Genomic DNA, 112345 nt, shown 5'->3' with positions numbered 1-112345 from the left:
TCCGTCGAAGGCGTAGTCATCACCAGCCCGGTCGAGGCGGGCGACGAGCTGTCGGACATGCACGACGCTGCCATTGAACTGAGCAACACCTATGGCCGGCGCGTGTTTGTGATGGCAGCCACTGCCGGTATCGAACCTACGCAGACCTGGGCGGCTTATCTGGCCGAACAGCGCGCGATCACTCTGGATCTGTTGGCACCGCGTGTGCTCGTCGTGCCCCAGCTGCATGGCAATGACCTGGGCGTGTTGGCCGGTCGCCTGGCCAATGCGGCTGTGAGCATCGCAGACAGCCCAATGCGCGTGGCCACCGGTCCTTTGCTCGGACTGGGCCCCATCCCGAAAGACAAAGACGCGATTCCCCTGCAGTCGGCAACACGTGCCGCGCTCGATGCAGCCCGCTTCTCGGTCAGCCAGACCTATCCGGATTACCCGGGCGTGTTCTGGGGCGACGGCAACATGCTCGATGCGCCGGCCAGTGACTTCCAGGTGATCGAGTACCTGCGCGTGATCGACAAGGCCGCTCGCCAGATCCGCCCGTTACTGATCAGCCGCGTGGCCGATCGCCGCTTGAACAACAGCGCAAACAGCATGGCCGTGGCCATCAACGCGCTTATGGCACCCCTGCGTGCCATGGCCAAGTCGACGACCTTTGGCGGCGCGGTATTCCCGGGCGAGATCGAGCAGCCGAAGGATGGCGACATTGTCCTGACCTGGACGAGCAAAACCGCCGTGGTCGCCTACATCAAGTGCCGCCCCCTCAACTGCCCGAAAGACCTGACCGCGAACATCGCGCTGGACCTTTCGACCGACGTCACGGAGTAACCCCATGTCAGCAAAGATTGGCGGCAAGAACTTCGACGTGAACCTGGGTGATCTCAAGGTTCACGTCGAAAGCTGCACCCTGGACATCACCGACAACACCGCCGTGGCGCAAACCAAGGGCGTGCCTGACGGGCACGTTGATGGCGACGTGGCGGCCGCCGGCGAGATTGAGCTGGACACCACCAACTTCAACCTGTTGATCGAGGCTGCAAAGACCGCCGGCAGCTTCCGCGCGCTGGAGCCATTCGACATCGTGTTCTTCGCCAAGGCAGGCGAGGAGGAACTGCGCATTGAGGCCTTCGCCTGCAAGTTGCGTCTGTCCAGCCTGCTCAGCATCGATCCCAAGGGCGCGGAGAAGAACAAGCACAAGATCCCGTTCGACGTCACCAGCCCTGACTTCGTGAAAATCAACGGTGTGCCGTATCTGGACGCCACTGAAATCGAAGGCCTGAGCTGATGGTCGACTGGTTCGATCGTGCCCAGGTGCTGGAGCAGCGGCAACGCGACCAGGCCATTGCGGCCCAGCTCGCCCGCTCGCGGCCTTCCGGGCCGAGCCGGACCCACTGCATGGACTGCGATAGCGAGATCCCGGAACAGCGCCAGGCGCTGGGCGGGATCCTGCGTTGCGTGCCGTGTCAGTCCATTCATGAGCAAGGAAATCGCTGATGTCGACGACTCTGCAGCTCCCGCCTGAGCCAGGCAACGATCTCACTCGCCTGGGCAGGATCGAGAGCGATGTGATTTTGATCCAGTACCGCTTAGGCACGATGGAAAACCGACAGGAGTCGGTGCCTACCCGCGTTACAAAGCTTGAACAGCAGTTTGAAAATTTGGCAGGGCAATTGACGGCCTTAAATGCCGGCCAGGCGAAATTGACCGTTGCTGTGACCGATATCGGCGCGAAGGTAGCCAAGTTGCTGACCATCCTCACGATCGTCGGTGCTGGCCTGCAGATGGCTGTCCCAGCACTGATGCGAGTGTGGTTCCCATGAGCCTGCGCGGCAGGATTGCCGCCGGCGCGATCGTGTTGGCCAGTGGGACGCTGACTGCGTTCCTGGGCACGTGGGAGGGCAACGGTCAGAACGTTGTTTATGCCGACAAGCTGGCTCGCGGCCTGCCAACGGTGTGCAAGGGCATTACCCCTCATACCAGCCCATATGCCGTGGTCGTGGGTGACTTTTGGTCAGACGCACGCTGCGCCGAGGTGGAGCAGCTGGTGATCAAGAAAGGTCAGTTGGCCCTGGCCGAATGCCTGACCAACCAGCGCGTCGGACAGAACACCTTCGATGCGCTTTCCAGTCACTCCCACAACTTCGGCGTGGCGGCGACCTGCTCCAGCCGTGCAGTTGGGCTGATCAACGCCGGGCGTATCGCCGATGGTTGCAATGCACTCGCTTGGGCGCCCGACGGCACTCCGGTGTGGGCGTTTATCACCGACGCCAAGGGGCGAAAAATCCTTATCCCAGGGCTGCACAACCGGCGCCTGGCAGAAGCCGAGCTGTGTGTGAAATGACGATCTCACCGCTGCGTCTCGCCTTGTTCGTACTGCTGGCCAGTCTGGCGGCCTACGTCCTTTTTGATTACGTGGCCGATCAGCGTGACACCGCGCGCCGGGATCTGGGCGACGTGGCCGCTGAGCGCGATGGCTTGCTGCAGGCCGCAGCTATCTCCGGCGAGATGCTGGCAGAACGTGACGCTATCGACCTGAAACACACCCAGGAACTGAAAGATGAACGCGATCAAAACGATCTTTTGCGGCGCGATGTTGACGCTGGCCGTAAGCGGCTGCTCATCCGTGCCACCTGCGCCGTCCCCGCTGGACATACCGATACCAGCGCCGCCGGCGTGGCTGATGCAGGCACCGCCGAACTCGCAGCAGACGCTCGACCGGATTATTTCACCCTCCGAGATCAGCTCGCCCTCAGCAAGCAAATGATCCTCGGCCTGCAGGACTACATACGCCAGGTGGTTCAACGATCGCCGGCATCCGCTCCAACCCCTAAAACACTGGAAAAGACCCAATGAGCGAAGTAAACCGCGACATCACCCTGGAAGTCGGCACCCAGGAATTCACTTTCCGCATGACCCCTGCGGACGTGACCAAGTACTTCAATTCGACCACCCAGAACAACAAGGTCGCGCCGGCCAACAACCTGCTGGTCAACACCGTCCTGCAGGACCAACGCGCGGATCTCAAACCGTTCCTGGCCAACCCGGTGACCACCATGGAACTCGCGGGCGCACTGCTCGAGGAGTACTCGCCGAACGTTGACATCATCGTAAAAAAGTCCTCGGACACGCTGACAGCCTGAACGAAAACGCCCTGGGCCAACTGGTAGCCCTGACCTATCGGTGGTTGCCCGGTCTGGATCTGTCGATCGAGAACATGGGCACCGCCAAGTGGTTGGAGGACGAGTACTGGCGGCGTAACGAGATCGCGGTTGCCAACGGCATCGCTCACGCATTCAACGGATAGGACTTTATGGCTGACCGCTCCGCACGCCTGGCTTTCATTCTCAGCCTGACCGACAAGGTCAGCGCCCCTTTGGGCAAGGTGAAAACCAGCTTTACCGACCTGGCCACCCAGGGACAGCAGAACATCGTAAAGATGGGCGCGGGCCTGGCTGGCATGGTGGGTTCGGGCGTGGCCATCACCGAGTCCCTGGAACCGGCGCTTGAGATGAATCGTGCGCTGGGCCAGGTGCGATCGCTGGGCGTGGCAGAAGACGCGCTGGATGCGCTCAACAGCAAGGCCCTTGAGTTTTCCGTGAACTACGCGGCGAACGCCGACCAGTTCGTTGAGTCCGCCTACAGCATTTCGGGTGCGATCCGAGGGCTGACCGGTGACCAGCTGGCGATGTTCACCAACACCAGCAACCTGTTGGCCAAGGCGACCAGGTCCGACGCGGAGACCATGAGTGATTACGTCGGCACCATGTACAACCTGTTCAAAACCTCGGCCGACTCGATGGGCAAAACCCAATGGGTCGAGCGACTTGGCGGCCAGACTGCTTTGGCGGCCCAGCTGTTCCGTACCAACGGTTCCCAGCTCAAAGATGCCTTCAAGGAAGTAGGCCAGGTCGCGACCACTGCCGGGATCGATATCGCGGAACAGTTCGCGGTGCTGGGCACGCTCAGCAGCACCATGGAAGGCGGCGATGCTGGCGGACTGTACAAGTCGTTTTTCGAGAACATCGGCGCAGCGTCCGACAAGCTCAAGATCAAATTCACCCAGCAGAACGGCCAGTTGCTGCCTATGGCAGACATTCTGACGAAGCTGGAAGGCAAGTTCGGGGATCTCACCAGCGCCGCCGCCGGCGCCAAGTTAACTGAAGCGTTTGGCAACGAAGGTGCGCGGGTGATCAACGCGCTGGCCAAGGACACCGATCGCTTCAAAAACGGCCTGGAGCAGCTGGGCAAGGTGCGGGGCCTGGAAAGCGCCGAGAAGATGGCCAAGGCCATGGTCGACCCCTGGCAACAGTTTGGCGCCGCTGTCCAGGCGCTGCGCATTGCTTTCGGACAGGCTCTTATTCCGATGCTTACCCCGCTGATGGACAAGCTGGTGGGCATTGCGTCGACCCTGACCCGCTGGAGCCAGCTGTTTCCAAATATCACCCGGCTGCTGGGCCTTGTTGTCCTGGTGATTCTCAGCCTGACATTCGCCATGGCGGCGCTGACGTTCACCGTCGGCATGAGCAAGATGGTTTGGTTGTCCCTGGTGACAATCTGGAAGGTGCTGACCTGGACGGGTTTTCGCAGCATCGCCATGTTCCTGTACCACACCGTCATGATCGCCGGCTTCGTGATCGGGATGGTCGCGATGTACACCTGGATGGGCTTGGTTCGTGGAGCCATGTTGCTGTGGCAGGGCGCGATCTGGCTGGTCAACGCCGCTATGTTGGCCAACCCGGTGTTGCTGATCATTGCCGGCATTCTGGCCCTGACCGCCCTGGTCGTTGCCGCCGTTATCTATTGGGACCAATGGACCGCTGCGCTGATGAATACAGCAGCATTTCAGTGGATCTCCCAACAGCTGCAGAGCCTGTCGGACTGGTTTGGCTCGATGGGCGGATGGGGTGACATGGCCAGGGCGGCCTGGGACGGCATCGTTGCCATCTTCAGGAGCGCGATCAGTGGCCTGATCGAGATGTTGAACAAGATCCCGGGCGTCGAGATTGATGCCACGTTTGGCCAAATGCCCAAGATGCCAGGCGTTGCGGTCGATCCTGCTGTGGCGGGTATGCCTAAGCCGATCCGGGGAATTGAGCCCGGTACCGGCCCGAGGCTGATGCCTCCGGTTACCGAGCAGTCCGGAATCTCGGCGCAGCTGGCTGATCAGGCCGAACAGACCCGTCAACGCATGGGAACGGGTACCGCCAGCATTTCCCCCATCCGCCCAACCGCAGTGCCCCAGGGCGGGCTGATGCGCAGCATCCAGAACACTACCAACCAGAGCAACGACAAGGGCATACGCGTGGACAAGGTGGAGATCCACACCGCCAAACCGATGAGCCCGCTCGAGCTGGAATCAATGGTGAGCATGGCGGTGGGCGGATGAGCATCTATATCGATCTGCTGATCACCAACAACGACCTGACCCTGGACGCCTCGAACCAGCCGCTGCCGATCTACGACCGTGCCTGCATCGCCCAAGACATCGCGCACATGATCCGTGATAGCGGCCTGCTGGTGACGCTAGTTGCCGAACGAAACCGCTTCCGTCAGGCCGACTGCATCCAGCAACTGGAGCTGCTCGTTGAGACCGACGTGCGTCTGGTTCCCGGCACCACCCGTTTCATCAAGCAAGGACTGGGGCAGTACCTGGTGACGGCCAAGACCGTTGAATTTGGATCTATCGAGGTAGTCCTGTGAGTGATGTTGATTTTAAACAGGCGCTGAGCGATGCCGGCGTTCCTACAACCGAAGCCAAACTGCGCGCTGCGTGGGAGGCTGAGGTGGTCGCTCAGGGCAGCAAACTGAGCAACACCAGTTCCTGGTCACCTTTCTGGCGCGTAGTGACCGCGTTGGTCACCAAGCCGGTGATGTGGCTGATCGACTTTATCGCCCTGACGGTGCTCCCGAATTTCTTCGTCAAGACGGCTGTGGATGCCTGGCTCGACATGCTGGCCTGGCAAGTCAACGTCACCCGTAAACCCGCGACCAAGGCAGAAGGCTTACTGCTGTTCACGCGCAGCGCCGTCGCCGGCGTCATGGCGGTACCGGCCGGTACCCGTATTCAGTCGATCGCCATCAACGGCAATGTTTACGTCCTGGTGACGACGGTGGCCACCAGCTTTGAGGATGGCAAATCCCAGGTATTGGTCCCCGCCACGGCGACAGAAGCGGGCAGCGGATTCAATCTTGCACCAGGCTATTTTTCGATTCTTCCCGAGCCTGTGCCCGGGGTGATTCAGGTCGTCAATGCCGATGGCTGGTTGAGCGTGCCCGGGGCGGATGTGGAAAGTAATGACGACCTGCGCCTGCGCACTCGCAACCAGTTTTCAGCGGTCAACCAGTGGCATACCGATGCCGTGTACCGCGCCATGATCGCCGCCTTCCCGGGCGTCCAGGCGGACGGCGTTTATTTTGAGCACGGCGCCCCGCGCGGACCTGGTACGGCCAACGCCTTTGTCTTGTTCGAAGCGGATTCGCCCGCCGACACGTACCTGGCGCAAATCAACTCGTATATCCGCGACGAGGGTAACCACGGCCACGGCGATGACCTGGTGGTGATGCAGATGCCCGAAACTCAGCACCAGGTGCAGCTGACCGTATGGCCCAAGGCGTCGGTCGGGTCCGAGCGGTGGCCAGCGCTCAAATCTGATATCCAGCTGTACATTCGCGCGGCTTTCCGCGAGAGCACAGCCACCGACTACCAGCCGACCCTGACCTACCCGCAATCCCGGTTTTCATTCAGCCGCCTGGCGGAAGAACTTCACCTGCAGTTCCCTGGTATCGACTCGCTGAAGTTCACCACTGACGACATCATTTCCGAACTAAACATCCCTCGGCTGGCTGGCCTCGAGGTGACCCTTGCTTAAGTTAAGTCTGCCTTTCTGGCTGGACGGCACCGAGCTGACCAAGCTCAAGGCGGCTGCACAGTCGTATTGGGAGAAGGCCGAAGGCTGGCTGCGCTGGCCGCTGCTGCAGCTGGATGCGGAAACCTGCCACATCACCGTGCTCGACCTGCTGGCCTGGCAGCGCGATATCCAGCGCTTTCACGGCGAGTCAGAGCAGCTTTATCGCCTTCGAGTGAAGTACGCCTTTATCAACGCGGTCGACGCGGGCAGCACCGCGGGCATGGTGCGCATCTTTCAGCGCTTGGGCGTTGGCTACGTTGAGCTTGAAGAACGGGTCGACGGGATGGATTGGGACATCATCCTGTTGCACCTCTCCGACAGCCAACTGGCCGAAAACCCCGTGCTGCTGCGCGTGCTGATGCAGCAATACGGCCGCACGTGCCGCCGCTACGACTTCGTGACCATCACCCCGGTAACTCTGAGCATCCGCATTGCGGACTTCAACGACGACCAGCAAACCCTGATCGCGAGCCTGGACGAAGCCACCAGCAACATGGTCGTGATCAATGACCAGGTGCTTATGACCATTTTGAACGACCCCTTTAGGAGCACCCATGGGAGCTAGCATTACCCTTGCCGGCGAGAGCCTCATTGCCCAGAAGCAAGCTGCTCAGCAGGTCCTGGACGTTGCCCGGTTTGTCTTGGCCTACGTGCCTGGGCTGAATCCGAACGCTGCGGTCGACCGTGCCGGCCTCAAGCCCCCAGCTGCCCAGATCGTCTATACGGCTGACGTGAACCGCAAAGGCTATGTCAGCCCTCGGCAAGTGATCTACAGCCTGATGGTTGGCTCCGATATCGGTGACTGGGATTTCAACTGGATCGGCCTGGAAACTGCCGAGAACGTGCTGCTGGCCGTTGCCTATGTGCCGATCCAGCAGAAGCGCCGCAACATTCCGCCGCTGCAGATCGGGAACAACATCACCCGCAACTTCCTGGTGGAGTTCAGTGGGGCCCAGGCACTGACCGGTCTGGTGGTCGACGCAAGCACCTGGCAGCACGACTTCACCGTTCGCCTGACCGGCATCGATGAGCGCGAGCGCGTGAGCAATCGGGACGTCTACGGGCGTGCCTGTTTCTTCAAAGACAGCCTGCAGCTGGAGCGCAACGCCCTGGGCCTCTACCAGCTCAAAGCCGGGATGGCCTACATCGAAGGCATCCGTGTGGCTCTGGACGAATCGGCCCTGGTGCAACTCCCGGTGGTGCCGGCCACCGCTTGGCTCGACGTCTATCTGGCTCACGTGGGAAGCGACGTCGTCGCCGGCTGGACAGTGGTATTCGGGACCACAAAAACCGACTACCTGGACGAGAACGGGCACCAGCATTACGTCGAGCCGCTGGCCCGAGTGATCGCCACCGGCGTCATCACCGACCTGCGCGCCAGTCAGCCCATCACCGCTGCGCTGGTTGAGTACTTCGCCGCCAGGGATGGCGATTATGCGGGGCTGCGCGCCCGTTCCACGACCAAGGGCGACGTGGGCCTTGATCAGCTTCCCAACGCCAAGAGCGACGACCCCGCGACGAACAGCAGCAACATTCTGGCGACGACCAAGGCACTGGCCAGCCTCCTGAGCAGTATCAACGCCATCGCGAGCACCATGACCGGCATGATTGCGATGTTCCCGATCGCTGCACCGCCCACCGGTTGGCTAAAGGCGAACGGGGCGGCCGTGTCGCGCAGTACCTACGCGGCGCTATTCGACCGCATTGGCGTCTCCTACGGGATCGGTGACGGGGCCACTACATTCAACCTGCCAGAGGTTCGAGGTGAATTTCTGCGCTCACTGGATGACGGTCGCGGCATTGATGCTGGCCGAGTCCTGGGCAGCTTTCAGGACAGCCAGAACCGTCAGCACGTCCACACAGCCACTACTGGTTCGGCAGGCGCGCACAAACACACACTTAACGTGCCGCGCGACCTGGTGCCTCAGGCTTCCGACAGTCTGGATGCTGTTTTGGGGGACGAGATCGAGCAGGGGCTACAGGTGCTGGAGACGGACACTGCGCCAGATCACACCCACACCGTGACAGTGCAATCGTCCGGTGGAACCGAAGCCCGGTCGCGCAACATCGCGTTCCTTGCCTGTATCAAGTACTGAGGCCCGGCATGGAAACCTTCTATCAGCGCGCCGAGTGTGACCAATGACCTGGGCCCCCGTGAAAATGGTCTGGCCCGAGCAGGCCACCCAATGGCTGGGCGATCTGGCTAACGCCCAAGGGCTGGCCGGTCTGGAGCTGACCACCACGGGCGAACGGGTGGCCGCGCTGGCTTCGCTTGCCACCACGTCTCCCGGGCCAGTCGGCGCCGCTGCCATGCAAGCGGTCGCAGCCGGCCGCGCAGCACTGGCCGGTGCCTTGGGCGAGCCGCCGCTGTGTCTGGTGGTGACACCGTTTCAAAGCGGTGTAGGGCAGGGCGTCGGTTATCAGCGCTACCTGTCAGCTCCTAACCTGCTGCAGCACATGGCGACCAAGCTTGAGGACAGCAGCGACGACAAGCGACCGGGAGATTCGCAATATGCCCTGGTGCTGATGTTCCTGGGCACCCGTTACGACCAGCTTGCAAGCACCCTGGAAACCTTCAATACCTTGTTGCCAATGAAGGATCTGCAGCGGGCCGAGCGGCGCGCCCAGCAGCTTTTCGATCTGGACGCGGACAAGTGGGAGCTGCCGACCGCCGGTATGTTGCCGCTGTGGGACAAATTACCGCTGGACCGCTGCACCATCACCAAGGTGGCGGGCCAAGCCATGTCCGGCCAATTGGCTGCACTGGAGAGCTACGCCGACAGCACGCCACTGGGCGACCTGACGGCGCTGGCCAGCCGGAAGGCCGAACAGACGCAATCGCTGACTCAGTCGCTGACCGACCTCAAGGCCCAACTGGCCGACAGCTCTGAAAGCAGCACCATCAAGGCTCGGCTGATCGGACCGGGCAATGCCGCCGAATTGAGTCGGCAGCTGCTCGAGGGCGATTCACCTGGTCATGAATGGCCATTGTGTGCAGGTGTGATGCTGGTCGCGTCCCTGCCCGGGCTGGGCTTTGTTCGGGAGTTGATCGGTCTATGACACTTCTGCTCGATGGCCAACAAGTACGCGGGAAAGGCATCAAGGTCACGGCGAACCTGCGGATCGAATCGGATGATCTGTCCGGACAGACGAGCAGCACCGAGAAAGCGCACATGGGGTTCAAACCCAAGACGCTGACAGTGGCCCTGATGATTCCTTACGTCGACGAGTCGCAGCTGCGCTCATTGATGAGCCTGGCCGAAGCGACCGAAGCCGGCGGCCAGCTCAAAACCTATCGGGTCGTCAGTGACACTGCAGCGGCGTTTGGTATTCGTCAGGTGACTTTTGCCGAGGGCGTGAGCGCCCGTGAAGACGACACTCTGAGCGCATGGCGGATCCAGTTCACCCTGAGCGAAAAGCTTTCCAATCCTGAGCGGGTAGAAAGTCGTAGAGCAGCAAAATCCGTCAACCAGCAAGGCGGCACTGGTGAGTCAGTTGGCGGTACCGGTACCGGCGCCGGCAGCGGCGGCACGGGTAGCGAATTGACTGGCTTCGAAGCGGTATTGAAGCGCGTCGACGATTACCTGGGGAGCGGATCATGAGCATGAAGCTCAACAAAGTGCTGACCATTGGCGGGACGGTCTATCCCCTGGTGAAAGACGATGTGCGGCTTGAGATCCGCAACCCGGGGCGCGCGCTGCTAACGATCCAGTCATCAGTCGTTGTGTCCGGTCTGGTCACGCTCGACATCGGCTACAACGACAGCACGTTGCAGCGTCACTTCATTGGCTACGTCGAACGCTGCACACCGTCGAACGCCCTCGAGCAGGTCGTTTTCGCGCGCGAGCTGGCCTCAATCCTGGCAGCGCCGCTGCCCATGAACTTGAGACATGTGGATCTGCGTACCGTACTGGGCGAGATCAGCCAGAAAACCGGGCTCAGGTTTCTAGTACCAGACCAGGCCTACGCCAAAGTAAAAGCACCGTTCTTCTACAGCCTGGCCGCTGGGTTCCAGGCCATGGACAGCTTGGCGAAGGTGTTCAGCATTCCGGACTTCATCTGGCAACAACAGGGCGATGGCCAGGTGTTCGTAGGCAGTTGGACGGACAGCTTTTTTGGAGCGCGCGCCGCACTGCAGCTGCCCACCGAACTATTCGACGATTACCAGGGCAATCAGAGCGCTGTAGTGGCAGCTCTGCCCGGGCTGCGCCCTGGTGCAACCATCAACAACGGTGAACGGATCACGAAAGTGAGTCTGGCCGGCAACCAAATGGCGATCCAATGGAAGAAGTAATTCGTCGCAGTGTGGAGCGCCAGTTCCCGGAACTGACCGGGGGCTATCACCTGCCGCGCTTTGGCCGCGTCGTCGGTATCGCCGATGCGCCGGCAGGTGCAGGCCTATGCGACGACTTTCGTCCGCGCTTTGCGGTTGATGTCGAGGTTCTGGGCCCCAACGGCGAGCCGGACACCGACCTGCCGATTCTGGCAGGCGTGCCGCTGCCCATGCCCATGGGCGGGGATGAGATGGGGTTTTTCGCGTTCCCGGCCGAAGGCACCACCGTCGTGGTCAGTTTCGCCTACGGCATACCCAGCAAACCCTTCATCCAAACGATCCTGCCGCACGGCCTGAGCCTGCCCAAGGTGCCCAAAGGTGACCAGGTGTGGCAGCACAGCGAAGCCGCACAGCAGCGGGTGGACGCCGATGGCAACTGGCTGCGCCAGACCGACGGGGCCATTAAGGATGATTCGATTGATCGCGAGATCCGCAGCCTAAACAACGCAGAGAAGCACCAAACCAGCAGCGTCGAGATCGACAACCACTCCACGGAAACAGTGGGTGGGATCAAGAAGATCGAGGCGCTGGGCGCACTCAAGTTGTTGTCGGCCGGATCCAGCAGCCTCGCCGCCATCGATGACCTACATCTGGCCACCGGCCGCGACAAGAACGTGGCCGTAGGCCGAGATTCCAACAGCGCGGTCGGGGGAGATCTGCTCGAGCGCGTCAAAGGCGCTCGTCGCAGCATCGCCAGCCAAACATGGCTTGGTTCCGATGGCGTGAACGTGCTGCAGGTGCTGTGCGATCTGATTGACCTGGTCATCCAGACCAACACCGACCTGACGGGCCATACGCACGGCCCAAGCCCGGTGCCAACCAATGCGGCCAGTTTCGCCGCACACGCCGGTACCGGCGCACTACTTTTCGGGCAACTAAAGCCCATCACGGGAGCATGATTTGGAACTGAAGAATTTTTACGCTGCAGACAACGAAGGCAACGTGCTCCCGGGTGCGACTTGCTATGTGTACCAGCGCGGTACCGAGAACCTGGTACAGGGCCTGCTCAAGCCCAATGGCTATGGCTTGATGAATCCCTTCTCCGCCGGCGTCGACGGCTTGATCCAGTTCGCCGCCGCGAACGGCCTGTATGACGTGCGTGTGGTCGGCCCGAATCGGGATTCCCGGTTGCCTATCCAGTTCAACGACGTGAACGACGACCTGGCAGCGGCTCGAGCAGCGGCTACCCGGTCGGAGACGGCCAGCGACGTGGCTCAACAATCCGCCGGCATGTATGGCAATACAGCGCTCGGCCTGCTCAAAACCGTCAGCGGGCAGTATTTCAGCGTGCCCAGCGAAAACAGCGATGAATTCTCGATTCTTTATAAGAACGAGGGCGGCGTTGCGGTCGAAACCAAGATTTATCCCGCTGCAGGCGCCGTCACCAGTGCGCTGGCCAGCCTTGAGAAAATCGAGAGTAGCGCGCTGTTCAAGGAAGATTTCGAGGACACCACCGAGTTCGAGACGGGTTTCTTCGACGAAAACAACGCGGTGATCCTGGGCTTTACCAAGAGCGGCCAGGTCGTTGCCGGCGGCGTCAATATCAGCAAGCTGGATGCGCGATCGACCAACTCGACTGAGTTCGAGCACACCGAGCTGGTGGCTGGGTTTGTCGGGGCAAATGGCGGTCCATCACCGCTGGGCTTTGATGAGAAGGGCGACACGCACATTGGTGGCGTGGAGTTCGAGACGCGCGATCTGAACGAACGCACGGGTGGGGTGGTGATGCCTATCACCGACGCCCAAGGCAACCTGGTGTTTGGTTTCGAGCGTAGAACCGGCAAGGCGCTGCTCAATCTGGGGGAACAGCACATCACAGCGGTATCAACTTATGTTGACGTGGCTCCGAAAGTTGAAGCGCTGAAAGTTAAGTTGGTCGGCTCCAACTTGGTGACTGGTGGTCAGGTCTTTCCCTTGACTGATATCAGCGTCGATGCCGCGACAATGGTCAACGCGACGGCTAATGCCTATCCGCTAAAGTTCGTTGCCTACACAACGCACCCGCCGCAGAAGTTTTTCGACATTGATGCGGCCGACTGGTTGGGTTATTCGAGCGTCGTTGTAACGTCCGTGAAAAAAGTATCTGATAGTTCGGTTCTGGTCATCGGCCGGGACGTTACCTTTAGCGAGAACGGCAAAGTTGTTCTGATGCGTCCAGGTACAGACACACCAGCGAACATTGCATACGTTGGCAAAATGGAACGTTACGACCTGATCGCTTATAGCCTGGTCACCAACGGCTTAGTCGTGCGCAAAGGTGTCGAGCGTCGAGTTTCCGCACAAGAAGATATGTATCGGGGCAAGGCGCAGCTGGGTGACATCCCGTTATATAACGTCTATGTAAACGGCGGCGCGATTCGCGAGATCATCAAGTTGTGGAACTGGCGCGGTGTTCGCAACAAGAACGCCAACGCCGAACAGTCCGCGCTTTACCTGGAGAACCGCAGACGCTTGTCGCGCTTTCACAACAAGCTGAACAAGGGCAACGGGGTGATCGTTACAGCTTACGGTGACAGCAACACCTCACTGGGCGGTGGCCACTCCAGTGCAGCCGATTATCTGCCCAACCGTAGCGGCGTAGACACAACACCGTTCCAAGGTCCGTTCATGCTGTCAGATCAGGAAGCCGACTTCCGGGCGGCCTATCTGAACCAAGTGGGCAAGGTCGTCGTCAATGGCGAAACACGTTACAAAGCCGGTCCAAACTGGCAAGTGATCGATACAATCTGCGACTACCACGGCTATACGTTTGTTGCGGATAAAATTCCCGGCTTAAATGAAGTTGTATATCTGAATCAGGGTATTTCGTCCTCTACTTCGTCCGCTGTCGGCGTATATAATGGGCTCTACCCAGACAGGTTAGCAGCAATGATTAATCCATCTGGCTACCGAACTCCAGACTTGATGTTGCTGGCGTTTGGCATGAATGACGGAACCGTCGAAACTTACGTTTCTAACTTGTCTCAAATCATTCAAGCGGCACGCACTGCTGGGATCGATGTTTTCCTAATCGGTCCGCACTGGACTAACAGTAACGGTATTCGCTTCACCGAGGCTGAATGGCATTTGATCCACCGTCGATTGTGCGAAGTTGCCGAGTTCCATGATGTTGCTTATTTGCCCAGTGAGCTTTATTACGCTGGAGACGCCCGGGGTTATCTTGGGATCAGTGATTATTCGCTGACACGTAGCAACTGGATCAACCACCCTGCGCCATATGAATACCGTATGAACGGTGTTGCAATCGCCCAATATTTTAAATAAAGGATCCCTCAATGTTTTTTGGAACTGGCATTCAACTCAAGGGCATTACTTTCGATAACCCGGCACTGCCGAACCTGTCGAACTATCAAGACACTATCGCCAATCATCCGAACTGTATCGGTGCCTGGAGATTCGACAAGCCCGAGCTGCTCACTATCGACGCCTTTGGTGACCTGCAGCGGATCGAGAGCTGGAAGGTCGGTGGCAATGCCCTGGTGCGCACGGCTGGGACAGCGGCACGCATTCAGGCTAGCTCACTGACTGGCGGCAACGTGGCCGTGTTCGGTGCTGCAGGCGAATACACATTGCAGACGGATCTACTCAATCTGGCGGCCAGTTACACGCTCGCAGCGGTGTTCAAACCAGACTCTTTCGCCTTGCCCAACAGCGTGGTCGGCACCCTGGCTGGAGCTGATGTCACCAAGACGGGCGCGATCCTGAGCCGTAACGGTACAAGTGCCACTCCGGCGATCGCTTTCTACGAGGGCAGCAAGACGCACTATGCCAACGTGCCTGATGCTTCCATCATGGTCGCCGGGATTGCGCGCCATAACGCCCAGAACATGATCGACGGGGCGACGGCACTGATGGGCAAGGAGACGATCGCGGCGTCCATCAATGATGCCACTGCGGCGATCCCGCTCAAGATCGGTAGCGCCACGACGTATCCGTTCCTGGGACAGATGGACTTCATTGCCGCGTTCAACATCGATGTGGCCACTGACGCGAAGCTGATGGCCAACCTGCTGAACTACATGAAGCTCCGGGCACGCATCACCAAATAACGCTGCCTTCGATCAAAACCTACAGCCCGCCATGTGCGGGCTTTTCTTCGAGTTAGCTTATTTTGTTCTTGAAATTATGATTGAGTATCGTAGATCTGAACAATGGCGTTTATCGCGCACTCCAATAAGGTCGCATCTGTAAGCGGTTATTTCCTGTTACCCATTCTTCTTCGGTATTTTATCTAAGGCGGCCATTAGGAGCTCTTGAACATTTATCGGGTAAGTGTCTTGGAGGCTTCCACTGTCCTGTCGGCCAAAAATTCGTGATGCAACATCGGACTTAATCTTAGATTGGTCTTCGGGAGACATTGTGGCGATATACGAGCTTATCGCTTTTAGGTCTAAAGACGTGCGCCTGTTTGAATGCTCCTGATGCCGATGCTTAGCGGACTCACGCGCAAGGTAAGCGGCAGGAACCGACAATGCGATAGCTATTACAATTCTTGCCACCATTTGCTTCCAGTCGAATTCACCGCTCACTGATTCAAAAAGTGCCGTGAGCAGTGCTATGCCGGTAAGTGCCATGCATGTTAATGAGCACCATCTCATAATGTCTGCGGCTTTTTTCTCTGAGTCGGCAGTATTGGCATAGTCGATGAGCAGGACTTTTGCGGAGGCCTCGCCGTGGAGTAGGTTTAGTTTCGCTGTGGTGTCGTCCGTATATTTGCTTGCTTTTTCAAGTTCTGCACTTATACGTCCTGACATCTCGCCGAGATCGGCCTTCAGTTCCTCATACCCGGATGATAACACTGAAAGATCTTTTATTATTTTTTCTTGACTGATCAGGCTTGATGTTTTTATTTCTTGAACGAGGGCTTTGCTACTTAATATTTCTCTCCTGTATATCTCAAGGTCTGCATCGAAACTTCTCTTGGTAGACTCTATTTTCTCTTCATCTGTACGTTTACGCTCCTCCTCCATCAACGGCTTATCGAGCCTTACTGACATAATTATCTGGTCTGAAAGCCTTACAAGATTATTAGAGATATTCGCGTGATCTTGATTTTTTGGTGCGGGTAAGGACAAACCCTCAGCTATATTATAGGCATGCCCTGCAGCACTCTTGGCAAAACCAAGTGCGGTCTCTATTTGGTCTGGAACGTTTGCTGTTCTACGGAGTATGTATCGGTCTCGATTCTTGATGAACTCTCCAATACTATTACTGATCTCATCTGATAGGGGCTCTGCTTCGTTATCGCTCGTTAACATATCAACGAGCGTTGTTATGGAGTCTAACGTCTCATTACACAAGGCTAGTAGTGGTTCGTAATTCATACATTTATTCCCTATAAGTAAAGCGCCTAAACGTCAGAAGCTACTGTTCTTGTGACTTGAATAAGAGGTGGGGCCGTCGCTTGGAGATTCTAAATTCCGCTTAAAATGGGCTGTCACAATTTTTTCTTCCAGTTTGCTCCAAGCTTCTCGGCAATTTAACAGAAAAATAATCCGAACACGCGATCACCATGTCTCCTATCGGGGGAGTGCGAGCTGTTCTACGCATTGAGGTATCTGATGGCAGTTATACAGGAACTCGTCCATGTGCAGCTGTGACTTTGTACCTGCTTCGCGTTCCCGATCAGAAAAACCGGTTCGGCAAAGAAAAACGACTGAAAAAAGCACTTATCCCCCTCCCGCCGACGGGCTTTGTGTGATTTTTTTGTGCAAATTTCAATGTCGTGCAAACAAGGCTGCAGGCCAGGCTGGCTGGGGGGCTCCGAGGGCGATCGGCTTTTTCATTTTGTGAGAGGTTTTGCAAAGAAATGAAGCGCGGTTGCACAGGGGCGTTGTCATCGAGCTGTGGCCACTGAAAGTCGAAGTGCCAGGATTCATTGGGCGAAAAACTGAAAACCCAGCGAGGTGGGGTGTTTTCAATTTCGGCGCCGTTTATTTAAGCGGCGTTCTTGCCGCGTTCCCTGCCTTTCCCAGATCCCCTACAGACCAGAACTGGTGCGGCTTTCAGCTGATTCCGTGCTTTTCACGCGGCTACGTTCGATCTTCACCAGGAACAGCGATGGCAATCCACAAATGAAGGTTCGGAAAAACGGTTTTTAAATGAGATTGGCTCTCAAGTATAGGGGGGTGCTTACCGAAAGAGCGATATCAGCTATATGGGGTGTCGATCGGCTCTGAAGGCCCCGGTTTTTCTGGGCTCTGCGTATTACATGGCAAAGTAATATGAAGCGATATGAAAGGTAATATTTCCGGCAAACCCCCGGATTCATTGGGTTTTAAGGAATGGAAATATAGCTTTATAGAAAGGTAATAATATCGCTCTTGTATCGCCTAAATATCGCCTTTTCTCCAATTGGCTGAAAGCCTTGATCTCCAAGGTCTGTAGCGAATTTTTGGAGGGTGATATTACTAATATTACCTTTTTTTTAGACCCCCTCGAATTTTAGAAATCCGGTCTCTGGCGGGCGGCTGGCCGAGATCCGGCGTCTTTGCCTGTGCGTTCGTTCAGATTGAATTTAGCTTCGTTACAAGCCACTCACATGATTGCGCCATCGACAGGGCGTCCTCCAAGCTGACATCGACGCCACCGTTGCCATGGCTACTTACGACGCCATTACGAAGTTGTTGAAGCCGCCTGAAGGTGGAGGAGGTCAGGTTATCTACCAGGCCCCGTCTCTCAAGCTCCATGAACTTAAATATCAGAAGCGTATATGCACGCTCCCCGATCCTCAGTCCGTGGCGGCGAACGGCCTCGTCTACCGCGGCCTCGACTTTTCTCCAGGCAAGGATCATTGCGATGACTGGCGACTCCTCAGCAGTCCGTACAACATCCGAAGACGGGACCGGGGGAGGTTGAATGGGGGCGTTAGGCCCTGATGACGTTGTGGTGAGATCTTCTTCAACAGCTTTGAGCTGCTCTGAGAGATCGATGTGAAGCTCGCCGTATCTGAAAGTCCGAATTTTCGGAATGGCTCTCAAGATCGGTCCCTTCAGTAGGAAGACGATCCCGAGGATTGCACCTGGCCAGGCTAACGATGAAACCAGCGACGATAAAAACTGCAACCAATCCATATGCCGGTATCTTCCAGAATGCTGGTTTTGTTTAATGCTCCCCAATACGGCCCTCAAAGGATCGCAGTATCAGGTGAGCCGCACTGTAGGTCTTGAATTCATTGGAGCGTGTGAAGGGAATCGAACCCTCTTATCAGCTTGGGAAACCCACACCGTGGTGTGGACCGCCCTACACCAAGCTACGCCTTACGCTTTGAAGCTGATTTTTTTCGCGCAGGCGCATCGCTCGTGGAACCGGCACCAAGAATGTCATCAAATATACTTTCTTGAGATGTTTCATTCGCTACAACAGTTTTGCACTCTTGGATAGCTGCGTACGTGTCGAGCTCAAATATTTTCAAAGCCATCTGGAAGGGAGCCAGCCCAAATTCCTCAAGAACCTGGCGCAATGAAACTTTGTCAGTTTTCAGGGTGCCGCTGCCTGGATACGACTTCGCTAAGAGAGCTCCCATCTGGAACGGACTCGCCTTCGTAAACATGGTGACTGACGTGCGCAGTATAATTGTGCCAATTTCGTCATGTATTTCGTTTTTATACTGAGTCGTTGGCCCCCAAGAAACCAAGCCGCCTGTATGAAAACCAGCTTCAACCCCAGATTCCAAATTTACTAAGTAGTCGAATAAGCGTTGCTCGTCCGAATCGTTTAAGACCTCACAAAGCTCATCGTAAGGCTCGGTAACTACATTCAAATAGTAATCTTTTGCATACCTAGGCTGGTCTATAATCTTCAAAAAATTCAGGACCGACTGCCACTTCCTGAATTCTTTTGCTGCGGCCAGATAAAAAGTCTGAGCTCGAGCATCAGTCAACTCCTGGACAAATGCCGCGGCATGATAATCCAGTATGCTTTTGTGCAAGAACGTAGTTAAATCCAAGCCTTCCTCAATTAAAAGACACGCTACTTTTACGATATCTTTGCGAAAATCTTCAATTTCGCAACTGCAGTCTTTAGCTAGTTTCAACGCGCCGTCAAATGCTTTGTTAAACTGGCTCGGTCTAAGAGATCGCCCGCCGCCTGTCTGAACAACCATAAAGCAAAATGCGTCAAATAACTGTCTTAGACGACGCTCAGCCAGGCCGCTATAGTGCTGCCTATTAAACCCTGCTTTGAGTTTGTCATGCTTGGTAAATACAATTCCAAACAGCTTATCAAAAAATTCAGAAAGGCTAAGCGGAATTTCCTTTTCTGTTTGATAGACGACGATAACTAAAGTAAGCATCAATGGTGTAGAGATGATACCTTTGATATTCGTTGGGCACGCATTCAACGCGTCAACTACATCCGTGCGCTTTGCCGCAGAGGGTATCAGCTTTTTAACAAAAGGATCATAGTCACGCGGCTGTAGTGGTACTAGGCGTAGAATTTTAAAGCCAACAAGATTTTGAATGTGGCTTTGAGGTCTGCTTGAAATAACAATCTTCAGTTCAGGAAAACGTGTCTGAATAGTGTCAATCTCGATAATTATATCTGAAACGCATTCTTCCGGTACTTCATCGAATCCGTCGAGAAGTAAAACTATTTTTCCAGAAGACGCAAGGTAGGAAAATGTTTCTTCTCCCCCAGTTATCCCTACAGTTTTCAAAAAATTGAAAATGCTATCTTGCAGATTGCGTTTGGTGGATATGTTACGGAGTTCCAAAAGAAACGGAATTTTTGTAATCCCTGTAGCTGGTAGCAATGAGCAGGCAAGATATCTCATAAAAATGGATTTACCCTGACCGACTATACCTTCTACAACGAGATTTCCTTCGGAGAGGTCCTCGATAGATTCGATAACCTTCGCTTCTTCATCGATTAAAACTTTTGACGGAAAATAAAACTTATTTAGAGAGACTTCGTCTTCTGCGGACCAGATGGTCTTGACTTTGTCAATTTTCGATAGGGTAGTCGCAAGTTTCTTCGTTCCAGCGGCCGTACTCATTTTGCTCAGAGCCTGCTCGACTTGGCCTTTCGCACCCGAATACAGGTCCTTGAAGGCAGGAGCAAGCAGTCGGGAGAGCATCGTGATGGACATAACTGTCGCGGACATACCATTTCCTTATAGTGTAAGTCGAGCGCTCACGGCGAGCGGGGTGCCGCTGGAAGAAACACAATGCTTGTTACGTGTCGTGTTACGTAAAGCACAAAAACAAAGGGCCTGCATCGCTGCAAGCCCTTGTTTTATATGGTGCCGGCACCAGGAGTCGAACCCGGGACCTACTGATTACAAGTCAGTTGCTCTACCAACTGAGCTATACCGGCGTGATGGGCGCTGATTATAGGGATTTGGTTTCTTGAGTAAAGCCTTAATTTCAGTTTTTTTAGGTCTTTATGCCAATTCGCGCTGATGCTTATTCACAAGCGGCGCAAAGGCCCTACAACGGGCAGTGTCATTTGTGGAACAGTTCTCATTAGTTCGCAAGCTACTGAATTGCTGGAATTTAATTGTCTGTACAAAAAATGACCAATTGACGAAATGGCCAGCAAGCTACGTATTCCTTGCGGCTGTAAATATTTCGTCAACAGAGTTATCCACAGGACGGGCGGTTGAAGTGGTCACTCTCGCTCAGCGAGGATCATCAGATTACGTGGGGTGGTTTGGCTGTCGCAGAAGGTGCCGATGCGCATGACGTAGCCGCGAGCCTTAAGGTAGAGGGCGCGGTCGAGGATGAGCCAGAGTTCGAGTGGGCGGCGGAAGAGGTTGCGCACCAGCTCCAGGTTGCGGACTTCGGCGAGGCGTTGCCAGCCAGCGGCTTCCAATGCTGACCAGTTTCGTTCGCCGGTCAGCGATATGTCCTTCAGCGCTGCGAGATCGCGGATGTACTCGGCGAAGGGTTTTTTCAGCCAGGCGACGGGCAGCGATGGCGTGGGCAGGTATTGGTCGACACCGCTCAGCTCTCTTTGCAGCAGGTCGAAGGCCAGACGGCGAGCCATGGATGTGTCGCGCTGGCGGCGCACGCGTGCGCCTGCGGTGACGGTTTCGCTGAGGGGCAGGCCGAGGTCCTCGATGGACAGCTGCAGCGCTGAGGCTTGGCCCTCCGCCGACAGTGCTTGATAGGCGTCGGCGGCGATGCGGTTGTAGCAGCAGGGCGCGATAGCGATGTGCTGGCAGTTGGCGTCGCTTGCCAGTTGCATGAGTCGCACGTGCAGATCCCCGCAGGCGTGCAGGGCGACGGGTGTGTGCCCGGCATGCAGGCGCGAGGCGGCGTCGGCGGCCATCACGTCTTGAGTGATGTGTTCGGCGACGATGTTCAGGCGTGCGCTGAGATGATGGCCCGCTTCGACCAGCTTTGGGTCGTGCTCAAGACAGGTCAGCGCCTGACCATTCTGGGCCAGGCGGCGACCGAGATGACCTTTGCCCGAGCACCAGTCGAGCCAGTGTTCGGGCGTTTTCCGAAAATCCAGGGCGCTGGCGAAGGCTTCAATTTGCTGCCACTTTCGTCCGGGAACATCGACTGCCGTGCGCGATGACACAGGTCGCAGTTCCATCGCTGGCAGCGGGCCCACGGCGCTGAGTTCGGCGGATTGGGCGGCGATCCCGGCGAAAGGCGCAGGGGCGTTAAGGTGCTCAGGATGGTTATGCGCCCGTTCGGCATCAGCCAATGTCCGACTGCGAAGCCAATCGGCCAGCTTAGGGTGCTGGGCTTCCCACGACAGTTGCCGATGGGTGAACGGTTTGGGGCGCCACAGGGTTTGGTGATCGAGCAGAAAGCGATTCAGCGCCTCGAAGCGGGCGCGCAGGTCGGTGGTTTGCAGGATCGGGACAGGGGTCATGAGCTGAGGCGCGGGAGGTGGTGCGTCAGGGTAAGCGTCGGTGGGTTTGGGAGCAATCGCAGCCTTCGGCAGCTCCTACCGAAAGGATGTGTTCAGCATTATGTGCGGCGCCTGTTTGGGCCTCTTCGCGGACGAGTCCGCTCCCACGGGATTGTGCCCCACCACAAACTCAGCAGCGGTAAATCTGTCACTCTTGAGGGGCTGCCGGGGCCAGTGCCAGCGGTCATCGGACCTTCTTACCGCCCCTGACACTGATCCACGCGAAGTATTTTCTCCAGCAGTTTGAACCCCTGCACCAGAGCAAACGACATCAGCAGATAGAACAACCCGGCGGCGAAGAAGATTTCGACCGGCAGATAGGTGCGGGCGATGATCGTGCGGGCCATGCCGGTGAGTTCGAGCAGGGTCACGGTGCTCGCCAGGGCGCTGGCCTTGAGCATCAGGATGACTTCGTTGCTGTAGGCGGGCAGGCCGATGCGGGCGGCGCGGGGCAGAACAATGTAGATCAGGGCCTTGGCCTTGGACATGCCCAGCGCGCGTGCGGCTTCGACTTCGCCCACCGGAACGGCCTGAATCGCGCCGCGCAGGATCTCGGCGATGTAGGCGGCGGTGTGCAGCGTCATGGTCAGCGCCGCGCAGAAGAACGGATCACGCAGATAGGGCCACAGTGGGCCTTGTCGCACCGCATCGAACTGCGCAAACCCGTAATAGACGAGGAAAAGCTGCACCAGCAGCGGCGTGCCGCGAAAGAAGAAGATGTAGGCGTAAGGCGCGGTGCGCACGTACGGGTTGCGCGATGCACGAGCGATGCCCAGCGGGATGGCCAGCAACAAGCCGGCGATGACCGCTACGGCGACCAGCTCCAATGTGAGCGTCGCGCCTTGAGCCAGTTTCGGCAGCCATTTGATGATCACGTCCCAGTTCACGAGGCGCTCCTTGCAAAGCCACGGGCGGCGCGTTGTTCGAGAAAGTGCATGCCGGTCATCGCTACAACTGTCAGGCCCAAATACATCAGGGCTGCCACCATATAGAAGGTGAATGGCTGCTTGGTTGATGTCACCGCGATCTGCGAATGGCGCATGATTTCTTCCAGACCGATGACCGACACCAAGGCCGTGTCTTTCATCAGGATCATGAACAGGTTGCCTAGGCCGGGCAGGGCGATGCGCCACATCTGCGGCATGATCAGCTTGATGAAGATGCGCGAGCGGGACATGCCGAGCGCCAACCCTGCTTCACGATGCCCTTTGGGGATCGACAGAATCGCGCCGCGAAACACTTCGGTCGCATAAGCGCCAAAGCACAAGCCCAAGGCAATGACGCCTGCCGAGAACGCGCTGAGTTCCAGGCCAGGCATGCTCAAGGCTTCGCCGATCGCGCGCATGGCGTTGACGGTGCCGAAGTAAATCAACAACACCCACAGCAACTCGGGAATGCCGCGCACCAGCGTCGAATAGGCGCCGCCGAGCCATTTGAGCGCTCGATACGGCGAAGTTTTTGCCAGGGCGCCGAGGAGGCCGAGGACCAACCCCAGGCACAGCGCCGAGAGCGCAAGTTGGACAGTCATCAGCACGCCAGCGGCAAGCGCGGGGCCGAATCCGTAAAGATCAAAATTCATGGCAGGCTTGTTTCAAGGACGAGCGCTGCTGCGCCTCTCTATAGAGAGCGGCACAACAGGGCGTGTCGGACGGATCAGAGAATGCTGAACGGGAAATACTTGTCGTTGATTTTCTTGTAGGTGCCGTCTTCGATGATTTCTTTCAGCGCCAGGTTCAGCTTCGTGCGCAGGGTGTCGCCTTTTCGCACAGCGATACCAATCTTGTCGTCGTTGTAAACCGGGTTGCCCTTGAACTCGTACGCTTGGCCCGCCGGGCTTTTCAGCCATTCGTAGCTGACGTATTTGTCTGAAAGGATGGCGTCAAGTCGGCCAGAGGTCAGGTCCAGGTAAGCGTTTTCTTGGGTGTCGTACAGCTTGACCGTGACATCGCTGCCCCAGTTGTCGTCCAGCCAGGTGCCTGACAAGGTTGCGCGTTGGGCGCCGATGGTCTTGCCGTTCAGGGACGCTTTCAGCTCATCGACCGTGTTGCCCTTGATGTCGGTGCTTTTCGGCGCGATGAACTGCAGTTTGTTCGAGTAGTACGGTTCGGTGAAATCCACGGCGGCTTTGCGCTCGTCGGAGATCGACATCGAGGAGACGATGAAGTCGAACTTCTTGGCGTTCAGGGCGGGGATGATGCCGTCCCAATCGGAGGTGACGATTTCGCACTCGGTCTTCATCTTGGCGCACAGGGCCTGCCCGATTTCGACGTCAAAGCCCACAACTTGGCCGCTGGCGTCCTTGTTGTTGAACGGGGGATAGGCAGCCTCGACACCCATTTTCAGGGTCTCGGCAGCAAAAGCGCTGGAGGTCAGTGCCAGCGTGGTGGCTGCGGCCAGCAAAAGTTTTCTGAAGATCTGCATGGTGTTGCTCCGTTAACGATTGCTGGACATAAATTGTTTGCAGCGCGCCGACTGCGGGTCTTCAAAGACCTGCTGCGGCGATCCTTGTTCCTCGATCAAACCCTGATGCAGAAACACCACTTCGCTCGACACCTGCCGCGCGAAGCTCATTTCGTGGGTCACCAGCAACATCGTTCTGCCTTCTTCGGCCAGCGCGCGGATTACGGCGAGGACTTCCTGCACCATTTCCGGATCGAGGGCCGAGGTGGGCTCGTCAAACAAAATGACTTTAGGCTGCATCGCCAGCGTGCGGGCGATGGCGGCGCGCTGTTGCTGTCCGCCGGACAACTGTGCCGGATAGACGTGACGTTTGTCACCGATTCCGACCTTGGCCAGCAGCGCTTCAGCCACCTCAATGGCCTCGGCCTTGCTCTGACCCAGCACCCGGCGGGGCGCTTCGATGATGTTATCGAGCACGCTCATGTGTGGCCACAGGTTGAAATTCTGAAAGACAAAGCCGATTTCGCTGCGCAGGCGGTTGATCTGCTTGTTGTCGGAGGCGATCAATTCGCCGTTGCGCGCAGGCTTGAGTTTCAACTCTTCGCCGGCTACCAGAATCTGACCCTGGTGAGGATTTTCCAACAGGTTGATGCAGCGCAATAGCGTCGATTTGCCAGAGCCGGACGAGCCCAGGATCGAAATCACATCGCCGTCCCGCGCGGTCAGCGAAATGCCCTTAAGCACTTCGAGGTCGCCGTAGCGCTTGTGCAGGTTGCGGATTTCCAGCGCGGGCTTGGCCTCAGCCATGTTCGGTCCTCACAGTTGTGTTCCTGCCATCGGCTTCAAGCTACCCAGAGCACTCAATGGGTGCGATCTGACCAGGCGGTCTGCGCAAAAAAGGCGCGATGTTGCCACCTTTGGCCTGCCAATTAAAGCCTGATATGGCCTATCTGGCCTTAGCGAGACATAGCTCGTGCATTTAAATAGGGCGCGTTGACAGCTGATGTGTATTTTCGGTGCGCTCAAACGTCGTTGAGATGAGGTGGTCGGTAACAATTCCTACAAAGCTGGCGGAATGCCATAGCAATCAATAGGTTGTGAAACTGCCTTGGGACGGGCATTTCCGAGAGCGACGTCGCTTCTGAAATATTTTGGCGTACTTCTTGCGTAAAAAATAAGTAACAGAGCCGTAAGGATATTTTTACGAATGTCCTCACTGCGTCTCGATCCGTTCGAAAAGTCCTCCAAAGGTTGTTCTTATGAGCAGTAGTAGTTCTTCGAATCTTGAGCAGGGGCTCAAACCGCGCCACATCACCATGCTCTCCATTGCCGGTGTGATCGGCGCAGGTCTGTTTGTGGGTTCTGGGCATGCCATTGCCGAAGCGGGCCCAGCCGTGCTACTGGCCTACGGCGCGGCCGGTACGCTCGTAGTGCTGGTAATGCGCATGCTGGCGGAAATGGCCGTGGCGTCGCCCGACACCGGTTCGTTTTCGACGTACGCCGACCGCGCCATCGGACACTGGGCGGGTTTCACCATCGGTTGGTTGTATTGGTGGTTCTGGGTACTGGTCATTCCGCTCGAAGCCAACGCCGCCGCAACGATCTTGCACGCGTGGTTCCCGAACGTCGCCATCTGGGCCTTCACGCTGGTAATCACGCTGCTGCTGACGGCGACCAACCTGTTCAGCGTGAAAAACTACGGTGAGTTCGAGTTCTGGTTCGCGCTGATCAAGGTGCTGGCGATTCTCGGATTCGTCGTGCTGGGCGTTTTGGCGATTTTCGGTCTGCTGCCGAACACCCAGGTCAGCGGCGTCAGCCATCTGTATGACACTCAGGGCTTCATGCCCAACGGTATCGGCGCTGTGTTGGCGGCGATGCTGACCACCATGTTTTCGTTCATGGGTACCGAGATCGTTACCATTGCGGCGGCCGAGTCGAAAAACCCTGGCCAGCAAATCACCAAGGCCACCAACTCGGTGATCTGGCGAATTTGCCTGTTCTACCTAGTGTCGATTTTCATTGTCGTGGCGCTGGTGCCTTGGAATGACAGCCGTCTGGCCGACGTCGGCTCGTACCAGACCGTGCTCGACCTGATGGGCATTCCGAACGCTAAGTTGATCGTTGATCTGGTGGTACTGGTCGCTGTGACCAGTTGCCTGAACTCGGCGCTCTACACCGCTTCGCGCATGATGTTCTCCCTCGGCAAGCGCGGCGATGCCCCCGCCTTGTCGCAACGCACCAGCAAAGCCGGCACGCCTGTCTGGGCTGTGCTGCTGTCGACTGCCGCCGCCTTCGTAGCAGTGTTCGCCAACTACGTTGCACCCGCTGCCGTGTTCGACTTCCTGCTCGCCAGCTCTGGCGCGATTGCGCTGCTGGTGTATCTGGTGATCGCGGTGTCGCAGCTTCGTATGCGTCAAAAACGCCAGGCTGCCGGTGAGAAGATCGCCTTCAGCATGTGGCTGTTCCCCGGCCTGACCTACGCCGTCATCGTCTTCATCGTTGGCGTGCTAGCCATCATGCTGGTGCAGGAAGCTCACCGCATGGAAATCATCGCTACCGGATTGCTCAGCGTGCTGGTGATTGCGGCAGGGCTGATTGTGTCGAACCGACGCAAGAACGCGCGGGCGGGGAAGGTCGTGCTCAGTTGATGTGAGTGTTGAGCTGTTGTGGCTAACAAAATACGGCCGCGATCATCAGTGATTGCGGCCGTTTTGTTAAGGATTTTCCAAGGGTGGCGGGATAAATCCCTCATCCCTGAGCGCCTTGATGACGCCGCGAATCAAAAAGTTGTTGGAGAACCCAATGGTGTATTGCCTGCCATTTTCTGTCAGCGGGAGAAGCATTCCCTGGCCTACAAGCTTTTTGATTAGATAAGTGCGTTGAGGGCTTTTTAGCTCTGGCAAGATGCTGTTCAAGTCTGAGGACTTCAAAATCCTGGACCTGACTGCCAAGGTCAGCACGAGCTCTTCGGTTCCCGTAATCCATTGGCGCTGGCGAGCGAAGGTGATCGCCGGGGTAAGGATGGAGGCAGTCAGATAGGCGTACTTCGTCAGAAGATCGACCTTCTTAAGTTCGTCTCGAATGCCTTCAAGAACATAAGTGCACCATGCCTCAAGTCCTGACTTGGTGCCCGTGTCCGCAGTTGTCAGCATTGCGTAATAGCGGTCACGGTCATTGCAAAAAACGGCGGTTGGATTCAGGACCCGCCCACCCGTATTCACGTTGAATCCATATTTCATCAGCAACGCGTAGGTCATTAGCCGGACGACGCGGCCGTTGCCGTTCCCAAATGGGTGGATCCACCCAAATCTGTGATGAGCCAGCGCCACTTTCATAAGATCATATTTTGGAGAGTCAGCCCTGTTCACGAACTCGACCAAGTCTTTCATGTATCCGGGAACGTGCAAAAATTCGGGTGGCAGGTGTTCTGATTGAGAAATCCGGACCTGTATCTGTCTGTATGCCCCTGGAGTTTTATCCCCCTCACGCTCCAGCCCCTGGACCGTAATAGCATGAAGTTCTCTAACAAAATGCTCTGTCAGCGGCGAGCCAGGAGTTATAGAGTCCTCAATGTAATCCATAGCCTTTTCGATATTTGCCACCTCGCGCAGCTGATCCGTTTCTTCAGTTTTGCCTTCTGCTTTGCTATCGATGTAGTCCGCCAAGGTGGTGTGATTTCCTTCGATCCTTGCCGATCCTAGGCTTTCAAGCGTATGAAAGATTGACTTGAGCTGGAAAAACACCGGGGCTGGTGTATCCCCTTCAAGCCTAAGTCTGCGCAGATGCTCCAGTTCGCCCAAGACGTCCACCAAATCTGAATCAAAGGTGGGGTTCAGTAGCTCCAGATCATGATGAGCAAAGTCAGGCATGGGAAAATTATCTCGAAAGAAGAAATACATTATCTATAAAAACCTGCCTCAAAGGCCCGTTTCTAAAAGGCCCTCATAAGGCCCCGATAAACGTTATCTCAAATCACTGCTTGAGCTAAGTGTAATTTTGGAAAAGGTATGTGGAAAATCGACAGCAATCGGCAGCGTAGTGGAGGTCAGCGCATCCGCCCCAACACCGACCGCCCCAACACCTGATGCTGCACTACCGCCAGCACATGCAACGCCACCAACCCTGCCAACACCGCGCACAATACGTGATGCACTTCGTGCAGCGTGCTCAGCGCCGTGGCTGAATGAATTAGCTGTGGCAGTTGGATAAGACCGAGCATCGTCACCGGGTGAGTCATCATCAGCACGCCGGTGATCAGCACGCCGGTAACGGTCAGGTAGATCGCCAGGTGTGCCCAATGGGCGAGGTGCTCTTGCAGGGTTTGGGGCGATGGCTTCGAATTCACCCTCAGGGCCAACCACGCGCGCCACAGAAAGACGGGAATGAACACGCTGGTGAGTTGTGGATTGAAGGACTCGACCCACGCACGGAAGCTATCGTCGGGTACCAGTAGCGCAACGCCGAACCCGCTGAACGTCGCCCACAGGATCACGGCGGCGGATAGCCAGTGCAGATAGATGCGGGGTTTGGAGTAAGGCGGGGAAAGCTCGGTCAACGTGCGGGCCTTGTTGAGAAGAGATGTCATTCTCGTTAAGGCCGGCACGCTAACCGCGTAGTGGCACTTTGTAAATTAAATTCGGCGTTACGGGTGTGGCTGAACCGGGCGGCTGGTGCGAGCGTTTTTCTTTTCGAGAATTTGCGACGCCTGGTTGTAGTCGGCCTGGAATGCCTGACTGCTGATCCACTCGATGGCAGTGTCTTCGTCTTCGTTGTGCTCGATGGCGCGGTAAGTGATGAGCAGGCCCATCATGAAGTCGGTAGCGGGTTCTTCCTCTTCTTCGGCGATGACCAGTTCTAACACCGGGTATTGCAGGAACACCACGCAGAGCGCGAGCTGGCTGATGGCTTCTGCGTTTTTCATGGCTTCAAACAGGTCGTCGAAGTCGGCGGGGTCAAAGCCGTTTTCTACGATATCTTTGAAATCGAACGTACTCAGGTCGATCTCCACGTCATCAAAAGGCTCGTTGACGAACGGATTGCCGAGCACCGGGTGGATAACGCTGGTCCCGGCTTTGCCCATGCGATTCTGCTTGGCTTTGACTTTCGCCCGCTTGGCACGTTTCTGTTGTTTGTCAGGGGAGGCCATTCAGATGATTTCCTTGTGCGGGCGAGTAGGGCGCTGATGCGGTGGTATTGAAGCGCAGACCTTGCCGATAGCCAAGAGGGAAGGGGCATTGAAATCGCGCCCAATAAAAAACCCCTGAATCTTTCGATGCAGGGGTTTTTCGGTATTTATGGTGCCCAGAGACGGAATCGAACCGCCGACACGGGGATTTTCAATCCCCTGCTCTACCGACTGAGCTATCTGGGCAACGGGGCGCATTAGACGTGTTTTTCAGGGGGTCGTCAAGCGTGTTTCTAAAAAAATTTGAATTATTACCGTCGCTTACGACCCGCGCTGCTCAAAACCCTTTTATTCCGCGGGCGGAACATACCCTTCAGCCTTGGCGTATTCCTCGCCCGACAGGAACTTGTCCATCTCGGTCTGGAGGAATTTCCGGTCTTCGGCGTTCATCATGTTCAGACGGCGCTCGTTGATCAGCAGGGTCTGGTGTTTCTGCCAGTCGCCCCAGGCTTTTTGCGAAACGTGATTGAAGATGTCTTCGCCTTTGGCGCCCGGATAGGGCGCGCGTTCCAGGCCTGGCAGTTCTTCTTTGTATTTGCGGCACATTACGATGCGGGTCATGAGGACTCTCCTGCATTCAAGACGTCGGCTGCGTTTTTCAGCAGCTTCTTCACCGGGGCAGCAAGGCCCAGGCGCGGCGGGGTGGCGAGGTTATACCAGAGCCAGTCGTCCTCGGCCACGTGGTGGGCCGACTCCTGGACCTGCACCAGCCAGGGTTCGATGGTCAGCTGGAAATGGCTGAACGTGTGCACCAGACCGGGCAGGGCGTGATGCTTGCCTAGCTCCAGAGCGTGTTGCGACGCCAGATGCTGCATGTCGTCGAAATCGTCCAGTTCCGGCAGGCTCCACAAACCGCCCCATAACCCGGTGGATGGGCGGCGATAAAGCAGGATCGCGCCGTCGCGGTTGGCAAAAATCGGCATCAGCGTGCGCTTTTGCGGGACGGCCTTGCGTGGCTTGGGGATCGGATAACGAGTTTCCAGGCCCAGCATGTGGGCCTCGCAGCCGCGCTCAAGCGGGCAAAGCAAACAGCTGGGCTTGGTGCGCGTACACAGCGTGGCGCCCAGATCCATCATCGCCTGGGTGTAATTGTTTACGCGCTGATGCGGCGTGAAACGCTCGGCAGTGGCCCATAGCTGTTTGGCGACCTTGGGCTCGCCCGGATAGCCTTCTTGCGCCGTGAAGCGCGCCAGAACGCGCTTGACGTTGCCATCCAGAATCGGCGCGCGCAGGCCCATGCTGATGCTGGCGATGGCGCCTGCGGTGGACAGGCCTATGCCCGGCAGCAGGATCAGCTTTTCCACGTCACGCGGGAACTCGCCATCGTGATCGGCAACCACGATCTTTGCTGCCTTATGCAGGTTACGGGCGCGGGTGTAGTAACCCAGGCCTGTCCACAGGTGCAGTACCTCATCTTCCGGCGCCTCGGCCAGCGCTTCTACGCTGGGCAGTGCCTCCATGAAGCGGTCGAAGTAATTGAGCACGGTGCTGACTTGAGTCTGTTGCAGCATGATTTCCGAGACCCACACTCGATACGGCGTGATGTCGTGTTGCCAAGGCAGATCGTGACGGCCGTGACGGTCATACCACTCCAGCACGGCGCTGGAGAATTGTTCGGCTTGCATGCGGCTTCCGGGTTGACTGAAAGGGTTGTGGCGTTTCGAGATGCCTGATCCTGGCGCGCAACCGTGGGAGCGGACCTGTCCGCGAAGGCGATCATTCGGCCGATGCAGATGTATCGACTGAACAGACCTCTTCGCGGACAGGTCCGCTCACACAATTGTCACAGCAGCCGTTGGTTATCTTTTGAACAATCCCTTGATCGCGTCCTTGAGCTCCGGGCTGACTTTGTCGCCCAGCTTCTCATCAATCTTGTCGCCAATCCGGTCGCCCGCGAGTTGAGCGGCGACTTTGCCCATGCCTTCATTGTCCAGGCGGCAAGCCTTGGCGCCCAATTCCAGTGGACCACGGCACTGCACCGGCCATTCGATGCCGACGAAGCGTGGGTTCACCTCGCACGCCGGATCGGGCATTTCGCTCTTATCGCCTTCGATAATGATGCCGACGCGGTAATTCATACCCAGCACGCGCAGGTCGATATCGCCGTCGCCATTGATGGTCAGACCGGGGGTGCGCACTTTCAGATCCGGGTTGCTGGCGACACCATTACGGAACACCAGATTGCCGTTCAACTGCTGGAAGGGCGTGTCCTTACCGCGTGGTTCGCCGCTCAAAGATTTGCGGTTGAGCATGGCGATCCCTCGGCACAATTGCTGCTCCAGGTTGGCGTTGACCAGCACGCCGTTGTTCAGCGCAAAGCTGGCGGTGCCGTTGAGGCTGTCGATCAGTGCTTTTTCGCTGTTGCCTTTGCCGCTCAGATCGCTGTTGAGGGTGAGCAAACCACGCAGCGGCGGGGTTTCGCCTTGCGCCTGAATGAAGCGCTCCACCGGCACCTTGGCAATCCGCGTTTGAACGCTGGCCAGCGGCACTTCCGGACGCACATCCAGATTGCCTTTGACGTCGAAATTGCCGTTGTAGAGGTCGCCGCGCAGGCTGTCGATCTTGACGATCCCGTCCAGTGCCGAAGTTTTCAGCGCCGCGTTCTGGATAAGGAGTTTCTGCACTGTCAGTTGCCCGAACGTCAGGTCTGCATCGACGTCCAGTTTGCGCATGCGCTCCAGAGGCAGCAGTTTGGCATCGCTCCAGGCGGCCTTGCTCGGTTGCTCCGGCAGCGGCGTAGTGCCTGCGCCAGCCAGTGCCTGGGCTTCGCCGCCTTCGACTTCAGCCTTGCGCGCGGCGCTGGCGCCCTTGCGCTCCTCACTCGCCGCCGGGCGATAGCGATCGGCATTGAACGTATCGGCCTTGAGCTGCACGCGCAGGGATTGTTTGGCGATGTCTTCGACGGCCACGCGACCAGTGATGGTGCTGTCGTCCAGTTTCAGCGTCAGGCCGTCAAGGGTAATGCTGGTCGGGTTGGCGGCAACGCGGGTAACGATTTCAAACTTGTTGAGACTGCCTTCGCCCAATGCCGGCGCTGGCTGACCGATATTTTCGAGAAATTCACGCAGATTGATCTGGGCAATCGATAGCGCGCCGCTCAGCTGCGGCGTCTTGTCCAGATCGCGGACATGCAGCTCGCCCAGCGCCCGAAGCTGATTGGCCGACAGCTTCATGCCAGTCCACTCGGCGACGTTAGCGGCCCGGTCCACAAGTAGATTGCCTTGGGCTGCGAAGGTAACGGTTTTGCCCTGCAGAGGATCGCCCGCCGCTTCTCCCGACAGACGCATGTCTTCAAACTGATAGCGCTGAAGAACGCGGTCAAAACGCAACTGGCCCGAAAGCTCGGTCTTGGTCCGGATAACCGGTTGATTGGTGCTGAGGAACGCTGTCAGCTTGACCGGAATATCGGTGGCTTCATGCACCGCGCCCGTGCTGATCTGGATGCTCTCGGCGGTGAATTGCCGGGCCTTGGGAATATCGTTGTATTCAACACGCGCGTTGTTGACGGTCAGGCTGTCGATGTCGAGCTTGACCGGCTGCGAAGGACGATCGGCTTTTACTGGTGCGGCTGAACCGTCGGCGGGAGGCGTCGCGGCATCGGTGGAAGCGGTGGCGGGCACCTTGCCGATGTCTTCCCAGTTGCCGTGGCCGTTGGCATCGCGGGTCAGCATCAGATTGAGGCCTTCGACGCGTACATCACTCATCTGCACTTCTTTGCGCAGCAGCGGCAACACGCGCACCGACAGGCCGAGCATCTGCAGATCGGCGAACGGTTTGGTCGGGTCGCTCAGGGTCGCGACGCTGGCGTCATGCAGCTCCAGCCCAAGCCAGGGGAACAGGCTCCAACCGATATCGCCATTGAGCGTCAGCTCCACATGGGCTTTATCGCGTGCCAGTTGTCGAATCTCGTCTTTATAGTCGTTGGGATCAAACAGATGGCTCAGGGCGAAACCAAGAGCCACGATGATCAGCAACAGCCCGAGAATAACCAATCCCAGGATTTTGCCGAACGCTTTCATGGGCGAGTCCTTGTTGTCGTGTCGTTCAAAAATTTAGCCCGCGAGTATAGCGGTGTCACGCAAGAGTAGTTCGCATCACGACTTATGTGCCAAATTTCCGGCATTTTCCTACGGCTCAACTAGCCGTAAGTAGCAAAGTGTCAGCTTTTTTACGCGCTCTTCGGTACAGGACAGACGGCATAAAAAAGGTAGTAGCAGATTGCTTTCTTTTACGCAGTAAATGGTAGAGTTTCGCGCTTCGGGGCTTATCCTGCGTCGAATTGTCACGTAATCAAATGTGCTGCCGATAAAACAACCGTTGCCACCGTGCATCAAGGTTGTGGGTGGACACATTGCCATTGCCTTGCGTGACACAACTAAAAAAATTGGGGGAATAACAATGAGTACAAGTACTGCGTTGGGCGGCTCTGTTGCTCAACCTGCGTTCTTGTCCAAAGAGCGCATTATCGCGAAAAGCGGCTTCAACCGCTGGCTGGTACCACCTGCAGCCCTCGCGATCCATCTGTGTATCGGCATGGCTTACGGTTTCTCGGTGTTCTGGCTGCCGCTGTCCAAAGCAGTTGGCATCAAGACAGCCGTTGCCTGTGCGCCGGACATGGGTTTCTTTGAGCAAGTCTTCTCTTCTACCTGTGACTGGCCGATCTCCATGCTCGGCTGGATCTACACCCTGTTCTTCATCTTCCTGGGTTGCTCGGCAGCCATTTGGGGCGGCTGGCTTGAACACGCAGGCCCGCGCAAGGCCGGTGTGGTTTCGGCGCTGTGCTGGTGTGGCGGTCTGCTGATTTCAGCCCTGGGCGTCTATACGCACCAGATCTGGCTGATGTGGATTGGTTCGGGCGTGATCGGTGGTATCGGTCTGGGCCTGGGCTACATTTCTCCGGTATCGACGCTGATCAAGTGGTTCCCGGACAAGCGCGGCATGGCGACTGGCATGGCGATCATGGGCTTTGGCGGCGGCGCGATGGTCGGTGCGCCTCTGGCGACCGCTCTGATGAGCCACTTCGCTACACCAGACAGCGTCGGCGTATGGCAGAGCTTCGTTGCCATGGCGGTGATCTATTTCATCTTCATGATCGGCGGCGCTTTGTCTTACCGTGTTCCGCCAACCGGCTGGAAGCCTGAAGGCTGGACCGCTCCGGTCAAGAAAGCCAACAACGCGATGATCACCAACCGCCACGTCCACGTGAACGTAGCGTGGAAAACCCCGCAATTCCGTCTGGTGTGGCTGGTGCTGTGCCTGAACGTTTCGGCCGGTATCGGCATCCTCGGTATGGCTTCGCCGCTGCTGCAGGAAGTGTTTGGCGGCAAACTGCTCGGCACTGATCAAGGTTTCACTCAGCTTGACGCTTCGCAACTGGCCGCCATCGCTGCCATCGCTGCGGGCTTCACCGGTCTGTTGAGCTTGTTCAACATCGGCGGGCGCTTCTTCTGGGCTTCGTTCTCGGATTACATCGGCCGTAAAGCCACGTACTTCGTGTTCTTCGCGTTGGGTTTCCTGCTTTACGCGTCGGTACCGACCTTGGGCCACATGGGCAGCGTTGCGCTGTTCGCTGCGGCCTTCTGCGTGGTGCTGTCGATGTACGGCGGCGGTTTTGCCACTGTTCCGGCTTACCTGGCTGACCTGTTCGGTACACAGATGGTCGGCGCGATCCACGGTCGCCTGTTAACCGCCTGGGCAGCAGCTGGCGTACTCGGTCCGGTATTGGTGAACTACCTGCGCGAATACCAGCTGAGCCACGGCGTTGCTCGTGCCGATGCTTACAACATCACGTTGTACATCCTGGCGGGTCTGCTGGTGCTGGGCTTCATCTGCAACCTGCTGGTGCGTCCGGTGGCCGACAAGTACTTCATGACCGACGCCGAGCTTAAAGCCGAGCAGTCCATTGGTCACGACGTAGGCGCCGATCACAGCACTTCGCTTGAGTGGAAAGCTGCGCCGAACACCAAGCCACTGGCGATCCTGGCCTGGCTGGCCGTGGGTATCCCGCTGGCGTGGGGCGTGTGGATCACTTTGCAGAAGACTGCGGTGCTGTTTCACTAAAACGCTGTGGGTGTCGGCCTGAGTCTTCAGACCGACACTGTGCTGCAGGAGCGCGCTTGCCCGCGATTACGGATTGTCAGGCGCCAGTGAGGTGTTTGACCCACCGCAATCGCGGGCAAGCGCGCTCCTACAGTCGTTTTACGTGGCGGGATATCTGCTTGTATGCACATGTCTAGCGCTGCCAGCCCGCATTCCCTCTGTCAGTCATGGCACGTCTCTTGTTTCTGTTTCCCCGTCGCACGCCCTATAATGCTCGCCTTTTTCGCCCAATGATTTTGCGGAGCTGGTGATGGCCGAACGTATGGCGTTCGTCGAGCGCGACACCCTGGAAACCCAGATTAAAGCCTCGATCAACCTGGATGGCACCGGAAAGGCCCGATTCGATATCGGCGTTCCTTTCCTTGAACACATGCTCGATCAGATCGCCCGTCACGGGTTGTTCGATCTGGATATCGAAAGCAAAGGCGACCTGCACATCGACGACCACCACACGGTGGAAGACGTTGGCATCACGCTGGGTCAGGCTTTCAGCAAAGCCATTGGCGACAAAAAAGGCATCCGTCGCTACGGTCACGCCTACGTCCCGCTGGACGAAGCCCTGTCTCGGGTAGTCATCGACTTCTCCGGTCGTCCTGGCTTGCAAATGCATGTTCCCTACACCCGCGCCACCGTTGGCGGCTTCGACGTCGATCTGTTCCAGGAGTTTTTCCAGGGCTTCGTCAATCACGCCAATGTCACGCTGCACATCGACAACCTGCGCGGCCACAACACCCATCACCAGATCGAAACCGTGTTCAAAGCCTTCGGCCGCGCGCTGCGCATGGCTGTTGAGCTTGATGAGCGCATGGCCGGTCAGATGCCGTCCACCAAGGGCGTGCTCTGATGCAGACGGTCGCGGTTATCGATTACGGCATGGGCAACTTGCACTCGGTGGCCAAGGCCCTGGAGCACGTGGGCGCTGGTCGTGTGCTGATCACCAGCGATGCCGATGTGATTCGCGAAGCCGACCGCGTGGTGTTCCCGGGCGTCGGTGCAATCCGCGATTGCATGGCCGAAATTCGTCGCTTGGGTTTCGACAAGCTGGTGCGCGAAGTCAGCCAGGATCGCCCGTTTCTCGGCATCTGCGTCGGTATGCAAGCGCTGATGGACCACAGTGAAGAGAGCGGTGGCGAAGACTGCATCGGCCTCTTTCCAGGCAAAGTCAGGTTCTTTGGCAAAGATCTGCACGAAGACGGCGAGCACCTGAAAGTCCCGCACATGGGCTGGAACGAAGTTGCCCAAGCGGTGGATCACCCGCTGTGGCACAGCATCCCGAATAAAGCGCGGTTTTACTTCGTACACAGCTATTACATCGAATCGCCCAACGCGCGGCAGATCGTCGGACGCGGCCACTATGGCCGTGACTTCGCCGCAGCACTGGCTGATGGCTCGCGCTTCGCCGTGCAATTCCACCCGGAGAAGAGCCATACCCATGGCCTGCAGTTGCTGCAGAACTTCGCCGCTTGGGACGGTCGTTGGTAATGAGCAAGAAGAACAAGCCGCCGATCCTGACCCTTACTCCCGAACAGGAGAGCGAGGCGTGTCACAAGATCAAGCGCTTCATGGAAGACCGCTTCGAACTGGACCTGGGTTCGTTCGAAGCGGGCGAAATCCTGGAATTGTTCACTCGCGAAATCGCCCCGCACTATTACAACCGTGCGATTTTCGATGTTCAGGCGCACCTCAAGGAGCGCTTCGAGAGCATCGAAAGTGATATTTGGGCGCTTGAGAAAAACTAGCAAAGCAGCTTCAAGCCATAAGCTTCAAGCTGCAAGAACTCAATACGCGTGCCCGCTTGCAGCTTTTAGCTCGCAGCTTGCAACTCTTTTGACGAAGGAAAAAGCATGCTCATCATTCCCGCTATCGACCTTAAAGACGGTGCCTGCGTGCGTCTGCGCCAGGGCCGTATGGAAGATTCCACGGTGTTTTCCGACGACCCGGTAGCCATGGCCGCCAAATGGGTTGAGGGCGGCTGCCGTCGTCTGCATCTGGTCGATCTGAACGGCGCGTTCGAAGGTCAGCCGGTCAATGGCGACGTGGTTACGGCCATCGCCAAGCGCTACCCGCAACTGCCGATCCAGATCGGCGGCGGCATTCGTTCGTTGGAAACCATCGAGCACTACATCAAGGCCGGTGTGAGCTACGTGATCATCGGCACCAAGGCGGTCAAGGAGCCTGAGTTCGTCGCTGAGGCCTGCCGCGCTTTCCCGGGCAAAGTGATCGTCGGGCTCGACGCCAAAGACGGTTTCGTCGCCACCGATGGCTGGGCTGAAGTGAGCTCGGTTCAGGTGATCGATCTGGCCAAGCGTTTTGAAGCGGACGGCGTTGCCGCCATTGTTTATACCGACATCGCCAAAGACGGCATGATGCAGGGCTGCAACATCCCGTTTACCGCGGCATTGGCGGCAGCGACGCGGATTCCGGTGATTGCATCCGGAGGTATCCACAACCTGGGCGACATCCAGGCGTTGCTCGACGCCAAAGCGCCGGGGATCATCGGCGCCATCACCGGCCGCGCGATCTACGAAGGCACGCTGGATGTGGCTGAAGCTCAGGCGCTTTGCGATCTGGCCCAAAGATGATGTTTTATTTGTAGGAGCGCGCTTGCCCGCGATTGCGGTGTGTCCGGAGCAGATGTGTCTCTGATACAGCGCAATCGCGGGCAAGCGCGCTCCTACAGGTTACGGTTTCGGAGATAACCCCATGGCCCTCGCCAAACGCATCATCCCTTGCCTGGACGTTGATAACGGCCGCGTGGTCAAGGGCGTCAAGTTCGAGAACATTCGTGATGCCGGCGATCCGGTGGAAATCGCCCGGCTGTACGACGAGCAGGGCGCTGACGAGATTACCTTTCTCGACATCACCGCCAGCGTCGATGGTCGCGACACCACGCTGCATACGGTCGAGCGCATGGCGAGCCAGGTTTTCATCCCGCTGACCGTTGGCGGCGGCGTGCGCACCGTGCAAGACATCCGCAACCTGCTCAATGCCGGCGCCGACAAGGTCTCGATCAATACCGCAGCAGTATTCAATCCCGAGTTCGTTGGTGAAGCTGCGGCGCGTTTTGGCTCGCAGTGCATCGTTGTCGCCATTGATGCGAAGAAGGTCTCGCTGCCGGGCGAAACCCCGCGCTGGGAGATCTTCACCCACGGCGGTCGCAAGCCAACAGGGCTCGACGCGGTGTTGTGGGCCAAGAAGATGGAAGACCTCGGCGCGGGCGAAATCCTCCTGACCAGCATGGACCAGGACGGTATGAAAAACGGCTTCGATCTGGGCGTTACTCGCGCGATCAGCGATGCATTGGGTATCCCGGTGATTGCCTCCGGCGGCGTCGGCAACCTTCAGCATCTGGCTGACGGCGTGCTGGAAGGCCACGCCAGTGCAGTGCTGGCGGCAAGTATTTTCCACTTCGGCGAATACACCGTGCCCGAGGCCAAGGCGTTCATGGCCAAACAGGGCATCGTCGTTCGATAACTGCGCAGATCCTGTGGGAGCGGACTCGTCCGCGAATAGGCCGGTGCAGCTGACATATCTCTGTCGACTGTACTTGAGCCTTCGCGGACGAGTCCGCTCCCACGGGTTTTCATCGTTAGCCCCACCCTTGTTAACCCCCATATAGACGCTTCAAGACACCTCTGTTCTGAAACCGACCTCCTGCGTCAGCGAACTGGACTTCATACAACGTTCGCGGCACTCTTCTGCCGTCGTCAGGAGGGGGTGCCAGGGATATGTTCAAAGGTGTTGTTCTAGCGCTGGTCAGCGTTTTGACTTTGGTGGTGGGTAGTGCCCGGGCTGGCGACGCGTCGCCTTACTCGATTGTCCTGCTGACCGAGAATTTCCCGCCGTACAACATGGCCACGGACGGGAAAAACTTCGCCCAGGAAAGCAACATCGAAGGCATCGCTGTCGAGATCGTCCGCCAGACCTTCAAGCGCGCCGGCGTCGGTTACAACATGACCCTGCGCTTTCCGTGGGATCGCATCTACAAACTCGCACTGGAAAAGCCCGGCTATGGCGTCTTCGTCACGGCGCGATTGCCTGAGCGCGAAAAGCTCTTCAAATGGGTCGGCCCGATTGGTCCGGACGACTGGGTCATGCTGGCGCGCAGCGACAGCCCGATCGAGCTGAAAACCCTGGAGCAAGCCAGGCAGTACAAGATTGGCGCCTACAAAGGCGATGCGATTGCCGAAGAGCTTGCGCGCCAAGGGCTGAACCCGATCACCGTATTGAGCGACAAAGACAACGCCAGGAAACTGGTCGACGGTCAGATCGACCTGTGGGCTACTGGCGATCCGGCAGGGCGTTATCTGGCGCGGCAGGAAGGCGTTTCAGGGTTGAAAACTGTGCTGCGCTTCAATCAGGCGGAGCTGTTTCTGGCACTGAACAAGGAAACGCCTGACGCTGTGGTCGCCAAGCTGCAAAAAGCCCTGGATGACATGCGCGCGGAAGGGCTGGTGGATAAGATTCTTGGTAGCTATCTGTAGTCTTCTGTAGGAGCGAACTTGTTCGCGAGACGGCGTGACTGTCACACCGCGTTGACCGGCTCGCCAACAAGTTGGCTCCTACAGGGCTGTCGCTACCGATACACCCCGTTCTTGCCATGCCCCGCCATCGCCTCATTTCCGCGCTCAGTCACCATGTGACGAATTTCGATCCACTCGATGCCCTGAGATTTGAGCTTGGGGAGTTCACGCTCCAGCACGTCCAGTGTCACGGGATAAGGATGACCGATCATCACGGCCGAGCCTTGCTTGTGCGCCAGTCTGATGGCCGTCTGCAGTTGCCCGGTGATTGCCTCTGCGGTGCGTTCATCGTCCAGAAACACATCCCGTGACACGCTCGCCAACCCGATCTTCTGAGCCTCGGCGGCGGCAACGGTTTTGGCGCTGGTTCGGCTGTCGACCAAAAACAGGTGCCTGCGCTGTAACTCGCCTACTAGCCAGGTCATCGCCACAGGTTCAGCGGTCATGCGGCTGCCCATGTGATTGTTGATGCCAGCGGCATACGGCACTTTTAACAGCGCAGCGTTCAGGCGTGATTCAAGTTCGGGCAGGGGAAGTTCTGGATGCCAGGCGTAGGGCCCGGTTGCCGGGTCCATCGGCATGTGCAGGATCACGGTCTTGCCGGCTTTGTGGGCCTGCCGAGCGAATTCGGTGGCATGCGGGGTATCGGGTATGATTGCCAGCGTGACAGGCCCAGGCAGTTTGAGCGCACGGGTGTCGCGCTCAGGGTTCTGTCCCAGGTCATCGATGATCAAACTGAGATAGGCGATTTTGGCGGATTTGCCAGGGGCATCAGCCGCGTTGACTGACGCCGCGTAAACGGCGCCAGTCAGGGCAGCAAGGGCGCAAATGAGCCCGGTCAACCAGACGCGCATATCAGTTGCCGCGCGTCACACTCAATCCTTTGAGCAAGCTGAGCGCCTGATTGAGCTGGTAGTCGTCGTCCTGCGGACGCGCTTTGCTCGCCTTGGCTTTGGTGGTCGGTTTGTCTGCGCCGCCGTTGCCGTTGCCCAAGTGGCCAAGCAGGTCGGCTTCCTTGTAGTTCTCGGCGTCGGTTTCGGCGGTCAGCTTGGCGCGACGCACTTCGATGTCCGGGTTGATGCCTTGCGCCTGAATCGAGCGACCGTTTGGCGTGTAGTAAAGCGCCGTAGTGATCTTCAGCGCCCGGTCATTGTTCAGCGGCAGGACAGTTTGTACCGAGCCTTTGCCGAACGTGTCCGTGCCCATCAGGATGCCGCGCTTCTGGTCTTGCAGCGCCCCGGCAACGATTTCAGACGCCGAAGCGGAGCCACCGTTGATCAGCACCACCAATGGCACGCCTTCGCTGGCGTCGGCAGGGTCAGCCGAGAAGCGCAGCTCGGAGTTGGCAATACGGCCCTTGGTGTAGACGATCAGACCCTTGGTCAGGAAATGGTCGGCCACTTCGACGGCTGCTTGCAGCACGCCACCCGGGTTGTTGCGCAGGTCCAAAATCAGCCCGCTCATTTTCTTGCCGTTGTCTTTACGCAGCTTGGCCAGCGCTTTGCCTACTTCTTCGCCAGTCTTGACCTGGAACTGCGTGATGCGGATGTAGCCGTAGCCGTTCTCCAGCATCTGCGCTTTCACGCTTTTGACCTGAATGGTCGCACGCGCCAGGGTCACGTCAAACGGCGTGCCGCCATCGCGCACCAGGGTCAGCGTGATCTTTTCACCCAGCTTGCCGCGCATCTTGTCGACCGCTTCCTGCATGGTCTGACCTTGCGTCGGCGCACCGTTGATCTTGACGATCAGGTCACCCGCTTCAATGCCAGCCTTGGTCGCCGGGGTGTCGTCGATAGGCGAGACGACTTTGATAAAGCCATCCTCAACCCCGACCTCGATACCCAGCCCGCCGAACTCACCGCTGGTGCTTTCCTGCAGCTCCTGGAAATCTTCCGGGCCCAGGTAGGCTGAGTGCGGATCGAGGTTGCTGAGCATGCCTTTGATGGCGTTTTCCAGCAGCGTCTTGTCATCCACCGGTTCTACGTAAGCGGCTTTGATCCTGTCCATAACCTCGGCAAAGGTGCGCAGCTCGTCGAGCGGCAGCGGCGCTTTGGCGTTGGGCGCAGTGGCGGCAGTCGAGGCGGCGGGAGTCGCTGCTGGAGCGGCACCCGCAGCATGGGCCAGAGGCGCGCCGATAACCACGGCGATAGTCAGGGCCAGCGAGGTGAGGCGGGACGAAAACAGCATGTCTTACGAACTCCTGAATGAGGCGTCGACTTATCCTTGAGTGCGACACCATTGGGCCGGATCACTAGGGCGACCCTGCTGACGAATAGCGAAATACAACGCCGGAGTGTCTTGACCGCCACCGCTGTTACCTACGGTAGAGATCGCTTCCCCGGCTTTTACAACGTCCCCAGCCTCTTTCAACAGACTCTGGTTGTGACCGTACAGACTCAAATAGCCGTTTCCATGATCGAGAATGACCAGAAGCCCTGCGCCACGCAACCAGTCGGCGAACACCACACGACCACCGTGCACGGCGTGTACCTGGCTGCCAGCGGAAGCGCTGATCATCACGCCATCCCACTTGGTTCGCTCGTCGTCGCCGCGTGTTTCACCGAAACGCGCCAACAATCGACCATCGACAGGCCAAGGAAGTTTTCCCTTTGCCTGATCAAAAGCGCCGCCATACGACTGACCGGCACTGGAAACCATCGCGCCGGGCGCTTTCACCGGTCGGCGAGGGGGTTCATCGCTGTCATCTTTCTTGCTCCGGCTGGCGGCAAGCGCCTCTTGCTCACGCTGGCGCTTCTCGGCTTCTTGCTGGGCAATCAGCGCTTTCTGACGTGCTTCTTCAGCTTCTCTGGCCTGACGAGCCAGGGTTTCTTCAATGGTTTTCAGCACTTTCGCAAGGTCAGCTTGGTCCTGCTGACGCGATTGCAGTTTCTGATCGCGAGCCTTGTAGTCCTGATTCAGCTTGGCCAGAGCGGCCTGGCGCTCTTTGCGCACATCGTCGAGCTTGGCTTTCTGATCATCCAGCGAGCTTTTCTGCACCAGCAATTGCGCTTGCTGCAAATCGATGTCTTTTTCCACCCCGGCCAGTTGGCGCAGGGTTTCGTTGAAACTGCGTAACTGCTCCAGGCGCGCCTGGCTCAGGTAATCGTAATAGGTCAGGGTGCGGGCAAATTTTTCCGGGTTCTGCTGATTAAGCAGCAGTTTCAGGTATTCCTGGCGGCCGCTCTGATAGGCGGCGCGTGCCTGCATGGCAATCAATCGTTGCTGTTCAACGCGAGCGGTCTGGAGTTTTTTTTTCTCCTGGTCGAGCCGTTGCAGCTCGCTTTCACTCTTTTTTAGTTCCTTTTGCAGGACCTCGACCTGCTTTTCCAGCTTGCCCATTTCGGTTTCAGTGGTGCGCAGATCTTTCTGTACGCCGGATTTTTCTTCCTGCAACTGCCCGAGCACCTTCTTCAGCTCGGTGATGTCCTGACGCGTGGCATCCAGTTGTTTCTGTGTCTGTGCGCGATCATCGTCGGCGAACGCCGGGTTGAGCAAACACATCAAAGCAAGGGCGATCAGGGCGCGAAGCATGGGGGCGGGCGATACCAAGGAGTGAAGACGGGCCTAGTATGCCCGCCGGACGCTGCAAAAAAAACGCTCAGAGGGCGCGGCTTACAGACATTTCATACAAAAAACCGGCCTGTCATCCGATGACAGACCGGTTATAGGCCGGTTTAGAGCGAGTTAGTTCGCAACCAGGATGGAATGGCCGGTCATCTCTTGCGGCACTTCCATGCCCAGCAACTGCAACATGGTCGGCGCAACGTCAGCCAGAACGCCGCCTTCACGGACTTTCAGGTCCCGCTTGCCGACATAGATGAATGGCACAGGCTCAGTGGTGTGCGCGGTGTGCGGCTGGTGGGTTTGCTCATCAGTCATCTGCTCGACGTTGCCGTGGTCAGCGGTGATCAGCGCTTCGCCGCCAACCTTTTCCAGCGCTTCGGTAATACGCCCCACGCACACATCCAGGCATTCAACCGCTTTGATGGCCGCTTCCATGATGCCGCTGTGGCCGACCATGTCGCCGTTGGCGTAGTTGACCACGATCACGTCGAAACGCTGGTTTTCAATGGCGTCGACGATTTTGTCGGTGACTTCCGGCGCGCTCATTTCTGGCTGTAGGTCGTAAGTCGCGACTTTAGGTGAGGGGATCAGGATGCGTTCTTCACCGGGGAACGGTTCTTCGCGACCGCCCGAGAAGAAGAACGTGACGTGCGCGTACTTCTCGGTTTCGGCGATGCGCAACTGGGTCTTGCCGTTATTCGACAGATACTCGCCCAGCACGTTGTGCAGGCCCGCTTTGGTGAACGCGGCCGGGGCGTGGATGCTGGCCGCGTACTGGGTCAGGGTCACGAAGCCGGCCAGTTTTGGCTGACGGGCGCGAGCGAAGTCGTGGAAATCATCTTCAACGAAGACGCGGCTCAACTCACGGGCGCGGTCGGCGCGGAAGTTCATAAAGACCACCGCATCGCCGTCTTCGACCTTCACTTGCTCGCCAATACGCGTGGCTTTGACGAATTCGTCGTTCTCGCCGCGCTCGTAAGCGGCATCAAGCCCGGCCTTGGCGGTGGCTGCCTGGAATTCAGAGGTGCCGTCGACGATCAAGTTGTAGGAGGATTCGACACGGTCCCAGCGGTTGTCGCGGTCCATGGCGAAATAGCGGCCAATGATGGTGGCGGTTCGGCCTTTGCCTAAGCGCGCATAGGCGGCTTCCATGGTCTGAAGGTATTTGTGCGCGCTACGCGGGGGGGTGTCGCGGCCATCGAGGAACGCGTGCAGGTAGATCTTCTCGGCGCCACGCTTGGCTGCCAGTTCAACCATCGCTACCAGATGATCTTCATGGCTGTGTACGCCGCCATCCGACAGCAGGCCGAGAATATGCACGGCTTTGCCAGCGCCTACTGCGGCATCAACTGCTTTGCAGATAGCCGGGTTTTCGAAGAACTCGCCATCGCGGATCGCTTTGGTCACGCGGGTGAAGTCTTGATACACCACTCGCCCGGCGCCGAGGTTCATATGACCGACTTCGGAGTTGCCCATCTGACCGTCCGGCAGGCCGACATCCATGCCTGAGCCGGAGATCAGGCCGTTCGGCATGGTTTTGTACAAACGGTCAAAAACAGGCATTTTTGCGGAGTAGACGGCGTTGCCTTCGTGGCTGTCGCTGTGTCCGAAGCCGTCCAGGATGATCAGGACCAAAGGTTTAGGCGTGGTTGTCATAGATCCCTCGTCTGCCGCTGATGTAAAAATCACGCGCTGATTTCACATCACCGGCATGGCTTAAAGAAGAAGTAGAAAAAAGATCGACAGTTTAAGTTGAAGTTCAAACGGCGTCACTGCCGTACGGGCTTTGGCCGACCTTGGGGGCTGTGTATACTGGCCGACATTTTAACGCCCTGGAACCTAATGATGGTCGCTCACCTGATCCAATTTGCCACCGAACACTATTTATTGGTTGGCGCGTTCGTCATTTTGCTGGCTCTGCTGATTGCGTATGAGCTCAGCAAAGGCGGCCGTAGCCTGAGCACTGGCGAGCTGACCGCCCTGGTCAACCGCGACGAAGGCGTTGTGATCGACGTGCGCCCCAAGAAGGACTTCACCGCGGGCCACATCGTTGGCGCGCTGAGCTTCCCCCAGGACAAGGTGATTTCTCGCGTTTCCGAGCTTGAGAAGTACAAGGAAAAAACCTTGATCATCGTTGACGCCGCCGGTCAGCACGCTGGCGCCACCGCCCGCGAACTGCTCAAGACCGGTTTCAAGGCAGCCAAGCTGTCTGGCGGTATCTCTTCCTGGCGCGCAGATAACCTGCCATTGGTGAAATAAATGCCTGAAGTCATCGTTTACTCCAGCGACTATTGCCCGTACTGCTCGCGCGCCAAGCAATTGCTCAACAGCAAAAAGGTGGCGTTCGAAGAAATCGTCGTCGACGGCAAGCCGCAACTGCGTTCAGAGATGATCAAAAAGGCCGGACGCACCTCCGTTCCGCAGATCTGGATCGGTTCGGTTCATGTCGGTGGATGCGATGAGCTTTATGCCCTGGAGCGCGCCGGCAAACTGGATGCGCTGCTGGCCGCCTGAATTCAACCCTACAAGACCTTAAAGTAAGAAGGATTTGAGATGACTGACCAACCCAACGCCGGCGCCGTTTCCAACGAAGAAGGCCCACAGTTCTCCTTGCAGCGTATCTATGTGCGCGACTTGTCCTTCGAAGCGCCGAAAAGCCCGGCGATTTTCCGCCAGGAATGGACGCCAAACGTCAGCCTGGACCTGAACACCCGTCAAAAGCAGCTGGAAAATGACTTTTACGAAGTCGTGCTGACCCTGTCGGTTGAAGTGAAGAATGGCGAAGAAATCGCCTTCATCGCCGAAGTGCAGCAGGCTGGCATCTTCCTGATCAAAGGTCTTGATCAGGCGTCGATGAGTCACACCCTCGGCGCGTTCTGCCCGAACATTCTGTTCCCTTACGCTCGCGAAACCATCGACAGCCTGGTTGTGCGCGGCTCGTTCCCTGCGCTGATGCTGGCCCCGGTGAACTTCGATGCCCTGTATGCGCAAGAACTGCAGCGCATGCAGGAAGCTGGCGAAACGCCAACGCCGACTGTTCAGTAAGCGTTTGCTGCTGGCATGAAAAAGCGCCCTGTGTGGGCGCTTTTTTGTGGGTGGTGTAGGAGCGCGCTTGCCCGCGATAACGTCGGCACATCCAACCTCGATGGTGTCTGACACGACGCTATCGCGGGCAAGCGCGCTCCTACAGCGAGTGGGGATAGATCATTTAAACCCCAACTGCCGCCATCCTTCGTACACTGCGACGGCCACGGTATTGGACAGGTTCAAACTGCGGCAACCTTCGCGCATCGGCAGTCGCAAGCGCTGATCGCTGGACAGCGAGTCCAGCACATCGGACGGCAAACCCCGGCTTTCAGGGCCGAAGAGAAACGCATCACCCTCGGCGAACTGCGCATCGTGGAAGACCCGCGAGCCCTTTGTGGTAAAAGCAAACAGGCGCGGATGGCCGACGCTTTCCAGGCAACTGGCAAGGTCGGCGTGGCGATGCAGCGTGGCGTATTCGTGGTAGTCGAGCCCGGCGCGACGCAGGCGCTTGTCGTCCAGCTCGAAACCCAGCGGCTCGATCAAGTGCAGGTTACAGCCGCTGTTGGCGCAAAGCCTGATGATGTTGCCGGTATTCGGCGGAATTTCTGGTTGAAAAAGGATCACGTGAAACATGCACGGCTCCGAACGAAAGGACGGGATGCATTCTACCCCTGAAGAGGACCCGAGACCGAAGCTCTGGCCGAAGGTTTTAGGGTCGATTGCCATCGTCGGCTTTATGGTCGGGCTGATGATCGGCCGCATTACCACGCCCGATCCCACCCAATTGCAGCAGGTCGAGTCAATCCCTAATGGTTTGGCGCTGTGGTTCAACCATGAGCCGCAGCTGCATGGCGAGCATATCGATGGCGCAATCGCTTTGCTGTTTAACGCCAAAGGGGAGCCGCAGCGGGGCGAGTTCAAATTTGAAGGGCGTGATGTGCGATGGAGGGTGCAGCGAAGTGACAAGGGGTTGTTGCTGAACCTGCTGGCGGCCCGTCCGTTGCACGGTGACTGGCACGGTGCAACTCAGGACGGGCGCTGGAGACTGGAGGTCAGTCTCCGAGAGGAATAAAAGAGGGGAATCCCCGGCCTGCCTGTACCAAGGTCCCCAAAACTGGAATTACTTTATGTATTGCAGGGCGCGTGCCAGTTTTAGGAAATCGCTTTAGCCAATTGAGGAAATACCTCTGAATCCCCTTATCCGGTGCGGTTCAGACGTCGTCACATGCGCGAATCACTTTCGCTTGTGTCCGAAATCTTTTCGGATTTGGCTAATTTCTGATCGGTTTTGCACGCTATTCGCGCACTTTGGCGGGTCAAGTGACCAAAGTGATGCACTGTCGGGACTCAACGCCGTTCTTCTGTAGGAGCCAACTCTTTGGCGAGCAAACCTTGTGGTGTCAGTCGGACCGCTTCGCGAACAGGTTCGCTCCTACAGAGTTTGCGTCAGCCCGGATCGCTCCGACGGGTTTTACGATCGCCAGCCATTCAAAACGGTACATCCCCGAGAATCGTCGCCCGGTGCATTACGCGCCGCTGCGGGCGGTAGTCGTCCACGGCGTAGTGCTGGGTCACGCGGTTATCCCAGAAGGCCACGTCGTTTTCCTGCCAACGCCAACGGATGGTGAATTCCGGGCGGGTGGCGTGGGCGAACAGCATTTTCAGAATCGCCTCGCTTTCCGCAGGCTCCAGCTCATTGATGCGTGTGGTAAAACCTTCGTTGACGAACAGCGCCTTGCGTCCGCTCACCGGATGGGTGCGCACTACAGGGTGCGACAACGGCGGGTTCTTGCGGCGGGTTTCTTCCCAACGCAAAAGATCCTCAGCGGTATTGCCGAAGCGCTCCAGCGGAAACGAACGTGTGAAGTCATGGGTGGCGGTCAGCCCGTCCAGCAACGCTTGCATCGGCGCCGATAACGCTTCGAATGCCGCGATGCCACTGGCCCACAACGTGTCGCCGCCATAGGCTGGCAACTGCTTGGCGCTCAGTACCGCGCCGAGGGCGGGGGTGGGCAGAAACGTCACATCGGTGTGCCAGATCGCGTTATCGCGCACGTCGGTCACCGCCGTATCGAGGATCAACACCTCAGGTTGCTCCGGCACGTTCGGGTAAATCGGATGAATATGCAGATCACCAAAGCCCGCAGCGAACCGCGCTTGCTGCTGCGGTGTGATCGGCTGGTCGCGGAAGAACAGCACTTGATGGGTGAGCAATGCCTGCTCGATGGTATCGCGGTCTTCAACCCTCAGCGTCTGACTGATGTCGACGCCGCTGATCTGGGCACCCAAAGCAGAACTGAGTGGGGTGATACGAAGGCTCATGGTGAATCTCGTCTCTCAAGCGCCGATGTGTCGGCGTGGTCAGTGTGCTGAAGCGGGATGAATCAATGTGACTGGCCGTGCCACGGCACTAGCTTGCGCTGCAGGGCGCGAAGGCCCATTTCCATTGCAAAGGCGATCATGGCAATGACCAGAATCCCCAGCACCACCACGTCAGTCACCAAAAACTGCGCGGCGGACTGGACCATGAAGCCCAGGCCACTGGTGGCGGCGATTAACTCGGCGGCGACCAATGTCGACCAACCCACGCCAAGGCCGATGCGTACGCCGGTCAATATGTCCGGCAATGCGCTGGGCAAAATCACATGACGAATCAACTGCCAGCGCGTCGCCCCCAGCGATTGCGCCGCACGCAATTTCGCACCGTCGACCGTGCGCACGCCGTTGGCTGTGGCGATCGCAATCGGGGCGAAAATTGCCAGGTAAATCAGCAGGACTTTCGAGAACTCGCCGATCCCGCACCAGATAACGATCAAGGGCAGATAAGCGAGCGGTGGGATAGGGCGATAGAACTCGATCAGTGGATCGAAAATCCCCCGCGCAATGCGGTTATGGCCAATAGCGATACCCACCGGAATGGCCGTCAGAATCGCAAACCCCAGCGCCAGGCCAATGCGTTGCAGGCTCGCGCCCAAGTGCTGCCACAGCGTTGAGTCCATGTAGCCCTTGGTCATCAGCAGCCAGCCCTTTTCGAGGACAGCCGAAGGTGGCGGCAGAAACAACGGTTCGATCCACTCAAACGCGGTGACCAACCACCATGCTGCCAGCAAGGTCACCAGTGTCAGTACGCTGATCGCACGGGTGCTAAGGCTCCATCCGGCCGTAGCGGGAGGGGCGCTATTAATAGCGGCTTCTTTAACAGGCGCTTGTGCTGTGCTTTGTGGCTGGTAGCTGCTCATGCGCGCTGCTCCTGCAAGGCCTGACGCTGCGAGAAGACCCGCGCCAAGACATGCTCGCGGGTTTCGATGAAGCGCGGATCGGATTTGATCGATCGAGCCGATTCCCCGGCGCCGTATCGCTGCCCGAAGTCCAGCTGCAATCGCTCGACCACCCGACCGGGGTTGGGTGCCAGCAAAATGAGGTCTGTTGCCAGAAATACTGCTTCTTCTATGTCATGAGTGATCAGGAATACCGGCTTGGCGCTGCGCTTCCAGACTTGCAGCAGCAGCTCCTGCATCTGTTCACGGGTGAAAGCGTCCAGCGCGCCGAATGGCTCATCCATCAGCAATACGCGCGGGTCTGCGGCCAATGCCCGGGCCAGACCGACCCGCTGCTTTTGCCCGCCCGACAGCTCCCACACGCGACGGTTTTCGAAGCCGGCAAGATCCACCAGCGCCAGCATCTCGCGGGCTTTCCTTTCCCGTTGCTCGCGTGGAATGCCGGCCAACTCAAGGCCGAAGCCGACGTTGGCGAGCACGTCCTGCCAAGGCAGCAGCACGTCGTCCTGAAACACCACGCCGCGTTCGGCACTCGGGCCTTTGACCGGTACGTCATCGAGGGTGATGCGTCCGGCGCTGGGCTCGACGAAACCCGCGATCAGATTGAGCAGCGAAGTCTTGCCACTGCCGGACGGACCGAGGGCAACCAGCAACTGCTGCGGGCCCAGGGTGACGGAAATGTCCGACAACACAGGCTCGGCGGCGCCGGGATACTGTGCGCTGATGCGCTCCAGCTGTAACAAGGCCATCGCGTGGTCTCCTGCGTCGAAGGGCTTATTGAGTGACGAACTTGGCGCTGACGTAAGGGGTGTAATCGGCCAGTACGGCGTCGACCTTGCCCTGCTCTTTAAGGAAGGCGGCGGTTTTGGTGATGGCGTCAGTGGTTGGAGCGCCCAGTTCGGTCACTTGATCAGCTGCCAGCGGATAGACGTTGCCTTCCAGCAGGCCAGGAATATCGGTGGCTTTGGCGCCGGATAGCTTGACCAGTTTGTCGACATTGCTGGCGTCGGCGATCCAGGCCGCCGGGTCTTTGCGGTACGAGGCGTAAGCGTCGAGCGTGGTCTTGGCGAAGGCTTTTACGATCTCAGGGTGCTTGTCGGCGAAGTCTTTGCGCACGATCCAGGCATCGAATGTGGGCGCGCCAACTTTGGCCAGTTCACCGGAGGTGATCAGCACTTTGCCGGTTTCCTTGGCAACGCCTAGCGCCGGGTCCCATACATAGGTGGCGTCGATATCGCCGCGTTTCCAGGCAGCGGCAATCGCAGGCGGTGCGAGGTTGAGAATGGTGACTTTCGAAGGGTCGATGTTCCAGTGCTTCAATGCCGCCAGCAGGCTGTAATGCCCGGTGGACACGAACGGCACGGCGATTTTCTTGCCGACCAGATCCTGCGGCGAGTTGATGCCCGAACCGTTGCGCGCAACCAATGCTTCTGCCGCGCCAATCTGGGTCGCGATCAAGAAGGTCTCGACCGGGAGCTTGCGGGTGGCAGCAGCCGTCAGTGGGCTTGAACCGAGGTAGCCGATCTGCACGTCGCCCGATGCGATAGCCGTAATGACGTCAGCGCCGTTATCAAACTTGCGCCAGGAGATTTTTGAACCGGTGGCTTTTTCATAGGCGCCATCCGCTTGCGCCACTTTGGCTGGGTCGACGGTGGTTTGGTAGGCGACGGTAAAGTCCGCAGCTTGAGCGAACAGCGAAGCACCGGCCAGCGACAGCGCGGCTAGCAAACGAAAAGGGGTGAGGAGTTTCATGGTGTAGCTCCGAATCAGGCAGGCCGGGGACAGCTTGAAGCGGATCGTAAATGATCTAAGAATCTCGAAATAAATAACCTTTTCGAATTAGCTTAGAGGGGATGAGCGCTAGGCCGTCGTACAACTTCCTGAAACGTCTCGGCCATTCATCTGATTGTCATAATTTGTAAATAGGATCGGCGCGGGCGCGTCCGAGCAGCCCTGAGGCTGCCAGCTAAATCCCCTGCTTTGGTTGCTCAACAGCAGATGGATGGCTGTTTACCCTACGAATCGCGTGCCAATGCCCTCTACAAATCGCCAGGGCGAGAAATATTTCGAGAACGGTAATTATCGGACCGCCAGCAGGGTGACAACCGTAACAATCCCGGCTAGCGGTTTGAAATATGTCACTTATCAACGGGTTAGACCTGGGTTTGTGACCTGCTTTCGAAACTTTTTCATGACTGGGTGGTCGCGGACGGGTTGTACGACGTAGCAAAACTAATCGATCTGACCAGCGGCGTAGAAATATTTTTTGGGAATTACGTTATCGGGCCGATACACTCCGCAACGGACGGCTGAAACGGCTTGTGACATATGTCTGTTTTGACTAAAAACAGAACATTTAAGTCTTTTTAGGATTAAAGGAAGTGTCTTACCTTGCAGCCAGCTGCATACGCGGTCTAGTCAATTAGTCTTGAGGCCATTGACTCTCTGAGTCGGGTCCAGCGCTAATCGCGCATCTGCGGTTTTGAGCCTTCGCTCAAAGCCCTGGAAATACAAAAATTAGATTCATGAGGAGCGAAACACAATGAAGAAGTCCACCCTGGCCTTGGCCGTATCTGTAGGTGTTCTGGCCACTCAGGCCGGTGCCGCTGGTTTCATCGAAGACAGCAAGGCAACACTTAGTTCCCGTACCATGTATTTCGAAAACGACCTGCGTGATGGCGCTCGTGCTGCTGATCAGCGCGAAACGGCTGAAGGTCTGTTGTTCAACTTCATCTCCGGCTACACCCCAGGTACCGTTGGTTTCGGTCTGGATGTACAGAGCGTGCTGGGCATCCATTTGGGCGGTGGTATCGATCACCACACGGCCACCACTTCCAACTCCTTCTTCCCGACTGACACCGATGGTTCGTCGGTAGACAGCTGGAACCGCACTGGCGCCAACGCCAAGGCCAAGTTCTCCAAGACCGAGCTGAAAGTAGGTACTGCCCTGCAGCCTAACCTGCCGATCCTGGTATCGAACGATGGTCGTTTGCTGCCTCAGAACTTCACCGGTGGCACGATTCAGTCCAAAGAAATCGACAACGTCACGCTGAACTTCGGCAAGCTTGAGCATCAGTCGGCTCGTGCTTCGAGCAACTACTCGGGTCTGTCGGTCAACGGCGCAACTCAAGACTCCAACAACTTCATGTTCGCCGGTGCAGACTGGAAGGTCACCAAAGACCTGACCTTGCAGGCTTACCACTCTCAGCTTGAAGACTTCTACAAACAGACCTTCCTGGGTCTGGTTCACGTCTTCCCGATCGCTGACGACCAGTCGTTCAAAACTGACCTGCGTTACTTCGACAGCAGCTCAGACGGCAAAAACGGTCAGGCCGCTACCGGCTACCGCTTCAACAACAACGGCGGCTACGCAAACAACGCGGGCGAAGTTGACAACAAAACCTGGTCCGCCATGTTCACGTACACCTTGGGCGGCCATGCTTTGATGCTCGGTCACCAGAGCGTAAGCGACGACGGCGGCATGGTGTGGTTGAACCAGGGTAGCGTCACTAAAGACGGCACTGCTGGCAGCCACAGCGATGGTCAGGGCGGCTCGAGCTTCTACCTGTTCACGGACAGTATGATTGGTCAATTCGCCCGTGCTGGCGAAGACACCAACTTCGGTCAGTACTCGTATGACTTCGCGCGTCTGGGCATCCCGGGCCTGAAAGCAGCATTCGCTTACCTGCACGGTACCAACATCAAGGCCACCAGCGGTGCGTCGGGTGTGGGTGACAGCTCCGAGTGGGAACGTGACATGCGTATCGACTACGTATTCCAGGACGGTCCTTTGAAAGGCTTCGGCGCTACCCTGCGTCGTGCAAACTACCGTTCGGACTTCGACAACCACGGTACTGCTGCTCAGAACACCCGTATCTCGGACGCGGATCAAACCCGTCTGATCTTCAACTACACCTACGCTTTCAAATAAGCCGGTTGAGTTGATGAAAAAGAGCCCCGCTTCGTGCGGGGTTTTTTTATGCCTTTAAGAAATAGAACCATCGTTATTTATTCTTTTTCTTCTTGGTCGCCGCAGTGCACAGTGGCGTCATAACGCAAGCCAAAGGAGCCGCACCATGGGTATCAAACTTGGCGATATCGCCCCGGATTTTGAGCAGGAGTCCAGCGAAGGGCGTATCAAATTTCACGAATGGCTGGGCAGCAGTTGGGGAGTGTTGTTCTCCCACCCGGCTGACTTCACGCCGGTGTGCACCACCGAGCTGGGCTATACGGCCAAGCTCAAGGGTGAGTTCGACAAGCGTGGGGTCAAGGCGATCGCACTGTCAGTCGACCCGGTCGATTCCCACATCAAGTGGATCGATGACATCAACAGCACGCAGAACACCACTGTGAATTTCCCGATCCTGGCTGACGCGGATCGTAAGGTGTCTGATCTCTACGACCTGATCCACCCCAATGCCAATGACACCCTGACCGTGCGCTCGCTGTTCGTGATCGATCCGAACAAAAAAGTGCGGCTGACCATTACCTATCCCGCGAGTACCGGCCGTAATTTCAACGAGATCCTGCGGGTCATTGATTCGCTGCAATTGACCGACAGCCACAAGGTAGCGACGCCCGCCAACTGGCAGGATGGTGACGATGTAGTCATCGTGCCGTCGATCAAGGATGAAGAAGAGATCAAGCAGCGCTTCCCCAAAGGCTACAAGGCCGTCACGCCTTACCTGCGCCTGACGCCACAGCCTAATCGCTGATTAACCGTTCAACCACGATCTTTGGGCCGATTCGTCGGCTCTTTTTTTGTCCGGGATTTAAGGTTTTGCTCACCGACAATTGCTGCGCAAAGCATCTGTAGGAGCGCGCTTGCCCGCGAAAGCGGTGTGTCATCAAACGGCGATGCATTAGAGCGGACGCCTTCGCGGGCAAGCCCACTCCTACAGCTGAAAAGCATATTCCTTTCAGTGCTAACGAAATGAAAAAATAAGATTTATAGGAATAAAAATGTCCTGTTAAGGTCTGCTTCGTCCGAGCGTATTTGCCGGCAATGAATTCCATAAACGCCTTACTCGTCCGCCATCGGGCAAGCAGGTGCCACCTGACAGTTACAGCAAAGGAGCGCGCCATGCGCACTGTTATTTTGCGTCAAGGCCTGGTCGCTCTGTTTGCCGCAGCGGTGTCCTTTGGCATCGTGTCTCAGGCGCAGGCCGATACCTTGCGAATCGGTTATCAAAAGTACGGCACGCTGGTGCTGCTCAAAGCCAAAGGCTCGCTGGAAAAGAAACTGGCCGACCAAGGCGTGCAAGTGCAATGGACCGAATTTCCCGGTGGCCCGCAGCTGCTTGAAGGCCTCAACGTAGGCTCTATCGATTTCGGCGTGACCGGCGAGACGCCTCCGGTATTTGCACAGGCCGCAGGGGCCGATTTGCTGTATGTCGCCGCCGAGCCACCGGCACCGACCAGTGAAGCGATCCTGGTTCCGAAAGGCTCACCGATCACTTCAGTGAAAGAGCTTAAGGGCAAGAAAGTTGTCCTCAACAAAGGCTCCAACGTGCACTACCTGCTGGTTCGCGCACTGGAAGAGGCGGGCCTCAAATACACCGACATTCAGACCGTGTTCCTGCCGCCCGCCGATGCGCGTGCTGCCTTTGAACGTGGCAGTGTCGACGCCTGGGTTATCTGGGACCCCTACCAGGCCGCCGCCGAGCAACAGCTGCAAGCCAAAACCTTGCGCAACGGCGCTGGCATTGTCGACAACAACCAGTTCTACCTCGCGACCAAGCCTTACGCGCAACAGCATCCGAAAGTGATCCAGACGCTGGTCGAAGAAGTGCGTGCCGTAGGGGAATGGTCCAAGGCCAACCCTGAAGAAGTCACCAGGCAAGTTGCGCCGTTGCTGGGCCTGCCGGAAGACATCACCCGCACTTCGGTCAAGCGTCAGGGCTACGGCGCATTGTTCATCACGCCTGAAACCGTCGCCGCGCAACAGAAAATTGCCGACACCTTCTACGAGCTCAAGTTGATCCCCAAACCGCTCCGCATCGCTGATGTGATCTGGACTCCGCCCGCTGCTGTCGCGAAAGCACAGTAAGCACCGGCCCCAACAGGAGACAACTCCATGAGCCTCAGCTCAACTGAACGATTTACTCACAGACTGGCGCCCTGGGTGCTACCGGTCTTGCTGTTGGCGATCTGGCAACTGGCAGTCAGCGCGGGCTGGTTATCGACGCGCATTCTTCCGGCCCCGAGCGCGGTGATCGAGGCAGGCGTAAATCTGGTTCGCAGCGGCGAGATCTGGACACACCTGGCAATCAGCGGCTGGCGCGCGGGTGTCGGTTTCGCCATCGGCGGCAGCATCGGTCTTGTATTGGGCTTTATCACCGGCCTGTCCAAATGGGGCGAACGCCTGCTGGACAGCTCCGTGCAGATGATCCGCAACGTGCCGCACCTGGCGTTGATCCCGCTGGTGATCCTCTGGTTCGGCATCGACGAAACCGCCAAGGTGTTTTTGGTCGCCCTCGGCACGTTGTTCCCGATTTACCTGAATACCTACCACGGCATACGCAACATTGATCCGGCGCTGGTGGAGATGTCGCGCAGCTATGGGTTGTCTGGTTTTCGTTTGTTCTGGCACGTGATTTTGCCGGGTGCGATGCCATCGATTCTGGTGGGCGTGCGCTTTGCGCTGGGCTTCATGTGGCTGACGCTGATCGTCGCGGAAACCATTTCGGCCAGCTCCGGCATCGGTTATCTGGCCATGAACGCCCGGGAGTTTTTGCAGACCGACGTCGTGGTGCTGGCCATCGTGTTGTACGCCGTGCTCGGCAAGCTGGCTGATCTGGCGGCACGCGGTCTGGAACGGGTCTGCCTGCGTTGGCACCCGGCGTATCAAGTACATAAAGGCGGTGCCGCATGAGCAATCTCCAACAACCGGCACACCTGTTGCGCGGGATTCCAGTGAAAGTCCGCAATCTGAAGAAAACCTTCGGCTCGCGGGAAGTACTCAAAGACATCGACCTGCACATTCCCGCTGGCCAGTTTGTGGCCGTGGTCGGACGCAGCGGGTGCGGCAAGAGCACGTTGTTGCGCTTGCTGGCCGGGCTGGACAAACCCACCAGCGGCCAACTGTTGGCTGGCTCGGCGGCGTTGTCCGATGCGCGAGAAGACACCCGATTGATGTTTCAGGAAGCGCGTTTGCTTCCCTGGAAAAAAGTCATCGATAACGTTGGTCTTGGTTTGAGTGGCGACTGGCGTCCAAAAGCGCTTGCAGCGCTGGAAGCGGTTGGCTTGGCGGAGCGCGCCGATGAATGGCCCGCCGGGTTGTCTGGTGGGCAGAAGCAGCGTGTGGCCCTGGCCCGAGCGCTGATCCACCAACCGCGCTTGTTGCTGCTGGACGAGCCGCTGGGGGCGCTGGACGCGCTGACCCGCATCGAGATGCAGCAATTGATCGAGCGGCTGTGGCAGCAACATGGATTTACCGTGTTGCTGGTGACCCATGACGTCAGTGAAGCGGTAGCGATTGCTGACCGCGTGTTGCTGATCGAGGAGGGTGAGATTGGCCTCGACTTGCTGGTTGACCTGCCGCGCCCCCGTGCTCGCGGGTCATATCGCCTCGCGGCACTGGAAACCGAAGTATTGAATCGCGTGCTGTCGATCCCAGGATCGCCGCCTGAACCCGAACCCTTTTCCCCGTTGCCCACGCAACTGCGTTGGGCCAATTAACCCCGTCGCCCTATGGCGTCAGACATCGATCTCAAACAGGAAGCCTCATCATGACTATCAAAGCCATCAACGTTCGCAACCAGTTCAAAGGCACCATCAAGGAAATCGTATTCGGTGACGTACTGTCGGAAATCGACGTGCAGACCGCATCGGGCGTCGTGACTTCCGTGATCACCACCCGCTCTGTGAAAGAGCTGGAACTGGTGGTCGGCAGCGAAGTGATCGCGTTCGTGAAATCCACCGAGGTGTCGATCGCCAAGTTGTGATCAATGCATCACCCGCAGCCCCGAAGCGCGCGAGCCCTTCGGGGTTTTTTGTGGGTTTAGCTGCGTCGTGGTCTTCTGTGGGAACCAACTTGTTGGCGAGAGGCTGGATACGGTATGCCTGGCACGCCGCCTCGCGAACAAGTTCGCTCCTACAGAAGGTCGTCGTCACGCTTCGGGAGATACGGCGGCAGATAGAGGCCGAGATACGCATCGAACACCCGCATGCCTTCTTCGGCCATGCGGTCGGTGATCTCGTCATGCAGCTGCACGGAGCGCGCGTACACCCGGTCTGCAAGCTCAATCGCGAGGGCGAACACATCTACATCGTCAGGTAGCGCGGGCAATTGAAAGTGCCGGGCAAACAGCGCGTGCAGCAAATTGCCCAGTTCCACGTCGTGCTGGCGGTCGGCTTGGGTGACTTCAGTCAAACCGTGCTGCGCCAGGATCAACTGTTGCGCGGCAGCGTCCTGCCTGTAGATCTCGAGCATGCGCGCTTCCACCACTTGGGTCAGATCCCGCCAAGTGATGAGCCGGGCATGATCGATGGGCTGCTCAAGGGTGTCGCGAAAGGCGGTGTGTACATCCGCGGTTAGGGCCTGAAGCAGGGCGGGCACGCTGGCGAAGAAGTGATAGACCGAAGACGGCGGGATTTCGGCACGTTCGGCCACGCTGTAGATCGACAGACCTGCCACCCCTTCAGTTGCCAGCAGCGTGCGCGCTGCGTCCAGGATCGAATCGATCCGGGCCTGACTGGCTGCGCGAGGTTTGCGGGGTGTGGCGGGGCGGGTCATTGAGGCATCTCTGGAGGCGCGTTTTGCGGGGATTGTACGCGAGGCCGTGTCTCAAGATGCAGGCCTAGTAGGAGCGCGCTTGCCCGCGAAAGCGTTCTTTATGTCGCCGTATCGGAACCTGACACACCGCCATCGCGGGCAAGCGCGCTCCTACAGTTGTTTGTTGCGCTCAAAAAAAACCGCCAACCCTCTCGGGCCAGCGGCGTTCTTTTTATTTCACACAGCCGTCAGACGGTGTGCAGGTACCAGTTGTACTCAAGGTCGGAGATGGAGTGCTCGAACTCCTCCAGCTCACTTTCCTTGCAGGCGACGAAGATATCGATGTACTTCGGATCGATGTACTTGGCCATCACCTCGCTGTCGTCCAGCTCGCGCAACGCATCGCGCAGGTTGTTCGGCAGACTTTGTTCGTTCTGCTCGTAGGAGTTGCCTTCCACGGGCGGGCCCGGTTCGATCTTGTTGGTCAGACCGTGATGAATACCGGCCAAGACCGACGCCATCAACAAGTACGGGTTGGCATCTGCACCGGCAACCCGGTGTTCGATGCGCACCGAATCCGGGGTTCCGGTCGGAACGCGTACCGCGACCGTCCGGTTATCCAGGCCCCAGCAGGGCGAGTTGGGCACGTAGAACTGAGCACCGAACCGGCGATACGAATTGACGTTCGGGCACATGAACGCCATCTGCGCCGGTAGGGTCTCGAGCACACCGCCGATCGCATGACGTAATGCGGCGTTCTGCTCGGGATCCTCGCTGGTGAAAATGTTTTTGCCATCGCGATCCAGGATCGAGATGTGAACGTGCAGACCATTACCCGCCTGACCAGGATACGGCTTGGCCATGAAGGTGGTGTCCATTTCATGGTCGTAGGCAATGTTCTTGATCAGACGCTTGAGCAATACCGCGTAGTCGCATGCCTTGAGGGCATCTGCGGTGTGGTGCAGGTTCACTTCGAACTGCGCCGGGGCACTTTCCTTGACGATCGCGTCGGCAGGAATGCCTTGCTCTTTCGCACCTTCCAGAATGTCCTGGAGGCAGTCGACGTATTCGTCGAGGTCGTCGATCAGGTAGACCTGTGTCGAGTGCGGGCGTTTGCCGGAAATCGGCGAGCGCGGAGGTTGCGGACGGCCGTTCACGTTCTCCTGATCGATCAGGTAGAACTCGAGTTCGAACGCAGCGCAAATGGTCAGACCCATCTCATCGAACTTGCTGACAACCTGACGCAATACTTCGCGCGGGTCGGCAAAGAAGGGCGTGCCTTCCAGTTCGTGCATGGTCATCAAGAGTTGTGCGGTAGGACGCTTCTGCCAGGGCTCATTGCAGAGAGTGTCGGGGATTGGATAACAGATTCGGTCTGCGTCACCGATGTCCAGACCCAAACCGGTGCTTTCCACCGTTGAGCCGTTGATATCCAGAGCGAAAAGAGAAGCTGGGAGGTTGATGCCTTTTTCGTAAACCTTATGAAGGCTGGTGCGTTCGATGCGCTTGCCGCGCACCACTCCATTCATATCTGCAATCAGAAGGTCAACGTATAGAACCTCAGGATGTTCCTTAAGGAACGCGTTCGCTTCGTTGAGCTGAACGGCACGCGGGGGTACCGACATGATGCAACACCTTTGTTGTTGAAAATATCAATCATCGAGCATTACGGGTTTCAGTCAATCCGAAAGCCCTCATGAAGTCAAGAGAGCCCTGATTTGCCCTAAAAGGGCGCCGAAAGGGCTTTTTTGCCGCACTTTAGGGCAGGTTTTCTGGGCTGAGCATCATTGAAACGGCGGGGTTGAGCGCGCTGTGTTGTATTTTTTACGGGGGTGTTGTGTAAAAAAATGAACAAGGCTAAGCTCGATTGCAACCCATAACAGCAATAATTCCGGGGGTCACATGTCTCGCCTGCCGCTGATCCTGCCACCCCTGGCGGCGTTGGTCGATCCCCTCGAAATACCTTCCGTGTCAAAATCCTGCAATCAGGCTGCTCCAGTCTTTCTTTCTGATCCCTTCTATTTATCTTCCCGGCACATCTGCCAGTCGACGTCCGTGCGACAGGTTCGAGTATCACCTTATCCCTTATTCGCGCCTCACGCAGAAACCCGGCTATCGTTCAAACGTCCGGCATTTGGCGATGCCTGGCGAAAACCAGCAACATAGCGCAGCACGACGCCGATGCGTCGAAAAAACGCCTGATCGCCATGACGGCCATCAGGAACTGAAACCCTGAGGTATTTATGAGTACCAACCTCGACCAGCTCACCGATTGGTTGAAAGAGCACAGGATCACCGAAGTCGAATGCATGATCGCCGACCTCACCGGTATCACTCGCGGCAAGATCTCACCGACAAACAAGTTCATCGCCGAAAAAGGCATGCGCTTGCCTGAAAGTGTGTTGCTGCAGACCGTGACCGGCGATTACGTCGAAGACGACATTTATTATGAGTTACTCGACCCGGCCGACATCGACATGTTCTGCCGCCCGGATCAGAACGCAGTGTTTGTCGTACCTTGGGCCATAGAGCCCACCGCGCAGGTGATCCACGACACCTACGACAAGCAGGGCAACCCTATCGAGTTGTCGCCGCGCAACGTGCTCAAGAAGGTTCTCAAACTCTATGCCGATCAAGGCTGGCAGCCGATCGTGGCGCCCGAGATGGAGTTTTACCTGACAAAACGCAGCGACGACCCCGACTATCCCTTGCAGCCACCGGTCGGTCGCTCGGGCCGTCCGGAAACCGGTCGCCAATCGTTTTCCATTGAAGCCGCCAACGAATTCGACCCGCTGTTCGAAGACGTCTATGACTGGTGCGAGCTGCAAAATCTCGACCTCGACACACTGATTCACGAAGACGGCACCGCGCAGATGGAAATCAACTTCCGTCACGGTGATGCGCTGTCCCTGGCCGACCAGATCCTGGTGTTCAAACGCACGATGCGCGAAGCCGCGCTCAAGCATGATGTTGCCGCCACCTTCATGGCCAAACCCATGACCGGCGAACCAGGCAGCGCGATGCACTTGCACCAGAGCATCATCGATATCGAAACCGGTAAGAACATCTTCTCCAACGAAGACGGGACCATGAGCCAGCTGTTCCTGCACCACATCGGTGGCCTGCAGAAACTCATCCCCGAGTTGTTGCCGCTGTTCGCGCCCAACGTGAACTCCTTCCGCCGCTTCCTGCCGGACACCTCGGCACCGGTGAACGTGGAATGGGGCGAAGAGAACCGCACCGTAGGCCTGCGCGTGCCGGACGCCGGGCCGCAAAACCGTCGTGTGGAAAACCGTTTGCCGGGTGCCGACGCCAACCCCTATCTGGCCATTGCCGCCAGCTTGCTGTGTGGCTTCATTGGCATGGTCGAGGGCATGAACCCCAGCGCGCCCGTTGTGGGGCGTGGCTACGAGCGTCGCAACCTGCGCTTGCCGTTGACCATCGAGGACGCTCTGGAGCGGATGGAAAACAGCAAGACCGTCGAGAAATACCTCGGCAAGAAGTTCATCACCGGTTACGTCGCAGTCAAGCGGGCCGAGCATGAAAATTTCAAGCGTGTGATCAGTTCGTGGGAGCGGGAATTCCTGCTCTTTGCCGTCTGACGATCCCGGGCGCCGACCAATTTTCAGCGTGTTGAAAATTGCCGGCGCCCGACACGCGATACCGGAATCTGGAGCGCTACATGAGTTCGAACAACCCGCAAACCCTCGAATGGCAAGCCCTGAGCAGTGAACACCACTTGGCGCCGTTCAGCGATTTCAAACAACTCAAAGAGAAAGGGCCGCGCATCATCACCCGCGCCAAGGGCGTTTATCTGTGGGACAGCGAGGGCAACAAGATCCTCGACGGCATGGCCGGTCTCTGGTGCGTCGCCATCGGTTACGGTCGTGAAGAACTGGCCGAAGCCGCCAGCAAACAGATGCGCGAGCTGCCCTATTACAACCTGTTCTTCCAGACCGCTCACCCGCCTGCGTTGCGGCTCGCGAAAGCCATCTCCGATGTTGCCCCCGAAGGCATGAACCATGTGTTCTTCACCGGTTCCGGCTCCGAAGGCAACGACACTGTGCTGCGCATGGTTCGCCATTACTGGGCGATCAAGGGCAAGCCGAGCAAGAAAGTCATCATCAGCCGCATCAACGGCTATCACGGTTCTACTGTGGCGGGCGCCAGTCTTGGCGGTATGGCGTACATGCACGAGCAAGGCGACTTGCCGATCCCAGGTATCGTTCATATCCCTCAGCCGTACTGGTTTGGTGAAGGTGGCGACATGACGCCAGACGAGTTCGGCGTCTGGGCTGCCGAGCAACTGGAGAAGAAGATTCTCGAGCTGGGCGTCGATAACGTGGGCGCCTTCATTGCCGAGCCGATCCAGGGCGCCGGTGGCGTTATTGTTCCGCCTGACACCTACTGGCCGAAGATCAAAGAGATTCTTGCCAAGTACGACATCCTGTTCGTCGCTGACGAAGTGATCTGTGGTTTCGGCCGCACGGGCGAATGGTTCGGTAGCGATTTCTACGATCTCAAACCCGACTTGATGACCATCGCCAAGGGCCTGACTTCAGGCTATATCCCCATGGGCGGCGTGATCGTGCGCGATGAGTTCGTTGCGGTGCTCAACGAGGGTGGCGATTTCAACCACGGCTTTACCTATTCCGGGCACCCGGTTTCGGCGGCGGTGGGGCTTGAGAATATACGTATCCTGCGCGACGAAAAGATCGTCGAACGGGTCAAATCGCAAGCGGCACCATATTTGCAAAAGCGTTTACGCGAACTCAGTGATCACCCGCTGGTGGGCGAAGTGCGCGGGGTGGGGCTGTTGGGCGCTATCGAACTGGTGCAGGACAAAGCCACTCGCAAGCGTTACGAAGGCAAGGGCGCCGGCATGATTTGCCGAACGTTCTGCTTCAATAACGGCCTGATCATGCGGGCGGTTGGCGACACGATGATTATCTCGCCGCCGTTGGTGATTAGCTTTGCCGAGATCGATGAGTTGGTCGAGAAGGCGCGCAAGTGTCTGGATCTCACGTTGGAGGCGCTGCAGGCTTGAACGCCGATTGAAATTACCGCGCCGCAAACGCGGACCCTGTAGGAGCGCGCTTGCCCGCGAAATCGATGTGTCAGTTTTGAATATCTCGACTGACAAATGCAATCGCGGGCAAGCGCGCTCCTACAAGGGCGGTCCAGAGACTCATGTGCAGTTTCATGAATGCTGGCTTGAAAGATCGCTTTGGAAATTGCCAGACTAATGGCTAGAAGCCGCTACCCTAACGGTCGTGATTAATAATGGAGCTGTACGCATGAAGATATTTGGCAAGACCCTCCTCGCGCTCTCCCTGATGGGCGCAGTGGCCGCAGCTGCTCAGGCCGACGACAAAGTTCTCCACGTTTACAATTGGTCCGATTACATCGCGCCGAACACCATCGCAGATTTCGAAAAAGAGTCCGGCATCAAGGTCGTCTACGACGTCTTCGACAGTAATGAAACTCTTGAAGCCAAACTGCTAGCAGGCAAGTCCGGCTACGACATCGTCGTGCCGTCGAACAACTTCCTGGCCAAGCAAATCAAGGCTGGTGTGTATCAGGAGCTGGATAAAACCAAGCTCTCGAACTACAAGAATCTGAACCCTGCGCTGCTCAAAGCCGTGTCGGTCAGCGACCCGGACAACAAGCACGCTTTCCCATACATGTGGGGTTCGATCGGCATCGGCTTCAACCCGGAAAAGGTCAAGGCCGCGCTGGGTGCTGATGCGCCTGTGGATTCCTGGGACCTGCTGTTCAAGCCGGAAAACGCAGCCAAGCTGAAGAAGTGCGGTATCAGCTTCCTCGATTCGCCAACTGAAATGTTGCCAGTGGCGTTGCACTACCTGGGGCTGCCGACCGATTCCCAGAAGAAAGAAGACATCCAGAAAGCCGAAGACCTGTTCAAGAAAATTCGTCCTTCGGTCACCTATTTCCACTCTTCCAAGTACATCTCGGACCTGGCCAACGGCAATATCTGCGTAGCCGTGGGTTACTCGGGTGACGTGTATCAGGCCAAGGCACGTGCCGAGGAAGCAGGCGGCAAAGTCAAAGTCAGCTACAACATTCCTAAAGAAGGCGCTGGCAGCTTCTACGACATGATCGCGATCCCTAAAGACGCTGAGAACGTTGAAGGCGCCTACAAATTCATGAACTTCATCCTGCAGCCTAAAGTGATGGCCGAGATCACCAACGCCGTGCACTTTCCGAACGGCAACGCTGCTGCGACCGAGTTTGTCGACAAGGACATCACCTCTGATCCAGGCGTTTATCCACCTGCAGACGTGCTGGCCAAGCTGTACGCGATCGCCGATTTGCCTGCGGCCACGCAGCGGATCATGACCCGTAGCTGGACCAACATTAAGTCGGGTAAATAAGCCGGTTTGCGTCGTCCCCGACAACGCAAACCCCTGTAAGAGCGAACTCGTTCGCGATGCGGTGTAACTGAAACACCGCATCGATTTCTCGCCAACAAGTTGGCTCCTACAGGTCCCGTGCTGGCCATTAAAAAAGGACTGCAAACGTGTCTATTTCTTTATTTTCAAAAAGCGTGCTGCTCGGCGCAGGTCTGACGTTCGCCGTTGGTGCCTTCGCTGAATCCACCGTGCGCATTTATAACTGGTCCGATTACATCGGCGCCGACACCCTGGCGGAGTTCGAATCCACCACCGGGATCAAGACCAAGTACGACGTCTTCGACTCCAACGAAACCCTGGAAGGCAAGCTGCTCGCCGGTCACACCGGTTATGACGTGGTGGTGCCGTCCAACCACTTCCTTGGCAAACAGATCAAGGCCGGTGCGTTTCAAAAGCTCGACAAGTCGCAACTCCCCAACTACAAAAACCTCGATCCCGCACTGCTCAAGCGTCTGGAGAAAAACGATCCGGGCAATCAGTACGCCGTGCCGTACCTGTGGGGCACCAACGGCATCGGTTACAACGTCGACAAAGTAAAAGCTGCGCTGGGCGTGGATACCATCGATTCATGGGCCGTGCTGTTTGAGCCCGAGAACATCAAGAAACTGCAGAAATGCGGCGTTGCCTTCCTGGACTCAGCGGATGAAATGCTCCCCGCTGTGCTCAATTACATGGGCCTGAACCCCAACAGCACTAACGAAGCCGACTACAAAAAGGCCGAAGAGAAGCTGCTCAAAGTCCGTCCTTACGTCACTTACTTCAACTCGTCTAAATACATCTCGGACCTGGCCAACGGCGAGATCTGCGTTGCGGCCGGGTTCTCCGGGGACATTTTCCAGGCCCAGGCTCGCGCCAAGGAAGCCGACAAGGGCGTGAACATCGCCTACGCCATTCCAAAAGAAGGCGGCAACCTGTGGTTCGACATGCTGGCGATCCCGGCTGATGCACCGGACGTCAAAGCGGCCCACGCCTTCATCAACTACATCCTCAAGCCAGAAGTGATCGCCAAGGTCAGTGACGAAGTGGGTTACGCCAACCCGAACCCGGCCTCTGACAAGATCATGGATCAGGACATTCGCAACGATGACGTGGTGTACCCGCCTCAGGAAATTCTGGATCGGCTGTACGTCAATTCCGAATTACCGCCCAAGATTCAGCGTTTGATGACTCGCAGCTGGACCAAGATCAAATCCGGTAAATAAAGACCTCGCGCCCGGCCATGCAGGCCGGGCTGCAAACCAGTTGGGAGTTTCACCCATGGCAGTTGCCTCCGGCGCCTACAAAAAAGCCCTCGAAGGTGATCAGCAGCCTAAACAGGTGCTGGTCAAAATCGACCGGGTCACGAAAAAGTTCGACGAGACGATTGCTGTGGACGATGTGTCTCTGCAGATCAACAAGGGTGAGATCTTCGCCCTGCTCGGCGGGTCTGGCTCAGGGAAGTCCACGCTACTGCGCATGCTGGCCGGTTTTGAACGGCCAACCGAAGGCCGCATTTTTCTCGACGGCGTCGATATCACCGACATGCCGCCGTACGAACGTCCGATCAACATGATGTTCCAGTCCTACGCGCTGTTCCCGCACATGACCGTGGCGCAGAACATTGCCTTCGGTTTGCAGCAGGACAAGCTGCCCAAGGCTGAGGTCGAAACCCGCGTCAACGAAATGCTCAAACTGGTGCAGATGACCCAGTACGCCAAGCGCAAACCGCATCAGCTGTCGGGCGGGCAGCGTCAGCGTGTGGCGCTGGCGCGTTCTTTGGCGAAGAAGCCAAAACTGCTGCTGCTCGACGAACCCATGGGCGCCCTGGACAAGAAGCTGCGCTCGCAGATGCAGCTTGAACTGGTGGAGATCATCGAGCGAGTTGGCGTGACTTGCGTGATGGTGACCCATGACCAGGAAGAAGCCATGACCATGGCCCAGCGCATCGCAATCATGCACTTGGGCTGGATCGCGCAGATCGGCAGCCCGGTCGATATTTACGAAACGCCGACCAGCCGTCTCGTGTGCGAATTCATTGGTAACGTCAACCTGTTCGACGGCGAAGTCATCGAGGACATGGAAGGCCACGCACTGATTCGCAGCCCGGAGCTTGAGCGCGATATCTACGTCGGCCACGGCGTGAGTACGTCGGTGGAAGACAAACACATCACCTACGCCATTCGCCCGGAAAAGCTGCTGATTACCACCGAGCAGCCGACGGTTGAATACAACTGGTCCCGAGGCAAAGTGCATGACATCGCCTATCTGGGCGGGCACTCGGTGTTCTACGTGCAACTGGCTTGCGGCAAGCTGGTGCAGTCGTTCGTCGCCAACGCCGAGCGCCGTGGCGCGCGTCCGACCTGGGACGACGAAGTTTTCGTCTGGTGGGAAGACGACTCTGGCGTGGTACTGCGCTCATGAAAGTACGAAAAATAAAGCGCGCCCTGAACCGAATCATCCCTAATGGCCGGCAGATGGTCATCGGGGTTCCGTTTCTCTGGTTGTTCCTGTTTTTCGCACTGCCGTTTCTGATCGTCATCAAGATCAGTTTCGCCGAAGCCGATGTCGCGATTCCGCCGTACACCGAGATCTTCACCTACGCCGAGCAGAAGCTCGACGTGGTGCTCAACTTCGCCAACTACGCGCTGCTGACCGGCGATGATTTGTACATTTCGGCCTATCTGGGCTCGCTGAAAATGGCGTTCTTCAGCACGCTGCTGTGCCTGTTGATCGGCTACCCGATGGCTTACGGTATTTCCATCGCCCGCAAAGACATGCAGACCGTGCTCTTGCTGCTGATCATGATGCCAACCTGGACCGCGATCCTGATCCGCGTGTATGCGTGGATGGGCATTCTCAGCAATAACGGACTGCTCAACGCTTTTCTGATGTGGCTGGGATTGATCAACGAGCCGTTGCAGATTCTCAACACCAACCTGGCGGTCTACATCGGCGTCGTCTACTCGTACCTGCCGTTCATGATCCTGCCGCTCTATGCCAACCTGGTGAAGCACGATCAAAGTCTGCTGGAAGCCGCGTCAGATCTCGGTTCGAGCACGTTCAACAGCTTCTGGAAAATCACTGTGCCGCTGTCCAAGAACGGCATCATCGCCGGCTGCATGTTGGTCTTCATTCCGGTGGTGGGTGAGTTTGTGATCCCTGAATTGCTCGGCGGCCCCGAGACGCTGATGATCGGTAAAGTCCTCTGGCAAGAGTTCTTCAATAACCGCGACTGGCCGGTGGCGTCTTCGCTGGCGGTGGTGATGCTGTTGATCCTCATCGTGCCGATCATTCTGTTTAACCGCAGCCAGGCCAAAGAACTGGAGGGCAAGGCATGAGAGGCTTCCGATTCTCGAACCTGATGTTGGTACTGGGGCTGATTTTCATCTACGCGCCCATGGTCATTCTGGTGATCTACTCGTTCAACGCTTCCAAGCTGGTGACGGTGTGGGGCGGCTGGTCGGTGAAGTGGTACGTCGGCCTGCTCGACAACACCCAACTGATGAGCTCGGTAATGCGCTCGCTGGAAATCGCCTGCTACACGGCGGTTGCGGCTGTGGCGCTGGGTACGATGGCCGCATTCGTGCTGACCCGGATCACGCGTTTCAAGGGGCGCACGTTCTTCGGCGGGCTGGTAACGGCGCCGCTGGTGATGCCCGAAGTGATCACCGGCCTGTCGCTGTTGCTGTTGTTCGTGGCCATGGCGCAGCTGATCGGCTGGCCGCAGGAGCGTGGCATCGTCACCATCTGGATCGCCCACACGACGTTCTGTGCCGCGTACGTGGCGGTAGTGGTGTCGGCGCGCTTGCGTGAGCTGGACATGTCCATTGAAGAGGCGGCGATGGATTTGGGTGCGCGGCCGTGGAAGGTGTTCTTCCTGATCACGATCCCGATGATCGCGCCATCGCTGGCGGCAGGGGCGATGATGTCGTTTGCCCTGTCACTGGACGATCTGGTGCTGGCTAGCTTCGTGTCCGGGCCGGGTTCAACGACGCTGCCGATGGAAGTGTTCTCAGCGGTGCGCCTGGGCGTGAAGCCTGAGATCAACGCCGTGGCGAGTCTGATTTTGCTGGCCGTTTCGATTGCGACGTTCTTGGTGTGGTTCTTCACGCGCCGTGCAGAGAACGCGCGCAAAAAGGCCATTCAACTGGCAATCGAAGAGGCTGCGGCCAACACCTACCAGCAGCCCGATCCACGCCGGGCGGCTGCGCCGGTTTGATGATGGTCCGGGTGAGCGCATTCCTCCTGTAGGAGCGCGCTTGCCCGCGATTAGGGTATGTCAGCCAATGCATGCGTTGCTGACCGAACGCAATCGCGGGCAAGCGCGCTCCTACAATTGATTTCGCTCCGTCTGGTGGATCAATTCCCCGGCACCAACCGCAACGTTGATTTCGTATTCCCCGCCACATCCCCTTCGCTGAACCGCTCTGGCACGTATTCGCCTTTGGCGTAGGTCGCAGCCTGATCCGAATAATGCTCGTCGAACAACACGCCACTCTGCCCAACCGGATTGATGCCCAGCGCATGAGCTGGGTCTGCGAAATCGATCAGGCGTCGGGTGGAAGGTCCATACGTCACCGGCCATGGCGCCGCAGTGATGCGCGCTGACAGGTTATTCGGCACTTCGTGAGTGCCCGGCGCTGCGAACGGGCCGACATTGAACAGCATGTCCAGCGGCGGCTGCCGCCCCAGCGGATGTTCATGGGTCAGCGTGTGGGCCTTGCCCCATACCCACTCGTCCGGGTTCACGCCGTACAGGGATTTCAAGTGGGAAACTGTGGCGTGCCACGCCATCTTCACTGTGTTGCCACGACTCTCCTCCGCGGGCGAGTTGGCGTTGTTCCACCACGGCGAATGCGCGTCCGCTGCCAAGCGGGGCAGGGCGCTGTCGATCACCCGCGTCGACAGCAGTGTTTCAAACAGGCCATCGCCTAACTGGTCGTGAAAAGTCTTTTCCGTCAGATCGAACAGGAACTGGTTGAACAGCGTAGCGCCCACCGAATCTACCGAGTACTCGCCGTTCCATTGGGCCAGACGCTCAATCAAATCGTGTTCTTCTGGGTCGCTGATCACACTGCGCAACACCGGAATCAATGGCTTGAGAATCTTCTGCGCGTAATCGGTGCGGGTACCCAATTGCAGTTGCTTGCTGTTCTCCAGATCCCATTTCACCGAGTTATCGCTCAGCTGTTTGTTGAGCTGCTGGCCGCGCTCGGCAAGGTTGTAGTAACCCGGAATCTGTATGCCGGCGGGCGAGACGGGCTGGAAGTTGGCCGAGACGATGTAGCCACGCGCTGGGTTTTCTTCCTGCGGGTTGGCGCTGAAGGGGTAAAAACCGTCCTTGTCCGCTTGCGCGCTACTGCCGTCGAGAATGAAGGCCGGATTGACGCCTTCAGGACGCTTGGGTAGCTGCGCCGCCGCCCACCAGCCGATGTCGCCCTTGGCATTGGCCCAGACCAGATTCAGCCCGGGCGATTGGATCTTCTCGGCTGCACTGCGCATCTTGTCCAGGGTGTCGGCGCGATTGGCTTCGTAAAAACCCTGCAGGATCGGGTTTTCCGATTCGAGGAACGACCACCACATGGCGATTGGCGCAGTGCCGGCGTTGCTGCCCAACGCGCTGTTAATGATCGGGCCGTGGGGCGACTGGCGCAGGGTGAGCGTCACCGAGTCGCCGCCCTTGACGCTGATATGTTCGTCCCGCGACGTCATGTCGGTCCAGGCGCCGTGGTACCAGACTTGATTGGGATTATCGGGATTGACCTTCTCGGCGATCAGATCGAGGTCATCGTTCTGGAACATGGTCAGGCTCCAGCCGAAGTCCATGTTGTGGCCGAGCAGGGCGAACGGGTTAAGTGCCTGAAAGTGGCCGTACAGCTCGAAGCCCGGCGCCGACAACTGCGCTTCGTACCACACCGACGGCACCGCGAAGCGGATATGCGGATCGCCCGCCAGCAGCGGTTTGCCGCTCTGGGTACGACTGCCCGACACGGCCCAGGCATTACTGCCCTCAAATTGCGGCAGACCGGCTTTTTCCAGCGCCTTTTCGCTGATTAGGGCGAGATCATTAATACCTTTCCAGTCTTTGCTGCCCAGTGTCGGCGCCTGATTCAGCGGGCCTTGTGGCTGCCAGTCCAGATCGAAGACCTTCAGGTATTCAGGGCCCAGTTGATCGCGCACGTAGGTCAGTAAAGGCTCGGTGCGAAACGCGGCGGCGAAGCTGTAGGCCAGATAGCCACCGATGCTCAGGGTGTCTTCGGCGGTGAACGGCCTTTGATTAATGCCGAGCACGTCGAACTCGATGGGTTTGGCGTGGGTGTTCTGGTATTCATTTACGCCGTCCAGATAGGCTTGCAGCGCGATCCACTGCGGGGTGCTTTTGTCCTGCTTGGCGACGTAAGCGTCGGCGTGCTCACGAATGCGCAAGCTGCGAAACAAGCGGTCGGTGTCCAACAGCTTGGGGCCCAGCACTTCTGCCAGTTCACCACGTGCCAGACGGCGGAGCATTTCCATCTGGTACAGGCGGTCTTGGGCTTGTACGTAACCGAGTGCCCGGTACAGGTCGGCGTCGTTCCCCGCCTTGATGTGCGGCACGCCGCGTTCGTCGTATCGCACAGTGACTGGCGCCTGCAAATGCGTCAGCGTCATCTCGCCAGTGCGGATCGGCTGTTTGCTGTGGACATACCAATAGGCGCCGCCGGCGATGAACGTGATCAGGACGACGAGGACGATGAGGCTGCGTTTCATCCGGGGGGCTCAAAAGATGATTGAGAAAGATTTGCAGGCTACAGATTTGCGTTGCTGCTGGGTAGGTGACCACCGCTTGCCGAGCAAACACTGCGTCTGTAGGAGCGAACTTGTTCGCGAGACGGTGTGCCTGACACCGCGCTATCAATCCCTCGCCAACAAGTTGGCTCCTACAGGTCCGCGTTGTTGCTGGGTAGGTGATTACGACCAGCGCACCCCCTCTGTAGGAGCGAACTTGTTCGCGAGACGGTCTGCCTGGCACCGCGCTATCAATCCCTCGCCAACAAGTTGGCTCCTACAGGTCCGTGTTGCTGCTGGGTAGGGGATTACGACCAGCGTATCGCCTCTGTAGGAGCGAACTTGTTCGCGAGACGGTGTGCCTGACACTGCGCTATCAATCCCTCGCCAACAAGTTGGCTCCTACAGATCCGTGTTGCTGCTGGGTAGGTGATTACGACCAGCGTATCGCCTCTGTAGGAGCGAACTTGTTCGCGAGACGGTGTGCCTGGCACCGCGCTATCAATCCCTCGCCAACAAGTTGGCTCCTACAGGTCCGCGTTGTTGCTGGGTAGGTGATTACGACCAGCGCATCCCCTCTGTAGGAGCGAACTTGTTCGCGAGACGGTGTGCCTGACACAGCGCTATCAATCCCTCGCCAACAAGTTGGCTCCTACAGGTCCGCGTTGCTGCTGGGTAGGTGATTACGACCAGCGCACCCCCTCTGTAGGAGCGAACTGGTTCGCGAGACGGTGTGCCTGACATCGCGCTATCAACCCCTCGCCAACAAGTTGGCTCCTACAGGTCCGTGTTGCATTCTTGATTTCGATTAAGCTCAACCTCATCCCCGCCAAGAGTCCTGACGATGCGAATTCAATCATGGTGTGCCGCGTTGCTCTTAGGCATGTTTGCGGTTCAGGCTTTTGCGGGCTTCACGGCGCCTAAACCGGGCGACGTGATCGAAGTCACCCTGGATCAACTGCATCCGACCCAGGCCGTGGTTGGTTTCGACCAGATCTACTACAAGCTCGGACGCTTCTCCAAAGTGCGGCAGAAGCTGTTCGATGAAATCTGCGAAACCAACGGCCAGCACCAAGCCAAGAAGATCAAGCCGGATGCTGACCCGCTGCGGCCCGAAACCTATACCTGTGAAGACCGACCAAACGCCCATCCCCAGGACATGAATACGGTGGTCGTCGGCCCCGAGGGCAAGTTCTATCTCACTGATGGTCACCACGGCTTTACGACATTGTGGGAGCAGCCCGGTGCAGGGCCGCAGATGAAGATGAAAGTCCGCATCACCGACAACTACAGCGATAGCAATGAGCTCCCCGCGTTTTGGCAACGAATGGAGCAGACCCACAAAGTCTGGTTGAAGGACGGCAATGGTCAGTCCATTTCTGCGGCTCAGCTTCCAGAACACCTGGGGCTGCAAGGCATGCAGAACGACATCTTTCGCAGCATCGTTTATTTCGTGCGGGACGCAGCTTATGCCAAGCCGAAAGCAGGCGATGTGTCGCCCGAATTTCTTGAGTTCTACTGGGGTGACTGGCTGCGCGATCATTTGCGGCTGGAGGACTTCAACCTAAGCCAGCGCAGCGGTTATCACCAGGCCTTGCAGGCGGCGAGCGATCTGATCGTGGCCAAGCCTGCGAGCAAGATCATCGGTGGCGGGCTCAGCGCCAAACAACTGGGCGCATTTTCCAAGGTCAGGCGCAACACGTTGACCCGAACCGCCAGCGACAAACTGCCTTATGTGCTGGATTACAAAAAACCTCATTGATCTGCTTTTGAGCCCGCTGACCAAGGGCAGTAACAGCCCACTGCCATGCTGTGCGTTGCGCTGACGGATCGGTTGTCAATCAGCGCCAGCAAGATGGGCTCGATGAAGCTGTTGCTTGAATTGCAGGTCAGCCCTTCGCTGTAAGGGCCGAAATATGCCAATTGGCCCTGACGATCAAAGATGGCGACGGCAGGGCTTGATGTGATGAATTCTGCGCCTGGCAGGCTGCTCAAGGGCTTCATCCCGTTCAGGCTAGACGGGAGCTGGCCCTGAGTGCCCGGTTTCTGTACTGAGTAAAACTTCACGTTTGGCAAGCCATTAGCGTCGTCGCCGGAAAATCGCTCCATCAGTTCCGCCAAGTGCTGTTGATTTCCCACGTTGCACGGGCACGCCGGGTCCCAAAAATGCACTAACCGGATCGGGCCGGGACCAGCCAGTTCAGCCGGCAGGCTCAAAGCATCGCCTGCGAACAACGCGGTTTGATCGCTGAACGCTCGCACGTAACGACCCTCAAACCACTGGTATGTCAGCCACAGACTCACTGCACACAAGAGTGCGATCAGGGCGTAGAGCATCGTGCGGCGTGGCTTGACGTTCATTCTTTGGCTTCGGTACGAGGTAGCGTTACTTGCCATGGCAGGGCAGACGGCAGAATATCCCAGCCCGTTCAGCCGTCCTGCATAACTATTTACTTTTTTGACCTGGAATACCGATGTCTCAGTTGTTCGACCCCGATCGCCTGCGCGACAGCTTGCACACTCTGGCCGCGATGCAGCCGTTGTCCGAAGAGGGCCGGGCTTATCAGGGCTTTTACGGGTTGGAGCCGCTTCTGCGTGACGGCATGGTCAGCAGCCGATTAGGGCGCTTCGATGTCGGTGGTTACGAAATCGTTACCCAGCTGTGGACGCCTGATAAGCCGGTCGCGACGCTAGTTTTGATGCACGGGTTTTACGACCACATGGCGCTGTATCGTCACGTCATCGAGTGGGCGTTGGCGCAGCGTTTTGCGGTGATCGCCTGTGATCTCCCAGGCCACGGCTTGTCGAGCGGCAGCCGGGCGAGCATCCGGGATTTTGCCGAATATCAGGTGGTCCTGGAGCGTCTGTTTGTCGAAGCGGACACGCTGGCGCTGCCCAAGCCCTGGCACCTGTGCGGGCAAAGTACCGGTGGGGCGATTGTCGTCGACCACCTGTTAAATCGCGGCACGTCGAGCCCGGCGCAAGGAGAAACCATCCTGCTGGCGCCGCTGGTGCGCCCTCGGGCATGGGGTTGGTCGAAACTCAGCTATTACCTGTTGCGTCCCTTCGTCAAAGGCATCGAGCGGCGTTTCAGTGAGAACTCCAATGCTCCGGATTTCCTGCCGTTTCTGCTGACCGATCCGCTGCAACCGCGTCGGCTGCCCACTGCATGGGTCGGCGCCCTCGCCAAGTGGATCACCCGCATCGAAGCTGCCCCACGCAGTGAGCGCAGTCCATTGATCATTCAGGGTGAGGCCGACATGACGGTGGATTGGGCGCATAACCTGAGCGTGCTCAACGCCAAATTCACCGAGCCCCGCGTGTTAATGATCCCCGAAGCACGGCATCACCTGGCCAACGAATCCCCGGAAATCCGCGCACGGTTTTTTGAGTATCTGACGCAACGGATGGGGTGAGGGAGTTAGTGTTATTTCTATAGGAGCCAACTTGTTGGCGAGACGATCGGATGGCAGCCGGGGCGTCTCGCGAACAAGTTCGCTCCTACAGATGGGCGTGCATCAATTGCCGTTTTGTCCCACGGCCAATCCTGCGCGGATCGAGGCCAGGGCGGCTTGGTAGTAGGCTTTGCCCTGAGGGGATTCGGCGAAGCTGGCGAATTCGTCCAGCTCGGGGTCGGTAAGGTCGCGGTAGACGTAGAGCAGCGTGTTGTTCATGTCTTGGGCGATCTGCGCCATCAGTCGTTGGCGTTGACCGTCGAGCATGCCTTGCGCCTGACCACCGCCAATGCCCATCAATCCTGGAATCATCGAGCTCAAGCTGTCGGCCGCCACACCGGCGATGGCCAGGCTTACTTCAGCGCCTGCTTCTTTGGCGGGGAGGGCTTGGGCCAGGTGGCCGATGATCAACTGACGGCTGTCACTCACCTGCATCTTCGGCAGACCCTGAGCGTTTTTCGCCAGTTGATCGGAACGGGTGGCGGTCAGCTCGGCATTGACGATCTTGCGTCCCAGCGGGGACTGAAAAAACAGCAGCGCGGGGGCTGGGTCCTCCAGGATTTGACGCAGCTTTTGCTCGGCCCGTTGATCCATCGCCTGAGGCGAAAAGCGCTGGTTGCTGTTACTGACCAACGCGTCAAACACAGCAGGCGGCAGGCTGTTTTTATAACGCTGCTGGGCGGCTTTCAGGGCGTCGTTAAAATGCGCGCGCTGTTCTGGCCAGCCCGCGACCTTATATAACTGGTCGTGGCTGTCTGCCCAAGCGGGCATCGTGCAGAACATCAGCAGCAAGAAAAACAAACGGCGCATAAAGACTCCTGTCGGCAGGCCGCTATTCTCAGTGGCGCGGCGGGGATTTGTCGAGTTAACAGTTGCCCAGACCCCACGAAAATCAATGTGTTCGCGAATCCTTCGTTGATAACGTCATTGGCTGTTTAAACATCCGGGATATTTCGTTGCCGTGCAGAGAGCAGGCTCTGTCCGATTAATTGGCGTACGGATACTATGCGGCCCATGCAAATACTCCTTGATCACCCGCTGCTGTTACGAATCGTTGACGATGTAGCCCAGCGCGGCTGGTCGCAGCAGGACATCTTCTTGCCCGAAAGCCTGACCCGTGAGCTGGCGCTCGAATGCCGCAAGCGCGCAGCCGAAGGCGAACTTGCGCCCGCATCGGTCGGGCGCGGACTGTTGCAGGAAGTGCGCGAAGGTATTCGCGGCGACCACATTCAGTGGATCGAACCCGGACAAGCTGAGCCCTGTGATCGTTATCTGGCGCTGATGGACACCCTGAGGCTGGCGCTCAATCGCGGGTTGTTTCTGGGGCTGGAAGATTACGAGAGCCATTTTGCGATGTACCCGCCCGGTGCGTTCTACCTCAAGCACGTCGACCGTTTTCGTGACGATGACAAACGCATGCTGTCGGCGGTGTTGTATTTGAATGATGCCTGGTTGCCCGAGCATGGCGGGCATTTGCGCATGTACCTGGAAGACGGCGTGGAGCACCACGTTCAGCCTACAGGTGGTTGTTTGGTGGTATTTCTTTCCGGCGATATCCCCCACGAAGTCCTGCCCGCAACCCGTGACCGATTGTCCTTGACCGGGTGGTTTCGCAGGCGCGGGACAGAGCCGTTTGAGTTGTGAGTGATCGACGCGGCGTGTGTTTCTGTAGGAGCCAACTTGTTGGCGAGAGATGCGTCGACTGAAACACCGGCTCGCGAACAAGTTCGCTCCTACAGGGTTCAGCGTTGGCGATATCGCGGCGTCAGGACGACGGACGATCTGTGGTCCGTCCAACATGAAACCTTTTTCAGAAACGCATCTTCAGGACCCGGCTAAGGTGAAGGGAGCGACTTAGCCGAAAAAACCTGGAGAAACCATGAAAGCCCTATTTGCCAAACCTGCCATCGCTGGCTTGCTGCTTGGCTCTGCGCTAATCGGTGCTGCGTTCACGGCGCAGGCGGCGGATGTTCCGCGCACTGCGTCGCCAGCGGGTGCTGAGGTGTACATCATCTCCCCCAAAGACGGCGCGACCCTGAACGGGACGTTCAAAGTGCAGTTCGGCCTCAAGGGCATGGGCGTTGCGCCAGCCGGAGTCGACATGCCTGATACCGGCCACCACCATCTCCTGATCGACGTGAAAGATCAGCCCGCCATGGACGCGCCGCTACCAACCACTGACAACATTCGCCACTTCGGCAAGGGCCAGACGGAGACCGAGCTGACCCTTACGCCCGGACAGCACACCTTGCAATTGCTCGTCGGTGACAAGAATCACGTCCCGCTGAACCCGCCGGTGGAGTCCCAGAAAATCACAATCACCGTGAAGTAATCGCGCTCCGCCAACGCCGTTCGTAAAGAGGCCGCACCTGGCGGCCTCTGCTCAAGCGTTACAGGCGAAACCGCGAGACCATTCCGTTCAAGTCCACTGCCAGGCGCGCCAGTTCGTTGCTTGCGGCGGTGGTCTGATTCGCGCCGGTAGCCGATTGCGCCGACAGATCGCGGATGTTGACCAGATTGCGATCCACTTCGCGGGCGACTTGCGCCTGCTCTTCGGCTGCACTGGCGATCACCAGATTGCGCTCGTTGATTTCAACCACTGCCACGTTGATGGTGTCCAAAGCCAGGCCAGCGCCTTTGGCGATGTTCAGGGTTGATTCGGCGCGCTCGGTGCTGCTGCGCATCGAGTTGACAGCCTGTTCAGTGCCGCCCTGAATGCTGCCGATCATGCGTTCGATTTCGCTGGTCGATTGCTGAGTACGATGAGCCAGAGCGCGGACTTCATCGGCCACTACTGCAAAACCGCGACCGGCTTCACCGGCGCGGGCTGCTTCGATGGCAGCGTTGAGGGCCAGCAGGTTGGTCTGATCGGCCAGACCACGAATCACGTCCAGCACCTTGCCGATGTCGCGAGATTCCTCGGCCAGATTGCCGATCAGTGTGGCGGTGCTTTGCACGTCGCCGCTCATGCGTTCGATGGCGCCGACCGTTTCCTGAACCAGATCACGGCCATCGCTGGCAGAGGAGGTGGCGTTTTTCGACGCTTCGGAAGTGCTCACCGCGTTACGTGCGACTTCTTCCACGGCGCTGGTCATCTGATTGACTGCAGTGGCGGCTTGCTCGATTTCATTGTTCTGCTGTGACAGGCCGCGTGCGCTTTCGTCAGTCACCGCGTTCAGCTCTTCAGCCGCCGAAGCCAGTTGCGTGGCAGAGCCGGAAATGCGCTGCAGGGTGTCGCGCAGTTTGGATTGCATCTTCAGCATTGCGGCCAGCAGACGGCCCGCTTCGTCGGTGCCGTCGGCCTTGATAGTGCGTGTCAGGTCGCCTTCGGCAATTTCTTCGGCGGCGTTCAAAGCCGCGGCAATAGGCTGGGTGATGCTCTTGGTCAGCAACCAGGCAAACAGCATGGTCAGGATGGTTGCGACGATCAGCAGCCCTACGACCATGTTGAAAGCGCTGGCGTATTGATCAGTTGCAGCCTTGTTGGCTTCGTTCATCTGTTGAGTGTTGATCTCAACCAGCTTGGCCAGCACGGTGTTCATCTGGTCCGAATTGTTTTGCAAACCGACGTTCAGCAGATTGGCGAGTTCGTCCAGTTTGTTGGCCTGGCTCAGGGACTTCATCTGGCTTTCCAGCTGACGATACTCGGCGAGCAAGGACACGTACTGGTCGTAGGCAGCTTTTTCGTCCGGACCGTCAATCAGCTTGACGTAGTTGTTCTGCGCCTCGTCGATCTGGCGGTTACGCGTGCTCAGCAACTCGAGAGTTTTCTGAACAGTACTTTCTTCGCGATTGAGCAACAGCCGGTAAGACAGCACACGCAAGCGAATGCTCGCCTCGGTGAGTTTGTCGATGCTCTTGATGCTCGGCACGGTATTAAGCGCAATCCGGTCGGTAGCGTCGTTGATTTTGCTCATCTGGGTCAGCGCGAACACGCCGAGGACCAGCATCAGCAGGCCGATGATGGAAAACCCGAGGAACGCACGGGGCGCGATATTGATATTACGCAGAGACATGTCAGTACCTGAAAGGAGCGCGCGTTCCATGCGGCGGGGCAAAGAGAAACCGGGAATTGCTCTACCTATCGGTCATGCAGCGAAACTCTTGAGCTCTGGTTTGCGCGCATTGGCAGGGTGTGCGCTTTTGTCACGGTCTGACGAACAGCAGGAACAAGATGCCAAAAACGCAGTCAACAGGGCCCTTATGCGTTTTCGTCACTGAAGATTGAACGGCGCTGAATGGCCGGAGTAATGCCTGGGGCCTAATCCCCGATGGTTCTGGTGTGAACAGCGTCTTTTCTTTATCGTACGCGCCCGTTGAAATTTGCTTGAGAATTCAAAATGTTGGAAGCATCCCTAAGCCAGTTGGAACAACTTGTCGGCGACCTGGTACAGCAGAATCAGGCGCTACAAACCACGAACGCACAACTCGCCACCGAATTGGCGCAAGCCAAGGATGACAACGACAGCCTGCAGCTGAGCCTGATGGAACAGGAAGACAAGCATGGCGCCACTGCCGCGCGCATTCAGGCGCTGGTCGACCGCGCAACCGGCGTTAACGCCGTCAGCGCATGATCATCAATGAAGAAGGGGTGAACGTCGTTTCCATTCTGGGCAACGACTACTCGATCAAGGCCCCGGAAGGACAAGAGCAGGCGCTTTCTGACGCCGTGATCATGCTCAAGACCGCCTTGGCAGAAACCAAGCGCAACTACCCGACGCTGATCGGCGACCGCTTGCTGGTGCTGGCGGCGCTGAATCTGTGTTCAAAGCAGGTCGAATTGAAGCAACAGCACGCCCAAGAGCTGGAGCGCTGCCAGCAGCAAGTGAGTGCGACGGTTGATGTGATTTCGAAGGCGATCGGGCAGGTTTAACGGTTTTACCAATTTCCCTGCTGACCACGAACCGTGGGAGCGGACCTGTCCGCGAAGAAGTCGGGACAGCCAAGACAGATGTATCGGCTGTACCTAAGCATTCGCGGACAGGTCCGCTCCCACGGTTTTGAATCGTGCCGTTTTGGTCAGGCGCTCATCACGGTCCGGATATCCGCCGCCAATTCCCGTACACGGGCTTCTTCGGTGTCCCACGAGCACATGAAGCGCGCGCCGCCGTTGCCGATGAAGGTGTAGAAACGCCAGCCCTTGGCCGTCAGCGCCGCAATGGCCGCTTCCGACAGTTGCAGGAATACACCGTTGGCCTGCACTGGGAACATGAGCTCAACCCCCGGAATGTCCTTCACCAGTTCAGCCAGCAGTTGCGCGCAGCTGTTGGCGTGGCGTGCGTGTTTGAGCCATGCATCGTTTTCCAGCAAACCCACCCACGGCGCGGACAAGAAGCGCATCTTCGACGCCAGTTGCCCTGCCTGCTTGCAGCGGTAGTCGAAGTCCTCGGCCAGTTTGTGGTTGAAGAACAAAATCGCCTCGCCCACCGCCATGCCGTTTTTGGTGCCCCCGAAGCACAGCACGTCGATCCCGGATTTCCAGGTTAGCTCAGCCGGTGAGCAGCCCAGGTACGCGCAGGCATTGGCAAAACGGGCGCCGTCCATGTGCAGGTTCAGATTGAGCTCTTTGCAGGTCGCGCTGATGGCTTTCAGCTCGTCTGGCTGGTACACGCTGCCGACCTCGGTGGCTTGGGTCAGCGTAACGACGCGGGGTTTGGGATAGTGGATATCGGCACGTTTTAGCGCCACTTCGCGGATCGAGTCGGGCGTCAGCTTGCCGTTCTCGCTGCGGGCGGTCAGCAGTTTGGAGCCGTTGGAAAAGAACTCCGGCGCGCCGCATTCGTCGGTTTCGACGTGGGCGGTTTCCGAACAGATGACGCTGTGATAACTCTGGCACAGCGATGAAAGGGCCAAGGAGTTGGCGGCTGTGCCGTTGAAGGCAAAAAACACTTCGCAGTCGGTTTCGAACAACTGACGGAATTGATCTGCCGCGCGGGCGGTCCATTGATCGTCGCCGTAAGCGCGTTGATGACCGTGGTTGGCTTGCTCCATCGCCGCCCAGGCTTCCGGGCAGATGCCCGAATAGTTGTCGCTGGCAAACTGCTGGCTTTGGTCTGTCATGGCCGGTTCCCTGTAAACGAATAGGGTGCGACTTTAACCAACAACGGGGGTGCCGGTCATGCCCTGTTATCGAGCGTTGTCATTGCACACTCATAGATCGGGTTAAGGACAAGCATGACTCACTCGAACATCCCGACGAAGGAAGGGCGCGACAAGGCGCTGGATCTGCTCAAGTGGCTGGCGATGCTGAGCATGGTCATGGACCATCTGCGCTACGTGGGCTGGCACGCGGATTGGCTGTACGTGCCGGGGCGGCTCGCGTTTCCGTGGTTTTGCCTGGCGATCGCGGTGAACCTGGCGCGCAGCCGGACGAACGACGTCCAGCCCGGCGTGCAGTGGAAGTATCTAGCGTGGCTGGCGGTGTTCGCGGTGGTGGCGGAGTTGCCGTATCGACTGTTCATGACGGACGAGGCTTACACGCTGAACGTGCTGCCGACGCTGGCGCTGGGGTTGTTGGTGGCGCAGGGATGGATCGGGCGCGCGTTGTCGGTCCGGGTGCTGGGCGCTACTGCTTTGGTGGTCGCGGTATTGTTCAGCGATCACCTGATGTTCGGGGCTTTTGGCGTGCTGCTGCCGTTGGCGTGCTTGCTGGTGCTCAGGCGATCCATTTGGCTGGCGATCCTTCCCGGCGTGGTCTGTGTGTTCAGCAATGCGTGGCGGCAGATCATCGATGGCACGCAATGGGGTGATCCGATTTCGGTGGGGGCGTTGATTGCCTGCCTGCTCGGGCCTGCGTTGGGGATTGCGCTGCTGCGCGGGCAGCCTCCGTTTGCGGTATTGCCGATGCGGCGCTGGGCGTATGCGATCTATCCCGTGCATTTTTTGTTGTTGCTGGGATTGCGCGAGTTCCTGTCGAATTGAGGCTTGGCCGAACACCGCTCCCACGGGTTCGGTGGTAGGTCAGAGATTGATTCGCGGGGCAAGCGCGCTCCTACAGGTGCTCAGTGCCTCCAACATTCCCGTAGACAAACCGTCACCCCCGCCATTATCTTGCGCGCAGGCCACCGCAGTGGCCTGCGTCGCTCGGACGGTTCCGGGCGCTTACGTTTCTGAGGCTCACATGGCTGACAACGCTTCGCCGCGCCGTTTCGCGCGCATCGATCGACTCCCTCCTTACGTCTTCAACATCACCGCCGAGCTGAAAATGGCCGCGCGTCGTCGTGGTGAAGACATCATCGACCTGAGCATGGGCAACCCCGACGGGCCGACCCCACCGCACATCGTCGAAAAACTGGTCACTGTCGCCCAACGTGAAGACACTCACGGCTACTCGACTTCGCGTGGCATTCCGCGTCTGCGTCGGGCGATTTCCGGTTGGTACAAAAAACGCTACGAGATCGACATCGACCCCGAAACCGAAGCCATCGTCACCATCGGCTCTAAAGAGGGCCTGGCGCATTTGATGCTGGCGACCCTCGATCAGGGCGATACCGTCCTTGTACCGAACCCCAGCTACCCGATTCACATTTATGGCGCGGTGATAGCCGGCGCCCAGGTGCGCTCGGTGCCGCTGATACCGGGTGTGGACTTCTTCGCTGAACTGGAAAAAGCCATTCGCGGGTCGATCCCCAAACCGAAGATGATGATTTTGGGCTTCCCGTCCAACCCGACCGCGCAGTGCGTTGAGCTGGACTTCTTCGAGCGCGTGGTGGCGCTCGCCAAGCAGTACGACGTACTGGTGGTTCACGATCTGGCCTACGCCGATATCGTCTACGACGGCTGGAAAGCCCCGTCGATCATGCAGGTGCCGGGCGCCAAGGACATCGCTGTCGAGTTCTTCACCCTGTCCAAGAGCTACAACATGGCGGGCTGGCGCATCGGCTTCATGGTCGGCAACCCGGAGCTGGTCAACGCACTGGCGCGGATCAAGAGCTATCACGACTACGGCACGTTTACGCCGCTGCAAGTGGCCGCGATTGCTGCGCTGGAAGGCGATCAGCAATGCGTGCTCGACATTGCCGAGCAGTATCGCCAGCGTCGCAACGTGCTGGTCAAAGGCCTACATGAATTGGGCTGGATGGTCGAAAACCCAAAAGCGTCGATGTATGTCTGGGCCAAGATTCCCGAAGCCTACGCCGCTATGGGTTCGCTTGAGTTCGCCAAGAAAATGCTGCTGGAGGCAAAGGTCTGTGTCTCGCCCGGCGTCGGTTTTGGTGAATATGGCGACGATCACGTGCGTTTCGCGCTGATCGAGAATCAGGACCGGATTCGCCAGGCCGTGCGTGGCATTCGGAGCATGTTCCGGGCTGACGGACAGTTGCCAGCCAAATCGGTCTGATTGCGACATTCGTCCCATCAAATCCCCGGCCTCGACCGGGGATTTTTGTTTCTGACGTATGCCCTGTAGGAGCGCGCTTGCCCGCGATAGCATTTACCCAGACGCCGCAATGCTGCCTGTCAGACCGCAATCGCGGGCAAGCGCGCTCCTACAGATGGCCCTGCCACCTCGTCATTTATCCCTCCCCGCCAGCCCATGTCGTAAAACCTTTGTTTGGTGCCCTTAAGCATCTAGCCCCTCAGGGTCCGCCCTACCATTGCTTGCTGTGCGCTTCGCCTTGATCGAAAACCGGGACCGCATTTACCAGGCCGTGCGTGGCATTCGCGGCATGTCCAGAGCGGACGGACTGATAGCGCCACGAAGCTGATCTTTCTGAGTCAAACGCCGAGGTCCTGACGGGACCTTGGCGTTAGTGGCATCGGGGTGTATTTAATCTTCGGTGTCAACGCAAGTTGCGGCTCAGTGGTCACCCCATAGATGATGCACAGTTCATCAGTGCCACTCTCTACGTAATAGTCACCAGGTTTTGCGTATCGGGCAACTTCAGACGCCGCGACTGTTGTCGAATAGCTTCGTCCTTCTACCGTACGGATGTTGACCGAGACTTGGCGATCCAGCGCAACTCTGAAAGTTCTGTCCATGACAATATCTTCTTCGGACGCGCTGACATAAAACGTCGAGCCTTTAGAGAGAAAAAGAGGGGTGTCGGATTCAATGGCTTTAGGTTCTTTAATCGGGGGGACTTCCCATACATATATTTCAGGAGTAGCCACCCCTTCAGAATAAGAAATCACCTTGAAAATAACCGAGTAAAAAGCTCCGTTCTGATGAATGATGTCCGATGTGGTTCCGTAAAGCCTGGCGTCGGAGATTGAAATTCTGGCCGAGAGCGGTTCTTCCTCGCCCTCGATATATACGCTCAGAAGCGCTTCGAGAGTAAGCACTTCGTGAATGAGCCTTAGTTTTACGTAGCCTTTTACGTCTGCATTATGAAACACGCCTTGGGAGAGAAGCAGCAGTGGTTCGATGACGGAAGACTGTTGGCTGGTTTTTGATGTAAGCGTTTTCCATAACGCAGGCGTCAGAATATGTGAGCTTGAAATAGTGTTCATTGTTATCTCCTGCCAAAGTCATGATGACTGTTGTGCCTGGGCTGAACATAACCTCACCATTGCTGTTTGGATACTGTCACTTCTGACAGTATCCATAGCCGTTAGTCTGAAGTGTCTATTCAGAATAAGTAGTTCTGATTTTATATAGCGATGCGTTTGTTTTGACCGTGGTTTTATCGCTTGACCTGATAGCTGATTTTTTTCGACCAGTCAGTTGCGGTATGGCAGACGGGCATTTGCCGGCGAAATCGGTCTGATTGCGACATTCGCCCCACAAAATCCCCGGCCTCGACCGGGGATTTTTGTTTCTGACGTATGCCCTGTAGGAGCGCGCTTACCCGCGATAGCATTTACCCAGACGCCGCAATGCTGCCTGTCAGACCGCAATCGCGGGCAAGCGCGCTCCTACAGATGGCCCTGCCGCCTCGTCATTTATCCCTCCCCGCCAGCCCATGTCGTAAACGAACCTTTGCGTGGCGCCCGTAGGCATCTAGGCAGGCGGCGTCGGCCATACCATCGCTGCCAAGGGGCATTCCACACGCCCTACCGATAAGTCAGGCGCCGCGCCGCCGCTGGGAGAACCGCGATGTTCAGCAAGCAAGACCAAATCCAGGGTTACGACGACGCACTCTTGGCGGCGATGAATGCCGAAGAGCAGCGTCAGGAAGATCACATCGAGCTGATCGCCTCGGAGAACTACACCAGCCAGCGCGTGATGGAAGCCCAAGGTAGCGGCCTGACTAACAAATACGCCGAAGGCTATCCGGGCAAGCGCTACTACGGCGGTTGCGAGCATGTCGATAAGGTCGAGCAACTGGCCATCGACCGCGCCAAGCAACTGTTCGGCGCCGATTACGCTAACGTCCAGCCGCACTCCGGCAGTCAGGCCAACGCCGCTGTTTACCTGGCTCTGCTTAATGCAGGCGACACCGTGCTGGGCATGAGCCTGGCCCACGGCGGTCACTTGACCCACGGCGCCAAAGTCAGCTTTTCGGGCAAGCTCTACAACGCTGTTCAATACGGCATCGACACCACCACCGGCCTGATCGATTACGACGAAGTCGAGCGTCTGGCCGTCGAGCACAAGCCGAAAATGATCATCGCCGGCTTCTCGGCTTACTCCAAAACTCTGGATTTCCCGCGTTTTCGCGAAATCGCTGACAAGGTTGGCGCCTATTTCTTCGTCGACATGGCCCACGTGGCCGGTCTGGTCGCGGCTGGTCTGTACCCGAACCCGCTGCCGTACGCCGACGTCGTGACCACCACCACTCACAAAACCCTGCGCGGTCCTCGTGGCGGTCTGATCCTGGCAAAAGCCAACGAAGAGCTGGAAAAGAAATTCAACTCCGCCGTGTTCCCCGGTGGTCAGGGCGGCCCGCTGATGCACGTCATCGCCGCCAAGGCCGTGTGCTTCAAAGAAGCCATGGAGCCGACGTTCAAGGCGTACCAGCAACAAGTGATCGATAACGCCCAGGCCATGGCGCAAGTGTTCATCGATCGTGGTTTTGATGTGGTGTCCGGCGGTACCGACAATCACCTGTTCCTCGTCAGCCTGATCCGTCAGGGCTTGACCGGTAAAGAAGCCGACGCCGCTTTGGGTCGCGCGCACATCACCGTCAACAAGAACTCGGTACCCAACGATCCACAATCGCCGTTCGTGACCTCGGGCCTGCGCATCGGCACCCCGGCCGTCACCACGCGCGGCTTCAAAGTTACCCAGTGCGTCACGCTGGCCGGCTGGATCTGCGACATTCTCGACAACCTCGGCGACGCCGATGTCGAGGCCAATGTGGCCGGTCAGGTTGCCGCCCTGTGCGCCGATTTCCCGGTTTACCGCTGAGTCAGGAGTAGCACCATGCAGCATTACTCAGGCTTCGGCCTTCTGAAACACTCCCTCAGCCACCACGAAAACTGGCAGCGCATGTGGCGCACGCCGACCCCGAAAAAGGTCTACGACGTGGTCATCGTCGGCGGCGGCGGTCACGGTCTGGCGACGGCGTACTACCTGGCGAAAGAACACGGCATCACCAACGTGGCCGTGGTCGAGAAGGGCTGGTTGGGCGGCGGCAATACCGCACGTAACACCACCATCGTGCGCTCCAACTACCTGTGGGACGAATCCGCTCACCTGTACGAACACGCGATGAAACTGTGGGAAGGTCTGTCTCAGGACCTGAACTACAACGTCATGTTCTCCCAGCGCGGCGTTTACAACCTGTGCCACACCCTGCAAGACATGCGTGATTCCGAGCGCCGCGTCAGTGCCAACCGCCTCAACGGCGTCGATGGTGAACTGCTCAACGGCAAGCAAGTGGCGGACGAAATTCCGTACCTGGACTGCTCGAAAAACACCCGTTATCCGATCATCGGCGCGACCGTACAGCGTCGCGGCGGTGTAGCGCGTCACGACGCCGTGGCCTGGGGTTTTGCTCGCGCTGCCGATGCGTTAGGCGTGGATTTGATCCAGCAAACCGAAGTCACCGGTTTCCGTAAAGAAAACGGCGTGTGCATCGGCGTTGAAACCAACAAGGGCTTCATTGGCGCCAAGCGCGTCGGTGTCGTGACAGCGGGTAACTCCGGTCACATGGCCAAGCTGGCGGGCTTCCGCCTGCCGATCGAATCCCACCCGCTGCAAGCGCTGGTGTCCGAGCCGATCAAACCGATTATCGACAGCGTGATCATGTCCAACGCCGTACACGGTTACATCAGCCAGTCCGACAAGGGCGACCTGGTGATCGGCGCCGGTATCGACGGCTGGGTCGGCTACGGTCAGCGCGGTTCGTACCCGGTCATCGAGCACACCATTCAGGCCATCGTCGAGATGTTCCCGGTGTTGTCCCGCGTGCGCATGAACCGTCAGTGGGGCGGCATCGTCGACACCACGCCGGACGCCTGCCCGATCATTTCCAAGACGCCCGTGCCGAACATGTTCTTCAACTGCGGTTGGGGCACCGGTGGTTTCAAAGCCACACCGGGCTCGGGCAACGTGTTTGCCGCAAGCCTGGCGAAAGGCGAAATGCACCCACTGGCGAAACCGTTTTCCATTGACCGGTTCCACAACGGCGCGTTGATCGACGAACACGGCGCTGCCGCGGTCGCTCACTAACCACTTACAGGAGAAATCCCATGCTGCACATCTTCTGTCCTCACTGTGGCGAACTGCGCTCCGAAGAGGAATTCCACGCGTCAGGTCAGGCTCACATTCCGCGTCCGCTGGACCCGGCAGCCTGCACCGACGCCGAGTGGGGCGACTACATGTTCTTCCGCGACAACCCGCGTGGCCTGCATCACGAACTGTGGATTCACGCGGCCGGTTGCCGTCAGTACTTCAACGCCACGCGTGACACCGTGACTTACGAAATTCTCGAAACCTATCCGATCGGCACCAAGCCTCAGTTCGTCAATCAGGTGCCGGCAGTCGGGAAGGGAGACAAGGTATGAGCCAGAACAATCGACTGCCCAATGGCGGCCGCATCGACCGTAGCAAGGTGCTGAATTTCACCTTCAACGGTCAGGTTTACCAAGGCTTTGAAGGCGACACCCTGGCCGCAGCCCTGCTGGCCAACGGCGTCGACATCATTGGTCGCAGCTTCAAGTATTCGCGTCCTCGCGGCATCTTCGCCGCAGGTTCCGAAGAGCCGAACGCGGTGTTGCAGATCGGCGCCACCGAAGCCACGCAGATCCCCAACGTGCGTGCGACCCAGCAAGCGCTGTATTCGGGGCTTGTCGCCACCAGCACCAACGGCTGGCCGAGCGTCAATACCGACATGATGGGGATTCTGGGCAAAGTTGGCGGCAAGCTGATGCCTCCCGGCTTCTACTACAAAACCTTCATGTACCCGCAATCGTTCTGGATGACGTACGAGAAATACATCCGTAAGGCCGCAGGCCTTGGTCGTTCGCCGACTGAAAACGATCCGGATTCCTACGACAACTTTAACCAGCACTGCGACGTGCTGATCGTCGGCGCAGGCCCTGCTGGTCTGGCGGCTGCTTTGGCGGCTGCACGCAGCGGCGCTCGTGTGATCCTGGCCGATGAGCAGGAAGAGTTCGGCGGCAGTCTGCTGGACTCCCGCGAAAGCCTGGACGGCAAGCCAGCCGCTGAATGGGTCGCCACCGTCGTGGCCGAGCTCAAAGGTTTGCCTAACGTGGTGCTGCTGCCTCGCGCCACCGTTAACGGCTATCACGATCACAACTTCCTGACCATTCACGAGCGTCTGACCGATCACCTCGGCGACCGCGCGCCGATTGGTCAGGTGCGTCAGCGCATGCACCGTGTCCGCGCCAAGCGCGTGGTGTTGGCGTCCGGTACTCACGAACGTCCTCTGGTCTACGGCAACAACGACGTGCCGGGCAACATGCTGGCCGGCGCGGTTTCCACCTACGTGCGTCGTTACGGCGTCGCACCGGGCAAAAAGCTGGTGCTGACCACCAACAACGATCACGCCTACCGCGTTGCTTTGGATTGGCTCGACGCCAGCCTGCAAGTGGTGGCCATTGCTGATGCCCGTCATAACCCGCGCGGCGCACTGGTTGAAGAAGCGCGCGCCAAAGGGATTCGCATCCTGACTGGCAGCGCCGTGACCGAAGCCCGTGGCAGCAAGCGCGTGACTGCCGCCCGTGTCTGCGCCATTGACGTCAAAGCCCACAAAGTCACCAGCCCCGGCGAATGGCTCGATTGCGATCTGATCGCAAGCTCCGGTGGCTATAGCCCGATCGTTCACCTGGCCTCGCACTTGGGTGGCAAGCCGGTCTGGCGTGAAGACATCCTCGGTTTCGTACCGGGCGAAGCACCGCAGAAACGCGTGTGCGTCGGCGGCGTAAACGGTGTTTACGCGTTGGGCGATGCGCTGGCAGACGGTTTTGAAGGCGGCGTGCGCGCGGCCAGCGAAGCCGGTTTCAAAGTGGTCGAAGGCGTGCTGCCAAAAGCGCTTAGCCGCGTTGAAGAACCGACGCTGGCGCTGTTTCAAGTGCCGCACGATAAAGCCACTGCCCGTGCGCCGAAGCAATTCGTCGACCTGCAGAACGACGTCACCGCCGCCGCCATCGAACTGGCAACCCGCGAGGGCTTCGAGTCGGTCGAGCACGTCAAGCGCTACACCGCACTGGGTTTCGGTACCGATCAGGGCAAATTGGGCAACGTCAACGGTCTGGCCATCGCGGCCCGTTCGCTGAACGTGACTATCCCGGAAATGGGCACCACCATGTTCCGCCCCAACTACACGCCGGTGACCTTTGGCGCAGTGGCCGGTCGTCACTGCGGCCACATCTTCGAGCCGGTGCGCTTCACCGCGCTGCACGCCTGGCATGTGCGCAATGGCGCCGAGTTCGAAGACGTCGGCCAGTGGAAACGTCCGTGGTACTTCCCCAAAGCCGGTGAAGATATCCACGCGGCAGTCGCTCGCGAATGCAAAGCCGTGCGTGCAAGCGTTGGCCTGCTGGACGCCTCCACCCTGGGCAAGATCGACATTCAAGGCCCGGATGCGCGGGAGTTCCTCAACCGCATCTACACCAACGCCTGGACCAAGCTCGATGTGGGCAAGGCGCGTTACGGCCTGATGTGCAAAGAAGACGGCATGGTCTTCGACGACGGCGTGACCGCCTGCGTTGCCGACAACCACTTCATCATGACCACCACCACAGGCGGCGCCGCTCGCGTGCTGCAATGGCTGGAAATCTATCAACAGACCGAATGGCCGGACCTGAAGGTGTACTTCACTTCCGTCACCGACCATTACGCGACCATGACCTTGTCGGGGCCCAACAGCCGCAAGCTGCTGGCTGAAGTGACCGACATGGACCTGGGCCGTGAAGCATTCCCCTTCATGACCTGGAAAGAAGGTCTGGTCGGTGGCGTACCGGCGCGGGTGTTCCGGATTTCGTTTACCGGTGAGCTTTCCTACGAAGTGAACGTCCAGGCCGACTACGCCATGGGTGTTCTGGAAAAAATCATCGAAGCAGGCAAGAAGTACAACCTGACGCCGTATGGCACCGAGACCATGCACGTGCTGCGGGCCGAGAAGGGTTTCATCATCGTCGGTCAGGACACTGATGGCTCGATGACCCCGGACGACCTGAACATGGGCTGGTGTGTCGGCCGCACCAAGCCGTTCTCGTGGATCGGCCAGCGCGGCATGAACCGCGAAGATTGCGTGCGTGATCAGCGCAAACAGTTGGTGGGCCTCAAGCCGATTGATCCGACCAAGTGGCTGCCGGAAGGCGCGCAACTGGTGTTCGACCCTAAACAGTCGATCCCGATGACCATGGTCGGTCACGTCACCTCAAGCTACGCGGCCAACTCGCTGGGTTATTCGTTCGCGATGGGTGTGGTGAAGGGCGGGTTGAAGCGCATGGGCGAGCGGGTGTTCTCACCGCAGGCGGATGGCAGCGTGATCGAAGCCGAAATCGTGTCCTCGGTGTTCTTCGATCCGAAAGGCGAGCAGCAGAACGTGGAGTAAGCCCGCCGGGCTGGTGATTTCTCTGTAGGAGCGAACTTGTTCGCGAAGCGGGCGCCCTGACAAACCGCGTCGTCTGCCTCGCCAACAAGTTGGCTCCTATAGAATCTACGTTCACGACAGAATTCAGGAAAGGTGCTCTATGACCACAGCCAACGTTTACCAACAACGGCCAACGACCGGCGCGAAAGCCGAGTCACCGTTGTTTCACGCTGACCTCAATAGCCTGGTCGGCAAGGGGCGCGCCAATGCTGGCGTGACTATTCGCGAGAAAAAACTGCTGGGCCACCTGACGATTCGTGGCAATGGTCACGATGCCGCCTTTGCCGCCGGCGTACACAAGGCACTGGGTATGGAATTGCCTGGCGCGCTGGCATTGGTGGTCAGTGGCGAAAGCTCGATCCAATGGCTGGGCCCGGATGAGTGGCTGCTGATCGTGCCGAGCGGCGAAGAGTTCGCAGCCGAGCAGAAGCTGCGCGAAGCGCTGGACGGCTTGCACATCGCTGTCGTCAACGTCAGCGGCGGGCAATCGCTGCTCGAACTGACAGGCCCGAAGGTGCGCGAGGTGCTGATGAAATCCACCAGCTACGACGTGCACCCGGACAGCTTTCCGGTGGGCAAAGCGATTGGCACTGTGTTCGCCAAGTCGCAACTGGTGATCCGCCGGACCGGCGAAGAAACCTGGGAACTGGTCATCCGCCGCAGCTTCGCCGATTACTGGTGGCTGTGGTTGCAGGATGCGAGCGCGGAGTATGGCCTCAGTATCCAAGCGTAATGCCGCCCCTGTAGGAGCGAACTTGTTCGCGAGACGCCGTCCCTGAAACACCGCGTCGTCAGTCTCGCCAACAAGTTGGCTCCTACAGGGACATTTATTTTCCAGGAGCTATTCAATGAGCCGCGCCCCCGACACATGGATTTTGACCGCCGATTGCCCAAGCGTACTGGGCACGGTGGATGCGGTGACGCGCTACCTGTTCGAGCAGGGCTGCTACGTCACCGAGCACCATTCGTTCGATGATCGGCTGTCCAGCCGCTTTTTCATCCGTGTGGAATTTCGTCAGCCCGACGGCTTCGACGAGCAAGCTTTCCGGGCGGGTTTGGCTGAACGAGGCCAGGCCTTTGGCATGATTTTCGAGCTGACGGCGCCGAACTACCGGCCAAAAGTGGTGATCATGGTCTCCAAAGCCGATCACTGCCTCAACGACTTGCTCTACCGCCAGCGCATCAATCAACTGTCCATGGACGTGGTCGCCGTGGTGTCCAATCACCCCGATCTCGAACCTTTGGCACGCTGGCACGAAATTCCCTACTACCATTTCCCTCTCGATCCCAACGACAAGCCGTCGCAAGAGGCGAAGGTCTGGCAGGTGATCGAGGAGTCTGGCGCCGAGCTGGTGGTGCTTGCGCGCTACATGCAAGTGCTGTCCCCGGACCTATGCCGCAAGCTCGATGGCAAGGCGATCAATATTCATCACTCGTTGCTGCCGGGGTTCAAGGGCGCCAAGCCGTATCACCAGGCCTACAACAAAGGCGTGAAACTGGTCGGCGCGACGGCGCATTACATCAACAACGATCTGGATGAAGGTCCGATCATTGCGCAGGGCGTCGAGGCGGTCGATCACAGCCATTACCCCGAAGACCTGATTGCCAAAGGCCGCGACATCGAGGGCCTGACGTTGGCGAGGGCAGTGGGGTATCACATTGAACGGCGGGTGTTCTTGAACGCCAACAGAACGGTTGTGCTTTGATGAAAACCTTCGCGGGCAAGCTCCGCTCCAACGGTCTGCAATGTCCTGTAGGAGCGCGCTTGCCCGCGATGAAGGATGGCGAGGTCTGTCTGCAACACCGCGTAATGCATATCGCGGGCAAGCGCGCTCCTACAGGATTTGATTGATCCACTCTCTTCTACAACAACAAATAAAGAGGTGACATGCATGTCTGGTAATCGTGGTGTGGTGTATCTCGGCGCTGGCAAGGTCGAAGTGCAGAAAATCGACTATCCCAAAATGCAGGACCCGCGCGGCAAGAAGATCGAGCACGGGGTCATCCTGCGTGTAGTTTCCACCAACATCTGCGGCTCGGACCAACACATGGTGCGCGGTCGCACGACTGCCCAGGTGGGTCTGGTTCTGGGCCATGAAATCACCGGTGAAGTGATTGAAATGGGCACCGGCGTCGAAAACCTCAAGATCGGCGATCTGGTCTCCGTCCCGTTCAACGTCGCATGCGGCTTGTGCCGCTCGTGCAAAGAGCAGCACACGGGCGTCTGCCTGACCGTCAATCCGGCTCGTCCCGGTGGCGCCTATGGTTACGTCGATATGGGCGACTGGGTCGGCGGTCAGGCTGAATATGTGTTGGTGCCGTACGCCGACTTCAACCTGCTCAAACTGCCTGATCGCGACAAAGCGATGGAGAAGATTCGCGACCTCACTTGCCTGTCCGACATCCTGCCAACCGGTTATCACGGTGCTGTGACCGCGGGCGTCGGCCCGGGCAGCAGCGTTTACATCGCAGGCGCTGGCCCGGTGGGTCTGGCTGCGGCTGCGTCGGCGCGGCTGTTGGGCGCTGCCGTTGTCATCGTCGGTGACGTCAACCCTGTGCGTCTGGCCCATGCCAAGGCTCAAGGTTTTGAAATCGCCGACCTGTCCAAAGACACCCCGCTGCACGAGCAGATCGCCGCATTGCTGGGCGAGCCTGAAGTGGATTGCGCCGTAGACGCCGTGGGCTTCGAAGCGCGCGGCCACGGTCACGATGGCGTCAAGGCCGAAGCGCCTGCGACCGTGCTCAACTCGCTGATGGGCGTGGTGCGTGTGGCAGGCAAGATCGGTATTCCGGGCCTGTACGTGACTGAAGACCCAGGCGCTATCGATGCTGCCGCCAAAATGGGTAGTCTGAGCATTCGCTTCGGCCTGGGCTGGGCCAAATCCCACAGCTTCCACACCGGCCAGACTCCGGTCATGAAGTACAACCGCCAGCTGATGCAGGCGATCATGTGGGACCGTATCAACATTGCCGACGTCGTCGGTGTCGAAGTCATCACCCTTGATGACGCACCGCGCGGTTACGGCGAATTCGATGCAGGCGTACCGAAGAAATTCGTGATCGATCCACACAAACTGTTCAGCGCGGCGTAACGGCTAACGCAGGACAGAAGGGCGACTGAGGTCGCCCTTTTTTGTATCCGCGTAAGTATGTAGACCCAAGGTTGTAGGGGGTTTCCGCAAGTTGGAAGGGAATCTTTGACTTCTGTTTCATGCGGTTTCAAGCGCATTTTTGCTGTGTTATCTGTCCTGCCCGAAATTTTCAGGCTGTGGGTAATACATGTTTGTTTGTGCGGTAAGAATATTGATCCAGACGTTCCTCGGCCTTTGGCTGATAGTGGGTCTCACCAGTACGCTGGCCAATGCGCAATGGCCGCAACCAGCGCCGCGCTGGATCTACTCGACGGTTTTTTACGAGAACGCCAATGCCTGCATGTGGGCCGGGGTGGCGGCTGAAATCTGCCACGCGGGCTATCGTTCGGCGTTCCGCCAGCACCTGCGAGCGGTGCCGACCTATCAAGAGGAGCACGAGTGCGAGGAAGATTTTTTTCCTGGCGAGTGCTCCTCCGGTCCAAAGCACCTGCTCTGGAACCCTTGGCTCTCGGGCTTTTCATTAACGCGGCGTTCATCGTTGGGCGCAGCTTTTGGCAGCGGCGCGACCCCGGGTACCACGCATTATTTCAGTGAGCCGTTGTATTGGGAGCGCGATGGTCAGGGCGGCTCTCAACTGACAACGCTGCGCGACAAGCTGCGCGCCGGTCAGCATTTTGAGCACGCCGTGGGCCGTCACCCCGAAATCCAACCGGGCTCAGCGCTGAGTGATCGCAGGCTCGCGCGGGCCTTCGAGCCGCAGCGGCTGTATGTGTCCACTGCGCCCTGATCGTCTGCATGCGGATCATTGGGCTATCCCGCATCCAGATATCTCCCTACAACGATGCCAATTTCCCTTGATACAGGACCGGACCGGTCGGTTTGCCACTTGGCGAGCCGCCTTGTGGCTCCAAGGTAATAGCCAGCGTAGTTGGCGTGCCGATCAACGTGCGCTGGCGTTCGCTCAGATCGACGCGGCCCTTCCCGTCGTTGGGAATTACGCCCAGTGATACCGGCACGCCATCGGCCGGAATCGCCCATAGTTCCAGGCTGCGCCCCGGTTCAACCGACGCCAGCGCAAGCGGCTCGACCTTCAGATAGCGGTCGTAGGCTTGCACGGCCAAAGCGGGCTGTTGATTGGACGCGACCAGCGTTGCGTTGAACGAAGCGGTGTCGCGGGTGTAGATCACGCCGAGAATACCTGCCAGCACCAGCGAACAGGCCACAGCGGTGAGGCGCAACCAATTCCAGAATGGGCGTCTTGCCGGGACGTGCAACTCTTGCGGATCAATGCGCGCGACGATGGACTGCCAGACGCGCTCCGGCACGTCCTGCGGCTCAAGTGACGACGTCAGCCCGACCAGAGATTCCTGCCATTGCGCCAGCTCACGCCGTAGCGATGGATCATCAAGCAACAGGCTTTCGAAGCGTCTGCGCGCCGTTAGCGGCATCAGCCCGATGGCGTAATCGGCAGCGAGGGCACGGCGCAGTTCGGGTTGTTGGTAATTCATGATTCCAGGCACCTGCGCAGGCGTTCCATGCCACGGCGAATCCACGATTTGACGGTGCCCAGGGGCGCCGCCAGTTGCGTGGTCAACTCACTGTGCGAGGCACCGTGAAAGTACGCGGTGATGATCGACTGACGCTGCATGTTTTCCAGCGTGTCGAGGCAGCGTTGCAGCGCATGGTTATCACGATGGCTTTCAAGCTGCTCTTGCGCCGACGGCGCTTCATCGAACAGCGCGTGGGCCTGTTCGTCGGTGAGCGGCTCTTCATGGTGCTTGCGCAACTGGTCGATGGCCTTATTACGGGTAATGCTGATCATCCAGGTCATCGGTGCCGAAAGGTTGGCATCGTATTGAGCGGCACTGTTCCAGATCCGCACGAAGGCTTCCTGCAGCACATCTTCAGCCAGATCGCGTTTGCCCATGCAGCGCAGCGCGACGGCGAACAATTGTCCGGACACTTTGCGGTAGAGGGTTTCAAAAGCACGACGGTTGCCCAGCGAGCATTGGGCCAGCAGTTGCCTGAGTTCATCTGTGTCAACGGGCGAAATAGCAGTTCTCCAGCCAGAATGCGACGCGCGGCTGCGCTGATGGCGACGATAGTGGCAGGTTAGTCCAGGTTGGGCCGTAGTTCCATTCACAGGCGTATCGCTCTTGGAGGCTGAACGTGGACTTGGGTTCGGTCCATGTTTGATATACGCAGCCCATGGCCTATCAGATGCAGCCGCGTGCAAGTATTTCGGCGCAGGCCCAACCCAGGCGACGGCGGACCGGAACTTCTTTCTGCGCGACGGTCCAACGCGTGTTTAGCCGGCTCTGCCGGATCTCTTGCCAATGAGGTTGCTTGGATGAAAGTTTCTATGAAGGGTTCTGCAAACAAAGCACGCGGTGTCGCGCTGGTGACACTGATGGCGCTGGCATCAAGCCCGGTGTTTGCTTTCAACCTGAACGACGCGGCGAACGCTGTTTCCAACGCCACTGGCGGCAACCAGAAAGCCACTGCCGCACCAGAAGCCGCCGGTTTGCTCAACACCCTGGGCACGCAGCTCAATGTCACACCGCAACAAGCGGTCGGCGGTACCGGCGCATTGTTGGGTCTGGCGAAGAACAAACTGGCCGGTAACGATTATTCGCAGCTGAGCAAGACAGTGCCGGGGCTGGACCAGTTGGCCGGTACGTCCGCGCTGGGCAGCCTGGGAGGTCTGGGCGGTATGTTGGGCGGATCGAGTGGCGGCAACTCAGCGGTTAACAGTGCGCTGGGTAACGTACAAAGCCTGAGCGACGTTAATACCGCGTTCAAGGCACTGGGCATGGACAGCGGCATGGTCAGCCAGTTTGTGCCGGTGATCTTGCAATACCTCGGCCAGCAGGGCGCTGGCGGCACCGCGCTGCAAAGCCTGGCTGGCGTTTGGGGTGCAGGAAGCTGATTTCACATCAGTTCCTCATTTAGCCGCTCGAATCAGTGCCCGTGGCTGCGACCGACGTGAGAGTGCTCTACGTCTGCCGTGACCACGCTGCCGCTGACTTCCAGCCGGTCCAGAATACCGCAATGGTCTGGATCGCCTTCACTGCAGCGTTCGCGCAGATCAGTTAGTTGCTCTTGCAACGCCAGCAGGCTGGCTATCCGATCGTTGACGTGTTGAATGTGATCGTCGATCAGCGCATTGACGCTTTCGCATTGATCCTGCGGGCTGTCACGCAGAGCCAGCAGGCTGCGGATCTCATCGAGCGTCATGTCCAGGCTGCGGCAATTACGGATGAAGGTCAGGCGCTCGACGTGCTCCTGGGTATAAAGCCGGTAATTGCCTTCGCTGCGGGCGGGCTCGCTGAGCAAGCCTTCGCGTTCGTAATAGCGGATGGTTTCGACCGGGCAATCGGTGAGTTTCGCCAGCTCGCCAATCTTGTAGGACGCGCTCATGGTGATCGATCTCGTTTAGGTGCTTGACCCTATAGTGGCTACAGGGTGTTCACTTGGCAACAAGCACCTTAGGGACTCGACGATGAGCGATTCTGCAAACAAACCCACGCCACACGATCACACCAGACACGATCACGCAGAACATGACCACAGCGGTCATGATCACGCGGCGCACGACCACTCGGGCCATGACCACTCAGCCCATGACCACCAACCTGCCAAACTCAAACCCGCTCATCAGCACGACGCTCACGCCTGCTGCTCCCATGAGAGCGCGCCTGCGTTCGTAAGCTTTGCCGGGGCATCTGACGCGGCGGGGCAGTTGAGCAGCTTCCGCATCGAAGCCATGGACTGCCCCACCGAGCAGACGTTGATCCAGAACAAGCTCGGCAAAATGGCCGGCATCCAGAAGCTTGAATTCAATCTCATCAATCGCGTGCTTGGCGTTTGGCACGAGCTGCCGTCCACCGATCCGATCCGCGAGGCCATCGGTTCGCTGGGCATGCAGGCGGACCTGCTCGAAGAGGGGGCGAGCAAAGAAACCGCCTCGCTGCCTCCTGCGAAAAAGCCTTGGTGGCCCCTGGCATTGTCCGGCGTCGCTGCGCTGACGTCGGAAGTCGTGCATTTCACTGACGCAGCTCCTACGTGGGTGGTTGCGCTGATTGCGCTGGTGGCGATCTTCAGCGGCGGTCTCACCACGTACAAAAAGGGCTGGATTGCGCTCAAGAACTTCAACTTGAACATCAACGCGCTGATGAGCATCGCCGTGACGGGTGCAGTGCTGATCGGGCAATGGCCGGAAGCGGCGATGGTGATGTTCCTGTTCACCGTGGCCGAGCTGATCGAGGCCAAATCTCTGGATCGCGCGCGCAATGCGATTGGCGGCCTGATGCAACTGACGCCCGACATGGCGACCGTGCAGCAGGAAGGTCAGTGGGTTGAAGTCGACGCCAAGCAAATCGAGCTGGGAGCTGTGGTTCGGGTAAAACCGGGTGAGCGCATCGCGCTGGACGGCGAAGTGGTTTCCGGCACGTCCACGATTGACCAGGCTCCGATCACCGGCGAAAGCCTGCCGGTGGAAAAGGCCGTGGGCGACAAGGTGTTCGCTGGCACGATCAATCAGGCCGGTTCCCTTGAGTTCAAAGTGACCGCCGCAGCCAACAATTCGACGTTGGCGCGGATCATTCATGCGGTTGAAGCGGCGCAGGGCGCTCGGGCGCCGACCCAGCGTTTCGTCGATTCGTTCTCGAAAATTTACACCCCGGCGGTGTTCGTGCTGGCGTTGGCCGTGGCTGTCATCCCGCCGCTGTTCATGGGCGCGGTATGGTTCGACTGGATTTACCGCGCGCTGGTTTTGCTGGTTGTGGCGTGTCCGTGCGCCCTCGTGATTTCTACGCCGGTCACCATCGTCAGCGGTCTGGCCGCCGCAGCGCGCAAGGGCATCTTGATCAAGGGCGGTGTGTATCTGGAGATGGGCCATAAGCTCGACGTGATCGCCCTGGACAAGACCGGCACCATCACGCATGGCAAGCCGGTGCAAACTGATTTCGTGCTGCTCGATGACACGTTCGGCGACAAGGCCGTAGCTGTTTCCGCCAGCTTGGCAGGGCGTTCCGATCACCCGGTGTCGCTGGCGATTGCCAAGGCAGCCATAGCGGACTTGGTGCTTGAGGTCAGCAATTTCGAAGCGTTGGGCGGGCGCGGCGTCAAAGGTGAGGTCGACGGTCGTGTTTACCACTTGGGCAACCACCGTCTGATTCACGAATCTGGCCTCTGTTCGCCTGAGCTTGAGGCCAGGCTCGAAGCGCTTGAGACACAAGGCAAGACAGTGGTTTTGTTGTTTGACGAAACCAAGCCGTTGGCCCTGTTTGCCGTCGCCGATACGGTGAAAGACAGCAGCCGCGAGGCCATAGGTCAGTTGCACGAGATGGGCATCAAAACCCTGATGCTGACTGGCGATAACCCGCACACGGCCAAGGCGATTGCTGATCAGGTGGGTATCGATCACGCGCAGGGCAATTTGTTGCCTGCGGACAAGTTGCAGGCTATCGAAGGTTTATACGCGAAGAATCACCGGGTCGGCATGGTAGGCGACGGCATCAACGACGCACCTGCATTGGCGCGGTCGGAGATCGGTTTCGCCATGGCGGCAGCGGGCACCGACACTGCCATCGAAACCGCCGATGTGGCATTGATGGACGATGATCTGCGCAAGATTCCGGCGTTCATTCGCCTGTCCCGCCAGACCTCGGCGATCCTCAAGCAGAACATCGCGCTGGCGCTGGTGATCAAACTCATCTTCCTCGTCGTGACCTTCGCCGGCCTGGCAACCATGTGGATGGCCGTGTTCGCTGACATGGGCGTGAGTTTGCTGGTGGTGTTCAACGGCCTACGGTTGTTGCGTAAATAGACAATTGTAGGAGCGCGCTTGCCCGCGATGGCGCTGTGTCAGGCGATATCTTCACACCAGACCTACCCCTATCGCGGGCAAGCGCGCTCCTACAAAGGGTTCGTTTGTAAGACGCTTCCCCGCGGTCCTGTAATCCACATCCGAAAACCTTGCATTCGGGCCCTTTTAAACGCCGTGTTTAATGACGCCCATCAAACGACAAATCTATCGTCTGTTTCTCATCGAGACGATCAGGGATGTCGCGGTCATGCCCAAACCCTACACGTTCATCAATCCGAAACTGCAAGGCTATGAGTCTCTCAGGGACAGCCTCGTATCCGATGCCAATGCGCGGCTGAAATTTGATCAGCTCAACCAGTCTCTGCGCAGGCGACTGGTTTTTTCTGGCGAATTAGTGATCGTCGGCGACGCCTCCACGCGTTCGCGTACATGGGAAGAGCGGCACCTGATGAGCTACGCGGGCGATGTCCGACACTCCATCCTGTCGAACGGCAGCACCGCGAACGATGTCATGGCGCAAAATTTTGATCTGCTGCAAAGCATAATGACCTACAGCTCGATTGGCATCGGCAGCGCCTCGGGTGCCTGGAGCAAACACCTGGATGAAATCAAAGAAACGCTCAAAGATATTGAGTCGTTGCATAAGCGCTGGCGGTCAGGGGCACTGACGAAAGATCAGTTCATTGCACAACGTCGGCCGCTCTTTTCGAAACTCGACACTCAACTGGAAGGCGTCGGCCAAATGGGTTCTGGCCTGAAAAATGAACGCGGAATAAAAAGCATGCTCGGCATTTCCAGCAAAAGTTATCTGCATTCAGGCGAGATAGCGGGTTACGCCAACACCGTCAGAGGCGTCTCGAAGATGGCGACTGTGTTGAGCAAAGGGACATATGTTGGTGTTGCGCTGGATGTGGGGGCGGGGGCATTGGAGATTCAGGAAGCGTGTTCTGTTGGGCGGGATGAGCAGTGTACGAAGGCTAAGTATGTGGAAGGGAGCAAAACTGTAATAGGCGTTGCGTTGGCTGGAGCCGGTGGAACGGTGGGCGCATACGCCGCTGGCGCTGTATGTTTAGCAATCGGCATTCCAACTGGGGGCGTTGGAGCACTCGCTTGTGCCGTTATAGGATCTGCGGCTGGGGGATATCTAGGTGGTCAGGCGGGTTCCTACGTGGGTGAAAAGAGTGGCCTGACTTTATATGAGCATGTTGCGCTGTGAGGTCTGATATTTCAGGGTGGCTAGCTGTAGGCTTATCAATCCTAATCCTGCTCAACTTCTTTGCACTCCTCATTTCCGCCTATCGGAAGTTAGGGGAGGTAGAACAGTATTTTGCGAACAGTCCACTTATCTCTGAAGTGCGCCATACATGGAGAGGGAGGGGGCCAGTTGCGAAGCTTAACCGGCTAGCGATGATCGCTTTGGCTTTCACACTCACCGATGTCCTCCATGGCCGAGGGCTGGTGGATCTGCGTGATGTTAGAAGTGTGCCTGGAAAGCTAAGGCTATGGATTATGGCCCCGGTGATAAGCAGCTGTTTTATTTTTGTAATCGCGATGGCTTTTTACTTCACAGACAAAGTTTGAATCTAGGACCGCCAGGCTGAGCGCGGATTGCCCTTGCCCGCGATTGCGATATGACCGATGCGAAGATATCGATTTATAGAGCGTCATCGCGGGCAAGCGCACTCCCACAACGGGGATTGCGCATGGTTTATTACTTCCCGTACGTGTCCCGCCCCCAATCAATCATCCCCTGCAACAGTGCTTTCAACACCACGCGTGTCGGATCGGCGAGGTCTGGGCGATAGTGGAACGGCACGAACTCGTCCATGTAGGTGCTTTGGGTCAGTTCCAGTTGCACCGCGTGGATGTGGTTGGCCGGGTCTCCGTAGTGGCGGGTGATGTGGCCGCCCTTGAAGCGGCCATTCAGCACGTGGCTGTAGTTTTCACCCGCTGCCCCGCAGATTGCTTCTGCCTTGCTCGCCAGCGATGGGTCGCAGCTAGCGCCATTGAAGGTGCCGAGGTTGAAGTCTGGAAGGCGACCGTCGAACAGGTGCGGGATGTGCCCGCGAATCGAATGCGCATCGAACAGCAGCGCATAACCAAATTCATCGCGCAGCCGCGCCAGTTCCTGCTGCAGCGTGTCGTGGTAAGGCGTCCAGATTTGTTCCAGATACGTCGCACGCTCTTCTTTGCTCGGCGCCAGACCTTCGTGGAACAACGGGTCGCCCTCGAACAGTGTCGCCGGGAACAGCCCCGTCGTAGCACCGGCATACAGCGGTTTGTCGTCGGAAGGTCGGTTCAGATCGATGACGAAACGCGAGTACTCGGCGGCCAGAACGCTGGCACCCATCTCATGGGCAAAGTCATACAGTCGCGGGATATGCCAGTCGGTGTCCGGCAGGCTCAGGGCTTCGGTGACGAGACCGGCCTTGACCGTTTCGGTCAGTTTCAGGCCGGGGTGCGGCATGCTTATCAACAGCGGTACGCGACCGCGAGTAAAGCTCAGAACCTTGTCCACAGTGTTCTCCCGAAAAGTCAGTTAGAAAGTGCTTTCGATACCGTGACGCACGACCCGTTTTTCCAGATCACCGCCCAGCCAATAGGCCAAGTCCGCTGGCCGTTCGATGTTCCATGCAACGAAGTCCGCGACCTTGCCGACCTCCAGTGAACCGTGTGTTTGGGCCATGCCCAAGGCTTTGGCGGCATGAATCGTTGCCCCTGCCAGCGCTTCTTCCGGTGTCATGCGAAACAGCGTGCAGGCCATGTTCAGCATCAGGCGCAGTGACAGACCGGGCGAGGTCCCGGGGTTCAAGTCAGTGGCGATGGCGATGTTCACACCGTGTTTGCGCAGCGCATCCATCGGCGGCAGTTGGGTTTCACGCAGGAAGTAAAACGCACCTGGCAGCAACACCGCGACCGTTCCGGCGGCGCCCATGGCGATGGCGTCCTCTTCGGTCATGAACTCCAGATGATCCGCCGACAGCGCCTGATAACGCGCTGCCAAGCTTGAGCCGTGCAAAGACGACAACTGTTCGGCATGCAGCTTCACCGGCAAACCCAGTTGGCCTGCGGTGATAAACACCTGCTCCACTTGGGCCGTGGAAAACGCCAGATACTCACAAAACGCGTCCACGGCATCCACCAGCTCTTCGGCTGCGAGCGCGGGCAGCATCTCGCTGCAGATGTGGTTGATGTAATCGTCGGCGCGGTCTTTGTATTCAGGCGGCAGGGCGTGGGCGGCAAGGCAGGTTGCGCGAACGGTGACAGGCAGTTGCTCACCCAGGCGCCGGGCGACGCGCAGCATCTTGCGCTCGTTTTCCAGGTCCAGACCGTAGCCGGACTTGATCTCAACCGTGGTCACGCCGTCTTTGAGCAGGTGCTTCAAACGGCTTTCGGCGCTGGCATAAAGCTCATCTTCACTGGCGGCCCGAGTGGCCCGAACCGTGCTGGCGATGCCGCCCCCGGCCGCCGCAATCTCGGCGTAGCTCACGCCCTGCAGGCGCTGTTCGAACTCGCCGCTGCGATTGCCACCGAACACCGTATGCGTGTGGCAATCGATCAGGCCGGGCGTGACCCACATCCCGTTCAGATCAACGGTCTGGATGTCGTCTTGAGGCGGCAATTGGTTGCGGGGGCCGATCCAGGCGATGTGCGCTCCCTCGGTCACGATGGCGGCATCCTCGATGGTCGAGTATTGGCCGTGGGCCATGCTTGCGACGTGACAGTGTTGCCAGAGCGTTTTCATCGATTGCCTCCAAATAGCGATGTAGGTCTTGTGGGAGGAGCTTGCTCGCGAGGCGCTGTATCGGCGACATATCTGTCGTCTGACACACTGCTATCGCGAGCAGGCTCCCTCCCACCGGTTAATCATGAGCGGCGCGATTCGACTTGGGCCGGGCCCTGCTTCGGTTTCACCCACAGGTAATACGCGATCACCAGCAGCGCAATCCAGATCGCGCCAACAATCAACGCCGGCTGGGTGTCTGGGAACCAGCCCAGAACGCCAAAGACAAACAGCATGAACGCCGTTGCCACCATGGGTGCCACCGGCCAGAACGGGACCGGGAATTTCAGTTCAGCCACCTGCTCGGGCGTCATCGAGCGGCGCATGGCGATCTGCGTGATCAGGATCATCAGCCACACCCACACCGTGGCGAAGGTCGCGATGGAGGCGATCAGCAGGAACACGTTCTCCGGGATCAGGTAATTGAGCACCACACCGCACAGCAACGTGATACCCATCACCACCACGGTCATCCACGGCACGCCGTTGGCGGAGAGTTGCGCAAAACCTTTGGGCGCCTGACCCTGTTTCGCCAGCCCGTACATCATGCGGCCAGCGCCGAAGATGTCGCTGTTGATGGCCGAGATGGCTGCCGAGATCACCACGATATTGAGCACGGTCGCTGCCGAACTGATCCCCAGGTGATCGAAGATCTGGACGAACGGGCTGCCTTCGCTGCCAATCTGCTGCCACGGATACAGCGACATCAGCACAAATAGCGTCAGCACGTAGAACAACAGAATCCGCAGCGGCACCGCATTAATGGCGCGCGGAATGACCCGTTGTGGATCTTTCGCTTCACCCGCCGTGATACCGATGATCTCGATACCGCCAAAGGCGAACATCACCACAGCAAGTGAAGCGACCATGCCGCCCACGCCGTTGGGCATGAAGCCGCCATGGGTCCAGAGATTGCTGACACTGGCGACGCTTTCGCCCGACGCCTGACCCAAGCCAAACAGCAGAATGCCGAAGCCTGCCAGGATCATCGCGATGATCGCGCCCACTTTGAGCAAAGACAGCCAGAACTCCGTTTCTCCGAAGACTTTGACGCTGCACAGGTTCAGCGCGCCGATGAAAAAGATGATGCTCAGCACCCATATCCAGCGCGGCACGTCGGGGAACCAGAAGCCCATGTAAATCCCGAAGGCCGTGACGTCCGCCAGACAGACGATGATCATCTCGAATGCGTAGGTCCAACCCAGTACAAAGCCTGCGAGCGGACCCAGATAAGTGGTGGCGTACTCGCCGAACGAGCCCGACACCGGGTTATGCACTGCCATTTCGCCCAGCGCGCGCATGACCATGTAAACAGCGGCGCCGCCGATCAAGTAGACCAGCAACACAGCTGGCCCCGCCATTTTGATAGCCTCGGCAGACCCGTAGAACAGCCCGGTGCCGATGGCCGATCCGAGCGCCATGAAGCGAATGTGACGCGCGGTCAGGCCGCGTTTCAGAGAAGTTTGTTGCGTATTCATTTCGCGATCCTTGTTGTTCTTGTGCGGCGAAATGGTGTGGGTCCGGAGCGCACACTCTGTGGGAGCGCGCTTGCCCGCGAATGCGTCGGCACATCCAGCATCGATGTCGCCTGACACACTGCCGTTCGCGGGCAAGCGCGCTCCTACAGGGGGGCAATCCATTCCACAATCATTTCATCGACAGACCCATCCTGGTCTGTCCGAGCATTAAAGGCTGGGTAGCAGATCCGCAGGTGCCAGGGCATTCAGGCATTGTGAAGCGAGCAATTGGATGGCCGCGTCGATGTCCGGCGCGAAGAAGCGGTCCTTCTCATAGAACGGCACCTGGCTGCGCAAGGCGGCACGGGCTTTTTCCAGCTTGATCGAAGTTTTGAGGCCGTTGCGCAGGTCCAGGCCCTGGCAGGCGGCGAGCCATTCTACGGCAAGAACGCCTCGGGTGTTTTCCGCCATTTCCCACAAGCGCTTGCCGGCCGCTGGCGCCATCGACACGTGGTCTTCCTGGTTGGCCGAGGTCGGGATGCTGTCGACGCTATGTGGATGAGCCAACGCCTTGTTCTCGCTGGCCAGTGCTGCGGCGGTCACTTGCGCGATCATGAAACCGGAGTTCACGCCGCCATTGGCCACCAGGAACGGCGGCAGTTGCGACATGTGTTTGTCCATCATCAACGAAATACGACGCTCGCTGAGCGAGCCGATTTCTGCCAATGCCAGCGCCAGATTATCAGCGGCCATGGCGACAGGTTCTGCGTGGAAGTTACCGCCGGAGATCACTTCACCTTCAGCGGCGAATACCAGCGGGTTGTCCGAAACCGCGTTGGCTTCGACGCTCAGCACTTCAGCGGCCTGACGCAGTTGAGTCAGGCACGCGCCCATGACTTGCGGCTGGCAGCGCAGGGAGTAGGGGTCTTGAACCTTGTCGCAGTCGCGATGGGATTCGGAGACTTCACTGCCGTCGCCCAGTAAATCGCGATAAGCAGCGGCGGCATCGATCTGGCCGCGTTGGCCGCGAGCGGCGTGAATCCGCGCATCGAACGGCGAACGCGAGCCCAGCACGGCTTCAACGGTCAGTGCGCCACAGGCCAGGGCGCCAGCGAACAAGTCTTCGCCTTCGAACAGGCCGCGCAGTGCGTACGCGGTGGACACCTGAGTGCCGTTGAGCAGCGCCAGACCTTCTTTGGCGGCCAGGGTCAGCGGTTCCAGCCCGGCAATCGCCAGTGCTTCAACCGAGTTCAGCCATTGACCGTTGTGACGCGCCTTGCCTTCGCCGAGCAGCACCAGCGACATGTGCGCCAGCGGTGCCAGATCCCCAGATGCGCCGACCGAACCTTTGAGCGGGATGTGCGGATAGACTTCGGCGTTGATCAGGGCGATCAAGGCGTTGATGACCTTGCGCCGGATGCCGGAGAAGCCACGGCTCAGGCTGTTGACCTTGAGCACCATGATCAGGCGTACCAGTTCGTCGCTGATCGGCTGACCGACGCCTGCGGCATGGGACAACACCAGCGAGCGCTGCAGGTTTTCCAGATCGGCGCTGGCGATACGCGTCGAGGCCAGCAGGCCGAAACCGGTGTTGATGCCGTAAGCGGTGCGGTTCTCGGCGAGGATCTGCTCGACGCAGGCGACGCTGTCTTCGATCTGCTGATCAGCGCTGCTGTCCAGGGTCAATGTCACGGGCTGCTGATAGATCGCACGCAGTTGCGCCAGGGTCAGTTGGCCGGGGATCAGGTTCAGCGGGCTCGCCAGTTTTGAATCAGTCACGATGCTACTCCTTCGTTGATATCGGTCGGTTGCCCTGAGCTGGCTCCTGCCTGCTCCGCACTTGTGGCGCTCGGGTCCCGACGGCTACTGGTTGATGATTGTCCGTCGCAAGCGCGGAAAATCGTTTGAAGCGATTCTTCGTTCTTGAGCAGGGTCACGCTGCTGGCAATATCGGGCGCCAGCCAGCGGTCCTCGTCGTACGCCGGGACTCGCTCGCGCAACAGTTGCCATGCGACATCGGTCCCTGCGCCGAAGCGCTGCTCTTTGAAAAATTCGAATGCCTGGGCGGCGAGCAGATACTCGATGGCGAGGATCTGCGTGACGTTTTCCAACACTTTGTGCAGCTTCAACGCGGCGCTGGTGCCCATGCTCAGATGATCCTCCTGCATACCAGAGGTCACGTAGTTGTCGATGACTGCCGGTTGCGCCATCTGGCGGTTTTCGGCGCACAGCGAGGCGGCGACATATTGCACGATCATCATCCCGGAGTTGACCCCCGGTTGGGTGACCAGAAACGCGGGCAAGCCACTGACTGCCGGGTTGATCAACCGGTCCAGCCGTCGCTCGGCAATCGAGCCCAGCTCCGCCATGGCAATCGCCAGCAGGTCTGCTGCCATCGCCACGGATTGGCCGTGAGGGTTGGCTTGCGACACCACGCGATAGGCCTCGGGGGTGCCGAGCAGCAGCGGGTTATCGGTGGCGGAATTGAGCTCAATTTCAATCTGTCGGGTGGCATGGGCCAGTTGATCGCGGGTCGCGCCATGCACCTGCGGGATCGAACGGATGCTTAAGGCGTCCTGGGTGCGAATGCCTTTGCTCAGCTCCAGCACTTCACTGCCGGCCAGCAATCCGCGCAGGTTTTTGCCGACCTGCTGCATGCCGGGGTGCGGCTTGAGCGCAATGATGGTCTCGTCGAACGCATCCAGTTGGCCGCGCAGCGCTTCGAAAGTCATGGCGCCGATGATGTCAGCCCATTGCGTCAGGCGCTGCACGTCGGCAATCGCCAGACAGCTAAGGCCGGTCATGCACGGCGTGCCGTTGACCAGACACAAACCATCTTTGGCGCCCAGTTCGACCGGCGACAAACCTTCTTCGCTCAACGCCTGCAACGCCGACATGACCTGGCCGTTATAACTGACCATGCCAACACCCAGCAGCGCCACGCCGATGTGCGCCATGTGGGTGAGATAACCCACCGACCCTTGGGACGGCACTTGCGGTGTGATGCGGTGATTGAGCAGCGCGATCAGCGCTTCTACCACCTGCCGGTGAATGCCGGATTTGCCCTGGCTGTAGTTGATGATCGCTGCGCAAGTGATGGCGCGAGTCTGCTCATCGGGCAACGGCAAACCGACGCCACAGGCGTGGCTGAGCAGGGTGTTGCGCGACAGTCGACTCAGTTGCTCGCCTTCCAGCGACACGTTGCACAGCGCTCCCAGACCGGTGTTGACCCCATAGGCGCGCTCGCCACTGGCGACGATGCGCTGAACGATGCCTTGGGCGTTATCAATCCGCGCCCAGGCGGCCGCTGACAACTCGACCCTCGCACCGTGACGCGCGACCGCAACCACGTCCTGCCAGCGCAAGGGCGCGTCACCGATGATGATCTGTTCAGCTCGCAACATGACTGCAACGGTCCTTAAAGGGTGGCCACACGCCGCTGGACGAAACGATCGACGTATTCATCAGCGGGCGAGTAGAGGATTTCTTTCGGCGTACCGACCTGGATCAGCTTGCCGTCCTTGAGGATGGCAATGCGGTTGCCGATGCGTACGGCTTCGTCCAGGTCGTGGGTGATGAAGACGATGGTCTTCTTCAGTGCCGATTGCAGCTCCAGCAACTGATCCTGCATTTCGGCGCGGATCAGTGGATCGAGGGCGCTGAAGGCTTCATCCATCAGGATGATGTCCGTGTCTGCGGCCAAGGCACGAGCGAGGCCAACACGCTGGCGCATGCCGCCGGAAAGCTGATGCGGGTATTTGTTTTCGTAGCCCTTCAGGCCCACGGTGGTGATCCAGTGCTGCGCGCGCTCGTCGCACATGGCCTTGGTTTCGCCACGCACTTTCAGGCCGTAGGACACGTTGTCGGCCACGGTCTTGTGCGGCAGAAGGCCGAAGCTTTGAAACACCATACTGATCTTGTGCCGACGGAAGTTGCGCAGCGCTTCCATGTCGTAGGTCAGGATGTTTTCGCCGTCCACCAGAATCTCGCCGCTGGTGGGGTCGATCAGCCGGTTGAAGTGGCGCACCAGCGTCGATTTGCCAGAGCCGGACAAACCCATAATGACGAAGATCTCGCCGCTTCCGATGGCAAGCGACAGGTCGTTTACGCCGACCACGCAGCCGGTTTCAGCGAGCACCTGATCTTTGGTTTTGTGCTGCTGAATCATGCTCAGCGCTTCTTTGGACCGGTTGCCGAAGATCTTGAAGACGTTCTTCACCACGATTTTATTGGGCGTTGCGTCGAATGATGCTGCGGGATGTACGCTGGTCATTTGTTCGCCTCATGCCGTGGGCGGCCGTAAGCCTGAGTGATGCGGTCGATCACCACCGCGAGAATCACGATTGCCAGACCGGCTTCGAGGCCGCGTCCGACGTTCAGGGTCTGAATCCCGATCAGCACGTCTTCGCCCAGACCACGGGCGCCAATCATTGAGGCAATAACCACCATCGACAGGGCCATCATCGTGGTCTGGTTGATACCGGCCATGATGCTGGGCAGCGCCAGCGGCAGTTGCACACCGAACAGTTGCTGCCAGCGATTGGCACCGAACGCGTTGATCGCTTCCATGACTTCGCCATCCACCTGGCGAATCCCCAGATCGGTCAGACGAATCAACGGCGGCGCGGCGTAGATCACGGTGGCGAAGATCGCCGGGACTTTGCCCAGACCGAACAGCATCAGCACCGGGATCAGATAAACGAAGCTGGGCATCGTCTGCATGATGTCCAGCAACGGCATCAGCACCGAACGCAGGCGGTTGCTGCGCGCCGAGAGAATACCCAGCGGAATGCCGATCACCACCGAAATGAACGTTGCCACCAGCATCAGGGCCAGGGTCTGCATCAGCTTGTCCCACAGGCCGACTGCGCCGACCAGGAACAGCAAACCGACGATCACTGCCGTGGTGGTGATTTTGCGCGTGGCGTGCCACGCGATGCCCGCCACGATCGCCAGCAACACCCACCACGGCGCGATGCGCAGCAGGCCTTCGAGTTTGACGATGGCCCACAGCAGCGTGTCCGAGATGTGGCGGAACACGTCGCCGTAGTTGGTGACCAGCTTGTCGACCCAGTCGTTGACCCAGTCGGCAATGGAGAACGTGAAACTTTCGGGGAACATAAGGTGCTCTCGATCAAGTGGGTGGAGCTGTTGTTGCGCATTGCGATGCGATTTAAACGCTGCTATTGGGCGTTGCAAATAACCTGTGGGAGCGGACCTGTCCGCGAAGACTTCAGACAATCCGATACAAATCTTGCGCCTGTTCCTCAGCATTCGCGGACAGGTCCGCTCCCACAGTGTTTGCCGTTGCCGTCAGATAGCGGCAGCTAAGTCTTACAACGATGCATCCACCTTCTTCGCCGCGTCTTCACTTACCCACTGGTGCCAGATTTCCGGGTGTTCCTTGAGGAAGATCTTCGCCAGTTTCGGCGATTCGATGCGGTCCTTGGTCATGCGCGCCAGGTTCTGGTTCAGCAGGTCGATCGGGATGTTGGCCTTCTCCATCACTGCCACTAATTCAGGCGCCTGTTCGTGGAACGCTTTGGACAGGCCGACCTTGATGTCGATGGTCTTGTTCACCCCGGCTTTCTCTTCCAGGCGGACCATGTCCACTTGCCCCATCAGCGGCGTTGGCGACCAGTAGTAGGCCAGGATTGGTTCGCCACGCTTGTAGCTCGACAGGATGGCGGCATCTAGCGCAGGGCCGGTGCCCGGACGGAAGTTGGTGTACTTGTCTGCCAGGCCGTAGCTTTTCAGCATTTCGCTGTTCTCAAGCTCACAGGTCCAGCCGGCAGGGCAGTTGTAGAAACGGCCTTTCTCGGGCTCTTCAGCGTCCTTGAACAGGGAGGCGTATTTGCCCAGATCGCTGATCGATTTCAGGTCCGGTGCCTTGGCTTCCAGCTTGCGTTTGGCATCGCCTTCGATCACGTAGCGCGGCACGTACCAGCCTTCGATGGCGCCCTTGACCGGCGCACCGACGCCGACCACTTTTCCGGCTTTCTCGGCCTTGTTCCAGACTTCACTGCGGCCGACCCACTCTTCGGCGAATACCTGAATGTCATTGGTGCTCAGGGCGTTCTCCATGGTGATGGAGTTGCCCGGCAGGCTATCGACTTCACAGCCATAGCCAGTCTTCAGAATGTCTTGCAGCACGTCGGTCAACAACATGGCGCTTTCCCAATTCAAACCCGCGAATTTCACAGGTTTGCCGGACTCACACCAACCCGCCGCCTGGCTTGCGCCGGCTCCGGTGAGCAAGCCTGCGCAAAGCAACGTGGATAGCAGGGCCTTTTTCGTTTTCATTGTGTGACGCTCCTGGTCTTGAAATGGATTACGGCAGTAACGAAAAGCAAAGTGGCATCCAGCCTGTGGGAGGCGCCGATATCCGAGCCTTCCCGTTTCTCCCCAGCGTAGCTTTACACCAGACGTGCATTGCGCCCGGTCAGTTCACCGCCGCGTGCGTCGCAGGGCCATTTCGACCATCTGGAACAGTCATTGCCAACATTCCAACTGTATGAACCCGCATCACCGACCTGTAGGAGCGAACTTGTTCGCGAAGCGGCGCAACTGACACACCGCGTCGATCCCTCGCCAACAAGTTGGCTCCTACAGATTGTGCGTCTCAGCCAGCCCCGACCTGTAGGAGCGAACTTGTTCGCGAAGCGGCGCAACTGACACACCGCGTCGATCCCTCGCCAACAAGTTGGCT

The 112345-nt window shown here is 58.2% G+C and carries 105 protein-coding genes, 2 tRNA genes and 2 pseudogenes (1 of these 109 only partly in view); 64 read left to right on the top strand and 45 right to left on the bottom strand.

Annotated elements, in window-relative coordinates:
• The 19 genes in view from ACWKV9_RS05010 to ACWKV9_RS04920 are tightly spaced (at most 43 nt apart) and all read left to right on the top strand, a layout consistent with a single transcriptional unit that may run on beyond the window.
• Positions 1-822, top strand: partial view of a DUF2586 domain-containing protein gene (locus ACWKV9_RS05010; RefSeq protein WP_483834984.1) — the 3' portion only. The gene continues 294 nt to the left of window position 1, outside the view; 822 of the gene's 1116 nt are visible here — the last part of the coding sequence; its start codon lies off the left edge, out of view; the stop codon is at positions 820-822.
• 4 nt (positions 823-826) lie between these two features.
• A complete protein-coding gene (locus ACWKV9_RS05005; protein WP_483834983.1) occupies positions 827-1279 on the top strand; it encodes a phage protein in 453 nt (150 codons plus the stop codon).
• Positions 1279-1488, top strand: coding sequence for a TraR/DksA C4-type zinc finger protein (locus ACWKV9_RS05000; RefSeq protein ID WP_483834982.1), 210 nt, complete (start codon positions 1279-1281; stop codon positions 1486-1488). The genes ACWKV9_RS05005 and ACWKV9_RS05000 overlap by 1 nt, the downstream gene beginning before the upstream one ends.
• The gene (locus ACWKV9_RS04995) at positions 1488-1814 is read left to right on the top strand and encodes a hypothetical protein (protein ID WP_483834981.1); all 327 of its coding nucleotides are present in this window, start codon (positions 1488-1490) and stop codon (positions 1812-1814) included. Before ACWKV9_RS05000 ends, ACWKV9_RS04995 begins: the two co-directional genes overlap by 1 nt.
• Complete coding sequence (locus ACWKV9_RS04990; RefSeq protein WP_483834980.1) at positions 1811-2335, top strand: lysozyme; 525 nt, start codon at positions 1811-1813, stop codon at positions 2333-2335. The genes ACWKV9_RS04995 and ACWKV9_RS04990 overlap by 4 nt, the downstream gene beginning before the upstream one ends.
• Complete coding sequence (locus ACWKV9_RS04985; RefSeq protein WP_483834979.1) at positions 2332-2847, top strand: lysis protein; 516 nt, start codon at positions 2332-2334, stop codon at positions 2845-2847. The genes ACWKV9_RS04990 and ACWKV9_RS04985 overlap by 4 nt, the downstream gene beginning before the upstream one ends.
• The gene (locus ACWKV9_RS04980) at positions 2844-3134 is read left to right on the top strand and encodes a putative phage tail assembly chaperone (protein WP_483834978.1); all 291 of its coding nucleotides are present in this window, start codon (positions 2844-2846) and stop codon (positions 3132-3134) included. The genes ACWKV9_RS04985 and ACWKV9_RS04980 overlap by 4 nt, the downstream gene beginning before the upstream one ends.
• A gap of 20 nt (positions 3135-3154) precedes the next feature.
• Entirely contained in the window at positions 3155-3298 is a 144-nt protein-coding gene (locus tag ACWKV9_RS04975; protein WP_483835388.1) for a DUF6890 family protein, read from the top strand.
• A gap of 6 nt (positions 3299-3304) precedes the next feature.
• A complete protein-coding gene (locus ACWKV9_RS04970) occupies positions 3305-5380 on the top strand; it encodes a phage tail tape measure protein (RefSeq protein ID WP_483834977.1) in 2076 nt (691 codons plus the stop codon).
• Positions 5377-5694 carry a DUF2590 family protein gene (locus ACWKV9_RS04965; RefSeq protein ID WP_483834976.1) on the top strand — a complete coding sequence of 106 codons (318 nt, stop codon included), beginning with the start codon at positions 5377-5379 and terminating at the stop codon, positions 5692-5694. Before ACWKV9_RS04970 ends, ACWKV9_RS04965 begins: the two co-directional genes overlap by 4 nt.
• Positions 5691-6863, top strand: a complete 1173-nt coding sequence (locus tag ACWKV9_RS04960) for a baseplate J/gp47 family protein (protein ID WP_483834975.1) — start codon at positions 5691-5693, stop codon at positions 6861-6863. The genes ACWKV9_RS04965 and ACWKV9_RS04960 overlap by 4 nt, the downstream gene beginning before the upstream one ends.
• Positions 6856-7467, top strand: a complete 612-nt coding sequence (locus ACWKV9_RS04955) for a phage tail protein (RefSeq protein ID WP_483834974.1) — start codon at positions 6856-6858, stop codon at positions 7465-7467. The genes ACWKV9_RS04960 and ACWKV9_RS04955 overlap by 8 nt, the downstream gene beginning before the upstream one ends.
• On the top strand, positions 7457-8998 hold the full coding sequence (locus ACWKV9_RS04950; protein ID WP_483834973.1) for a phage tail-collar fiber domain-containing protein: 1542 nt from the start codon (positions 7457-7459) through the stop codon (positions 8996-8998). The genes ACWKV9_RS04955 and ACWKV9_RS04950 overlap by 11 nt, the downstream gene beginning before the upstream one ends.
• 43 nt (positions 8999-9041) lie before the next feature.
• Entirely contained in the window at positions 9042-9962 is a 921-nt protein-coding gene (locus ACWKV9_RS04945) for a hypothetical protein (RefSeq protein WP_483834972.1), read from the top strand.
• A complete protein-coding gene (locus tag ACWKV9_RS04940; protein WP_483834971.1) occupies positions 9959-10504 on the top strand; it encodes a baseplate complex protein in 546 nt (181 codons plus the stop codon). The genes ACWKV9_RS04945 and ACWKV9_RS04940 overlap by 4 nt, the downstream gene beginning before the upstream one ends.
• Entirely contained in the window at positions 10501-11196 is a 696-nt protein-coding gene (locus ACWKV9_RS04935; protein ID WP_483834970.1) for a hypothetical protein, read from the top strand. The genes ACWKV9_RS04940 and ACWKV9_RS04935 overlap by 4 nt, the downstream gene beginning before the upstream one ends.
• The gene (locus tag ACWKV9_RS04930) at positions 11184-12134 is read left to right on the top strand and encodes a hypothetical protein (protein WP_483834969.1); all 951 of its coding nucleotides are present in this window, start codon (positions 11184-11186) and stop codon (positions 12132-12134) included. The genes ACWKV9_RS04935 and ACWKV9_RS04930 overlap by 13 nt, the downstream gene beginning before the upstream one ends.
• Before the next feature lies 1 nt (position 12135).
• On the top strand, positions 12136-14499 hold the full coding sequence (locus ACWKV9_RS04925) for an SGNH/GDSL hydrolase family protein (RefSeq protein ID WP_483834968.1): 2364 nt from the start codon (positions 12136-12138) through the stop codon (positions 14497-14499).
• Positions 14500-14510: 11 nt separating this feature from the next.
• The gene (locus ACWKV9_RS04920; protein ID WP_483834967.1) at positions 14511-15284 is read left to right on the top strand and encodes a hypothetical protein; all 774 of its coding nucleotides are present in this window, start codon (positions 14511-14513) and stop codon (positions 15282-15284) included.
• Between the two features lie 156 nt (positions 15285-15440).
• Here the strand turns inward: ACWKV9_RS04920 and ACWKV9_RS04915 are convergent, their stop codons facing one another.
• From ACWKV9_RS04915 to ACWKV9_RS04875, 9 genes are all read right to left on the bottom strand, one after another.
• The gene (locus tag ACWKV9_RS04915) at positions 15441-16559 is read right to left on the bottom strand and encodes a hypothetical protein (RefSeq protein ID WP_483834966.1); all 1119 of its coding nucleotides are present in this window, start codon (positions 16557-16559) and stop codon (positions 15441-15443) included.
• 1182 nt (positions 16560-17741) lie between these two features.
• A complete protein-coding gene (locus ACWKV9_RS04910) occupies positions 17742-18308 on the bottom strand; it encodes a hypothetical protein (protein ID WP_483834965.1) in 567 nt (188 codons plus the stop codon).
• 179 nt (positions 18309-18487) lie between these two features.
• Positions 18488-20338 carry an NACHT domain-containing protein gene (locus tag ACWKV9_RS04905; protein ID WP_483834964.1) on the bottom strand — a complete coding sequence of 617 codons (1851 nt, stop codon included), beginning with the start codon at positions 20336-20338 and terminating at the stop codon, positions 18488-18490.
• 136 nt (positions 20339-20474) lie between these two features.
• A tRNA-Thr gene (locus ACWKV9_RS04900) sits at positions 20475-20550 on the bottom strand.
• A gap of 294 nt (positions 20551-20844) precedes the next feature.
• Positions 20845-22062, bottom strand: a complete 1218-nt coding sequence (locus ACWKV9_RS04895) for a methyltransferase (protein ID WP_483834963.1) — start codon at positions 22060-22062, stop codon at positions 20845-20847.
• Positions 22063-22298: 236 nt separating this feature from the next.
• Positions 22299-22988, bottom strand: a complete 690-nt coding sequence (locus ACWKV9_RS04890; RefSeq protein WP_483834962.1) for an ABC transporter permease — start codon at positions 22986-22988, stop codon at positions 22299-22301.
• The gene (locus ACWKV9_RS04885) at positions 22985-23680 is read right to left on the bottom strand and encodes an ABC transporter permease (protein WP_483834961.1); all 696 of its coding nucleotides are present in this window, start codon (positions 23678-23680) and stop codon (positions 22985-22987) included. Before ACWKV9_RS04885 ends, ACWKV9_RS04890 begins: the two co-directional genes overlap by 4 nt.
• A 74-nt stretch (positions 23681-23754) precedes the next feature.
• Positions 23755-24522, bottom strand: a complete 768-nt coding sequence (locus ACWKV9_RS04880) for an ABC transporter substrate-binding protein (RefSeq protein ID WP_483834960.1) — start codon at positions 24520-24522, stop codon at positions 23755-23757.
• Positions 24523-24534: 12 nt separating this feature from the next.
• A complete protein-coding gene (locus ACWKV9_RS04875; RefSeq protein ID WP_483834959.1) occupies positions 24535-25308 on the bottom strand; it encodes an ABC transporter ATP-binding protein in 774 nt (257 codons plus the stop codon).
• A 452-nt stretch (positions 25309-25760) separates the two neighbouring features.
• Between ACWKV9_RS04875 and gabP the strand changes: the two genes are divergently transcribed.
• Positions 25761-27149, top strand: coding sequence for a GABA permease (gene gabP / locus ACWKV9_RS04870; RefSeq protein WP_483834958.1), 1389 nt, complete (start codon positions 25761-25763; stop codon positions 27147-27149).
• 66 nt (positions 27150-27215) lie between these two features.
• Here gabP and ACWKV9_RS04865 read toward each other — a convergent pair whose 3' ends face one another.
• The 7 genes from ACWKV9_RS04865 to ACWKV9_RS04835 form a co-directional block, all read right to left on the bottom strand.
• Positions 27216-28370 carry a Fic family protein gene (locus ACWKV9_RS04865; protein WP_483835387.1) on the bottom strand — a complete coding sequence of 385 codons (1155 nt, stop codon included), beginning with the start codon at positions 28368-28370 and terminating at the stop codon, positions 27216-27218.
• Positions 28371-28546: 176 nt separating this feature from the next.
• Entirely contained in the window at positions 28547-29086 is a 540-nt protein-coding gene (locus tag ACWKV9_RS04860; RefSeq protein ID WP_483834957.1) for a cytochrome b, read from the bottom strand.
• A 57-nt stretch (positions 29087-29143) separates the two neighbouring features.
• A complete protein-coding gene (locus ACWKV9_RS04855) occupies positions 29144-29647 on the bottom strand; it encodes a hypothetical protein (RefSeq protein WP_483834956.1) in 504 nt (167 codons plus the stop codon).
• A gap of 149 nt (positions 29648-29796) precedes the next feature.
• Positions 29797-29872, bottom strand: a tRNA-Phe gene (locus ACWKV9_RS04850).
• Between the two features lie 102 nt (positions 29873-29974).
• Positions 29975-30247, bottom strand: a complete 273-nt coding sequence (locus ACWKV9_RS04845; RefSeq protein ID WP_483834955.1) for an oxidative damage protection protein — start codon at positions 30245-30247, stop codon at positions 29975-29977.
• Positions 30244-31311, bottom strand: coding sequence for an A/G-specific adenine glycosylase (gene mutY, locus ACWKV9_RS04840; RefSeq protein ID WP_483834954.1), 1068 nt, complete (start codon positions 31309-31311; stop codon positions 30244-30246). The genes ACWKV9_RS04845 and mutY overlap by 4 nt, the downstream gene beginning before the upstream one ends.
• 174 nt (positions 31312-31485) lie before the next feature.
• The gene (locus ACWKV9_RS04835) at positions 31486-33705 is read right to left on the bottom strand and encodes an AsmA family protein (RefSeq protein WP_483834953.1); all 2220 of its coding nucleotides are present in this window, start codon (positions 33703-33705) and stop codon (positions 31486-31488) included.
• A gap of 379 nt (positions 33706-34084) precedes the next feature.
• On the opposite strand from ACWKV9_RS04835, the gene ACWKV9_RS04830 reads away from it, so the two are divergent.
• The 7 genes from ACWKV9_RS04830 to ACWKV9_RS04800 all read left to right on the top strand — a co-directional run bounded on the left by ACWKV9_RS04830 (position 34085) and on the right by ACWKV9_RS04800 (position 40269).
• On the top strand, positions 34085-35746 hold the full coding sequence (locus ACWKV9_RS04830; RefSeq protein WP_483834952.1) for an OFA family MFS transporter: 1662 nt from the start codon (positions 34085-34087) through the stop codon (positions 35744-35746).
• A gap of 289 nt (positions 35747-36035) precedes the next feature.
• Complete coding sequence (gene hisB / locus ACWKV9_RS04825; protein WP_483834951.1) at positions 36036-36629, top strand: imidazoleglycerol-phosphate dehydratase HisB; 594 nt, start codon at positions 36036-36038, stop codon at positions 36627-36629.
• Positions 36629-37267, top strand: coding sequence for an imidazole glycerol phosphate synthase subunit HisH (hisH, locus tag ACWKV9_RS04820; protein WP_483834950.1), 639 nt, complete (start codon positions 36629-36631; stop codon positions 37265-37267). Before hisB ends, hisH begins: the two co-directional genes overlap by 1 nt.
• Positions 37267-37524, top strand: a complete 258-nt coding sequence (locus tag ACWKV9_RS04815; RefSeq protein WP_483834949.1) for a DUF2164 domain-containing protein — start codon at positions 37267-37269, stop codon at positions 37522-37524. Before hisH ends, ACWKV9_RS04815 begins: the two co-directional genes overlap by 1 nt.
• Before the next feature lie 105 nt (positions 37525-37629).
• Positions 37630-38367, top strand: coding sequence for a 1-(5-phosphoribosyl)-5-[(5-phosphoribosylamino)methylideneamino]imidazole-4-carboxamide isomerase (hisA, locus tag ACWKV9_RS04810; RefSeq protein ID WP_483834948.1), 738 nt, complete (start codon positions 37630-37632; stop codon positions 38365-38367).
• Between the two features lie 121 nt (positions 38368-38488).
• Entirely contained in the window at positions 38489-39259 is a 771-nt protein-coding gene (hisF, locus tag ACWKV9_RS04805) for an imidazole glycerol phosphate synthase subunit HisF (protein WP_483834947.1), read from the top strand.
• A 254-nt stretch (positions 39260-39513) separates the two neighbouring features.
• Positions 39514-40269, top strand: a complete 756-nt coding sequence (locus ACWKV9_RS04800; protein ID WP_483834946.1) for a substrate-binding periplasmic protein — start codon at positions 39514-39516, stop codon at positions 40267-40269.
• A 92-nt stretch (positions 40270-40361) separates the two neighbouring features.
• Here the strand turns inward: ACWKV9_RS04800 and ACWKV9_RS04795 are convergent, their stop codons facing one another.
• The 4 genes from ACWKV9_RS04795 to gpmI all read right to left on the bottom strand — a co-directional run bounded on the left by ACWKV9_RS04795 (position 40362) and on the right by gpmI (position 45528).
• Positions 40362-41162 carry a divergent polysaccharide deacetylase family protein gene (locus ACWKV9_RS04795; protein ID WP_483834945.1) on the bottom strand — a complete coding sequence of 267 codons (801 nt, stop codon included), beginning with the start codon at positions 41160-41162 and terminating at the stop codon, positions 40362-40364.
• A 1-nt stretch (position 41163) separates the two neighbouring features.
• Positions 41164-42495 (bottom strand): S41 family peptidase, encoded by a 1332-nt coding sequence (locus ACWKV9_RS04790; RefSeq protein ID WP_483834944.1) that lies wholly within the window; start codon positions 42493-42495, stop codon positions 41164-41166.
• A gap of 30 nt (positions 42496-42525) precedes the next feature.
• Positions 42526-43839 carry a murein hydrolase activator EnvC family protein gene (locus ACWKV9_RS04785; RefSeq protein ID WP_483834943.1) on the bottom strand — a complete coding sequence of 438 codons (1314 nt, stop codon included), beginning with the start codon at positions 43837-43839 and terminating at the stop codon, positions 42526-42528.
• Between the two features lie 153 nt (positions 43840-43992).
• Positions 43993-45528 carry a 2,3-bisphosphoglycerate-independent phosphoglycerate mutase gene (gpmI, locus tag ACWKV9_RS04780; RefSeq protein ID WP_483834942.1) on the bottom strand — a complete coding sequence of 512 codons (1536 nt, stop codon included), beginning with the start codon at positions 45526-45528 and terminating at the stop codon, positions 43993-43995.
• A 189-nt stretch (positions 45529-45717) separates the two neighbouring features.
• Between gpmI and ACWKV9_RS04775 the strand changes: the two genes are divergently transcribed.
• Genes ACWKV9_RS04775 through secB form a run of 3 tightly spaced genes read left to right on the top strand, consistent with a single transcriptional unit; the run spans position 45718 to position 46917 of the window.
• Complete coding sequence (locus ACWKV9_RS04775; protein WP_483835386.1) at positions 45718-46131, top strand: rhodanese-like domain-containing protein; 414 nt, start codon at positions 45718-45720, stop codon at positions 46129-46131.
• Positions 46132-46386 (top strand): glutaredoxin 3, encoded by a 255-nt coding sequence (grxC, locus tag ACWKV9_RS04770; protein ID WP_483834941.1) that lies wholly within the window; start codon positions 46132-46134, stop codon positions 46384-46386. It begins immediately after the preceding gene.
• Positions 46387-46425: 39 nt separating this feature from the next.
• Positions 46426-46917, top strand: a complete 492-nt coding sequence (gene secB / locus ACWKV9_RS04765; protein ID WP_483834940.1) for a protein-export chaperone SecB — start codon at positions 46426-46428, stop codon at positions 46915-46917.
• A 159-nt stretch (positions 46918-47076) separates the two neighbouring features.
• Here secB and trmL read toward each other — a convergent pair whose 3' ends face one another.
• A complete protein-coding gene (gene trmL / locus ACWKV9_RS04760; RefSeq protein ID WP_483834939.1) occupies positions 47077-47532 on the bottom strand; it encodes a tRNA (uridine(34)/cytosine(34)/5-carboxymethylaminomethyluridine(34)-2'-O)-methyltransferase TrmL in 456 nt (151 codons plus the stop codon).
• On the opposite strand from trmL, the gene ACWKV9_RS04755 reads away from it, so the two are divergent.
• Positions 47531-47971, top strand: a complete 441-nt coding sequence (locus tag ACWKV9_RS04755; protein ID WP_483834938.1) for a hypothetical protein — start codon at positions 47531-47533, stop codon at positions 47969-47971. The two genes, trmL and ACWKV9_RS04755, sit on opposite strands and share 2 nt — an antisense overlap.
• 416 nt (positions 47972-48387) lie before the next feature.
• Here ACWKV9_RS04755 and tauD read toward each other — a convergent pair whose 3' ends face one another.
• The 4 genes from tauD to tauA form a co-directional block, all read right to left on the bottom strand.
• Positions 48388-49221 (bottom strand): taurine dioxygenase, encoded by an 834-nt coding sequence (gene tauD, locus ACWKV9_RS04750; RefSeq protein ID WP_483834937.1) that lies wholly within the window; start codon positions 49219-49221, stop codon positions 48388-48390.
• A 62-nt stretch (positions 49222-49283) separates the two neighbouring features.
• Positions 49284-50138: a taurine ABC transporter permease TauC gene (gene tauC / locus ACWKV9_RS04745; protein WP_483834936.1), complete on the bottom strand. Its 855-nt coding sequence runs from the start codon at positions 50136-50138 to the stop codon at positions 49284-49286.
• Positions 50135-50926 (bottom strand): taurine ABC transporter ATP-binding subunit, encoded by a 792-nt coding sequence (gene tauB, locus ACWKV9_RS04740; RefSeq protein ID WP_483834935.1) that lies wholly within the window; start codon positions 50924-50926, stop codon positions 50135-50137. The genes tauC and tauB overlap by 4 nt, the downstream gene beginning before the upstream one ends.
• Positions 50927-50951: 25 nt before the next feature.
• Positions 50952-51929 carry a taurine ABC transporter substrate-binding protein gene (gene tauA / locus ACWKV9_RS04735; protein ID WP_483834934.1) on the bottom strand — a complete coding sequence of 326 codons (978 nt, stop codon included), beginning with the start codon at positions 51927-51929 and terminating at the stop codon, positions 50952-50954.
• Between the two features lie 790 nt (positions 51930-52719).
• On the opposite strand from tauA, the gene ACWKV9_RS04730 reads away from it, so the two are divergent.
• The 6 genes from ACWKV9_RS04730 to ACWKV9_RS04705 all read left to right on the top strand — a co-directional run bounded on the left by ACWKV9_RS04730 (position 52720) and on the right by ACWKV9_RS04705 (position 58123).
• Positions 52720-54108 carry an OprD family outer membrane porin gene (locus tag ACWKV9_RS04730; protein WP_483834933.1) on the top strand — a complete coding sequence of 463 codons (1389 nt, stop codon included), beginning with the start codon at positions 52720-52722 and terminating at the stop codon, positions 54106-54108.
• Positions 54109-54253: 145 nt separating this feature from the next.
• Positions 54254-54892: a peroxiredoxin gene (locus tag ACWKV9_RS04725; RefSeq protein WP_483834932.1), complete on the top strand. Its 639-nt coding sequence runs from the start codon at positions 54254-54256 to the stop codon at positions 54890-54892.
• Between the two features lie 368 nt (positions 54893-55260).
• Positions 55261-56226 carry a sulfonate ABC transporter substrate-binding protein gene (locus tag ACWKV9_RS04720; protein ID WP_483834931.1) on the top strand — a complete coding sequence of 322 codons (966 nt, stop codon included), beginning with the start codon at positions 55261-55263 and terminating at the stop codon, positions 56224-56226.
• Positions 56227-56253: 27 nt separating this feature from the next.
• On the top strand, positions 56254-57051 hold the full coding sequence (ssuC, locus tag ACWKV9_RS04715) for an aliphatic sulfonate ABC transporter permease SsuC (protein WP_483834930.1): 798 nt from the start codon (positions 56254-56256) through the stop codon (positions 57049-57051).
• Positions 57048-57857 carry an aliphatic sulfonates ABC transporter ATP-binding protein gene (ssuB, locus tag ACWKV9_RS04710; RefSeq protein WP_483834929.1) on the top strand — a complete coding sequence of 270 codons (810 nt, stop codon included), beginning with the start codon at positions 57048-57050 and terminating at the stop codon, positions 57855-57857. Before ssuC ends, ssuB begins: the two co-directional genes overlap by 4 nt.
• Positions 57858-57907: 50 nt before the next feature.
• The gene (locus tag ACWKV9_RS04705; RefSeq protein WP_133773552.1) at positions 57908-58123 is read left to right on the top strand and encodes a TOBE domain-containing protein; all 216 of its coding nucleotides are present in this window, start codon (positions 57908-57910) and stop codon (positions 58121-58123) included.
• Between the two features lie 149 nt (positions 58124-58272).
• Here ACWKV9_RS04705 and ACWKV9_RS04700 read toward each other — a convergent pair whose 3' ends face one another.
• Complete coding sequence (locus ACWKV9_RS04700) at positions 58273-58914, bottom strand: TetR/AcrR family transcriptional regulator (RefSeq protein ID WP_483834928.1); 642 nt, start codon at positions 58912-58914, stop codon at positions 58273-58275.
• Positions 58915-59141: 227 nt separating this feature from the next.
• The gene (locus tag ACWKV9_RS04695) at positions 59142-60518 is read right to left on the bottom strand and encodes a glutamine synthetase family protein (RefSeq protein ID WP_268799124.1); all 1377 of its coding nucleotides are present in this window, start codon (positions 60516-60518) and stop codon (positions 59142-59144) included.
• 618 nt (positions 60519-61136) lie between these two features.
• Here ACWKV9_RS04695 and ACWKV9_RS04690 point away from each other — a divergent pair.
• The 7 genes from ACWKV9_RS04690 to ACWKV9_RS04660 all read left to right on the top strand — a co-directional run bounded on the left by ACWKV9_RS04690 (position 61137) and on the right by ACWKV9_RS04660 (position 69525).
• On the top strand, positions 61137-62495 hold the full coding sequence (locus ACWKV9_RS04690; protein WP_483834927.1) for a glutamine synthetase family protein: 1359 nt from the start codon (positions 61137-61139) through the stop codon (positions 62493-62495).
• A gap of 80 nt (positions 62496-62575) precedes the next feature.
• Positions 62576-63940 carry an aspartate aminotransferase family protein gene (locus ACWKV9_RS04685; RefSeq protein WP_483834926.1) on the top strand — a complete coding sequence of 455 codons (1365 nt, stop codon included), beginning with the start codon at positions 62576-62578 and terminating at the stop codon, positions 63938-63940.
• A 250-nt stretch (positions 63941-64190) separates the two neighbouring features.
• Positions 64191-65288: a polyamine ABC transporter substrate-binding protein gene (locus ACWKV9_RS04680; protein WP_483834925.1), complete on the top strand. Its 1098-nt coding sequence runs from the start codon at positions 64191-64193 to the stop codon at positions 65286-65288.
• A 146-nt stretch (positions 65289-65434) separates the two neighbouring features.
• Positions 65435-66529 carry a polyamine ABC transporter substrate-binding protein gene (locus ACWKV9_RS04675; protein ID WP_483834924.1) on the top strand — a complete coding sequence of 365 codons (1095 nt, stop codon included), beginning with the start codon at positions 65435-65437 and terminating at the stop codon, positions 66527-66529.
• A 55-nt stretch (positions 66530-66584) separates the two neighbouring features.
• A complete protein-coding gene (gene potA / locus ACWKV9_RS04670; protein ID WP_483834923.1) occupies positions 66585-67727 on the top strand; it encodes a polyamine ABC transporter ATP-binding protein in 1143 nt (380 codons plus the stop codon).
• A gap of 35 nt (positions 67728-67762) precedes the next feature.
• Complete coding sequence (locus tag ACWKV9_RS04665; protein ID WP_483835385.1) at positions 67763-68644, top strand: ABC transporter permease subunit; 882 nt, start codon at positions 67763-67765, stop codon at positions 68642-68644.
• Positions 68641-69525: an ABC transporter permease subunit gene (locus ACWKV9_RS04660; protein WP_483834922.1), complete on the top strand. Its 885-nt coding sequence runs from the start codon at positions 68641-68643 to the stop codon at positions 69523-69525. Before ACWKV9_RS04665 ends, ACWKV9_RS04660 begins: the two co-directional genes overlap by 4 nt.
• Positions 69526-69665: 140 nt before the next feature.
• Here ACWKV9_RS04660 and ACWKV9_RS04655 read toward each other — a convergent pair whose 3' ends face one another.
• The gene (locus ACWKV9_RS04655; RefSeq protein ID WP_483834921.1) at positions 69666-72053 is read right to left on the bottom strand and encodes a penicillin acylase family protein; all 2388 of its coding nucleotides are present in this window, start codon (positions 72051-72053) and stop codon (positions 69666-69668) included.
• An 862-nt stretch (positions 72054-72915) separates the two neighbouring features.
• On the opposite strand from ACWKV9_RS04655, the gene ACWKV9_RS04650 reads away from it, so the two are divergent.
• Positions 72916-73833 carry a ParB/Srx family N-terminal domain-containing protein gene (locus tag ACWKV9_RS04650; protein ID WP_483834920.1) on the top strand — a complete coding sequence of 306 codons (918 nt, stop codon included), beginning with the start codon at positions 72916-72918 and terminating at the stop codon, positions 73831-73833.
• Here the strand turns inward: ACWKV9_RS04650 and ACWKV9_RS04645 are convergent.
• Positions 73827-74432, bottom strand: a complete 606-nt coding sequence (locus ACWKV9_RS04645) for a DUF6436 domain-containing protein (protein ID WP_483834919.1) — start codon at positions 74430-74432, stop codon at positions 73827-73829. The two genes, ACWKV9_RS04650 and ACWKV9_RS04645, sit on opposite strands and share 7 nt — an antisense overlap.
• 113 nt (positions 74433-74545) lie before the next feature.
• On the opposite strand from ACWKV9_RS04645, the gene bipL reads away from it, so the two are divergent.
• Positions 74546-75487 carry a phospholipase BipL gene (bipL, locus tag ACWKV9_RS04640; RefSeq protein WP_483834918.1) on the top strand — a complete coding sequence of 314 codons (942 nt, stop codon included), beginning with the start codon at positions 74546-74548 and terminating at the stop codon, positions 75485-75487.
• Between the two features lie 102 nt (positions 75488-75589).
• Here the strand turns inward: bipL and ACWKV9_RS04635 are convergent, their stop codons facing one another.
• Positions 75590-76336, bottom strand: a complete 747-nt coding sequence (locus ACWKV9_RS04635; RefSeq protein ID WP_483834917.1) for a hypothetical protein — start codon at positions 76334-76336, stop codon at positions 75590-75592.
• Between the two features lie 195 nt (positions 76337-76531).
• Here ACWKV9_RS04635 and ACWKV9_RS04630 point away from each other — a divergent pair, with 195 nt between their 5' ends.
• Together ACWKV9_RS04630 and ACWKV9_RS04625 are read left to right on the top strand one after the other, a co-directional pair.
• Positions 76532-77170 (top strand): 2OG-Fe(II) oxygenase, encoded by a 639-nt coding sequence (locus tag ACWKV9_RS04630; RefSeq protein WP_483834916.1) that lies wholly within the window; start codon positions 76532-76534, stop codon positions 77168-77170.
• A 235-nt stretch (positions 77171-77405) separates the two neighbouring features.
• Complete coding sequence (locus tag ACWKV9_RS04625) at positions 77406-77858, top strand: DUF4399 domain-containing protein (RefSeq protein ID WP_483834915.1); 453 nt, start codon at positions 77406-77408, stop codon at positions 77856-77858.
• Positions 77859-77916: 58 nt separating this feature from the next.
• Here the strand turns inward: ACWKV9_RS04625 and ACWKV9_RS04620 are convergent, their stop codons facing one another.
• Positions 77917-78780, bottom strand: a complete 864-nt coding sequence (locus tag ACWKV9_RS04620) for a methyl-accepting chemotaxis protein (protein ID WP_483835384.1) — start codon at positions 78778-78780, stop codon at positions 77917-77919.
• Positions 78772-79542: pseudogene (locus ACWKV9_RS04615) on the bottom strand (MCP four helix bundle domain-containing protein); the annotation flags it as partial. The pseudogene ACWKV9_RS04615 and the gene ACWKV9_RS04620, both read right to left, overlap by 9 nt.
• A gap of 324 nt (positions 79543-79866) precedes the next feature.
• Here ACWKV9_RS04615 and ACWKV9_RS04610 point away from each other — a divergent pair.
• Both ACWKV9_RS04610 and zapA read left to right on the top strand, forming a co-directional pair.
• A complete protein-coding gene (locus ACWKV9_RS04610; protein WP_483834914.1) occupies positions 79867-80100 on the top strand; it encodes a hypothetical protein in 234 nt (77 codons plus the stop codon).
• Positions 80097-80399 (top strand): cell division protein ZapA, encoded by a 303-nt coding sequence (gene zapA, locus ACWKV9_RS04605; protein WP_483834913.1) that lies wholly within the window; start codon positions 80097-80099, stop codon positions 80397-80399. The genes ACWKV9_RS04610 and zapA overlap by 4 nt, the downstream gene beginning before the upstream one ends.
• 146 nt (positions 80400-80545) lie before the next feature.
• On the opposite strand, the gene ACWKV9_RS04600 is transcribed toward zapA, so the two are convergent.
• Positions 80546-81586, bottom strand: coding sequence for a threonine aldolase family protein (locus ACWKV9_RS04600; RefSeq protein ID WP_483834912.1), 1041 nt, complete (start codon positions 81584-81586; stop codon positions 80546-80548).
• 114 nt (positions 81587-81700) lie between these two features.
• On the opposite strand from ACWKV9_RS04600, the gene ACWKV9_RS04595 reads away from it, so the two are divergent.
• The 3 genes and pseudogenes from ACWKV9_RS04595 to ACWKV9_RS04585 all read left to right on the top strand — a co-directional run.
• Positions 81701-82447, top strand: a complete 747-nt coding sequence (locus tag ACWKV9_RS04595) for a TraX family protein (protein WP_483834911.1) — start codon at positions 81701-81703, stop codon at positions 82445-82447.
• 199 nt (positions 82448-82646) lie between these two features.
• Entirely contained in the window at positions 82647-83864 is a 1218-nt protein-coding gene (gene alaC, locus ACWKV9_RS04590; RefSeq protein WP_483834910.1) for an alanine transaminase, read from the top strand.
• A gap of 265 nt (positions 83865-84129) precedes the next feature.
• Positions 84130-84231, top strand: a pseudogene (locus tag ACWKV9_RS04585) (hypothetical protein); the annotation flags it as partial.
• Between the two features lie 10 nt (positions 84232-84241).
• Here the strand turns inward: ACWKV9_RS04585 and ACWKV9_RS04580 are convergent.
• Complete coding sequence (locus ACWKV9_RS04580) at positions 84242-84976, bottom strand: hypothetical protein (RefSeq protein WP_483834909.1); 735 nt, start codon at positions 84974-84976, stop codon at positions 84242-84244.
• A 586-nt stretch (positions 84977-85562) separates the two neighbouring features.
• On the opposite strand from ACWKV9_RS04580, the gene glyA reads away from it, so the two are divergent.
• From glyA to ACWKV9_RS04540, 8 genes are all read left to right on the top strand, one after another.
• Positions 85563-86816 carry a serine hydroxymethyltransferase gene (gene glyA / locus ACWKV9_RS04575; RefSeq protein ID WP_483834908.1) on the top strand — a complete coding sequence of 418 codons (1254 nt, stop codon included), beginning with the start codon at positions 85563-85565 and terminating at the stop codon, positions 86814-86816.
• Positions 86817-86831: 15 nt separating this feature from the next.
• Complete coding sequence (locus ACWKV9_RS04570; protein WP_032628141.1) at positions 86832-88082, top strand: sarcosine oxidase subunit beta family protein; 1251 nt, start codon at positions 86832-86834, stop codon at positions 88080-88082.
• 20 nt (positions 88083-88102) lie between these two features.
• Complete coding sequence (locus tag ACWKV9_RS04565; RefSeq protein WP_483834907.1) at positions 88103-88417, top strand: sarcosine oxidase subunit delta; 315 nt, start codon at positions 88103-88105, stop codon at positions 88415-88417.
• Positions 88414-91434, top strand: coding sequence for a sarcosine oxidase subunit alpha (locus ACWKV9_RS04560; RefSeq protein WP_483834906.1), 3021 nt, complete (start codon positions 88414-88416; stop codon positions 91432-91434). Before ACWKV9_RS04565 ends, ACWKV9_RS04560 begins: the two co-directional genes overlap by 4 nt.
• Before the next feature lie 139 nt (positions 91435-91573).
• Positions 91574-92206 carry a sarcosine oxidase subunit gamma gene (locus ACWKV9_RS04555; RefSeq protein WP_483834905.1) on the top strand — a complete coding sequence of 211 codons (633 nt, stop codon included), beginning with the start codon at positions 91574-91576 and terminating at the stop codon, positions 92204-92206.
• 115 nt (positions 92207-92321) lie between these two features.
• Positions 92322-93179, top strand: a complete 858-nt coding sequence (gene purU, locus ACWKV9_RS04550) for a formyltetrahydrofolate deformylase (protein WP_483834904.1) — start codon at positions 92322-92324, stop codon at positions 93177-93179.
• Positions 93180-93365: 186 nt separating this feature from the next.
• Positions 93366-94565, top strand: a complete 1200-nt coding sequence (gene fdhA, locus ACWKV9_RS04545) for a formaldehyde dehydrogenase, glutathione-independent (protein ID WP_483834903.1) — start codon at positions 93366-93368, stop codon at positions 94563-94565.
• A 211-nt stretch (positions 94566-94776) separates the two neighbouring features.
• Positions 94777-95352, top strand: coding sequence for a DUF1190 domain-containing protein (locus ACWKV9_RS04540; RefSeq protein WP_483834902.1), 576 nt, complete (start codon positions 94777-94779; stop codon positions 95350-95352).
• 46 nt (positions 95353-95398) lie between these two features.
• Here the strand turns inward: ACWKV9_RS04540 and ACWKV9_RS04535 are convergent, their stop codons facing one another.
• Both ACWKV9_RS04535 and ACWKV9_RS04530 read right to left on the bottom strand, forming a co-directional pair.
• Positions 95399-96073, bottom strand: a complete 675-nt coding sequence (locus ACWKV9_RS04535) for an anti-sigma factor (RefSeq protein WP_483834901.1) — start codon at positions 96071-96073, stop codon at positions 95399-95401.
• On the bottom strand, positions 96070-96708 hold the full coding sequence (locus ACWKV9_RS04530; protein WP_483834900.1) for a sigma-70 family RNA polymerase sigma factor: 639 nt from the start codon (positions 96706-96708) through the stop codon (positions 96070-96072). Before ACWKV9_RS04530 ends, ACWKV9_RS04535 begins: the two co-directional genes overlap by 4 nt.
• A gap of 219 nt (positions 96709-96927) precedes the next feature.
• On the opposite strand from ACWKV9_RS04530, the gene ACWKV9_RS04525 reads away from it, so the two are divergent.
• Positions 96928-97494 (top strand): DUF2780 domain-containing protein, encoded by a 567-nt coding sequence (locus ACWKV9_RS04525; RefSeq protein ID WP_483834899.1) that lies wholly within the window; start codon positions 96928-96930, stop codon positions 97492-97494.
• A gap of 32 nt (positions 97495-97526) precedes the next feature.
• Here the strand turns inward: ACWKV9_RS04525 and cadR are convergent, their stop codons facing one another.
• Positions 97527-97985: a Cd(II)/Pb(II)-responsive transcriptional regulator gene (gene cadR, locus ACWKV9_RS04520; RefSeq protein ID WP_483834898.1), complete on the bottom strand. Its 459-nt coding sequence runs from the start codon at positions 97983-97985 to the stop codon at positions 97527-97529.
• A gap of 82 nt (positions 97986-98067) precedes the next feature.
• Here cadR and ACWKV9_RS04515 point away from each other — a divergent pair, with 82 nt between their 5' ends.
• Both ACWKV9_RS04515 and ACWKV9_RS04510 read left to right on the top strand, forming a co-directional pair.
• Positions 98068-100395, top strand: a complete 2328-nt coding sequence (locus ACWKV9_RS04515; protein WP_483834897.1) for a heavy metal translocating P-type ATPase — start codon at positions 98068-98070, stop codon at positions 100393-100395.
• Positions 100396-100576: 181 nt separating this feature from the next.
• On the top strand, positions 100577-101611 hold the full coding sequence (locus ACWKV9_RS04510) for a hypothetical protein (protein ID WP_483834896.1): 1035 nt from the start codon (positions 100577-100579) through the stop codon (positions 101609-101611).
• A 495-nt stretch (positions 101612-102106) separates the two neighbouring features.
• Here ACWKV9_RS04510 and hutG read toward each other — a convergent pair whose 3' ends face one another.
• The 8 genes from hutG to ACWKV9_RS04470 form a co-directional block, all read right to left on the bottom strand.
• Entirely contained in the window at positions 102107-102913 is an 807-nt protein-coding gene (hutG, locus tag ACWKV9_RS04505; protein ID WP_483834895.1) for an N-formylglutamate deformylase, read from the bottom strand.
• A gap of 21 nt (positions 102914-102934) precedes the next feature.
• The gene (gene hutI / locus ACWKV9_RS04500) at positions 102935-104140 is read right to left on the bottom strand and encodes an imidazolonepropionase (RefSeq protein ID WP_483834894.1); all 1206 of its coding nucleotides are present in this window, start codon (positions 104138-104140) and stop codon (positions 102935-102937) included.
• Positions 104141-104262: 122 nt separating this feature from the next.
• Complete coding sequence (locus tag ACWKV9_RS04495) at positions 104263-105657, bottom strand: amino acid permease (RefSeq protein ID WP_483834893.1); 1395 nt, start codon at positions 105655-105657, stop codon at positions 104263-104265.
• Positions 105658-105864: 207 nt separating this feature from the next.
• Entirely contained in the window at positions 105865-107400 is a 1536-nt protein-coding gene (gene hutH, locus ACWKV9_RS04490) for a histidine ammonia-lyase (RefSeq protein WP_483835383.1), read from the bottom strand.
• Positions 107401-107411: 11 nt separating this feature from the next.
• Positions 107412-109040 (bottom strand): histidine ammonia-lyase, encoded by a 1629-nt coding sequence (gene hutH / locus ACWKV9_RS04485; RefSeq protein WP_483834892.1) that lies wholly within the window; start codon positions 109038-109040, stop codon positions 107412-107414.
• 14 nt (positions 109041-109054) lie between these two features.
• A complete protein-coding gene (locus tag ACWKV9_RS04480) occupies positions 109055-109909 on the bottom strand; it encodes a quaternary amine ABC transporter ATP-binding protein (RefSeq protein WP_483834891.1) in 855 nt (284 codons plus the stop codon).
• Positions 109906-110757: an ABC transporter permease gene (locus ACWKV9_RS04475; protein ID WP_483834890.1), complete on the bottom strand. Its 852-nt coding sequence runs from the start codon at positions 110755-110757 to the stop codon at positions 109906-109908. Before ACWKV9_RS04475 ends, ACWKV9_RS04480 begins: the two co-directional genes overlap by 4 nt.
• A 213-nt stretch (positions 110758-110970) precedes the next feature.
• Complete coding sequence (locus tag ACWKV9_RS04470; RefSeq protein WP_483834889.1) at positions 110971-111939, bottom strand: ABC transporter substrate-binding protein; 969 nt, start codon at positions 111937-111939, stop codon at positions 110971-110973.
• Positions 111940-112345: the final 406 nt, after the last annotated feature.

This window comes from Pseudomonas corni (assembly GCF_057128765.1).
This window is presented reverse-complemented; position numbering and strand designations above follow the sequence as displayed.

What these genes read in the sequence shown, in the direction of transcription:
- ACWKV9_RS05005 (WP_483834983.1), top strand. Translation starts at nt 827, where the DNA reads ATGTCAGCAAAGATTGGCGGCAAGAACTTCGACGTGAACCTGGGTGAT.
- ACWKV9_RS05000 (WP_483834982.1), top strand. Translation starts at nt 1,279, where the DNA reads ATGGTCGACTGGTTCGATCGTGCCCAGGTGCTGGAGCAGCGGCAACGC.
- ACWKV9_RS04995 (WP_483834981.1), top strand. Translation starts at nt 1,488, where the DNA reads ATGTCGACGACTCTGCAGCTCCCGCCTGAGCCAGGCAACGATCTCACT.
- ACWKV9_RS04990 (WP_483834980.1), top strand. Translation starts at nt 1,811, where the DNA reads ATGAGCCTGCGCGGCAGGATTGCCGCCGGCGCGATCGTGTTGGCCAGT.
- ACWKV9_RS04985 (WP_483834979.1), top strand. Translation starts at nt 2,332, where the DNA reads ATGACGATCTCACCGCTGCGTCTCGCCTTGTTCGTACTGCTGGCCAGT.
- ACWKV9_RS04980 (WP_483834978.1), top strand. Translation starts at nt 2,844, where the DNA reads ATGAGCGAAGTAAACCGCGACATCACCCTGGAAGTCGGCACCCAGGAA.
- ACWKV9_RS04970 (WP_483834977.1), top strand. Translation starts at nt 3,305, where the DNA reads ATGGCTGACCGCTCCGCACGCCTGGCTTTCATTCTCAGCCTGACCGAC.
- ACWKV9_RS04965 (WP_483834976.1), top strand. Translation starts at nt 5,377, where the DNA reads ATGAGCATCTATATCGATCTGCTGATCACCAACAACGACCTGACCCTG.
- ACWKV9_RS04950 (WP_483834973.1), top strand. Translation starts at nt 7,457, where the DNA reads ATGGGAGCTAGCATTACCCTTGCCGGCGAGAGCCTCATTGCCCAGAAG.
- ACWKV9_RS04945 (WP_483834972.1), top strand. Translation starts at nt 9,042, where the DNA reads ATGACCTGGGCCCCCGTGAAAATGGTCTGGCCCGAGCAGGCCACCCAA.
- ACWKV9_RS04940 (WP_483834971.1), top strand. Translation starts at nt 9,959, where the DNA reads ATGACACTTCTGCTCGATGGCCAACAAGTACGCGGGAAAGGCATCAAG.
- ACWKV9_RS04935 (WP_483834970.1), top strand. Translation starts at nt 10,501, where the DNA reads ATGAGCATGAAGCTCAACAAAGTGCTGACCATTGGCGGGACGGTCTAT.
- ACWKV9_RS04930 (WP_483834969.1), top strand. Translation starts at nt 11,184, where the DNA reads ATGGAAGAAGTAATTCGTCGCAGTGTGGAGCGCCAGTTCCCGGAACTG.
- ACWKV9_RS04920 (WP_483834967.1), top strand. Translation starts at nt 14,511, where the DNA reads ATGTTTTTTGGAACTGGCATTCAACTCAAGGGCATTACTTTCGATAAC.
- ACWKV9_RS04915 (WP_483834966.1), bottom strand. Translation starts at nt 16,559, where the DNA reads ATGAATTACGAACCACTACTAGCCTTGTGTAATGAGACGTTAGACTCC.
- ACWKV9_RS04910 (WP_483834965.1), bottom strand. Translation starts at nt 18,308, where the DNA reads ATGGATTGGTTGCAGTTTTTATCGTCGCTGGTTTCATCGTTAGCCTGG.
- ACWKV9_RS04905 (WP_483834964.1), bottom strand. Translation starts at nt 20,338, where the DNA reads ATGTCCGCGACAGTTATGTCCATCACGATGCTCTCCCGACTGCTTGCT.
- ACWKV9_RS04895 (WP_483834963.1), bottom strand. Translation starts at nt 22,062, where the DNA reads ATGACCCCTGTCCCGATCCTGCAAACCACCGACCTGCGCGCCCGCTTC.
- ACWKV9_RS04885 (WP_483834961.1), bottom strand. Translation starts at nt 23,680, where the DNA reads ATGAATTTTGATCTTTACGGATTCGGCCCCGCGCTTGCCGCTGGCGTG.
- ACWKV9_RS04880 (WP_483834960.1), bottom strand. Translation starts at nt 24,522, where the DNA reads ATGCAGATCTTCAGAAAACTTTTGCTGGCCGCAGCCACCACGCTGGCA.
- ACWKV9_RS04875 (WP_483834959.1), bottom strand. Translation starts at nt 25,308, where the DNA reads ATGGCTGAGGCCAAGCCCGCGCTGGAAATCCGCAACCTGCACAAGCGC.
- gabP (WP_483834958.1), top strand. Translation starts at nt 25,761, where the DNA reads ATGAGCAGTAGTAGTTCTTCGAATCTTGAGCAGGGGCTCAAACCGCGC.
- ACWKV9_RS04865 (WP_483835387.1), bottom strand. Translation starts at nt 28,370, where the DNA reads ATGCCTGACTTTGCTCATCATGATCTGGAGCTACTGAACCCCACCTTT.
- ACWKV9_RS04860 (WP_483834957.1), bottom strand. Translation starts at nt 29,086, where the DNA reads ATGACATCTCTTCTCAACAAGGCCCGCACGTTGACCGAGCTTTCCCCG.
- ACWKV9_RS04855 (WP_483834956.1), bottom strand. Translation starts at nt 29,647, where the DNA reads ATGGCCTCCCCTGACAAACAACAGAAACGTGCCAAGCGGGCGAAAGTC.
- ACWKV9_RS04845 (WP_483834955.1), bottom strand. Translation starts at nt 30,247, where the DNA reads ATGACCCGCATCGTAATGTGCCGCAAATACAAAGAAGAACTGCCAGGC.
- mutY (WP_483834954.1), bottom strand. Translation starts at nt 31,311, where the DNA reads ATGCAAGCCGAACAATTCTCCAGCGCCGTGCTGGAGTGGTATGACCGT.
- ACWKV9_RS04835 (WP_483834953.1), bottom strand. Translation starts at nt 33,705, where the DNA reads ATGAAAGCGTTCGGCAAAATCCTGGGATTGGTTATTCTCGGGCTGTTG.
- ACWKV9_RS04830 (WP_483834952.1), top strand. Translation starts at nt 34,085, where the DNA reads ATGAGTACAAGTACTGCGTTGGGCGGCTCTGTTGCTCAACCTGCGTTC.
- hisB (WP_483834951.1), top strand. Translation starts at nt 36,036, where the DNA reads ATGGCCGAACGTATGGCGTTCGTCGAGCGCGACACCCTGGAAACCCAG.
- hisH (WP_483834950.1), top strand. Translation starts at nt 36,629, where the DNA reads ATGCAGACGGTCGCGGTTATCGATTACGGCATGGGCAACTTGCACTCG.
- ACWKV9_RS04815 (WP_483834949.1), top strand. Translation starts at nt 37,267, where the DNA reads ATGAGCAAGAAGAACAAGCCGCCGATCCTGACCCTTACTCCCGAACAG.
- hisA (WP_483834948.1), top strand. Translation starts at nt 37,630, where the DNA reads ATGCTCATCATTCCCGCTATCGACCTTAAAGACGGTGCCTGCGTGCGT.
- hisF (WP_483834947.1), top strand. Translation starts at nt 38,489, where the DNA reads ATGGCCCTCGCCAAACGCATCATCCCTTGCCTGGACGTTGATAACGGC.
- ACWKV9_RS04800 (WP_483834946.1), top strand. Translation starts at nt 39,514, where the DNA reads ATGTTCAAAGGTGTTGTTCTAGCGCTGGTCAGCGTTTTGACTTTGGTG.
- ACWKV9_RS04795 (WP_483834945.1), bottom strand. Translation starts at nt 41,162, where the DNA reads ATGCGCGTCTGGTTGACCGGGCTCATTTGCGCCCTTGCTGCCCTGACT.
- ACWKV9_RS04790 (WP_483834944.1), bottom strand. Translation starts at nt 42,495, where the DNA reads ATGCTGTTTTCGTCCCGCCTCACCTCGCTGGCCCTGACTATCGCCGTG.
- ACWKV9_RS04785 (WP_483834943.1), bottom strand. Translation starts at nt 43,839, where the DNA reads ATGCTTCGCGCCCTGATCGCCCTTGCTTTGATGTGTTTGCTCAACCCG.
- gpmI (WP_483834942.1), bottom strand. Translation starts at nt 45,528, where the DNA reads ATGACAACCACGCCTAAACCTTTGGTCCTGATCATCCTGGACGGCTTC.
- ACWKV9_RS04775 (WP_483835386.1), top strand. Translation starts at nt 45,718, where the DNA reads ATGGTCGCTCACCTGATCCAATTTGCCACCGAACACTATTTATTGGTT.
- grxC (WP_483834941.1), top strand. Translation starts at nt 46,132, where the DNA reads ATGCCTGAAGTCATCGTTTACTCCAGCGACTATTGCCCGTACTGCTCG.
- secB (WP_483834940.1), top strand. Translation starts at nt 46,426, where the DNA reads ATGACTGACCAACCCAACGCCGGCGCCGTTTCCAACGAAGAAGGCCCA.
- ACWKV9_RS04755 (WP_483834938.1), top strand. Translation starts at nt 47,531, where the DNA reads ATGCACGGCTCCGAACGAAAGGACGGGATGCATTCTACCCCTGAAGAG.
- trmL (WP_483834939.1), bottom strand. Translation starts at nt 47,532, where the DNA reads ATGTTTCACGTGATCCTTTTTCAACCAGAAATTCCGCCGAATACCGGC.
- tauD (WP_483834937.1), bottom strand. Translation starts at nt 49,221, where the DNA reads ATGAGCCTTCGTATCACCCCACTCAGTTCTGCTTTGGGTGCCCAGATC.
- tauC (WP_483834936.1), bottom strand. Translation starts at nt 50,138, where the DNA reads ATGAGCAGCTACCAGCCACAAAGCACAGCACAAGCGCCTGTTAAAGAA.
- tauB (WP_483834935.1), bottom strand. Translation starts at nt 50,926, where the DNA reads ATGGCCTTGTTACAGCTGGAGCGCATCAGCGCACAGTATCCCGGCGCC.
- tauA (WP_483834934.1), bottom strand. Translation starts at nt 51,929, where the DNA reads ATGAAACTCCTCACCCCTTTTCGTTTGCTAGCCGCGCTGTCGCTGGCC.
- ACWKV9_RS04730 (WP_483834933.1), top strand. Translation starts at nt 52,720, where the DNA reads ATGAAGAAGTCCACCCTGGCCTTGGCCGTATCTGTAGGTGTTCTGGCC.
- ACWKV9_RS04725 (WP_483834932.1), top strand. Translation starts at nt 54,254, where the DNA reads ATGGGTATCAAACTTGGCGATATCGCCCCGGATTTTGAGCAGGAGTCC.
- ACWKV9_RS04720 (WP_483834931.1), top strand. Translation starts at nt 55,261, where the DNA reads ATGCGCACTGTTATTTTGCGTCAAGGCCTGGTCGCTCTGTTTGCCGCA.
- ssuC (WP_483834930.1), top strand. Translation starts at nt 56,254, where the DNA reads ATGAGCCTCAGCTCAACTGAACGATTTACTCACAGACTGGCGCCCTGG.
- ssuB (WP_483834929.1), top strand. Translation starts at nt 57,048, where the DNA reads ATGAGCAATCTCCAACAACCGGCACACCTGTTGCGCGGGATTCCAGTG.
- ACWKV9_RS04705 (WP_133773552.1), top strand. Translation starts at nt 57,908, where the DNA reads ATGACTATCAAAGCCATCAACGTTCGCAACCAGTTCAAAGGCACCATC.
- ACWKV9_RS04700 (WP_483834928.1), bottom strand. Translation starts at nt 58,914, where the DNA reads ATGACCCGCCCCGCCACACCCCGCAAACCTCGCGCAGCCAGTCAGGCC.
- ACWKV9_RS04695 (WP_268799124.1), bottom strand. Translation starts at nt 60,518, where the DNA reads ATGTCGGTACCCCCGCGTGCCGTTCAGCTCAACGAAGCGAACGCGTTC.
- ACWKV9_RS04690 (WP_483834927.1), top strand. Translation starts at nt 61,137, where the DNA reads ATGAGTACCAACCTCGACCAGCTCACCGATTGGTTGAAAGAGCACAGG.
- ACWKV9_RS04685 (WP_483834926.1), top strand. Translation starts at nt 62,576, where the DNA reads ATGAGTTCGAACAACCCGCAAACCCTCGAATGGCAAGCCCTGAGCAGT.
- ACWKV9_RS04680 (WP_483834925.1), top strand. Translation starts at nt 64,191, where the DNA reads ATGAAGATATTTGGCAAGACCCTCCTCGCGCTCTCCCTGATGGGCGCA.
- potA (WP_483834923.1), top strand. Translation starts at nt 66,585, where the DNA reads ATGGCAGTTGCCTCCGGCGCCTACAAAAAAGCCCTCGAAGGTGATCAG.
- ACWKV9_RS04660 (WP_483834922.1), top strand. Translation starts at nt 68,641, where the DNA reads ATGAGAGGCTTCCGATTCTCGAACCTGATGTTGGTACTGGGGCTGATT.
- ACWKV9_RS04655 (WP_483834921.1), bottom strand. Translation starts at nt 72,053, where the DNA reads ATGAAACGCAGCCTCATCGTCCTCGTCGTCCTGATCACGTTCATCGCC.
- ACWKV9_RS04650 (WP_483834920.1), top strand. Translation starts at nt 72,916, where the DNA reads ATGCGAATTCAATCATGGTGTGCCGCGTTGCTCTTAGGCATGTTTGCG.
- ACWKV9_RS04645 (WP_483834919.1), bottom strand. Translation starts at nt 74,432, where the DNA reads ATGAACGTCAAGCCACGCCGCACGATGCTCTACGCCCTGATCGCACTC.
- bipL (WP_483834918.1), top strand. Translation starts at nt 74,546, where the DNA reads ATGTCTCAGTTGTTCGACCCCGATCGCCTGCGCGACAGCTTGCACACT.
- ACWKV9_RS04635 (WP_483834917.1), bottom strand. Translation starts at nt 76,336, where the DNA reads ATGCGCCGTTTGTTTTTCTTGCTGCTGATGTTCTGCACGATGCCCGCT.
- ACWKV9_RS04630 (WP_483834916.1), top strand. Translation starts at nt 76,532, where the DNA reads ATGCGGCCCATGCAAATACTCCTTGATCACCCGCTGCTGTTACGAATC.
- ACWKV9_RS04625 (WP_483834915.1), top strand. Translation starts at nt 77,406, where the DNA reads ATGAAAGCCCTATTTGCCAAACCTGCCATCGCTGGCTTGCTGCTTGGC.
- ACWKV9_RS04620 (WP_483835384.1), bottom strand. Translation starts at nt 78,780, where the DNA reads ATGCAATCCAAACTGCGCGACACCCTGCAGCGCATTTCCGGCTCTGCC.
- ACWKV9_RS04610 (WP_483834914.1), top strand. Translation starts at nt 79,867, where the DNA reads ATGTTGGAAGCATCCCTAAGCCAGTTGGAACAACTTGTCGGCGACCTG.
- zapA (WP_483834913.1), top strand. Translation starts at nt 80,097, where the DNA reads ATGATCATCAATGAAGAAGGGGTGAACGTCGTTTCCATTCTGGGCAAC.
- ACWKV9_RS04600 (WP_483834912.1), bottom strand. Translation starts at nt 81,586, where the DNA reads ATGACAGACCAAAGCCAGCAGTTTGCCAGCGACAACTATTCGGGCATC.
- ACWKV9_RS04595 (WP_483834911.1), top strand. Translation starts at nt 81,701, where the DNA reads ATGACTCACTCGAACATCCCGACGAAGGAAGGGCGCGACAAGGCGCTG.
- alaC (WP_483834910.1), top strand. Translation starts at nt 82,647, where the DNA reads ATGGCTGACAACGCTTCGCCGCGCCGTTTCGCGCGCATCGATCGACTC.
- ACWKV9_RS04580 (WP_483834909.1), bottom strand. Translation starts at nt 84,976, where the DNA reads ATGAACACTATTTCAAGCTCACATATTCTGACGCCTGCGTTATGGAAA.
- glyA (WP_483834908.1), top strand. Translation starts at nt 85,563, where the DNA reads ATGTTCAGCAAGCAAGACCAAATCCAGGGTTACGACGACGCACTCTTG.
- ACWKV9_RS04570 (WP_032628141.1), top strand. Translation starts at nt 86,832, where the DNA reads ATGCAGCATTACTCAGGCTTCGGCCTTCTGAAACACTCCCTCAGCCAC.
- ACWKV9_RS04565 (WP_483834907.1), top strand. Translation starts at nt 88,103, where the DNA reads ATGCTGCACATCTTCTGTCCTCACTGTGGCGAACTGCGCTCCGAAGAG.
- ACWKV9_RS04560 (WP_483834906.1), top strand. Translation starts at nt 88,414, where the DNA reads ATGAGCCAGAACAATCGACTGCCCAATGGCGGCCGCATCGACCGTAGC.
- ACWKV9_RS04555 (WP_483834905.1), top strand. Translation starts at nt 91,574, where the DNA reads ATGACCACAGCCAACGTTTACCAACAACGGCCAACGACCGGCGCGAAA.
- purU (WP_483834904.1), top strand. Translation starts at nt 92,322, where the DNA reads ATGAGCCGCGCCCCCGACACATGGATTTTGACCGCCGATTGCCCAAGC.
- fdhA (WP_483834903.1), top strand. Translation starts at nt 93,366, where the DNA reads ATGTCTGGTAATCGTGGTGTGGTGTATCTCGGCGCTGGCAAGGTCGAA.
- ACWKV9_RS04535 (WP_483834901.1), bottom strand. Translation starts at nt 96,073, where the DNA reads ATGAATTACCAACAACCCGAACTGCGCCGTGCCCTCGCTGCCGATTAC.
- ACWKV9_RS04525 (WP_483834899.1), top strand. Translation starts at nt 96,928, where the DNA reads ATGAAGGGTTCTGCAAACAAAGCACGCGGTGTCGCGCTGGTGACACTG.
- cadR (WP_483834898.1), bottom strand. Translation starts at nt 97,985, where the DNA reads ATGAGCGCGTCCTACAAGATTGGCGAGCTGGCGAAACTCACCGATTGC.
- ACWKV9_RS04515 (WP_483834897.1), top strand. Translation starts at nt 98,068, where the DNA reads ATGAGCGATTCTGCAAACAAACCCACGCCACACGATCACACCAGACAC.
- ACWKV9_RS04510 (WP_483834896.1), top strand. Translation starts at nt 100,577, where the DNA reads ATGACGCCCATCAAACGACAAATCTATCGTCTGTTTCTCATCGAGACG.
- hutI (WP_483834894.1), bottom strand. Translation starts at nt 104,140, where the DNA reads ATGAAAACGCTCTGGCAACACTGTCACGTCGCAAGCATGGCCCACGGC.
- ACWKV9_RS04495 (WP_483834893.1), bottom strand. Translation starts at nt 105,657, where the DNA reads ATGAATACGCAACAAACTTCTCTGAAACGCGGCCTGACCGCGCGTCAC.
- hutH (WP_483834892.1), bottom strand. Translation starts at nt 109,040, where the DNA reads ATGTTGCGAGCTGAACAGATCATCATCGGTGACGCGCCCTTGCGCTGG.
- ACWKV9_RS04480 (WP_483834891.1), bottom strand. Translation starts at nt 109,909, where the DNA reads ATGACCAGCGTACATCCCGCAGCATCATTCGACGCAACGCCCAATAAA.
- ACWKV9_RS04475 (WP_483834890.1), bottom strand. Translation starts at nt 110,757, where the DNA reads ATGTTCCCCGAAAGTTTCACGTTCTCCATTGCCGACTGGGTCAACGAC.
- ACWKV9_RS04470 (WP_483834889.1), bottom strand. Translation starts at nt 111,939, where the DNA reads ATGAAAACGAAAAAGGCCCTGCTATCCACGTTGCTTTGCGCAGGCTTG.